133 protein-coding genes (2 of these 133 running past the window's edge) are annotated in these 110,726 nt (G+C 58.7%); 113 read left to right on the forward strand and 20 right to left on the reverse strand.

All coding sequences use genetic code 11. The features are described 5' to 3' along the window. The 16 genes from rseP to ispD form a co-directional block, all read left to right on the forward strand. Window positions 1–251: the end of a sigma E protease regulator RseP gene (gene rseP / locus POF45_RS21825; protein ID WP_282316702.1), read on the forward strand. Its footprint begins 1,102 nt before the window's first position; 251 of the gene's 1,353 nt are visible here — the last part of the coding sequence; its start codon lies beyond the left edge, outside the window; the stop codon is at window positions 249–251. 74 nt (window positions 252–325) lie between these two features. Then, the gene (gene bamA / locus POF45_RS21830) at window positions 326–2,725 is read left to right on the forward strand and encodes an outer membrane protein assembly factor BamA (RefSeq protein ID WP_259499886.1); all 2,400 of its coding nucleotides are present in this window, start codon (window positions 326–328) and stop codon (window positions 2,723–2,725) included. A 45-nt stretch (window positions 2,726–2,770) separates the two neighbouring features. Next, the gene (locus tag POF45_RS21835; protein ID WP_259499889.1) at window positions 2,771–3,274 is read left to right on the forward strand and encodes an OmpH family outer membrane protein; all 504 of its coding nucleotides are present in this window, start codon (window positions 2,771–2,773) and stop codon (window positions 3,272–3,274) included. A 3-nt stretch (window positions 3,275–3,277) separates the two neighbouring features. Then, window positions 3,278–4,333 carry a UDP-3-O-(3-hydroxymyristoyl)glucosamine N-acyltransferase gene (gene lpxD / locus POF45_RS21840; protein ID WP_259499891.1) on the forward strand — a complete coding sequence of 352 codons (1,056 nt, stop codon included), beginning with the start codon at window positions 3,278–3,280 and terminating at the stop codon, window positions 4,331–4,333. Window positions 4,334–4,441: 108 nt separating this feature from the next. After that, on the forward strand, window positions 4,442–4,882 hold the full coding sequence (fabZ, locus tag POF45_RS21845; protein WP_201195505.1) for a 3-hydroxyacyl-ACP dehydratase FabZ: 441 nt from the start codon (window positions 4,442–4,444) through the stop codon (window positions 4,880–4,882). Beyond that, on the forward strand, window positions 4,879–5,655 hold the full coding sequence (gene lpxA / locus POF45_RS21850; protein WP_259499895.1) for an acyl-ACP--UDP-N-acetylglucosamine O-acyltransferase: 777 nt from the start codon (window positions 4,879–4,881) through the stop codon (window positions 5,653–5,655). The genes fabZ and lpxA overlap by 4 nt, the downstream gene beginning before the upstream one ends. A gap of 2 nt (window positions 5,656–5,657) precedes the next feature. After that, entirely contained in the window at window positions 5,658–6,791 is a 1,134-nt protein-coding gene (gene lpxB / locus POF45_RS21855; RefSeq protein WP_282316703.1) for a lipid-A-disaccharide synthase, read from the forward strand. 11 nt (window positions 6,792–6,802) lie between these two features. Beyond that, entirely contained in the window at window positions 6,803–7,429 is a 627-nt protein-coding gene (rnhB, locus tag POF45_RS21860) for a ribonuclease HII (protein WP_282317452.1), read from the forward strand. 83 nt (window positions 7,430–7,512) lie between these two features. Beyond that, window positions 7,513–11,034: a DNA polymerase III subunit alpha gene (dnaE, locus tag POF45_RS21865; RefSeq protein WP_282316704.1), complete on the forward strand. Its 3,522-nt coding sequence runs from the start codon at window positions 7,513–7,515 to the stop codon at window positions 11,032–11,034. Between the two features lie 152 nt (window positions 11,035–11,186). Next, window positions 11,187–12,134 (forward strand): acetyl-CoA carboxylase carboxyltransferase subunit alpha, encoded by a 948-nt coding sequence (locus POF45_RS21870; protein ID WP_259499902.1) that lies wholly within the window; start codon window positions 11,187–11,189, stop codon window positions 12,132–12,134. 147 nt (window positions 12,135–12,281) lie between these two features. After that, entirely contained in the window at window positions 12,282–13,610 is a 1,329-nt protein-coding gene (gene tilS / locus POF45_RS21875) for a tRNA lysidine(34) synthetase TilS (protein WP_259499904.1), read from the forward strand. Between the two features lie 274 nt (window positions 13,611–13,884). After that, window positions 13,885–15,516 carry a CTP synthase gene (gene pyrG, locus POF45_RS21880; RefSeq protein WP_259499905.1) on the forward strand — a complete coding sequence of 544 codons (1,632 nt, stop codon included), beginning with the start codon at window positions 13,885–13,887 and terminating at the stop codon, window positions 15,514–15,516. Between the two features lie 6 nt (window positions 15,517–15,522). After that, a complete protein-coding gene (kdsA, locus tag POF45_RS21885) occupies window positions 15,523–16,368 on the forward strand; it encodes a 3-deoxy-8-phosphooctulonate synthase (RefSeq protein ID WP_046054578.1) in 846 nt (281 codons plus the stop codon). A gap of 156 nt (window positions 16,369–16,524) precedes the next feature. Next, a complete protein-coding gene (gene eno, locus POF45_RS21890) occupies window positions 16,525–17,814 on the forward strand; it encodes a phosphopyruvate hydratase (RefSeq protein ID WP_259499909.1) in 1,290 nt (429 codons plus the stop codon). Window positions 17,815–17,986: 172 nt separating this feature from the next. Beyond that, window positions 17,987–18,265 (forward strand): cell division protein FtsB, encoded by a 279-nt coding sequence (gene ftsB / locus POF45_RS21895; RefSeq protein ID WP_259499911.1) that lies wholly within the window; start codon window positions 17,987–17,989, stop codon window positions 18,263–18,265. Then, the gene (ispD, locus tag POF45_RS21900) at window positions 18,262–18,969 is read left to right on the forward strand and encodes a 2-C-methyl-D-erythritol 4-phosphate cytidylyltransferase (protein ID WP_282316705.1); all 708 of its coding nucleotides are present in this window, start codon (window positions 18,262–18,264) and stop codon (window positions 18,967–18,969) included. The genes ftsB and ispD overlap by 4 nt, the downstream gene beginning before the upstream one ends. Before the next feature lie 166 nt (window positions 18,970–19,135). On the opposite strand, the gene POF45_RS21905 is transcribed toward ispD, so the two are convergent. Beyond that, window positions 19,136–20,032 (reverse strand): LysR substrate-binding domain-containing protein, encoded by an 897-nt coding sequence (locus tag POF45_RS21905; RefSeq protein WP_259499915.1) that lies wholly within the window; start codon window positions 20,030–20,032, stop codon window positions 19,136–19,138. 108 nt (window positions 20,033–20,140) lie between these two features. Between POF45_RS21905 and POF45_RS21910 the strand changes: the two genes are divergently transcribed. The 8 genes from POF45_RS21910 (at window position 20,141) to rpoS (ending at window position 27,288) form a co-directional block, all read left to right on the forward strand. Continuing rightward, complete coding sequence (locus tag POF45_RS21910) at window positions 20,141–21,253, forward strand: S-(hydroxymethyl)glutathione dehydrogenase/class III alcohol dehydrogenase (protein ID WP_129441645.1); 1,113 nt, start codon at window positions 20,141–20,143, stop codon at window positions 21,251–21,253. Between the two features lie 8 nt (window positions 21,254–21,261). After that, window positions 21,262–22,107 carry an S-formylglutathione hydrolase gene (gene fghA, locus POF45_RS21915; protein ID WP_259499919.1) on the forward strand — a complete coding sequence of 282 codons (846 nt, stop codon included), beginning with the start codon at window positions 21,262–21,264 and terminating at the stop codon, window positions 22,105–22,107. Between the two features lie 44 nt (window positions 22,108–22,151). Further along, the gene (gene ispF, locus POF45_RS21920; RefSeq protein WP_259499921.1) at window positions 22,152–22,625 is read left to right on the forward strand and encodes a 2-C-methyl-D-erythritol 2,4-cyclodiphosphate synthase; all 474 of its coding nucleotides are present in this window, start codon (window positions 22,152–22,154) and stop codon (window positions 22,623–22,625) included. Then, complete coding sequence (gene truD, locus POF45_RS21925) at window positions 22,622–23,680, forward strand: tRNA pseudouridine(13) synthase TruD (protein WP_259499923.1); 1,059 nt, start codon at window positions 22,622–22,624, stop codon at window positions 23,678–23,680. The genes ispF and truD overlap by 4 nt, the downstream gene beginning before the upstream one ends. Continuing rightward, a complete protein-coding gene (surE, locus tag POF45_RS21930) occupies window positions 23,668–24,417 on the forward strand; it encodes a 5'/3'-nucleotidase SurE (RefSeq protein ID WP_259499925.1) in 750 nt (249 codons plus the stop codon). Before truD ends, surE begins: the two co-directional genes overlap by 13 nt. Before the next feature lie 41 nt (window positions 24,418–24,458). Then, the gene (locus POF45_RS21935) at window positions 24,459–25,094 is read left to right on the forward strand and encodes a protein-L-isoaspartate(D-aspartate) O-methyltransferase (RefSeq protein WP_259503103.1); all 636 of its coding nucleotides are present in this window, start codon (window positions 24,459–24,461) and stop codon (window positions 25,092–25,094) included. A gap of 211 nt (window positions 25,095–25,305) precedes the next feature. After that, window positions 25,306–26,175, forward strand: coding sequence for a peptidoglycan DD-metalloendopeptidase family protein (locus tag POF45_RS21940; protein ID WP_282316709.1), 870 nt, complete (start codon window positions 25,306–25,308; stop codon window positions 26,173–26,175). A 105-nt stretch (window positions 26,176–26,280) separates the two neighbouring features. Then, complete coding sequence (gene rpoS / locus POF45_RS21945; RefSeq protein ID WP_054047143.1) at window positions 26,281–27,288, forward strand: RNA polymerase sigma factor RpoS; 1,008 nt, start codon at window positions 26,281–26,283, stop codon at window positions 27,286–27,288. 472 nt (window positions 27,289–27,760) lie between these two features. On the opposite strand, the gene fdxA is transcribed toward rpoS, so the two are convergent. From fdxA to POF45_RS22000, 11 genes are all read right to left on the reverse strand, one after another. Then, window positions 27,761–28,099, reverse strand: coding sequence for a ferredoxin FdxA (fdxA, locus tag POF45_RS21950; protein WP_259499929.1), 339 nt, complete (start codon window positions 28,097–28,099; stop codon window positions 27,761–27,763). A 142-nt stretch (window positions 28,100–28,241) separates the two neighbouring features. Next, window positions 28,242–30,809: a DNA mismatch repair protein MutS gene (mutS, locus tag POF45_RS21955; protein ID WP_282316711.1), complete on the reverse strand. Its 2,568-nt coding sequence runs from the start codon at window positions 30,807–30,809 to the stop codon at window positions 28,242–28,244. A 51-nt stretch (window positions 30,810–30,860) separates the two neighbouring features. Further along, window positions 30,861–31,850, reverse strand: a complete 990-nt coding sequence (locus tag POF45_RS21960; RefSeq protein WP_282316712.1) for a tyrosine-type recombinase/integrase — start codon at window positions 31,848–31,850, stop codon at window positions 30,861–30,863. 11 nt (window positions 31,851–31,861) lie between these two features. Next, window positions 31,862–32,056, reverse strand: coding sequence for a DUF4224 domain-containing protein (locus POF45_RS21965; protein ID WP_010564156.1), 195 nt, complete (start codon window positions 32,054–32,056; stop codon window positions 31,862–31,864). Window positions 32,057–32,058: 2 nt separating this feature from the next. Continuing rightward, complete coding sequence (locus POF45_RS21970) at window positions 32,059–32,436, reverse strand: hypothetical protein (protein ID WP_282316714.1); 378 nt, start codon at window positions 32,434–32,436, stop codon at window positions 32,059–32,061. Then, window positions 32,429–32,626, reverse strand: coding sequence for a hypothetical protein (locus POF45_RS21975; protein WP_282316715.1), 198 nt, complete (start codon window positions 32,624–32,626; stop codon window positions 32,429–32,431). Before POF45_RS21975 ends, POF45_RS21970 begins: the two co-directional genes overlap by 8 nt. Window positions 32,627–32,906: 280 nt before the next feature. Further along, window positions 32,907–33,239 carry a hypothetical protein gene (locus POF45_RS21980; RefSeq protein ID WP_282316716.1) on the reverse strand — a complete coding sequence of 111 codons (333 nt, stop codon included), beginning with the start codon at window positions 33,237–33,239 and terminating at the stop codon, window positions 32,907–32,909. 53 nt (window positions 33,240–33,292) lie between these two features. Next, window positions 33,293–34,120 (reverse strand): SPFH domain-containing protein, encoded by an 828-nt coding sequence (locus POF45_RS21985; protein WP_282316717.1) that lies wholly within the window; start codon window positions 34,118–34,120, stop codon window positions 33,293–33,295. Beyond that, window positions 34,117–34,365 (reverse strand): hypothetical protein, encoded by a 249-nt coding sequence (locus POF45_RS21990; protein ID WP_282316718.1) that lies wholly within the window; start codon window positions 34,363–34,365, stop codon window positions 34,117–34,119. Before POF45_RS21990 ends, POF45_RS21985 begins: the two co-directional genes overlap by 4 nt. Window positions 34,366–34,428: 63 nt before the next feature. Further along, entirely contained in the window at window positions 34,429–34,818 is a 390-nt protein-coding gene (locus POF45_RS21995; protein WP_282316720.1) for a response regulator transcription factor, read from the reverse strand. 142 nt (window positions 34,819–34,960) lie between these two features. Then, window positions 34,961–35,683: an XRE family transcriptional regulator gene (locus POF45_RS22000; RefSeq protein WP_282316721.1), complete on the reverse strand. Its 723-nt coding sequence runs from the start codon at window positions 35,681–35,683 to the stop codon at window positions 34,961–34,963. A gap of 89 nt (window positions 35,684–35,772) precedes the next feature. Here POF45_RS22000 and POF45_RS29760 point away from each other — a divergent pair, with 89 nt between their 5' ends. From POF45_RS29760 to POF45_RS22145, 29 genes are all read left to right on the forward strand, one after another. Further along, the gene (locus POF45_RS29760) at window positions 35,773–36,087 is read left to right on the forward strand and encodes a transcriptional regulator (protein WP_349016870.1); all 315 of its coding nucleotides are present in this window, start codon (window positions 35,773–35,775) and stop codon (window positions 36,085–36,087) included. Window positions 36,088–36,369: 282 nt separating this feature from the next. Then, window positions 36,370–36,693, forward strand: a complete 324-nt coding sequence (locus POF45_RS22010) for a hypothetical protein (RefSeq protein ID WP_282316722.1) — start codon at window positions 36,370–36,372, stop codon at window positions 36,691–36,693. Then, window positions 36,690–36,980 (forward strand): hypothetical protein, encoded by a 291-nt coding sequence (locus POF45_RS22015; protein WP_282316723.1) that lies wholly within the window; start codon window positions 36,690–36,692, stop codon window positions 36,978–36,980. The genes POF45_RS22010 and POF45_RS22015 overlap by 4 nt, the downstream gene beginning before the upstream one ends. Next, window positions 36,977–37,621, forward strand: coding sequence for a hypothetical protein (locus POF45_RS22020; protein WP_282316724.1), 645 nt, complete (start codon window positions 36,977–36,979; stop codon window positions 37,619–37,621). Before POF45_RS22015 ends, POF45_RS22020 begins: the two co-directional genes overlap by 4 nt. Next, window positions 37,618–38,355: a Rha family transcriptional regulator gene (locus tag POF45_RS22025; RefSeq protein WP_282316725.1), complete on the forward strand. Its 738-nt coding sequence runs from the start codon at window positions 37,618–37,620 to the stop codon at window positions 38,353–38,355. The genes POF45_RS22020 and POF45_RS22025 overlap by 4 nt, the downstream gene beginning before the upstream one ends. Continuing rightward, window positions 38,352–38,945 carry a hypothetical protein gene (locus tag POF45_RS22030; protein WP_282316726.1) on the forward strand — a complete coding sequence of 198 codons (594 nt, stop codon included), beginning with the start codon at window positions 38,352–38,354 and terminating at the stop codon, window positions 38,943–38,945. The genes POF45_RS22025 and POF45_RS22030 overlap by 4 nt, the downstream gene beginning before the upstream one ends. Continuing rightward, on the forward strand, window positions 38,942–39,178 hold the full coding sequence (locus POF45_RS22035; RefSeq protein ID WP_282316727.1) for a hypothetical protein: 237 nt from the start codon (window positions 38,942–38,944) through the stop codon (window positions 39,176–39,178). The genes POF45_RS22030 and POF45_RS22035 overlap by 4 nt, the downstream gene beginning before the upstream one ends. Further along, window positions 39,175–39,666 carry an HNH endonuclease gene (locus tag POF45_RS22040; protein ID WP_282316728.1) on the forward strand — a complete coding sequence of 164 codons (492 nt, stop codon included), beginning with the start codon at window positions 39,175–39,177 and terminating at the stop codon, window positions 39,664–39,666. The genes POF45_RS22035 and POF45_RS22040 overlap by 4 nt, the downstream gene beginning before the upstream one ends. Continuing rightward, window positions 39,663–40,448, forward strand: a complete 786-nt coding sequence (locus tag POF45_RS22045) for an LvrA C-terminal domain-related protein (RefSeq protein ID WP_282316729.1) — start codon at window positions 39,663–39,665, stop codon at window positions 40,446–40,448. The genes POF45_RS22040 and POF45_RS22045 overlap by 4 nt, the downstream gene beginning before the upstream one ends. Beyond that, the gene (locus POF45_RS22050; RefSeq protein WP_282316730.1) at window positions 40,445–41,230 is read left to right on the forward strand and encodes an ATP-binding protein; all 786 of its coding nucleotides are present in this window, start codon (window positions 40,445–40,447) and stop codon (window positions 41,228–41,230) included. The genes POF45_RS22045 and POF45_RS22050 overlap by 4 nt, the downstream gene beginning before the upstream one ends. Beyond that, the gene (locus POF45_RS22055) at window positions 41,227–42,588 is read left to right on the forward strand and encodes a replicative DNA helicase (protein ID WP_282316731.1); all 1,362 of its coding nucleotides are present in this window, start codon (window positions 41,227–41,229) and stop codon (window positions 42,586–42,588) included. The genes POF45_RS22050 and POF45_RS22055 overlap by 4 nt, the downstream gene beginning before the upstream one ends. Further along, entirely contained in the window at window positions 42,588–42,887 is a 300-nt protein-coding gene (locus POF45_RS22060) for a hypothetical protein (protein WP_282316732.1), read from the forward strand. The genes POF45_RS22055 and POF45_RS22060 overlap by 1 nt, the downstream gene beginning before the upstream one ends. Next, window positions 42,887–43,435: a hypothetical protein gene (locus POF45_RS22065; RefSeq protein ID WP_282316733.1), complete on the forward strand. Its 549-nt coding sequence runs from the start codon at window positions 42,887–42,889 to the stop codon at window positions 43,433–43,435. Before POF45_RS22060 ends, POF45_RS22065 begins: the two co-directional genes overlap by 1 nt. 150 nt (window positions 43,436–43,585) lie before the next feature. Then, window positions 43,586–44,053, forward strand: coding sequence for a hypothetical protein (locus POF45_RS22070; RefSeq protein WP_282316734.1), 468 nt, complete (start codon window positions 43,586–43,588; stop codon window positions 44,051–44,053). 85 nt (window positions 44,054–44,138) lie between these two features. Continuing rightward, window positions 44,139–44,495 carry a phage tail tip fiber protein gene (locus POF45_RS22075; protein ID WP_282316735.1) on the forward strand — a complete coding sequence of 119 codons (357 nt, stop codon included), beginning with the start codon at window positions 44,139–44,141 and terminating at the stop codon, window positions 44,493–44,495. Between the two features lie 36 nt (window positions 44,496–44,531). Next, window positions 44,532–44,864, forward strand: coding sequence for a phage holin, lambda family (locus tag POF45_RS22080; RefSeq protein WP_282316736.1), 333 nt, complete (start codon window positions 44,532–44,534; stop codon window positions 44,862–44,864). 55 nt (window positions 44,865–44,919) lie between these two features. Then, window positions 44,920–45,096: a hypothetical protein gene (locus tag POF45_RS22085; protein ID WP_282316738.1), complete on the forward strand. Its 177-nt coding sequence runs from the start codon at window positions 44,920–44,922 to the stop codon at window positions 45,094–45,096. A 60-nt stretch (window positions 45,097–45,156) separates the two neighbouring features. Further along, a complete protein-coding gene (locus tag POF45_RS22090) occupies window positions 45,157–45,336 on the forward strand; it encodes a hypothetical protein (protein ID WP_282316741.1) in 180 nt (59 codons plus the stop codon). 50 nt (window positions 45,337–45,386) lie between these two features. Continuing rightward, window positions 45,387–45,665, forward strand: coding sequence for an HNH endonuclease (locus tag POF45_RS22095; protein WP_282317453.1), 279 nt, complete (start codon window positions 45,387–45,389; stop codon window positions 45,663–45,665). A gap of 241 nt (window positions 45,666–45,906) precedes the next feature. Continuing rightward, complete coding sequence (locus POF45_RS22100) at window positions 45,907–46,329, forward strand: hypothetical protein (protein ID WP_282316742.1); 423 nt, start codon at window positions 45,907–45,909, stop codon at window positions 46,327–46,329. A 33-nt stretch (window positions 46,330–46,362) separates the two neighbouring features. Next, entirely contained in the window at window positions 46,363–48,117 is a 1,755-nt protein-coding gene (locus POF45_RS22105; RefSeq protein WP_282316743.1) for a terminase large subunit, read from the forward strand. Beyond that, window positions 48,117–49,388, forward strand: coding sequence for a phage portal protein (locus tag POF45_RS22110; RefSeq protein ID WP_282316744.1), 1,272 nt, complete (start codon window positions 48,117–48,119; stop codon window positions 49,386–49,388). Before POF45_RS22105 ends, POF45_RS22110 begins: the two co-directional genes overlap by 1 nt. 17 nt (window positions 49,389–49,405) lie before the next feature. Beyond that, window positions 49,406–50,068 carry an HK97 family phage prohead protease gene (locus tag POF45_RS22115; protein WP_282316745.1) on the forward strand — a complete coding sequence of 221 codons (663 nt, stop codon included), beginning with the start codon at window positions 49,406–49,408 and terminating at the stop codon, window positions 50,066–50,068. Window positions 50,069–50,071: 3 nt separating this feature from the next. Continuing rightward, window positions 50,072–51,241: a phage major capsid protein gene (locus POF45_RS22120; RefSeq protein WP_282316746.1), complete on the forward strand. Its 1,170-nt coding sequence runs from the start codon at window positions 50,072–50,074 to the stop codon at window positions 51,239–51,241. 37 nt (window positions 51,242–51,278) lie between these two features. Then, on the forward strand, window positions 51,279–51,572 hold the full coding sequence (locus POF45_RS22125; protein ID WP_282316747.1) for a hypothetical protein: 294 nt from the start codon (window positions 51,279–51,281) through the stop codon (window positions 51,570–51,572). Continuing rightward, complete coding sequence (locus POF45_RS22130) at window positions 51,569–51,901, forward strand: head-tail connector protein (RefSeq protein ID WP_282316748.1); 333 nt, start codon at window positions 51,569–51,571, stop codon at window positions 51,899–51,901. The genes POF45_RS22125 and POF45_RS22130 overlap by 4 nt, the downstream gene beginning before the upstream one ends. After that, window positions 51,898–52,233: a phage head closure protein gene (locus POF45_RS22135; RefSeq protein ID WP_282316749.1), complete on the forward strand. Its 336-nt coding sequence runs from the start codon at window positions 51,898–51,900 to the stop codon at window positions 52,231–52,233. Before POF45_RS22130 ends, POF45_RS22135 begins: the two co-directional genes overlap by 4 nt. Beyond that, window positions 52,226–52,711: an HK97-gp10 family putative phage morphogenesis protein gene (locus POF45_RS22140; RefSeq protein ID WP_282316750.1), complete on the forward strand. Its 486-nt coding sequence runs from the start codon at window positions 52,226–52,228 to the stop codon at window positions 52,709–52,711. The genes POF45_RS22135 and POF45_RS22140 overlap by 8 nt, the downstream gene beginning before the upstream one ends. Next, window positions 52,711–53,073, forward strand: coding sequence for a DUF3168 domain-containing protein (locus POF45_RS22145; protein WP_282316751.1), 363 nt, complete (start codon window positions 52,711–52,713; stop codon window positions 53,071–53,073). Before POF45_RS22140 ends, POF45_RS22145 begins: the two co-directional genes overlap by 1 nt. A 19-nt stretch (window positions 53,074–53,092) precedes the next feature. On the opposite strand, the gene POF45_RS22150 is transcribed toward POF45_RS22145, so the two are convergent. Continuing rightward, window positions 53,093–53,230 carry a hypothetical protein gene (locus tag POF45_RS22150; RefSeq protein WP_282316752.1) on the reverse strand — a complete coding sequence of 46 codons (138 nt, stop codon included), beginning with the start codon at window positions 53,228–53,230 and terminating at the stop codon, window positions 53,093–53,095. Window positions 53,231–53,362: 132 nt separating this feature from the next. Here POF45_RS22150 and POF45_RS22155 point away from each other — a divergent pair, with 132 nt between their 5' ends. The 15 genes from POF45_RS22155 to POF45_RS22225 all read left to right on the forward strand — a co-directional run bounded on the left by POF45_RS22155 (window position 53,363) and on the right by POF45_RS22225 (window position 68,177). After that, window positions 53,363–53,860, forward strand: a complete 498-nt coding sequence (locus tag POF45_RS22155; RefSeq protein WP_282316753.1) for a phage tail tube protein — start codon at window positions 53,363–53,365, stop codon at window positions 53,858–53,860. Beyond that, window positions 53,860–54,195 carry a phage tail assembly chaperone family protein, TAC gene (locus tag POF45_RS22160; RefSeq protein ID WP_282316754.1) on the forward strand — a complete coding sequence of 112 codons (336 nt, stop codon included), beginning with the start codon at window positions 53,860–53,862 and terminating at the stop codon, window positions 54,193–54,195. Before POF45_RS22155 ends, POF45_RS22160 begins: the two co-directional genes overlap by 1 nt. 32 nt (window positions 54,196–54,227) lie before the next feature. After that, window positions 54,228–54,491: a hypothetical protein gene (locus tag POF45_RS22165; protein WP_282316755.1), complete on the forward strand. Its 264-nt coding sequence runs from the start codon at window positions 54,228–54,230 to the stop codon at window positions 54,489–54,491. A 400-nt stretch (window positions 54,492–54,891) separates the two neighbouring features. After that, complete coding sequence (locus POF45_RS22170) at window positions 54,892–57,906, forward strand: phage tail tape measure protein (RefSeq protein ID WP_282316756.1); 3,015 nt, start codon at window positions 54,892–54,894, stop codon at window positions 57,904–57,906. Beyond that, a complete protein-coding gene (locus tag POF45_RS22175; RefSeq protein ID WP_282316757.1) occupies window positions 57,906–58,250 on the forward strand; it encodes a phage tail protein in 345 nt (114 codons plus the stop codon). The genes POF45_RS22170 and POF45_RS22175 overlap by 1 nt, the downstream gene beginning before the upstream one ends. A gap of 54 nt (window positions 58,251–58,304) precedes the next feature. After that, window positions 58,305–59,006, forward strand: coding sequence for a phage minor tail protein L (locus POF45_RS22180; RefSeq protein WP_282316758.1), 702 nt, complete (start codon window positions 58,305–58,307; stop codon window positions 59,004–59,006). Between the two features lie 2 nt (window positions 59,007–59,008). After that, window positions 59,009–59,791 carry a C40 family peptidase gene (locus tag POF45_RS22185; RefSeq protein ID WP_282316759.1) on the forward strand — a complete coding sequence of 261 codons (783 nt, stop codon included), beginning with the start codon at window positions 59,009–59,011 and terminating at the stop codon, window positions 59,789–59,791. Next, window positions 59,788–60,372 (forward strand): tail assembly protein, encoded by a 585-nt coding sequence (locus tag POF45_RS22190; RefSeq protein ID WP_282316760.1) that lies wholly within the window; start codon window positions 59,788–59,790, stop codon window positions 60,370–60,372. Before POF45_RS22185 ends, POF45_RS22190 begins: the two co-directional genes overlap by 4 nt. A 54-nt stretch (window positions 60,373–60,426) precedes the next feature. Then, window positions 60,427–64,335, forward strand: coding sequence for a TipJ family phage tail tip protein (locus POF45_RS22195; RefSeq protein WP_282316761.1), 3,909 nt, complete (start codon window positions 60,427–60,429; stop codon window positions 64,333–64,335). A gap of 40 nt (window positions 64,336–64,375) precedes the next feature. Further along, on the forward strand, window positions 64,376–64,639 hold the full coding sequence (locus POF45_RS22200; RefSeq protein ID WP_282316762.1) for a hypothetical protein: 264 nt from the start codon (window positions 64,376–64,378) through the stop codon (window positions 64,637–64,639). Between the two features lie 2 nt (window positions 64,640–64,641). After that, the gene (locus tag POF45_RS22205; protein WP_282316764.1) at window positions 64,642–65,529 is read left to right on the forward strand and encodes a hypothetical protein; all 888 of its coding nucleotides are present in this window, start codon (window positions 64,642–64,644) and stop codon (window positions 65,527–65,529) included. Between the two features lie 114 nt (window positions 65,530–65,643). Continuing rightward, window positions 65,644–66,372 (forward strand): phage tail protein, encoded by a 729-nt coding sequence (locus tag POF45_RS22210; protein ID WP_431978614.1) that lies wholly within the window; start codon window positions 65,644–65,646, stop codon window positions 66,370–66,372. A gap of 374 nt (window positions 66,373–66,746) precedes the next feature. Then, entirely contained in the window at window positions 66,747–67,076 is a 330-nt protein-coding gene (locus POF45_RS22215; protein ID WP_282317454.1) for a phage tail protein, read from the forward strand. Between the two features lie 61 nt (window positions 67,077–67,137). Continuing rightward, the gene (locus POF45_RS22220; protein ID WP_282316766.1) at window positions 67,138–67,671 is read left to right on the forward strand and encodes a glycoside hydrolase family 19 protein; all 534 of its coding nucleotides are present in this window, start codon (window positions 67,138–67,140) and stop codon (window positions 67,669–67,671) included. Continuing rightward, window positions 67,668–68,177 (forward strand): lysis system i-spanin subunit Rz, encoded by a 510-nt coding sequence (locus tag POF45_RS22225; protein ID WP_282316767.1) that lies wholly within the window; start codon window positions 67,668–67,670, stop codon window positions 68,175–68,177. The genes POF45_RS22220 and POF45_RS22225 overlap by 4 nt, the downstream gene beginning before the upstream one ends. A 107-nt stretch (window positions 68,178–68,284) precedes the next feature. Here POF45_RS22225 and POF45_RS22230 read toward each other — a convergent pair whose 3' ends face one another. The 5 genes from POF45_RS22230 to POF45_RS22255 form a co-directional block, all read right to left on the reverse strand. Then, complete coding sequence (locus tag POF45_RS22230; RefSeq protein WP_282316768.1) at window positions 68,285–68,809, reverse strand: hypothetical protein; 525 nt, start codon at window positions 68,807–68,809, stop codon at window positions 68,285–68,287. Between the two features lie 384 nt (window positions 68,810–69,193). Beyond that, on the reverse strand, window positions 69,194–69,442 hold the full coding sequence (locus POF45_RS22240; RefSeq protein ID WP_282316769.1) for a bacteriocin immunity protein: 249 nt from the start codon (window positions 69,440–69,442) through the stop codon (window positions 69,194–69,196). Further along, complete coding sequence (locus POF45_RS22245; RefSeq protein WP_282316772.1) at window positions 69,439–70,791, reverse strand: S-type pyocin domain-containing protein; 1,353 nt, start codon at window positions 70,789–70,791, stop codon at window positions 69,439–69,441. Before POF45_RS22245 ends, POF45_RS22240 begins: the two co-directional genes overlap by 4 nt. Before the next feature lie 429 nt (window positions 70,792–71,220). After that, a complete protein-coding gene (locus POF45_RS22250; RefSeq protein ID WP_282316774.1) occupies window positions 71,221–71,535 on the reverse strand; it encodes an STAS-like domain-containing protein in 315 nt (104 codons plus the stop codon). A 102-nt stretch (window positions 71,536–71,637) separates the two neighbouring features. Beyond that, window positions 71,638–72,621, reverse strand: coding sequence for an ATP-binding protein (locus POF45_RS22255; RefSeq protein WP_282316775.1), 984 nt, complete (start codon window positions 72,619–72,621; stop codon window positions 71,638–71,640). A 536-nt stretch (window positions 72,622–73,157) separates the two neighbouring features. On the opposite strand from POF45_RS22255, the gene POF45_RS22260 reads away from it, so the two are divergent. The 44 genes from POF45_RS22260 to recX all read left to right on the forward strand — a co-directional run bounded on the left by POF45_RS22260 (window position 73,158) and on the right by recX (window position 108,523). Continuing rightward, a complete protein-coding gene (locus tag POF45_RS22260; protein ID WP_259503106.1) occupies window positions 73,158–73,889 on the forward strand; it encodes a LexA family transcriptional regulator in 732 nt (243 codons plus the stop codon). Between the two features lie 534 nt (window positions 73,890–74,423). Further along, window positions 74,424–74,774, forward strand: coding sequence for a phage holin family protein (locus POF45_RS22265; RefSeq protein ID WP_282316776.1), 351 nt, complete (start codon window positions 74,424–74,426; stop codon window positions 74,772–74,774). Between the two features lie 37 nt (window positions 74,775–74,811). Then, window positions 74,812–75,324: a hypothetical protein gene (locus POF45_RS22270; protein ID WP_259499963.1), complete on the forward strand. Its 513-nt coding sequence runs from the start codon at window positions 74,812–74,814 to the stop codon at window positions 75,322–75,324. 3 nt (window positions 75,325–75,327) lie between these two features. Then, window positions 75,328–75,939: a phage baseplate assembly protein V gene (locus tag POF45_RS22275; RefSeq protein WP_259499964.1), complete on the forward strand. Its 612-nt coding sequence runs from the start codon at window positions 75,328–75,330 to the stop codon at window positions 75,937–75,939. Window positions 75,940–75,948: 9 nt separating this feature from the next. Then, window positions 75,949–76,281 (forward strand): phage baseplate protein, encoded by a 333-nt coding sequence (locus POF45_RS22280; RefSeq protein ID WP_259499965.1) that lies wholly within the window; start codon window positions 75,949–75,951, stop codon window positions 76,279–76,281. Then, window positions 76,278–77,273 (forward strand): baseplate J/gp47 family protein, encoded by a 996-nt coding sequence (locus tag POF45_RS22285; RefSeq protein ID WP_259499967.1) that lies wholly within the window; start codon window positions 76,278–76,280, stop codon window positions 77,271–77,273. Before POF45_RS22280 ends, POF45_RS22285 begins: the two co-directional genes overlap by 4 nt. Beyond that, window positions 77,270–77,905: a phage tail protein I gene (locus POF45_RS22290; protein WP_282316780.1), complete on the forward strand. Its 636-nt coding sequence runs from the start codon at window positions 77,270–77,272 to the stop codon at window positions 77,903–77,905. The genes POF45_RS22285 and POF45_RS22290 overlap by 4 nt, the downstream gene beginning before the upstream one ends. Then, the gene (locus tag POF45_RS22295) at window positions 77,906–79,450 is read left to right on the forward strand and encodes a phage tail protein (protein WP_282316783.1); all 1,545 of its coding nucleotides are present in this window, start codon (window positions 77,906–77,908) and stop codon (window positions 79,448–79,450) included. A 10-nt stretch (window positions 79,451–79,460) separates the two neighbouring features. Then, window positions 79,461–79,886, forward strand: coding sequence for a phage tail assembly chaperone (locus POF45_RS22300; RefSeq protein ID WP_282316784.1), 426 nt, complete (start codon window positions 79,461–79,463; stop codon window positions 79,884–79,886). Window positions 79,887–79,983: 97 nt separating this feature from the next. Beyond that, a complete protein-coding gene (locus POF45_RS22305; protein ID WP_259499974.1) occupies window positions 79,984–80,169 on the forward strand; it encodes a hypothetical protein in 186 nt (61 codons plus the stop codon). Between the two features lie 2 nt (window positions 80,170–80,171). After that, the gene (locus tag POF45_RS22310) at window positions 80,172–81,338 is read left to right on the forward strand and encodes a phage tail sheath protein (RefSeq protein WP_259499976.1); all 1,167 of its coding nucleotides are present in this window, start codon (window positions 80,172–80,174) and stop codon (window positions 81,336–81,338) included. Next, on the forward strand, window positions 81,338–81,844 hold the full coding sequence (locus tag POF45_RS22315) for a phage major tail tube protein (protein WP_259499978.1): 507 nt from the start codon (window positions 81,338–81,340) through the stop codon (window positions 81,842–81,844). Before POF45_RS22310 ends, POF45_RS22315 begins: the two co-directional genes overlap by 1 nt. Before the next feature lie 217 nt (window positions 81,845–82,061). Next, window positions 82,062–82,640: a phage tail assembly protein gene (locus POF45_RS22320; RefSeq protein ID WP_282316785.1), complete on the forward strand. Its 579-nt coding sequence runs from the start codon at window positions 82,062–82,064 to the stop codon at window positions 82,638–82,640. Window positions 82,641–82,768: 128 nt separating this feature from the next. Further along, on the forward strand, window positions 82,769–85,132 hold the full coding sequence (locus POF45_RS22325; protein WP_282316786.1) for a phage tail tape measure protein: 2,364 nt from the start codon (window positions 82,769–82,771) through the stop codon (window positions 85,130–85,132). Beyond that, the gene (locus POF45_RS22330) at window positions 85,132–85,515 is read left to right on the forward strand and encodes a phage tail protein (protein ID WP_282316787.1); all 384 of its coding nucleotides are present in this window, start codon (window positions 85,132–85,134) and stop codon (window positions 85,513–85,515) included. Before POF45_RS22325 ends, POF45_RS22330 begins: the two co-directional genes overlap by 1 nt. Further along, on the forward strand, window positions 85,508–85,720 hold the full coding sequence (locus POF45_RS22335; protein WP_259499988.1) for a tail protein X: 213 nt from the start codon (window positions 85,508–85,510) through the stop codon (window positions 85,718–85,720). The genes POF45_RS22330 and POF45_RS22335 overlap by 8 nt, the downstream gene beginning before the upstream one ends. Window positions 85,721–85,729: 9 nt before the next feature. Beyond that, window positions 85,730–86,746 (forward strand): contractile injection system protein, VgrG/Pvc8 family, encoded by a 1,017-nt coding sequence (locus POF45_RS22340; protein WP_282316789.1) that lies wholly within the window; start codon window positions 85,730–85,732, stop codon window positions 86,744–86,746. Between the two features lie 793 nt (window positions 86,747–87,539). After that, on the forward strand, window positions 87,540–88,124 hold the full coding sequence (locus POF45_RS22345; protein WP_282316790.1) for a phage tail terminator protein: 585 nt from the start codon (window positions 87,540–87,542) through the stop codon (window positions 88,122–88,124). Continuing rightward, on the forward strand, window positions 88,121–88,303 hold the full coding sequence (locus tag POF45_RS22350; protein ID WP_282316792.1) for a DUF2635 domain-containing protein: 183 nt from the start codon (window positions 88,121–88,123) through the stop codon (window positions 88,301–88,303). The genes POF45_RS22345 and POF45_RS22350 overlap by 4 nt, the downstream gene beginning before the upstream one ends. After that, the gene (locus POF45_RS22355) at window positions 88,303–89,799 is read left to right on the forward strand and encodes a phage tail sheath subtilisin-like domain-containing protein (RefSeq protein WP_259499995.1); all 1,497 of its coding nucleotides are present in this window, start codon (window positions 88,303–88,305) and stop codon (window positions 89,797–89,799) included. Before POF45_RS22350 ends, POF45_RS22355 begins: the two co-directional genes overlap by 1 nt. A gap of 69 nt (window positions 89,800–89,868) precedes the next feature. After that, complete coding sequence (locus tag POF45_RS22360) at window positions 89,869–90,216, forward strand: phage tail tube protein (protein ID WP_259499997.1); 348 nt, start codon at window positions 89,869–89,871, stop codon at window positions 90,214–90,216. Then, a complete protein-coding gene (locus POF45_RS22365) occupies window positions 90,213–90,509 on the forward strand; it encodes a phage tail assembly protein (protein ID WP_054047093.1) in 297 nt (98 codons plus the stop codon). Before POF45_RS22360 ends, POF45_RS22365 begins: the two co-directional genes overlap by 4 nt. A gap of 130 nt (window positions 90,510–90,639) precedes the next feature. Next, entirely contained in the window at window positions 90,640–92,340 is a 1,701-nt protein-coding gene (locus POF45_RS22370; protein ID WP_282316795.1) for a phage tail tape measure protein, read from the forward strand. Beyond that, complete coding sequence (locus POF45_RS22375; protein WP_282316796.1) at window positions 92,327–93,565, forward strand: DNA circularization protein; 1,239 nt, start codon at window positions 92,327–92,329, stop codon at window positions 93,563–93,565. Before POF45_RS22370 ends, POF45_RS22375 begins: the two co-directional genes overlap by 14 nt. A 3-nt stretch (window positions 93,566–93,568) precedes the next feature. Next, entirely contained in the window at window positions 93,569–94,612 is a 1,044-nt protein-coding gene (locus tag POF45_RS22380) for a phage baseplate assembly protein (RefSeq protein WP_259500005.1), read from the forward strand. A gap of 189 nt (window positions 94,613–94,801) precedes the next feature. Then, window positions 94,802–95,311, forward strand: a complete 510-nt coding sequence (locus POF45_RS22385; RefSeq protein ID WP_259500008.1) for a phage baseplate assembly protein V — start codon at window positions 94,802–94,804, stop codon at window positions 95,309–95,311. Then, complete coding sequence (locus POF45_RS22390) at window positions 95,311–95,709, forward strand: phage GP46 family protein (protein WP_282316797.1); 399 nt, start codon at window positions 95,311–95,313, stop codon at window positions 95,707–95,709. Before POF45_RS22385 ends, POF45_RS22390 begins: the two co-directional genes overlap by 1 nt. Further along, complete coding sequence (locus POF45_RS22395) at window positions 95,699–96,742, forward strand: baseplate J/gp47 family protein (protein ID WP_259500011.1); 1,044 nt, start codon at window positions 95,699–95,701, stop codon at window positions 96,740–96,742. The genes POF45_RS22390 and POF45_RS22395 overlap by 11 nt, the downstream gene beginning before the upstream one ends. Next, window positions 96,730–97,329, forward strand: coding sequence for a YmfQ family protein (locus tag POF45_RS22400; RefSeq protein WP_259500013.1), 600 nt, complete (start codon window positions 96,730–96,732; stop codon window positions 97,327–97,329). The genes POF45_RS22395 and POF45_RS22400 overlap by 13 nt, the downstream gene beginning before the upstream one ends. Before the next feature lie 11 nt (window positions 97,330–97,340). Next, window positions 97,341–98,492, forward strand: a complete 1,152-nt coding sequence (locus POF45_RS22405) for a phage tail protein (protein ID WP_282316798.1) — start codon at window positions 97,341–97,343, stop codon at window positions 98,490–98,492. Continuing rightward, window positions 98,489–99,004 (forward strand): phage tail protein, encoded by a 516-nt coding sequence (locus POF45_RS22410; RefSeq protein WP_259500017.1) that lies wholly within the window; start codon window positions 98,489–98,491, stop codon window positions 99,002–99,004. The genes POF45_RS22405 and POF45_RS22410 overlap by 4 nt, the downstream gene beginning before the upstream one ends. Window positions 99,005–99,133: 129 nt before the next feature. Beyond that, a complete protein-coding gene (locus POF45_RS22415) occupies window positions 99,134–100,168 on the forward strand; it encodes a phage tail protein (protein WP_259500019.1) in 1,035 nt (344 codons plus the stop codon). A gap of 54 nt (window positions 100,169–100,222) precedes the next feature. Next, window positions 100,223–100,792: a tail fiber assembly protein gene (locus POF45_RS22420; protein ID WP_282316799.1), complete on the forward strand. Its 570-nt coding sequence runs from the start codon at window positions 100,223–100,225 to the stop codon at window positions 100,790–100,792. Between the two features lie 16 nt (window positions 100,793–100,808). Beyond that, window positions 100,809–101,729: a glycine-rich domain-containing protein gene (locus tag POF45_RS22425; RefSeq protein ID WP_282316800.1), complete on the forward strand. Its 921-nt coding sequence runs from the start codon at window positions 100,809–100,811 to the stop codon at window positions 101,727–101,729. Further along, window positions 101,729–102,184, forward strand: coding sequence for a phage tail assembly chaperone (locus tag POF45_RS22430; RefSeq protein WP_282316801.1), 456 nt, complete (start codon window positions 101,729–101,731; stop codon window positions 102,182–102,184). Before POF45_RS22425 ends, POF45_RS22430 begins: the two co-directional genes overlap by 1 nt. Before the next feature lie 141 nt (window positions 102,185–102,325). After that, complete coding sequence (locus POF45_RS22435) at window positions 102,326–103,219, forward strand: gp53-like domain-containing protein (protein ID WP_282316802.1); 894 nt, start codon at window positions 102,326–102,328, stop codon at window positions 103,217–103,219. Next, a complete protein-coding gene (locus POF45_RS22440) occupies window positions 103,220–103,666 on the forward strand; it encodes a phage tail assembly chaperone (RefSeq protein ID WP_259500029.1) in 447 nt (148 codons plus the stop codon). Window positions 103,667–103,789: 123 nt separating this feature from the next. Further along, window positions 103,790–104,998, forward strand: coding sequence for a carbohydrate binding domain-containing protein (locus POF45_RS22445; RefSeq protein WP_282317455.1), 1,209 nt, complete (start codon window positions 103,790–103,792; stop codon window positions 104,996–104,998). A gap of 12 nt (window positions 104,999–105,010) precedes the next feature. Next, the gene (locus tag POF45_RS22450; RefSeq protein ID WP_259500031.1) at window positions 105,011–105,208 is read left to right on the forward strand and encodes a hypothetical protein; all 198 of its coding nucleotides are present in this window, start codon (window positions 105,011–105,013) and stop codon (window positions 105,206–105,208) included. Window positions 105,209–105,266: 58 nt separating this feature from the next. Then, complete coding sequence (locus POF45_RS22455; RefSeq protein ID WP_282316803.1) at window positions 105,267–105,830, forward strand: glycoside hydrolase family 19 protein; 564 nt, start codon at window positions 105,267–105,269, stop codon at window positions 105,828–105,830. Next, entirely contained in the window at window positions 105,812–106,330 is a 519-nt protein-coding gene (locus POF45_RS22460) for a lysis protein (RefSeq protein WP_259500036.1), read from the forward strand. Before POF45_RS22455 ends, POF45_RS22460 begins: the two co-directional genes overlap by 19 nt. Before the next feature lie 80 nt (window positions 106,331–106,410). Beyond that, the gene (locus POF45_RS22465) at window positions 106,411–106,911 is read left to right on the forward strand and encodes a CinA family protein (RefSeq protein WP_259500038.1); all 501 of its coding nucleotides are present in this window, start codon (window positions 106,411–106,413) and stop codon (window positions 106,909–106,911) included. Window positions 106,912–106,994: 83 nt separating this feature from the next. Beyond that, window positions 106,995–108,047, forward strand: a complete 1,053-nt coding sequence (gene recA, locus POF45_RS22470) for a recombinase RecA (protein WP_162439102.1) — start codon at window positions 106,995–106,997, stop codon at window positions 108,045–108,047. Window positions 108,048–108,055: 8 nt separating this feature from the next. After that, window positions 108,056–108,523: a recombination regulator RecX gene (gene recX, locus POF45_RS22475; RefSeq protein WP_259500041.1), complete on the forward strand. Its 468-nt coding sequence runs from the start codon at window positions 108,056–108,058 to the stop codon at window positions 108,521–108,523. A 42-nt stretch (window positions 108,524–108,565) separates the two neighbouring features. On the opposite strand, the gene POF45_RS22480 is transcribed toward recX, so the two are convergent. Further along, window positions 108,566–109,684 carry an LOG family protein gene (locus POF45_RS22480; RefSeq protein ID WP_259500044.1) on the reverse strand — a complete coding sequence of 373 codons (1,119 nt, stop codon included), beginning with the start codon at window positions 109,682–109,684 and terminating at the stop codon, window positions 108,566–108,568. A gap of 467 nt (window positions 109,685–110,151) precedes the next feature. On the opposite strand from POF45_RS22480, the gene POF45_RS22485 reads away from it, so the two are divergent. After that, entirely contained in the window at window positions 110,152–110,346 is a 195-nt protein-coding gene (locus POF45_RS22485; RefSeq protein WP_259500046.1) for a hypothetical protein, read from the forward strand. Here the strand turns inward: POF45_RS22485 and POF45_RS22490 are convergent, their stop codons facing one another. Continuing rightward, window positions 110,347–110,726, reverse strand: the 3' portion of a protein-coding gene (locus tag POF45_RS22490) for a quorum-sensing-regulated virulence factor family protein (protein ID WP_259500049.1). 46 nt of this gene lie beyond the right edge of the window; the window shows 380 of its 426 coding nt (coding positions 47–426); its start codon lies beyond the right edge, outside the window; it ends in the stop codon at window positions 110,347–110,349.

Consider the following 110,726-nt stretch of genomic DNA (forward strand, 5'->3'; position numbering starts at 1 on the left):
CGGGCGCTTCTGCCCAGTCGGGTGTTGCTGATTTCCTGAATTTCCTTGCTTATCTGAGTATTAGCCTGGGCGTTCTGAATTTGTTGCCCATTCCTGTACTGGATGGGGGGCATTTGTTGTTTTATCTGATCGAGTGGGTGCGTGGTCGCCCCTTGTCAGATCGGGTGCAGGGTTGGGGGATACAGATCGGTATCAGTTTGGTGGTCGGGGTGATGTTGCTTGCTCTGGTCAATGATCTGGGTCGTCTGTAACGCTTCGCTGAATTGCGAATCTGCCGCATTTTGCGGCAGTTTGTTTATTGCCAGTTGGAATAAGAAAGGACTTCATGAAACGTCTGCTGCTAACTGCGGTTCTCACCGTATTGATGATCGCCGAAGTTCACGCCGAGTCCTTCACCATCTCTGATATTCGCGTCAATGGCCTCCAGCGGGTCTCCGCGGGTAGTGTCTTTGGTGCCTTGCCGTTGAACGTCGGCGAGCAGGCGGATGATCGTCGCCTGGTGGAATCCACTCGTGCGTTGTTCAAAACCGGTTTCTTTCAAGATATCCAGCTGGGTCGCGAAGGCAACGTGCTTGTCATCACGGTCGTCGAGCGCCCTTCGGTCGCCAGTATCGAGATCGAGGGTAACAAGGCGATCTCCACTGAAGACCTGATGAAGGGCCTCAAGCAATCCGGTCTGGCTGAAGGCGAGATCTTCCAGCGTGCCACCCTCGAAGGCGTGCGTAACGAGCTGCAGCGTCAATATGTCGCTCAGGGTCGCTACTCGGCTACCGTCGACACCGAAGTCGTGCCGCAGCCGCGTAACCGCGTCGCACTGAAGGTCAACATCAACGAAGGCACCGTCGCTGCCATCCAGCACATCAACGTGGTGGGCAACACGGTTTTCCCTGATGACGACCTGATTGACCTGTTCGAACTCAAAACCACCAACTGGCTGTCGTTCTTCAAGAACGATGACAAGTACGCTCGTGAAAAACTTTCCGGTGACCTGGAGCGTCTGCGTTCCTATTACCTGGACCGTGGCTATATCAACATGGATATCGCTTCGACCCAGGTGTCCATCACCCCGGACAAGAAGCACGTCTACATCACGGTTAACGTCAACGAAGGCGAGAAATACACCGTTCGTGACGTCAAGCTCAGCGGCGACCTGAAAGTCCCTGAAGACCAGGTCAAGTCCCTGTTGCTGGTTCAGAAAGGCCAGGTGTTCTCGCGCAAGCTGATGACCACCACCTCCGAACTGATCACTCGTCGTCTGGGTAACGAGGGCTACACCTTCGCCAACGTCAACGGCGTCCCTCAGCCACACGATGACGACCATACCGTCGACATCACTTTTGCTGTTGATCCGGGCAAGCGCGCCTACGTGAATCGCATCAACTTCCGTGGCAACACCAAGTCCGAAGACGAAGTGCTGCGCCGTGAAATGCGTCAGATGGAAGGCGGTTGGGCTTCGACTTACCTGATCGACCAATCCAAGACCCGTCTTGAGCGTCTGGGCTTCTTCAAGGAAGTGAACGTTGAAACCCCGGCCGTGCCCGGTGTCGACGACCAGGTTGACGTGAACTACGCCGTTGAAGAACAGGCCTCCGGTTCGATTACCGCCAGTGTCGGTTTCGCCCAGAGTGCCGGTCTGATCCTTGGTGGTTCGATCACCCAGAACAACTTCCTGGGTACCGGTAACAAGGTCAGCATCGGCCTGACCCGCAGTCAATACCAGAGCCGCTATAACTTCGGTTATGTCGACCCGTACTGGACCGCTGACGGTGTGAGCCTGGGTTACAACGTTTTCTATCGCACGACCGACTACAAAGACCTCGATGTCGACGTAGCCAGCTATGCGGTAGACAGCCTGGGTGCAGGCGTAAGCGTCGGTTATCCGATCAGCGAGACTTCGCGCCTGACCTTCGGCCTGACTGCGCAACAAGACAAGATCAAGACTGGCCAGTACACCGTTGACGAGATTTTCGACTTCGTTAACCGTGAAGGCGACAACTACCTGAACTTCAAGGCTTCGGCCGGCTGGTCCGAGTCCACCCTGAACAAGGGCGTGCTGGCGACCCGTGGCCATTCCCAGAGCCTGACCCTGGAAGCGACTACCCCGGGCAGCGACCTGTCGTTCTTCAAACTCGACTACCGTGGCCAGTTGTTCCAGCCGCTGAGCGAGAACTACACCGTGCGCCTGCACACCGAGCTGGGTTATGGCGACGGTTATGGTTCGACAGATGGCTTGCCGTTCTATGAAAACTACTATGCTGGTGGTTTCAACTCGGTTCGTGGCTTCAAGGACAGCACCTTGGGTCCTCGCAGTACGCCGAGCCGTGGCCAAACAGGTCCAAACGGTACTGGCAACCCAGGCACGCTTGCTGACCCGGATCAAGACCCGCTGCCGTTCGGTGGTAACGTCCTGATTCAAGGTGGTGCAGAACTTCTGTTCCCGCTGCCTTTCGTCAAGGATCAGCGTTCCCTGCGTACCTCTGTATTCTGGGATGTGGGTAACGTGTTTGACTCCAAGTGCGAGCAGACTACCAATACCAACCCGGCTTCGAAGTCCAACACGCAATGCAATGACATCAGCTTGAGTAATCTGGCAAGTTCCGTCGGTGTAGGTGTGACCTGGGTCACCGCACTGGGTCCTTTGAGCTTCGCGTTGGCAATGCCGGTCAAGAAACCGGAGAACGCTGAAACCCAGATTTTCCAATTCTCCCTCGGCCAGACGTTCTAAGCGTCTGACCCAAGATAACGACAATGGATTTTGTAGGAGTGCATCGTGCGTAAGTTGACTCAATTGGTTCTCCTGGCGACCTTACTGGTCGCAGGCCCGGCTTTTGCCGACATGAAAATTGCCGTTCTGAACTATCAGATGGCTTTGCTGGAATCTGATGCGGCCAAGAAGTACGCCGTGGATGCCGAGAAGAAGTTCGGCCCACAGCTGACCAAACTCAAGACCCTGGAAAGCAGTGCCAAAGGCATTCAGGATCGTCTGGTAGCCGGTGGCGACAAGATGCAGCAGGGCGAGCGTGAGCGTCTGGAGCTGGAATTCAAGCAAAAGGCCCGTGACTTCCAGTTCCAGTCCAAGGAACTCAACGAAGCCAAAGCCGTTGCCGACCGTGAAATGCTGAAGCAGCTCAAGCCGAAACTGGACAGCGCTGTGGAAGAAGTCATCAAGAAAGGTGCTTTTGACCTGGTCTTCGAGCGTGGCGCAGTGATTGATGTCAAACCTCAGTACGACATCACTCGCCAGGTTATCGAGCGCATGAATCAGCTGAAGTAACCCATGACAGCGACTATAAAGCTCGGCCAGTTGGCCGAGTTCCTTGGCGCCACCCTGCGTGGCGACCCGGAGCAGGAAATTACTGGGCTAGCCACTTTGCAAGAGGCTGGCCCAGCTCAGTTGAGCTTCCTGGCAAACCCTCAATACCGTAAATACCTGGCCGACAGCCGGGCCGCAGCGTTGTTGCTGAAGGCCGCTGACGCTGAAGGTTTTGCCGGTAACGTATTGGTTGTGCCTGATCCGTACCTGGCTTATGCGCGCATCTCTCACCTGTTCGATCCCAAGCCCAAGGCACCTGCCGGTATCCATCCGACAGCTGTCGTGGCGGTGGATGCAGTGGTTGATCCGGCGGCAAGCATCGGTGCTTTTGCGGTGATCGAAAGTCAGGCGCGTATTGCCGCCGGCGTAACGGTCGGAGCTCATTGCTTCATCGGTGCCCGTAGCGAGATCGGCGAGGGCGGTTGGCTGGCTCCGCGGGTCACGCTTTATCACGATGTTCGGATCGGCAAGCGCGTAGTGATTCAGTCGGGTGCCGTACTTGGTGGCGAAGGCTTCGGCTTTGCCAACGAAAAAGGCGTCTGGCAGAAAATCGCCCAGATCGGTGGTGTATTGATCGGTGACGATGTGGAGATTGGCGTGAATACTGCCGTCGACCGTGGCGCACTGGCCGACACGATTTTGGGTAACGGTGTGAAGCTCGACAACCAGATTCAGATCGCGCACAACGTGCAGGTCGGTGATCACACCGCCATGGCGGCGTGCGTCGGTATCTCCGGCAGCACCAAAATCGGCAAGCATTGCATGCTCGCCGGTGGCGTCGGTCTGGTGGGGCATATCGATATTTGCGACAACGTTTTCCTGACCGGGATGACCATGGTGACTCACTCGATTACCGAGCCGGGTGCCTATTCTTCCGGCACAGCCATGCAACCGGCTGCCGAGTGGCGCAAAAGCGCGGCACGTATCCGTCAGCTCGATGATATCGCGCGACGTCTGCGACAGCTGGAAAAGCGAGTAGGGGAAGTGACCCCTGACGGTAATGCTTCATCAGATGGCTGATACCATTTCCATATCAAGTGTGCACAGCCGCTAGACTGCCTCCTTGATTTGCTAGAGGGGCGCGCTTCAGTCGCGCGCTCCCAATCTTTACATAGGCTTCCCCCCGAAATGATGGACATCAACGAGATTCGCGAATACCTGCCTCACCGTTACCCGTTCCTGCTGGTGGACCGGGTCGTGGATCTGGATGTGGAAGGCAAGCGCATTCGCGCCTACAAGAATGTCAGCATCAATGAGCCATTCTTCAATGGCCACTTCCCGGCGCATCCAATCATGCCGGGCGTGTTGATCATCGAAGCGATGGCTCAGGCTGCCGGGATCCTTGGTTTCAAGATGCTTGACCTGAAACCGGCTGACGGCACTCTTTACTACTTTGTTGGCTCCGACAAGCTGCGCTTCCGCCAGCCGGTCAAGCCTGGCGACCAGCTGATCCTTGAAGCCACCTTCATCAGTTGCAAGCGCAAGATCTGGAAATTCGAATGCCAGGCATCGGTAGATGGCAAGCCAGTCTGCTCCGCTGAAATTATCTGCGCGGAACAAAAAGTATGAGTTTGATTGACCCTCGAGCCATCATCGACCCGACGGCTGTTCTGGCCGACGGTGTCGAGGTCGGCCCTTGGTCGATTGTCGGTGCGGGTGTGGAAATTGGCGAGGGCACGGTCATTGGGCCGCATGTGATCCTCAAAGGTCCCACCCGAATCGGCAAGCACAACCGTATTTACCAGTTTTCGTCGATCGGCGAAGACACGCCGGACCTGAAGTACAAAGGTGAAGAGACACGCCTGGTCATTGGTGATCACAACGTCATCCGTGAAGGCGTCACGATTCATCGTGGCACCGTGCAGGATCGTTCGGAGACCACCCTTGGCGACCACAACCTGATCATGGCTTACGCGCACATTGGTCACGACAGTGTCATTGGCAACCACTGCATCCTGGTCAATAACACTGCGCTGGCGGGTCATGTGCACGTTGAAGACTGGGCGATCCTGTCCGGCTTCACCCTGGTTCACCAGTACTGCCATATCGGCGCCCACAGCTTTTCCGGCATGGGCACCGCCATCGGCAAGGACGTTCCCGCCTACGTCACTGTGTTTGGCAACCCGGCCGAGGCTCGCAGCATGAACTTCGAAGGCATGCGCCGTCGCGGTTTCAGTGAAGACGCGATCCATGCCTTGCGTCGTGCCTATAAGGTGGTTTACCGCCAGGGTCTGACAGTTGAGCAGGCGCTGGCCGAACTGACCGAGCCTTCAGCACAGTTTCCAGAAGTTGCGGTGTTTCGTGACTCGATCCAGTCCTCGAACCGCGGCATCACTCGCTGATCATGGCTAATTTACGTATTGCGCTGGTGGCGGGTGAAGCTTCCGGTGATATTTTGGGCGCCGGCCTGATGCGCGCGCTCAAAGCCCGTCATCCAGCGGTGGAGTTCATTGGGGTCGGTGGTCCGCTGATGCAGGCCGAAGGCTTGACCTCCTATTTTCCGATGGAGCGCCTGTCGGTGATGGGCCTGGTGGAAGTGCTCGGTCGTTTGCGTGAGCTGCTCAAGCGCCGCAAGAAACTGGTCGTTGACCTGATTGCTGCGAAGCCGGACGTGTTCATCGGTATCGATGCCCCGGACTTCAACCTCAATATCGAACTCAAGCTGCGTCAGGCCGGGATCAAGACCGTGCATTACGTCAGCCCGTCGGTATGGGCCTGGCGGCAAAAGCGCGTGCTGAAGATCCGCGAAGGCTGCGACCTGATGCTGACGCTGTTCCCGTTCGAAGCAAAATTCTACGAAGAAAAGGGCGTGCCGGTGCGGTTTGTCGGGCACTCCCTGGCCGATGCAATCCCGCTCGAAGCTGACCGCACGGCTGCGCGAGCCGAGTTGGGCTTGCCTGATGGACCACTGGTGGCGTTGATGCCCGGCAGTCGCGGCGGTGAGGTCGGTCGTCTCGGCGCCTTGTTCCTCGATACTGCCCAGCGTCTGCGTGCCATGCGCCCTGGTGTGCGCTTCGTCATGCCGTGTGCCAGTCCCGAGCGGCGCGCTCAGTTGGAAGAGCTGCTGGTTGGCCGTGATTTGCCACTGACGTTGCTCGACGGTAAATCCCACTTGGCCCTGGCGGCCTGTGATGCGGTACTGATTGCTTCCGGCACCGCGACTCTGGAAGCCTTGCTGTACAAGCGGCCGATGGTCGTCGCTTATCGCCTGGCACCACTGACGTTCTGGATTCTCAAGCGCATGGTGAAAAGCCCTTACGTGTCGTTGCCGAACCTGCTGGCGCAGCGCTTGCTGGTGCCTGAATTGCTGCAGGATGATGCGACGGTCGAAGCCCTGGCCCAGACGCTTTCGCCATTGATCGAAGGTGGTGAAGAACAGACCCGTGGCTTCGACGAAATTCATCGCACCTTGCGCCTGGACGCCTCCAATCAGGCAGCGGACGCAGTATTGAACCTGATCGGCAGCAAAGCACAATGAGCAAGACAAGCATGCAGATGGGCCTGGACTTCACCCTCGTCGCCGAAGTGGAAGACCTGGTGGCCGGTGTCGACGAAGTCGGACGTGGCCCGCTCTGCGGTGCGGTAGTGACCGCTGCGGTGATCCTCGATCCGAATCGGCCCATCCACGGCCTGAACGACTCGAAAAAGCTCACCGAAGCCCGCCGCGAGAAGCTCTACGACGAAATCTGCGAGAAGGCGCTGAGCTGGTGCATCGCTCGCGCTGAAGTCGAGGAAATCGACGAACTGAATATTCTGCACGCCACCATGCTGGCCATGCAGCGCGCCATCGAGGGCCTGCACATTCAGCCGAAACTGGCGATGATCGACGGCAACCGCTGCCCGAAACTGTCCATGCGCGCTGAAGCGGTGGTGCAGGGCGACGGCAAGGTCCCAGCGATCGCGGCGGCATCCATTCTGGCCAAAGTCAGCCGTGATCGTGAAATGGCTGCTTTCGAATTGATCTATCCGGGTTACGGGATCGGCGGCCATAAAGGCTACCCGACGCCCGTTCATCTGGAAGCGCTGGCTCGCTTGGGGCCTACCCCGATTCATCGCCGCTCGTTTGCGCCGGTGCGTCTGGCGTATGAGGCACTGGAAAACCTGCTCGAGAGTTAGTCGCAAGGCTGATGTTTTTTCCAAGGCCCGGTACAATCCGGGCTTTGTTGTCTTCACGTTTCTAGTTTCCAGACAGGATCACTATGCCGGCTTCATTCGTTCATCTACGCCTGCACACTGAATATTCCCTGGTCGACGGTCTGGTGCGGATCAAGCCGCTGGTCAAGACCCTGGTCGGCATGAACATGCCTGCCGTGGCGGTCACCGACCAGAACAACATGTGTTCCCTGGTCAAATTCTATAAAGCCTCCATGGGCGCCGGGATCAAGCCGATCTGCGGCGCCGATCTGTGGCTGTCGAACAAGGATCCGGACAACGCGTTGAGCCGGATCAGCCTGCTGGCAATGAATGCTGTGGGTTACCGCAACCTCACCGAATTGATCTCCCGTGGCTTCATTGACGGTCAGCGCAATGGTTCGATCATCATCGAACGCGAGTGGGTGGCCGAGGCCAGCGAAGGCCTGATCATGCTGTCGGCAGCCAAAGAAGGCGAGATCGGCCTGGCCATGCTCGGCGGCAACCCCGCGGAAGCGGAAACCCTGACCCGCGAATGGATGGAGGTTTTCCCGGACCGCTTCTATCTGGAAATCCAGCGCACCAACCGCCCTAACGATGAAGAGCAACTGCACGGCGCCGTGGCCCTGGCCGAGAAGCTGGGTGCGCCGCTGGTGGCCACCAACGACGTGCGCTTCATCAAGCAGGAAGACTTCGAGGCCCACGAAACCCGCGTCTGTATCGGTGAAGGCCGCGCCCTCGACGATCCGCGACGCTCGAAAAATTACAGCGATCAGCAGTACCTCAAAAGCGCCGAGGAAATGGCTGAGCTGTTCAGCGACATTCCCGAAGCGCTGGAAAACACGGTCGAGATCGCCAAGCGCTGCAACATCGAAGTGAAGCTGGGCACGCACTTCCTGCCCAACTTCCCGATTCCCGATGGCATGACCATCGACGAATATTTCCGCAAGGTGTCGTTCGATGGCCTGGAAGAGCGCCTGAGCGTTCTGCTGCCCAAAGACACCACCGAAGACTATGGCGCCAAGCGCCAGGTCTATGTTGACCGGTTGAATTTCGAGCTGGATATCATCATCCAGATGGGGTTTCCCGGTTACTTCCTGATCGTTATGGACTTTATCCAGTGGGCCAAGAGCAACGGCGTGCCGGTAGGTCCGGGTCGGGGGTCGGGTGCCGGGTCCTTGGTGGCCTATGTGCAGAAGATCACCGACCTCGATCCGCTGGAATATGACCTGCTGTTCGAACGATTCCTGAACCCGGAACGGGTTTCCATGCCCGACTTCGACGTCGACTTCTGCATGGACGGTCGCGACCGGGTGATCGACTACGTGGCCGAGAAATACGGCCGTAACGCGGTGAGTCAGATCATCACTTTCGGTTCCATGGCCGCCAAGGCTGTGGTCCGCGACGTGGCGCGGGTGCAGGGCAAGTCCTATGGTCTGGCGGATCGTCTGTCGAAGATGATCCCGTTCGAAGTCGGCATGACCCTGGAAAAAGCCTACGAGCAGGAAGAGATCCTGCGTGACTTCATCAAGGTCGATGAAGAAGCGGCGGAAATCTGGGACATGGCCCGCAAGCTTGAAGGTGTTGTGCGTAACGTCGGCAAGCACGCCGGCGGCGTGGTGATCGCGCCGACCAAGCTGACCGATTTCTCGCCGATCTATTGCGACGAAGCCGGTGACGGCCTGGTAACCCAGTTCGACAAGGACGACGTCGAGGCCGCCGGTCTGGTGAAGTTCGACTTCCTGGGTCTGCGGACCCTGACGATCATTGACTGGGCGCTGAAAACCATCAACCGCGAGCGGGCCAAGGTCGACGAGCCGCCGCTGGACATCGCGTTCATCCCGCTGGATGACAAACCGACTTACCAATTGCTGCAAAAGGCCGAAACCACGGCGGTGTTCCAGCTTGAATCCCGAGGCATGAAAGAGCTGATCAAAAAGCTCAAGCCCGACTGCCTGGAAGACTTGATCGCACTGGTGGCACTGTTCCGTCCGGGTCCGCTGCAATCGGGCATGGTGGACGACTTCATCAACCGTAAGCACGGTCGCGCCGAACTTGCTTACCCGCACTCGGACTACCAGTACGAAGGCCTCAAGCCGGTACTGGCACCGACTTACGGCATCATCCTGTATCAGGAACAGGTGATGCAGATTGCCCAGGTCATGGCCGGTTACACCCTCGGCGGTGCGGACATGCTGCGTCGAGCCATGGGTAAGAAAAAACCCGAAGAAATGGCCAAGCAACGCGGCGGTTTCATTGAAGGTTGTGCCACCAACAATATTGATGCCGACCTTGCCGGTAACATTTTCGACCTGGTAGAGAAGTTCGCCGGTTACGGTTTCAACAAATCCCACTCCGCTGCTTACGGCCTGGTGTCGTATCAGACCGCGTGGCTGAAAGCGCACTACCCTGCGCCGTTCATGGCGGCAGTGCTGTCGGCGGATATGCACAACACCGACAAGGTCGTGACCTTGATCGAGGAAGTGCGGACCATGAAGCTGCGCCTCGACGCACCGGACGTGAACACCTCGGAGTTCAAGTTCACGGTGAACGACGAGGGCCGCATCATTTACGGCCTGGGCGCGATCAAGGGCGTGGGCGAAGGCCCGGTGGAGGCAATTACCGAGGCGCGTCAGCACGGTCCATTCAAGGATTTGTTCGATTTCTGTGCACGGGTTGACCTCAAGCGCATCAACAAACGTACCCTCGACGGCTTGATCCGCAGCGGTGCCCTGGATCGTCTCGGCCCGTATTTCCATGACGAGCAAAAAGCCTATCAGGCCAACATCGACCGCAATCGCGCGGTGTTGCTGACCGCCATGGAAGAAGCGATCAAGGCCGCCGAGCAGACCGCTCGCACCCACGACAGTGGTCACGCCGATCTGTTTGGCGGTCTGTTCGTCGAGGAAGACGCCGACGTCTACGCCAATCACCGCAAGGCCAAGGAACTGACCCTCAAGGAACGCCTGAAAGGTGAAAAAGACACCTTGGGCCTGTACCTGACCGGTCACCCGATTGATGAATACGAAGGTGAAATCCGTCGCTTCGCCCGCCAGCGCATCATCGATCTGAAACCGGCGCGCGATACGCAAACCGTCGCAGGCATGATCATCGCCCTGCGCGTGATGAAGAACAAAAAGGGCGACAAGATGGGCTTCATCACCCTCGACGACCGCTCTGGACGTATCGAAGCCTCGCTGTTTGCCGAGGCGTTCCACTCCGCGCAATCGTTGTTGCAGACTGACGCAATGGTGGTGGTGGAAGGGGAGGTCAGTAACGACGACTTCTCCGGCGGCCTGCGCCTGCGGGTCAAGCGGGTGATGAGCATGGAAGATGCGCGCACCAATCTGGCCGAAAGCCTGCGCCTGAAGGTGCAGACCCAGGACCTGAAGGGAGACCAGCTACGCTTGCTCGGTGAGCTGTTCAAGCGCCATCGCGGTGCCTGCCCGATCACCATGGAGTACACCAGTCCTGACGCGAAGGCCTTGCTGCAGTTCGGCGAGACCTGGCGAATCGACCCGGCGGATGCCTTGATTCAAGCCCTGCGTGACCAGTTCGGGCGAGACAACGTCTTCCTCCAATACCGTTGACGGTCAGGTGCCATTCTTCACCATAAAGAGTGCGCCCTGATCTCGACCCAATTTTTAATCTCGACCTGAACGCGCCTCTCCCTTAAGGTAGGGCGCGAATAGACAACCGGCCGGCCCAAGCTCTCTTGGACGTCGACCCAAGACGGACGCCTATGAACCCGAATTTTCTAGATTTCGAACAGCCGATCGCCGACCTGCAAGCCAAGATCGAAGAGTTGCGCTTGGTCGGTAACGACAATTCGCTGAATATCGGCGATGAGATCTCCCGCCTGCAGGACAAGAGCAACACGCTGACCGAAGACATCTTCGGCAAGCTGACCAGCTGGCAGATCGCACGTCTGGCGCGCCACCCGCGTCGTCCGTACACCCTGGACTACATCGAACACATCTTTACCGAGTTCGATGAGTTGCACGGCGACCGTCACTTCTCCGACGACGCTGCCATCGTCGGTGGCATCGCCCGTCTGGACGACCAGCCGGTGATGATCATCGGTCACCAGAAAGGCCGTGAAGTACGCGAGAAAGTTCGCCGCAACTTCGGTATGCCGCGCCCTGAAGGCTACCGCAAGGCGTGCCGCCTGATGGAAATGGCCGAGCGTTTCAAAATGCCGATCCTGACCTTCATCGACACCCCGGGCGCTTACCCGGGTATCGACGCTGAAGAGCGCAACCAGAGCGAAGCGATTGCCTGGAACCTGCGCGTCATGTCGCGTCTGAAGACGCCAATCATCGCCACCGTGATCGGTGAGGGTGGTTCTGGCGGTGCGTTGGCGATTGGTGTCTGCGATCAGTTGAACATGCTGCAATATTCGACCTACGCGGTGATTTCGCCGGAAGGCTGCGCATCGATCCTGTGGAAGACCGCCGAGAAAGCACCGGATGCCGCTGAGGCGATGGGCATCACTGCCGAGCGCCTTAAAGGCCTGGGCATTGTGGACAAGGTGATCAGCGAGCCGCTGGGCGGCGCGCACCGTGATCCAGCCACTGCGGCGGCCTCGATCCGTGCCGAGCTGAGCTCGCAACTGGCGATGCTGAAGAAGTTCGACAACGATGCGCTGCTGGCCCGTCGTTACGAGCGTCTGATGAGCTACGGTCTCTGATCTGACGCTGCTTCGGCAAGCGACGCAAACCCATGTGGGAGCGAGCTTGCTCGCGATAGCGGTATAACAGCCAACGAGTGTGTTGAATGTTAAGCCGCCTTCGCGAGCAAGCTCGCTCCCACATTTGATTTGTGCAAAGGGAAAGATATGGATCAGCCTGCGATTGATTTGTCCTTAAGGCTTTTGCTGAATCTGAAGCCATGGCGCAACGCCGCAACCTGGCATATCGCCTTCTCCGGCGGCCTCGACTCCACGGTCCTGCTGCACTTGCTCGCAACACTTGCGAAAACCCATTCCCTGCCAGCGTTAAGCGCCATCCATGTCCATCACGGCCTTCAGGCTGTGGCCGATGCGTGGCCGCAACATTGTCAGTCCATCTGTGATGCGCTGGGTGTGCCGCTGAAGATCATTCGCGTTCAGGTCAAGCCGGGCGCCAGCCTGGAGCGCGCGGCCCGTGATGCTCGCTACGATGCCTTCAGGGCAGCAACCCAGGTTAATGAAATGCTGCTGACCGCGCAGCACCGTGACGATCAGGCCGAAACCCTGTTGTTTCGGCTTTTGCGCGGAGCGGGCGTCAGGGGGCTCTCGGGGATGCCGCAGCAGCGTGCCTTGGGCCGTGGTCATCTGCTACGCCCGTTGCTCGACGTCACCCGAGCAGAGCTCGAGGCTTATGCCGTCGAGCATCAGTTGCGCTGGATCGAAGACCCCTCCAATCAGGATCGGCAGTTCTCGCGCAATTACCTGCGTCATCAGGTATTTCCGGTGTTGGCCGAGCGCTGGCCGCAAGCCGTGGCGACCATGGCCCGTAGCGCTGCGCACCTGAGTGAGGCTCAAGAACTGCTCGATGAGCTGGCGCAAATCGATCTTGCTACCGCCAACAGCACCAGCGATTTCGATTGGCTGGGCGTGCCTTCGCTGGCGCTCGCGGCATTGGCGCAACGCTCGGCCGCACGCCAGCGCAATGCGTTGAGTCACTGGCTGGCGACGCGCACACGGTTGCCGGACAGTGACCACTGGTCGGGTTGGGAAAATCTGCGCGATGCCGTGGGCGATGCTCGTCCGGTCTGGCGCCTGGCGGACGGCGAGCTGCATCGCGGCGGTGGACGAATCTGGTGGTTGTCGGGTGGCTGGCTTCGCGGTTTTTCGTCAGAGGTTGACTGGCCAGATCCGGCTCTACCGCTGCAATTGCCGGATAACGGCGTGCTCTCGATCAATGGGGCAATCCCCGTTGGCCCGCTGCACGTGCGCTATCGCACGGGAGGCGAAGTCATGAATCTGCCTGATCGCGGGCACCGCGATATGAAACGTTTGCTCAATGAGCGGGGTGTTCCTGGCTTCGTCCGTGGCAGATTGCCGCTGCTGTATCGCGGTGAGCAATTGCTGGCTGTGGCAGGCCTGCCGGGCTTGAACGGCAGTGCGACGGACGGCTGGGTTTTACAATGGGTGCCACCAAGCGAAGATCAAGGTTTGAGCTGAAAGGGGCTTTCCGGTAGACTACGCTCCCTTCTTGATACAACTTCTGTGGATTCGCCTGAATTGCAGGAGTTGCCGATTACCAAGCAGTCTTTGCTGGGCGATTCCAAAAAATGTGTAGCGAGCAACGTACCGGTTTTTCATTTGCCGGTCTGTCCCAACGCGGCGGTTTTTTTGAAAGGTGCACTGTGATTAATGCAGGTGATCGGGGGCTTCGGCCTTCCTTCGCTTTCCCCGGCGGCTCGGACCGCTTTAACGCAGACTTCTAGGGTTTTTCATGACGCGCTACATATTCGTCACGGGCGGTGTTGTTTCTTCATTGGGGAAAGGCATCGCATCGGCATCATTGGCGGCCATCCTGGAGGCGCGGGGACTTAAGGTCACCATGCTGAAGCTGGACCCGTACATCAACGTTGACCCGGGCACCATGAGCCCGTTCCAGCACGGTGAAGTGTTCGTCACCCACGACGGCGCCGAGACCGACCTGGACCTGGGGCACTACGAGCGGTTCATCCGCACGACCATGACCCAGAACAACAACTTCACCACCGGCCGTGTCTATGAACACGTGCTGCGCAAAGAGCGCCGTGGTGATTACCTGGGCGCCACCATCCAGGTGATCCCGCACATCACCGACGAAATCAAGCGCCGCATCATCAAGGGTGCAGGCGATGCCGACGTGGCCATGGTCGAGATCGGTGGCACTGTGGGTGATATCGAGTCGCAACCGTTCCTCGAAGCCATCCGCCAGTTGCGTTTCGAAGTCGGCGCCAAGCGCGCGATGCTGATGCACCTGACGCTGGTGCCGTACATCGCCACCGCCGGCGAAACCAAAACCAAGCCAACCCAGCACTCGGTCAAGGAACTGCGTTCCATCGGCCTGCAGCCGGACGTGCTGGTTTGCCGTTCCGATCACCCGATCGACATCTCGTCGCGTCGCAAGATCGCCCAGTTCACCAACGTTGAAGAACGTGCGGTGATCGCGCTGGAAGACGCCGACACCATCTACAAGATCCCGGGCATCCTGCACGCCCAGGGCCTGGACGATTTCGTCGTCGAGCGCTTCGGCCTGCAATGCGGCAGCGCCGACCTGTCCGAGTGGGAAGCGGTGGTTGACGCCAAGCTGAACCCGGAACACGAAGTCACGATCGCCATGGTCGGCAAGTACATGGAGCTGCTGGACGCCTACAAGTCGCTGATCGAAGCGATGAGTCACGCCGGCATCAGCAACCGTACCAAGGTCAACCTGCGCTACATCGATTCCGAAGACATCGAGAACCAGGGCACCGCGCTGCTCGAAGGCGTCGACGCGATCCTCGTACCCGGCGGCTTCGGTCTGCGTGGCGTGGAAGGCAAGATCACCGCCGTGCAGTACGCTCGCGAAAACAAGGTTCCCTACCTGGGTATCTGCCTGGGCATGCAAGTGGCCGTGATCGAGTTCGCCCGCAACGTGCTGGGCTGGAAAGACGCCAACTCCACCGAGTTCGATCGCGCCAGCGGTCACCCGGTCGTGGGTCTGATCACCGAGTGGGAAGATGCCACCGGCGCCGTCGAAACCCGTACCGAAACCTCTGATCTGGGCGGCACCATGCGCCTTGGCGCTCAGGACTGCCTGCTGGAACCGGGCTCGCTGGTTCACGACTGCTACGCCAAGGACGTGATTGTTGAACGTCACCGTCATCGCTACGAAGTGAACAACAACCTGCTGCCACAAATCATGGAAGCCGGCCTGAAGATCTCCGGTCGCTCCGGCGATGGCGCGCTGGTTGAAGTGGTTGAAGCACCGGATCATCCATGGTTCGTCGCTTGCCAGTTCCACCCTGAGTTCACCTCGACACCACGCGACGGTCACCCGTTGTTCAGCGGTTTCGTAAAAGCGGCTTTGGCTCAACACCAGAAGAAGGCGTAAAACCTGATGGCCCAGAAGATCATCCGCGTCGGCGATATCGAGATTGCCAACGACAAGCCCATGGTGCTGTTCGGCGGCATGAACGTGCTGGAAAGCCGCGACATGGCGATGCAGGTCTGCGAAGAGTACGTCAAGGTCACCGAGAAACTCGGCATCCCTTACGTGTTCAAGGCCAGCTTCGACAAGGCCAACCGCTCGTCGGTGACCTCTTACCGTGGCCCCGGCCTGGAAGAGGGCATGCGGATCTTCCAGGACATCAAGCAAGCCTTTGGCGTTCCGATCATCACCGACGTTCATGAGCCTGATCAGGCCGCGGTCGTCGCTGAAGTCTGCGACATCATCCAGTTGCCGGCCTTCCTGTCGCGCCAGACCGACCTTGTGGTCGCGATGGCCAAGACGGGCGCGGTGATCAACATCAAGAAAGCCCAGTTCCTTGCGCCTCAGGAAATGAAACACATTCTGAGCAAGTGCGTGGAAGCGGGTAACGATCAGTTGATCCTCTGCGAGCGTGGTTCGAGCTTCGGCTACAACAACCTGGTCGTCGACATGCTTGGCTTCGGCATCATGAAGCAGTTCGAATACCCGGTGTTCTTCGACGTGACCCACGCGCTGCAAATGCCCGGTGGTCGCTCCGATTCCGCCGGTGGTCGTCGCGCCCAGGTCACCGACCTGGCCAAGGCCGGCATGAGCCAGTCGCTGGCCGGGCTGTTCCTCGAAGCCCACCCGGACCCGGACAACGCCAAATGTGACGGCCCTTGTGCCTTGCGTCTGGACAAACTGGAGCCATTCCTGGCCCAGCTCAAAGCGTTGGACGAACTGGTGAAGAGTTTTCCGACGGTAGAAACCGCGTAAACCTCAATTCTCCGGTAAAGTACCGCACGATTTGTTGCTCAGGCCCGCGGGCCTGAGCCCTATCGTCCGCAAGTCTGCCCGCTGCACACCACTTGCCGACGGTAAAAGATTTCCTTCAGCTGCGTCGTTTTCGTCAACTTTGGAGTGTTTACAACAATGGCAAAAATCGTCGACATCAAAGGTCGTGAAGTTCTCGACTCCCGTGGCAATCCCACCGTGGAAGCGGACGTGCTTCTCGATAACGGCATCATCGGCAGTGCGTGTGCGCCGTCCGGTGCTTCCACTGGCTCGCGTGAAGCGCTCGAGCTGCGTGATGGCGACAAGAGCCGTTACCTGGGCAAGGGTGTGCTCAAGGCGGTAGCCAACATCAACGGTCCGATCCGCGATCTGCTGCTGGGCACCGACCCAAGCGACCAGAAAGCCCTGGATCACGCGATGATCAAGCTCGACGGTACTGAAAACAAAGGCTCCCTGGGCGCCAACGCGATCCTCGCCGTATCCCTGGCCGCGGCCAAGGCAGCAGCACAGGACCAGGACCTGCCGCTGTACGCACACATCGCCAACCTGAACGGCACCCCAGGTGTTTACTCGATGCCGGTTCCGATGATGAACATCATCAACGGTGGCGAGCACGCCGATAACAACGTCGACATCCAGGAATTCATGGTGCAGCCGGTTGGCGCCAAGTCTTTCTCGGAAGGCCTGCGCATGGGCACCGAGATTTTCCATCACCTCAAAGCTGTGCTGAAGGCACGTGGCCTGAGCACTGCCGTGGGTGACGAAGGCGGTTTCGCACCGAACCTGGCTTCCAACGAAGACGCATTGAAAGTGATCTCCGAAGCCGTGGCCAATGCCGGTTACAAGCTGGGCACCGACGTGACCCTGGCGCTGGATTGCGCAGCCAGCGAATTCTACGAGGATGGCAAGTACAACCTGTCCGGCGAAGGTCATGTATTCACCTCCGAAGGTTTTGCTGACTACCTCAAAGGCCTGACCGAGCGTTACCCGATCATCTCCATCGAAGATGGCCTGGACGAGTCCGACTGGGCGGGCTGGAAAGTCCTCACCGACAAGATCGGCGAGAAAATCCAACTGGTGGGCGACGACCTGTTCGTCACCAACACCAAGATCCTGAAAGAAGGCATCGACAAGAAGATTGCCAACTCGATCCTGATCAAGTTCAACCAGATCGGCACCCTGACTGAAACCCTGGAAGCCATCCAGATGGCCAAGGCCGCTGGTTACACCGCTGTGATCTCGCACCGCTCCGGCGAAACCGAAGATTCGACCATTGCCGACCTGGCTGTGGGCACTGCGGCAGGCCAGATCAAGACCGGCTCGCTGTGCCGTTCCGATCGCGTTTCCAAGTACAACCAACTGCTGCGTATCGAAGAGCAGTTGAACGGTAAAGCCAAGTACAACGGTCGCAGCGAGTTCCGCGGCTGATTTGTACGTGGTAAAAAAGACAGCAGATAGTGTCAAAAAAATCGCTACAACGATGAATTTGCCACTAATCTGATGCCTTATAAGCACAAGCCTGGGTCTTCCAGGCTTCGTGCTATCAGAAGCTTCAAAGTTTTGGCATGGCTGTCTTTTTTCACTGGATACCTGATATTCGATGCGCAGTCCCAATTGGTTGTTTCTCGTCTTGCTCTTGCTGCTGGCTGGCCTGCAGTACCGCCTGTGGGTAGGTAATGGCAGTCTGGCGCAAGTGGCTGAACTGACGCAGCAGATTGCCGAGCAACACGCTGAAAACGAGGCGTTGCTGGAGCGCAATCGGGTCATGGACGCTGAAGTCAGCGAGCTGAAAAAAGGCATGGAGACCGTTGAAGAACGGGCTCGTCATGAGCTGGGCATGGTCAAGGACGGTGAAACCCTTTACCAGCTGGCGCAATGATCCAGTCGTTACCGGCCTTCTGGGCCGTGATTCCTGCCGCGGGCGTCGGTGCCCGTATGGCCGCGGACCGTCCCAAGCAATACTTGCAACTGGGCGGGCGCACAATTCTCGAACACAGCCTTGGCTGTTTCCTTGATCATCCTGCCCTTAAGGGGTTGGTGGTCAGTCTGGCTGTCGATGATCCTTATTGGCCGAACCTGGCGTGTGCCACGGATCCGCGTATTCAGCGGGTCGAGGGCGGTGCCGAGCGTTCCGGGTCGGTGCTCAATGCCTTGCTGTGTCTGCATACACTGGGTGCTGATGATGAAGATTGGGTGTTGGTTCACGATGCGGCACGGCCGAATCTGTCCCGCGATGATCTCGATAAATTACTCGGTGAACTGGCGGATGATCCGGTTGGCGGCTTGCTGGCAGTGCCTGCACGCGATACGTTGAAACGGGTCGACAAGCACGGCCGTGTGGTTGAAACCGTGGATCGCAGCGTGATCTGGCAGGCGTATACGCCACAGATGTTTCGTCTTGGCGCCCTGCACCGGGCATTGGCTGACAGTTTGGTAGCGGATGCCGTCATTACTGACGAAGCGTCGGCCATGGAGTGGTCAGGTTTGGCGCCGCGACTGATCGAAGGGCGATCCGACAACCTCAAGGTGACTCGCCCTGAGGACCTGGAATGGTTGCGGCAGCGCTGGACCAACCGCCGCTGATTGACATTGTTTGTGCGTTGCCCCAATCGCGAGCAAGCTCGCTCCCACATTAGATCCAGGGTGTTCACAAATAATGTGTTCACAGATGATCAAATGTGGGAGCGAGCTTGCTCGCGATAGCGCTGGTTCAGGCTGCGCATAAGTTGCTGATCGATACAGGCAGGTCCTAACTCCGATACTCCGGCCTTTCAGCCAACCCACCCTTCAAAAAATCCACCAACTTGCGCACCTTCGGCGACAGATGCCGTTGCTGCGGATACAGCGCCCACACCGCCGTATTCGGCGGCTGATGCGCATCCAGCAACGAAATCAGTGCACCACTGTTCAAGTGCTCCAGCACGTAATAGTCCGGCAGCTGGCACAAACCGGCCCCCTGTAACGCCGCATCCAGCACCGCTTGCCCACTGTTGCAGCGCCAGTTTCCCTGCACTCGCTGGGAAAACTCCTTCCCATTTTGCTCCAGCTGCCAGATGTCCGAACTGCCGATCAGGCAGTTATGCCGGCTCAGTTCCGACAAGCTGTGTGGGCGGCCATACCTTTCCACGTAGGACGATGACGCGCACACGTACATGCGTCGTGGCGCAAGACGGGTCGCGACCAGCCGCGAGTCCTGAAGCCTGCCGAGGCGAATCGCCAAGTCCAGGCCTTCATGCACGAGGTCCAGCGTGCGGTTGCTCAGTTCGATATCGACACGCAGTTGTGGATACAACCCCATGAACCGGGTCACCAGCGGCACGATGAATCGCTCGCCGTAAGCCACGGCACAGGTCATGCGCAGCATGCCTTTGGGTTCGCTGGTCAGGTCCCCGACAGCACGTAGCGCTTCTTCGCGGCCATCCTGCAACCGTTGACAGTGTTGCAAAAACGTCTGCCCCGCCTCGGTCAGGGTGACTCGGCGGGTGCTGCGGTACAGCAAGCGGGTTTGTAGGCGCTCTTCCAGGCGTACGATTTGTCGACTGACGTGAGAGGAAGAAACCCCAAGACGTTCAGCCGCTGCGGTGAACTGACTGCACTCGGCGACGGCGACGAACTCGTCGATGCCTTCCCAGCGATTTTCGGACATGAAAGGATTATCCCTGTACGGCAATAATATTTTGCATTTGCCCTGATTATTCACCGTCAGGTCATGTATTACACTCCTTGTCTCGTTTTTATTCACTGGAGCACCTACATGATCAAGTCGCGCGCCGCCGTTGCCTTCGAGGCGAAGAAACCTCTCGAGATCGTTGAAGTCGATGTCGCCATGCCCAAGGCCGGTGAAGTGCTATTGCGTGTGGTGGCCTCCGGTGTTTGCCATACCGATGCCTACACCCTGTCCGGTGCCGATCCGGAAGGCATCTTCCCGTCGATCCTCGGTCACGAAGGTGGCGCGGTGGTCGAAGCGATCGGCGAGGGCGTGACCTCGGTAGCCGTCGGTGATCATGTGATTCCGCTGTACACCCCGGAATGCCGCCAGTGCAAATTCTGCCTGTCGGGCAAAACCAACCTCTGCCAGGCCATTCGTGCCACTCAAGGCAAGGGCTTGATGCCGGATGGCACTTCGCGCTTTTCCTACAAGGGCCAGCCGATTTTCCACTACATGGGGACTTCGACGTTCTCCGAATACACCGTGCTGCCGGAAATCTCCGTCGCCAAGATCCCCAAGGAAGCCCCGCTGGAAAAAGTCTGCCTGCTGGGTTGCGGCGTCACCACCGGCATCGGCGCGGTGCTTAACACCGCCAAGGTAAAACCGGGTGACACCGTCGCCATCTTCGGCCTGGGTGGCATTGGTCTGTCGGCGGTGATCGGCGCGGTGAAAGCCAAGGCTGCGCGAATCATCGCCATCGACATCAACCCGGCCAAGTTCGAAATCGCCAAACAGCTGGGCGCCACCGACTGCGTAAACCCGAAAGACTTCGACCGCCCGATCCAGGAAGTCATCGTCGACATGACCGATGGCGGCGTCGACTTTTCCTTCGAGTGCATCGGCAACGTGCAATTGATGCGTGCAGCCCTTGAGTGCTGCCATAAAGGTTGGGGCGAGTCGGTGATCATCGGCGTGGCCGGTGCCGGCCAGGAAATCGCCACCCGTCCGTTCCAGTTGGTTACCGGTCGCGTCTGGCGCGGCTCGGCGTTTGGTGGCGTGCGGGGCCGTACCGAATTGCCAAGCTACGTGGAAATGGCCGAAACCGGCGAAATTCCGCTCGATACCTTCATCACCCACACCATGGGCCTGGAAGATATCAACAAGGCGTTCGACCTGATGCATGAAGGCAAAAGCATTCGTAGCGTCATTCATTTCTGAGGTCCGTCATGAACCTGGAAAACATCTCCTGCCAGAAAAGTTTTGGCGGCTGGCACAAGCGCTACCGCCATCGCTCCAACGTGCTCGGCTGCGACATGGTGTTTGCCGTGTACCTGCCGCCGCAAGCGGAGCAGGGCGGCAAGCTGCCCGTGCTGTATTGGCTGTCCGGCCTGACCTGCACCGACGAGAACTTCATGCACAAGGCCGGTGCCCTGCGCATGGCTGCCGAGCTGGGACTGATCATTGTGGCGCCGGACACCAGCCCGCGCGGCGCCGATGTACCGGGTGACCCGGACGGCGCCTGGGACTTCGGCCTCGGTGCCGGGTTTTATCTGAATGCCACGCAGGAACCGTGGTCGCGGCATTATCGGATGCATGACTACGTCGTGCAGGAATTACCGGCATTGGTCGAAGCACATTTCCCTGCGTCGGACAAACGCGGCATCAGCGGTCATTCCATGGGCGGCCACGGCGCGCTGGTCTGCGCCTTGCGCAATCCGGGCCGCTATCAGTCGGTGTCGGCGTTTTCGCCAATCAACAATCCGATGGATTGCCCATGGGGGCAGAAGGCCTTCTCCCGCTATCTGGGCGAAGAGCGATCAAAATGGCGGGAGTGGGATGCCTGTGCATTGATCGCCGAGGCCAGTGAAAAGCTGCCGTTGCTGGTGGATCAAGGTGATCGCGACGATTTCCTTGCCACCCAACTCAAGCCCGAAGCCCTGCAACAAGCGGCAAAACAGGCAGGCCACCCGTTGACCTTGCGTTTGCAACCGGGCTACGACCACAGCTATTTCTTCATCGCCAGCTTCATCGACGACCACTTGCAGCATCACGGGCGAGCCCTAGGGCTCTAATGCAGGTAGAATCACGCCCTGACAAAAATCGGGGCGTTTTTTTTATGCGTATTGGCCACGGCTATGATGTGCACCGTTTCGCTGAAGGCGATTTCATTACTCTGGGCGGGGTGCAGATTGCACACAGCTTCGGGCTGCTCGCTCATTCCGACGGTGACGTCCTGCTGCACGCCTTGAGCGATGCCTTGCTTGGCGCTGCCGCGCTGGGTGATATCGGCAAGCATTTCCCGGACACCGACCCGCAATTCAAGGGCGCCGACAGCCGTGTGCTGTTGCGTCACGTCGTCGCATTGATCCACGCCAAGGGCTGGAAAATCGGCAACGTCGACAACACCATCGTCGCCCAGGCGCCGAAAATGGCCCCGCATATCGAATCGATGCGCGCGCTGATTGCCGCGGATCTTCAAGTTGAGTTGGATCAAGTGAACGTGAAAGCAACCACCACCGAGAAGCTGGGCTTTGTCGGGCGCGAAGAAGGCATTGCCGTGCACTCCGTTGCCTTGTTGCTGCGCTCATGAACGAAGCGCAATTGCTCGGCCCGCGCGCCTATGGCGCAGCCCTCGGCACCGCCGTGCTGAAGGCCACGGCGGAAGACTTTCAGGTGGACGAAGTACTCAACATCCCGCTTAGCGGCGATGGTGAACACCTGTGGATCTGGGTGGAAAAACGCGGATTGAACACCGAAGAGGCCGCCCGGCGGATTGCCAAGGCAGCCGGCGTGCCGCTGCGCACCGTCAGTTATGCAGGCCTCAAGGATCGTCAGGCGCTGACCCGTCAGTGGTTCAGCGTGCAATTGCCGGGCAAGGCGGACCCTGATCTGTCGGCGGCGGAAAACGACACGCTGAAGATCCTCAAGACTGGTCGCCACAAGCGCAAGTTGCAGCGTGGTGCACACTCGGCCAACGGTTTTACCCTGCGCCTGACCGGGTTCGCCGGTGACAAGGCGGCTATCGAGGAGCGTCTGCAACTGATCGCCAAACAGGGCATTCCCAACTATTTCGGTACTCAGCGTTTTGGCTTCGACGGCGGCAACGTCGTCGATGCCCGAGCCTGGGCTGCCCGCAAGGCCTTGCCGGAGCAACGCAACGTGCGTTCGCGCCTGCTGTCCACTGCTCGCAGTTTTCTGTTCAATCAGGTGTTGGCGGCTCGCGTTGCTGATGGCACCTGGCAGCGGGCTCAGGTGGGCGATTTACTGGCTTTCACCGACAGCCGCAGTTTCTTTCCCGCGGGCGAAGCTGAATGCAGCGATCCTCGGCTGGCGATTCTCGACCTGCACCCGACCGGGCCGCAGTGGGGTGAAGGTGACTCGCCGACGGCGGGGGCTGTCCATGAACTGGAGCAGTCAATCGCTGCGCGCGAAGCGGATTTGCGTGATTGGCTGATTAACGCCGGTATGAGCCACGAACGTCGCATCCTGCGGCTGCCCATTGGCGGGTTGACGTGGCATTATCCCGAGCCTGACATTCTGCAATTGGAATTCGTCCTGCCGGCCGGATGCTTTGCCACCGTATTGGTGCGTGAGCTCGTGGATCTGGTGTCGGTGGGGCAAACGGACAGCCCATGCGTATTCTGATTTCTAACGACGATGGGGTAGCCGCGCCCGGTCTTGCCGCGCTTTATGCTGCGCTGGCGGATTACACCGAGTGTGTGGTTATTGCCCCGGACCAGGACAAAAGCGGCGCCAGCAGCTCGCTGACGCTCGACCGTCCGTTGCACCCGCAAACCTTGGCCAACGGCTTTATCAGCCTCAATGGCACACCCACCGATTGCGTGCACCTGGGGCTCAACGGCCTGCTGGAGCAGCAACCGGACATGGTGGTGTCCGGGATTAACATGGGCGCTAACCTCGGGGACGATGTGCTGTATTCCGGGACCGTGGCGGCGGCCCTGGAGGGTCGCTTTCTGGAGCTCCCTTCGTTTGCCTTTTCATTTGCCTCACGGCAAACAGAAAATCTTCCTACAGCAGCATATTTCGCCCGCAAGCTGGTTGAAGCGCATGCCAGGCTTGAACTGCCACCGCGTACCGTGCTGAACGTGAACATTCCGAACTTGCCGCTGGACCACATTCGTGGCATTCAGTTGACTCGCCTCGGACACCGCGCCCGCGCCGCGGCGCCGATGAAAGTGGTCGATCCGCGAGGCAAGGCCGGTTACTGGATCGCTGCTGCTGGCGACGCCGAAGACGGCGGTCCCGGCACTGACTTTCATGCAGTGATGCAAGGCTACGTCTCCATCACGCCGCTGCAACTGGACCGCACCTTCAATGAGGCCTTCAGAAGTCTTGATGGCTGGCTGGAGGGATTGCGCTGATGGCCCGTGAGCAAGACGACATTCTACGTCGCGGCATCGGGATGACGTCCCAGCGCACCCGCGAGCGATTGATTCAGCGCCTGTATGAAGAGGGGCTGTCCAACGCCAGAGTGCTGGAAGTGATTCGCAGCACGCCGCGTCACCTGTTCGTCGACGAGGCGCTGGCCCATCGCGCTTATGAAGACACGGCGCTGCCGATCGGCCATAACCAGACCATCTCCCAGCCTTATATGGTGGCGCGCATGAGCGAGCTGCTGCTGGAAGCGGGGCCGCTGGACAAGGTCATGGAAATCGGCACCGGCTCGGGTTATCAGACGGCGGTACTGTCGCAGTTGGTGGAACGGGTGTTCTCCGTAGAGCGCATCAAGGTGTTGCAGGATCGGGCCAAGGAACGCCTGGTGGAGTTGAACCTGCGCAACGTGGTGTTTCGTTGGGGCGATGGTTGGGAAGGCTGGCCGGCGCTGGCGCCGTACAACGGCATTATCGTCACGGCGGTGGCCACCGATGTGCCCCAGGCGCTGCTCGATCAACTGGCGCCAGGAGGCCGGCTGGTAATCCCGGTTGGTTCAGGTGAGGTTCAGCAATTGATGCTGATCATCCGCGAAGAAAACGGCTTTTCCAGACGTGTTCTGGGCGCTGTTCGTTTCGTTCCGCTGCTCAACGGGCCTCTGGCCTGAGCATTTGTTTTCGCGGGCTGAATTCTCTTCGATTGGCCGGGTCTTACAGCGGCATCGATTGCTTGAACAGGACACATCATCCGTTGGCAAACGTGTGCGCGAAGCGATTTCGCTTCATTAAAGGTAAAGCCGGCACAGCCCGTTATACTTGCGACATTTCACGCCGACTTACGGCAATCCACATTTTCAGCCACCACAAAGGGAGCGGCGGGTGAGTCTCACAGTCATTGCGCAGCGTATGGGTACAACGAGCTTTCAGCGCCTGGTGACTGGCCTTGTCTTGAGCACCTTGCTGGTCGGTTGTTCCAGCAACAAATCGAGTGACGTGCGCGTCGTCGATCGCAACAATGCCGCGGCCCAGCGTCCGGCAGTGACGACGGGCCAGTACGTCGTACGACCTAAGGACACGATGTTCTCCATCGCCTTCCGTTACGGATGGGATTACAAGGCTCTGGCGGCGCGGAACAACATTCCTGCGCCGTACACGATCCATCCGGGTCAGACGATTCGCTTCGATGGCCGTACCGGTTCAACGGCTACGACCGTAGCCGGTTCGTCCGATTCAACGCCTTCGTCGTCGCTCAAAACCACGATAATCCGGCGTCAGGCGAACGGTACAACCACCAGCTCGTCGACCAGTACAGCGGCTGTTGCACCGTCCGTCGCCAACAAGTCAGTCCCCGTACCATTGCCTCCAGCCGGCCCGGCCCCGACCGGCTGGGGATGGCCTTCTAATGGCATTCTTATTGGAAAATTCTCTTCAAACGGTAGTTTGAATAAAGGAATTGATATCGCCGGGGATTTGGGACAGCCTGTTTTAGCTGCGTCTGATGGGACGGTGGTATACGCCGGGAGTGGCTTAAGGGGCTACGGCGAATTAGTCATCATCAAACACAGCGATACCTACGTCAGCGCCTACGGTCACAACCGCAGGCTTTTGGTTCGGGAGGGGCAGCAGGTCAAAGTCGGACAGACAATTGCCGAAATGGGGTCAACGGGTACAGACCGGGTGAAACTGCATTTTGAGATTCGCCGACAAGGTAAGCCTGTAGATCCGCTGCAATTCCTGCCACGTCGTTGATTTGTTGTCAGCCTGTTCCGTCACGTAGAGGGAACAGGCTTCAGCGTTGCCAAGGATAAAGGCGCCGCTTGAGCTTGAGGTCGAACTCACCAAAGGACTATAACAATGGCTCTCAGTAAAGAAGTGCCGGAGTTTGACATCGACGATGAGGTTCTCCTTATGGAGACCGGCATCGCTACGGATTCGATGTCGAATGATGAAGGGGCTGCACCACCTTCTGTTCGCGCCAAATCCAAACACTCCGCTTCTCTAAAGCAACACAAGTACATTGACTACACGCGGGCACTCGACGCCACGCAGTTGTATCTCAATGAAATCGGCTTTTCCCCGCTGCTCTCCCCCGAAGAAGAAGTTCATTTTGCGCGACTGTCGCAAAGTGGCGATCCGGCTGGGCGCAAGCGCATGATTGAAAGTAACCTGCGGCTGGTGGTTAAAATCGCCCGGCGTTACGTCAATCGTGGCCTGTCGCTGCTGGACTTGATCGAAGAGGGCAACCTGGGCCTGATCCGGGCGGTGGAAAAGTTCGACCCCGAGCGTGGCTTCCGCTTTTCGACCTACGCGACCTGGTGGATTCGTCAGACCATCGAGCGTGCGATCATGAATCAGACCCGGACCATCCGGTTGCCGATCCATGTGGTCAAGGAGCTTAACGTGTACCTGCGGGCTGCACGGGAGCTGACACAAAAGCTCGATCACGAACCCTCGCCTGAAGAAATCGCCAACCTGCTGGAAAAACCGGTAGGCGAGGTCAAGCGCATGCTTGGCCTCAACGAGCGGGTTTCTTCGGTCGACGTGTCCCTGGGCCCGGATTCGGATAAAACCCTGCTGGACACCCTTACCGACGACCGTCCGACCGATCCCTGTGAGCTGCTGCAGGACGACGACTTGTCCCAGAGCATCGATCAGTGGCTGTCGGAGCTGACCGACAAGCAGCGTGAGGTGGTGATACGCCGCTTCGGTCTGCGTGGCCATGAGAGTAGCACCCTGGAAGACGTAGGCCTGGAAATCGGTCTGACCCGGGAACGGGTACGGCAGATTCAGGTTGAAGGCCTCAAACGGCTTCGGGAGATTCTCGAGAAAAACGGCCTGTCGAGTGAGTCGCTGTTTCAATAAAGCACTCGCTTGAGTTGTCACAAAAAGCCCCGACCAGTCGGGGCTTTTTGCTGTCGGTTTGAAACGTAGGACGTCGCCTCAAGTTTGTAGTCTCGCGTTGTAAGTCTTTGCTTACTCTTTCGTAAGTGTTCGCTATTTTTACTTGTTGGCAGTCGTCTATTTTGGCTGTGGGTAAGTTTTATCTAATTGATTTATATTGATATTTTTCAATATTAACGACGTATGACAGGCGATTCCGGCGGTCCGGGGTGATTGCGCTCGGCAGGGAACTCTTTAGTATCAGCACTGTGTCGACGGATAGACACGCCCTTCAAGGAAGAGGGGAAAGGACATCGCAGGATGCGGTTCATCAGGACGATGAAAAGGAATAAAGGGAATAGGGAAAAATGTGGGCGGGTCAAACCGCCCCTTTTTTTTGTCTGCAGAAAAGCAAAAAGGCCCGCAAGGGGCCTTTTCGGGAACGCGGGGATAATCAGCGTTCGATGTACATGATCTTGCTTTGAACGTCTTTGTTCAGTACGCGGTCATGTTTTTCGGCATCAGGGAGGGCATCTTTCTTCTCGGTGATGTTCGGCCAGATCTCGGCCAATTCAACGTTCAGCTGGATGAACTCCTGCATATCGTCCGGTACTTCATCTTCAGAGAAGATGGCCACGGCCGGGCATTCCGGTTCGCACAGGGCGCAGTCGATGCACTCATCCGGGTGAATCACCAGGAAGTTCGGGCCTTCGTAAAAGCAGTCCACCGGACAGACTTCTACGCAGTCGGTGTACTTGCACTTGATGCAGTTGTCGGTGACGACGAAGGTCATTTCTAATTTTCTCCTCAGGCGGCGGCAGCGTAGCCCCTTCACGTTGGGGTCGCCAGGTTTGGGAGCGATAGTCTGCAGGCCAGGCTAAAAGCCTGCAGCATCCCAAACCGCGCGAGATTCTAACAGCTTGCAGGCAAGTGCGTTAGATCCGTGTCTTTAGTGTATAGAGCATTTCGAGTGCGCGACGCGGACTCATATCGTCCAGGTCCAGTTTGGCCAATTCATCCAGCACCGGATGCGGCAGGCTGGCGAACATGTCGCTCTGCTGCGGCTTGGCCGGTTTGCCTTTGACGGGCGCAGGCACTTCATGGGGCAGGGCTGTGGCTTCCAGGCGCCCCAGATGCTCGCGAGCGCGCACAATCACTTCGCTTGGCACACCGGCCAATTGAGCAACCGCCAAGCCATAACTCTGGCTCGCAGGCCCTGGCAACACGTGGTGCAGGAACACGATGCGTTCATTGTGCTCGGTAGCATTGAGGTGCACGTTGGCGACCAGCGGCTGGGCTTCCGGCAACACGGTCAATTCGAAGTAGTGAGTGGCGAACAGCGTGTAGGCGCGCAGGTGCGCCAGACGCTCGGCCGCCGCCCAGGCCAGGGACAGGCCGTCGAACGTACTGGTGCCACGACCGACTTCGTCCATCAGCACCAGGCTGCGATCGGTGGCGTTGTGCAGGATGTTGGCGGTTTCGCTCATTTCAACCATGAAGGTCGAGCGTCCGCCCGCCAGGTCATCGCTGGAACCGATCCGGGTGAAAATCCGGTCCACCAGCGACAATTCGCAACTGGCCGCTGGCACAAAGCTGCCGATGTGAGCCAGCAGCACAATCAATGCTGTCTGACGCATGTAAGTGGATTTACCGCCCATGTTCGGGCCGGTGATCACCAGCATGCGGGTGTTGTCGTCGAGGCTCAGGTCGTTGGCCACGAACGGTGTACTCAGCACTTGCTCGACCACCGGGTGACGGCCTTGACTGATGCGCATGCACGGCTCGCTGACGAAACGCGGGCAGTTCAGGTCGAGGTTCAGCGCACGCTCGGCGAGGTTGCTCAATACGTCCAGTTCGGCGAGTGCAGCAGCGGTGTCTTGCAGGGGGGGTAATTGCGCGATCAGGTCTTCGAGCAACGCTTCGTACAGCATCTTCTCGCGGGCCAGGGCGCGGCTCTTGGCCGACAATGCCTTGTCTTCGAACGCTTTGAGCTCCGGGGTGATGAAGCGCTCGGCGCCTTTGAGCGTTTGGCGGCGGATGTAGTCGGCCGGTGCCGACTCGGCTTGTTTGCTCGGCAACTCGATGAAGTAGCCGTGAATGCGGTTGTAGCCGACTTTCAGGTGCGACAGGCCGGTGCGGGCCTTTTCGCGGGCTTCGAGGTCGATCAGGAATTGCCCGGCGTTTTCGCTCAGCGATTGCAGGTCGTCGAGTTCGCTGTCGTAACCGGTTTTCAACACGCCGCCGTCACGGATGACGGCCGGCGGGTTGTCGATAATGGCTTTTTCCAGCAATGCCGCCAGTTCCGGGTAGGTGCTGGTGGTCTTGGCCAACTGGATGATGTGAGGCGCTTCAAGCTCTGCCATCGCCACCTGCAACTCGGGCAACGCACCGAGGGCGTCGCGCAGACGCGCCAGGTCACGAGGACGCGCGTTGCGCAAACCGATGCGCGCCAGAATCCGCTCGATGTCACCGATTTCCTTGAGCTGTGGTTGCAGCTTTTCGAAACGATAGCCGTCGAGCAGGCAGGTAATCGAGGTCTGACGTGCCAGCAACACGGTCAGATCGCGCAGCGGGCGATTCAGCCATCGGGTCAGCAGGCGGCTGCCCATGGCGGTCTGGCAGCGATCAACCACCGATTGCAGCGTGTTGTCGCGCCCACCAGCCAGGTTGGTGTCCAGTTCCAGGTTGCGACGGCTCGCGCCATCCAGCACCACGGTGTCGTCGAGGCGCTCATGACGCAGGCTGCGCAAGTGCGGCAGGGCGGTACGCTGGGTTTCCTTGGCGTAACCGAGCAGGCAGCCGGCAGCGCCGATGGCCAGGGTCAGGTTCTCGCAGCCGAAGCCTTTGAGGTCCTGGGTGGAGAATTGCTGACACAGACTTTTCAGCGCCGAATCACGTTCAAAATCCCAAGGCGCGCGACGACGAACCCCACGGCGCTTTTCTGCCGGCAGGTCTTTTGGCCAGTCGTCCGGGATCATCAGCTCCACCGGGTTGACCCGCTCCAATTCCGCCAGCAGGTTTTCCCAGCCCTTGATTTCCAGCACGGTGAAGTTGCCGCTGGTGATGTCCAGCACCGCCAGCCCGAACAGACGCTCGTCCCCCAGCACCGCAGCGATCAGGTTATCTCGACGCTCATCCAGCAGCGCTTCATCACTGACCGTCCCCGGCGTGATGATCCGCACCACCTGACGATCCACCGGCCCCTTGCTCGTCGCCGGATCGCCGACCTGTTCACAGATCACCACCGACTCGCCGAGCTTCACCAGTTTCGCCAGATAACCCTCGGCGGCATGGTAAGGAATCCCGCACATCGGAATCGCCTGGCCCGCCGACTGCCCACGGGCGGTCAGGGTGATGTCCAGCAATTTGGCGGCTTTCTTCGCATCTTCGTAGAAGATCTCGTAGAAATCGCCCATGCGATAGAACATCAGCTGGTCAGGGTGCTGGTTCTTCAGGCGCCAGTACTGCTGCATCATCGGGGTGTGGCTTGAAAGGTCGGTCATACGCGGGGTTCAGCTCTACCTGTCTATTTGACAACTCACATCTGTCTAATACTACAGGGATTTTTTCGGCATTGTTGGAGGCTGGCCTATGTTGATTTTGCGCAGGCGCAAATACCGGGCCGTCATTTTTGCGTCTGTGTGGCCACCCAGTTTCTGTGCGTTGTTGCCCTGATCATCGGTATCCGAAAGGGACTTGGCCCGTAGGTCGTGAAGGGTTGCATCCTCGACGCCGGCCTTCTGGCAACTGATCGCGAATGCATCTTTGACCGAGCTGTAATGAACCGGTTTACCGCCGCGCGGCGAGCAAAAAAGAGTGAGCCCGCGAATCTTCCGGGGCAAGGCCTTTACCCGGGCGACCAGTGCTTCGAGATCGGGCGTCATCTGGACGATCAGCTTGGCGCTGGTTTTTTCTTGCTTGAAGGCGATGCCGTCGGCGCTGATGTCGGCGAGGCGGATGGCAAGCACGTCACCAATGCGCTGCCCGGTGAGGTAGCACATCTCGTAAATCACCCGCATGTTGTCGCTCGACTTGGCGCAGATCGCCTCGAACTCCCCGTGAGTGATGTATCGATCTCGTTTGTGTTCAGGGTGACGGCGGACGCCGATGCACGGGTTCGAGTCAACCAACTGTTGTTCCAGGGCGAAGGTGAACACCGCTCGCAGGACAGAGATGACTCGGTTAGACATATTGGGCGTGTCCGCTCCGTGCATTTTCAACGCGACAACGTGCCGCTGCAGCACATCCCTCGGCTCGAAGTCAGCGAACGCTTCCTTGAGCTGGTCACAGGCGGCTTCATATTGCTTGATCGTGTTCGGTTTGAGCTTAGGCTTTACCCGATTGCGCATGTGCTCAAGAGCGTCGTCGATCAGTTTGGGCATGCCGCCCTGGCTGTTCTTGTCCAGCAGCTTGGCGTACTCAGCCAGTGACGCTTGAAAGTCGGTGCCTAGGCGCTTCCACTTGCCTTTGCGCACCAGGTAGTAGGCTCCGTGCTTTTGGTACATGCATGCGGGCAGGTGCCGGTCTTTCTTGCGAGGGCGCATCGTTTATCACCTCATCCAAGCCGAAGTTCCGGCCCCTTCCTTGATTGAATACCACCCAACCGCCCGATGACAACCTGGCGCAGCACCTTTGGGTGACCATCCCCACCTACCGCGAACCCGTATCGTTCGGCGGTCAGCCACTTAATCTGCGCCCCTGGCTTTTTGTAGCCGGTCAGGTCGGCCACTTCCTCTGCTGTTAAAAACATCTCTACCCGCCTTCGTGTCGCGACACGTTTTCTGTGTTCGCGTTTTGTGTCGCGTCACGGCCATTGGTCACGCGAAGCGGAAATGCCACTCCTTCCCACTTGCCGGCCATTCCACGGATGTGATGACGGTCGACGTGCGGGCGATGCGGCTTGCTTGCGTACAGATTGGCGCAGGCCTTGAACTGATCCAGCTCGTCCCCAGCATCGACCAGCACCTGGTGCTCGGTCGTGTTGACCTTGATCCAGCCGTCTTTGGTTTTACCGTGCCCGCTGGTGCGGCTCAGGATGAAGCGCCGGCCGCTGTTGTTGGCGCCGGTGGATGACTCGTTCAGGTAGTAGGCGATCGCGCCTTGGCGCACCCGCAGGATTGTCTTAGCCATCACTACGGGCCTCCGATTCAGCAACCGCACGCAACTTCAGCTTGATACCGCAAGAGCTGGCCAGCGCGGTCAACTGCCCGACAGTGGTGTCAGGGTTTTGCAGTGCCTGGCCAAACCGGATCAGGCGCTCGCCAAGCTTTCCTATTTCGTTATGCAGGTGCAGATGCGTTCCTTGGGTGAGGATGCTCATAGCCGGAACCTCTCAACCTGTGGGAGCGGGCTGGCGGGCAATTGTTCGGTTTGGCCTGCTGGGCTAGTCAGGGAGGCCCGTGCTGCCTGGCTTTCACCGGTAGTTATGCTGGCGGTCTTCTGCGGGAGCAAACTATCCGGCAGGCAACTGATGCCGCCTTGCGGGGTGATCCAGCAAGTGACCTGGCGGCTGGAATCATGCTGAACATCGATCAGCACCTGCGGCTGAGCGGCGCTGGCTTGGCCGGTGGCTAGCAGCAAGAAGAAAACTATCAATGCCTTCATGTGGAACTCCCGGGAGCTGCCTTGATTGCTCTGCTGGCGCTAATCACCATGAAAAAAGACGCTAGGAAACTCGACGCCGCTAGAGCCGGGTGCCCGCTTGCGATCAGCGCATAGATTTGAAAGCCAGTGGATAAGACACTCACCCATGCATGTTTCAACAGTTTTTTAGCGACTTCGACTTTGATCAGGCCGGATAGAACACCAATCCAGACAAGCACGTTCATTACTACCAGCACGTAAAATGCGAAGTCCTGTGCTGTTGGCGCGCCCAGTAGCAGGCACAGGCTCAGCACCAAGCTGATCAGGGCTGATATCAATTTCTGTTTCAAGACGGTCTCCTGGCCGATGGCGCAGATCTGCGCCACCAACGTTATGTGGTCGGTTACTTGCCGATGCCTATGAATGGAGTGGCGGTACCGCCGGTCATGTACACGGGCAGCTTGCCGTCCCACTTTTCAATGGCGTTCAGCTCAACCACACCAGGGTTCTTGCGCAGCGCCTCACCTCGGATGTTTAGCGACTCGGCCTCGCCCTGGGCTTTGAGAATGGCCGCGTCCTTGTCGCCCTGGGCAGCCGCCCGAACCTTGGCCGCTTCGGCTTCGGTCTGGCGCAGTTCGTTCTCGCGCTGCTGAGCCTTCTGTGTGGCGGTGATGCTGTTGTTCAAAGCGTCAACTACCTGTGGCGGCAGCACGATCTCGCCGTTGAGGTAGAGCGACTCGACCACGATTCCTTTACTTTCGAAGTGCTGTTGGACCTGAGCTTCGATGGCTTTCAGGAATGCTTCTTTGCCCGGGCCGTACACTTCGGAAGCCTTCACCTTCGAGCCGGCGTTGTTGAAGGCATTGCGCACCACCTGCGGCACGTTCACCTGGATGATCTCGTCCATCGACTTGCGATAGGTCTGGAACAGAAGGGGGGCTGCGCCCTGCTTGGCGCGCAGCGTGATACCGATCGGGGCGCTGATTGTCATGCCGTCGCGGTCCTGGAACTTAACCTGTTGCAGGTTGAAGTTCTGTGCGAACGTCGGGAACAGGAACAACTCCTCATTCGGTGTCAGCCACTTGTAGCCGACAGTGGCCTCGGTGGGCGCCACGCCCTTGTCGCTGCCCATCAGGTTCACGATGACGCCGGTGTAGCCGGCAGGCACTTTCGAGCAGCCCGCCGTGATGGCGAGTAGGCACAGCATTGCAATGGCGGCAATCCGCTTCATTGGTCTTTCTCCATGGTGTCGGCCGACTGGCCGGGTTTTGGTGTGGTGATAAGCAGGAATAGGCAGGCGGTCGCGATCATCCAGACAGCAGTGCCGAAGAAGCCGCCAATGACATCGAGGTCAGAGCTGCTGCTGATCAGGTCGCGGGCCGCGAACAGCAGCCAGGCGGCGGAGACGCTCAGGTAGATCAAGGCCAGCATCAGCACCTTGAACAGGCGCCATGGGGTCAGCGTTTTCTGGGGCATTTACTTTCTCCTGGCCGAACGAATCCCGGCCGCGTTGTTGGCTTTCGCAAAAATCAGATTGGGTTAAACGGTTTGAGCTGCCTCGATGCGGCGCACTGCCACGCGGGTTTCGATACGGCGTTCACCACTGCCGCGGCGAACTCGAAGCATCTGGTCATCGCCAATCATTCCGTGGACCGCCAGCACTAGGGCAAGAGTCGCGGCCAGCGGGCTTATCACGCCTTGACGCATCGCCTCGGCGACGAGCTGGGCGCGTCGTGTAACGCCCAATTTTGTCGAAGCTGCGAGAACGCGCTTCTTGATAGATTCGGGCTGTACGCCAAGGTCGCGGGCCAGCTCTTTCGAAGTCTGGCCCATGGCAATCCCCAGGACGCACTGCAACTCACGCAGCGCCAAACCATGGTTGAGGTAACCAGTCCAGGCGCCAACGGTGATTGAGGTTGCTGTGTTCATCAGGATGCTCCGTGCGGGTTTCGATGAAACAAATATGAGATATCCCCTAAGCTTAGTCAAGGGGAGTGCTCATATTTTTTATGAGTCACGTTTCTGTGGGCAAAAAAAACCGGCCGAAGCCGGTAATATTTGTTTGGGCGTATCAAAGAATCACCGAATACCAGAACGCTTTACCGAGGATGATTAGCTTGGTTTCGATTGTCTCCTCGAGGGAGTACACCTCATCAGGGTGTTCGTCACGGTTGTAGCTGCGGAGCCTAACGCCTCCCTGTCGAAGCCTGTACAAGACCACAACTCGCAGCTGCCCATCATGATCGATCGCGTAGATTTTCCCGTCTATGACGTCAGTATTTGCCATGTCTATAGCAACAGTACTGCCGTCGGGCATGATTGGCTCCATGTTGTTTCCAACAACTGTCACACACACGGCGTCTTCGGTATTGATGCCTTGGCGCTTCAGTATTTGGCGGTCAAACCGGATCTTGTGATCGGAGGCCAGAACCACCGTATGGCGTGGGTTATCGGGTGTTCCTGGCACCTCTTTTAGGAAGGGCAGGTAGATTTCCGATTCGTCTAGAGGTGTTTCGTGATCCCAGATATTGAACGGGCCAACGGCTTGAGCATTGCTAGGCGTGGGCCTATCAATAATTGCATAGTCCGAAGTCATCTCTCCCAGGCCGGCCTCTAGCCATATGGCGCTCACGCCGCAGGCTTTAGCAATGCTGGCGGTATGAGAGGAGCCTTGCGACTTGCCTCTTTCCAAGTTCGAGATCGAAGTTTGGTCGATACCTACCAAGCGGGCTAGCTCGGACTGAGTGAGTCCGGCGTGACTTCTGGCTGCTTTGATTCTTTGGCTGTAGTTCATTTCCATATCTTCATGGGTTTACCCCTATGCTTGCAAATGAGTATTCGCATGATATAGCCTAGGGGAAAGATCATAAAAGGTGTCCCTCTATGGGAAATATCCTGCTTGACCTGGTTAAGCATTTCGGAACACAGCAAAAAACTGCTGCTGCATTGAAAGTTGACCAGACGACTGTGTCCGGATGGGTAACAGGCAAACACTCCGTTTCTCCGAAAATCGCGGTACGAATCGAGCTGACTACAAACGGCTTGTTTCATCGCACCACTCTCTGCCCAGACTTCCCATGGATGATGGAGGCAGTGGCTCCGCCGACCTTGAACGCAAATCTACGCCCAATCTCGCCACCAAGTCAGTCCACTGTTGGTGCTGGTGTTTTGTCCAGTACTCAGCAGGTGGGGCAGTGAACAGGGTAGTAACGCGCATGAGTTGGATGGATTTCAAATCTGCGATTGCGCAACCTTCAGCAATAGGCCCTCGCCAGGGCCTGTTCAGCGACTTCCAATGGTTGGCTTTTGCCCGCCCAATGAAAAGGAATCCGGTATGAGCCAGCACCAAGCATCGATGTTTTTGTTGTCCGGCTAAATCGTAGGCAACAAAAAGGCCAGCTGTCGAGGCTGGCCTTCGTAAAACCATCGCTTGTGTCGAGCAAGCAACTTTAAAAACTTCTTCGTCTAGAGGACGATTTCATGCACCCAAAAAATAGCACTACCCACCCAGTAGTGCAAGAGCAGCTACTTACTGACGCTTCTTCGTTTTATCGGGAGGCCGTCGGCGATGCTGATTCAGGCCTACTCCAGGTCTGCGCTGGAAAGTCAGTAGGAACGGCGCTCAATTGCTCTTCCATGCTCATGCATTCGGCGCTTGAGATCTTGGAGCGCCTGACCGAGAGCGGTATGGGAACGAACGAAATCTATGGCGTTAGGTTTTTGCTTGAGTCGTCTGCCGCACTTGTAAACGCCTCTGTTCGCAGCGCTGAGTTCGGCAATCGTCGCCAAGGCGGTGAAGCATGATCTCTACCGAACTTCAAAATATCGCCCGCACAGCCCTGAATGAGCTCGAGGTTTGCAAGAGTGCTCTTTTTCAGATGGAAGCACTGTTCTTTTCTATCAAGAACGCTGACACCGGCAGCGTTGCGGACAACCTTATCAACCTCGGCGCTTCCGTTACTGGTGATATCGGCAACCTCGCCAGTGACAATCTGGTCAATCTTGAGGCTCGCTACGACAAAGCCATGTCCGCGACACGAAACGCTGAATCTGAAAATGTGTCGCGTAATTTTTCGGAGGTGACGGCATGAGCGCGATTACTAAAAGCACTCCTGCGTCCAAACGCAAGCCCGTCCCTCGCTCGAAGCGCCCGCTGCCAAAGAGCAAGCGAGCCCCCGAGCCATCGATGACTCGGGACGATCTGAGCTTCACTGCACGAATCCACAATGAGATCGATCCTCAATATCCACGGCTTGTTAATTGGGCTCCGGTCGAAATTCCGCATCAGAAAGATCAATGGAATATCGGGCGCGATATGGGGCTCAAAATGATGGACGAACTGGCCCGGCTTGCCGATGTCGACGAGCCTGAGGCGTTCAACGCCATTCGCTTTGCGCCTGATTCAAGAAACTGGGTAGGTGAGCGCGGTACTGAGTCTGGCTTCTCTGAGGGAATCGCTGCGTTGGCCATCGTTGGCTTGCGCTACCTCGCACGAGGGGCGCAATCGTTTGATCCTGAAAATCCACAGCCTTCGGTTTACTGGACGGCTAAAAGATTGCTGGACTCGCAAATTGAGGATGCCAGTAGTGCGCCGCCGGCGCTTGTGGCTCTCAAGGACGGACGCGCACAGGGCTGCGCCGCGGCGCTGCTCAATGTCGGTCTGATCGACCAAGAAACTTACTCGACCGGCTTCATTGATCGCTCCAGTGAAAAATCGAGGAGCGCCAAATGACCATCGCCAAATTTCAAGGCGGCGATGTCGTCACCATGTCTTCGCAAGAAATCGCGGAACTGGTCAGCGCTCGGCACGACAGCGTGAAACGCACCATCGAGCGTCTGGTAGAGAAACGCACCATTTCCCAGCCACCGTTGGTGGATGGGCCAAAGTCAGGGAATGGGGTTGTTGTTCAGGAGTACCTGGTCAACAAGCGCGACAGCTTCGTAGTCGTCGCTCAGCTCAGCCCCGAGTTCACCGCCGCCTTGGTTGATCGGTGGCAGGCCCTGGAAGAACAGAGCGGTCGGCCAATGACCCAGGCCGAGATCACCGCAGCCAACGCAAACCACCTGGTGGCTGTCGAGCGTCAGCAGCGGGAACAGCAGGTAGCGCTGGAGCGGATCGAGACCCGTGTCGCCAAGGTCGAGCAGGTTCGGTACCTGGACGCAATGCCCGCCGGGTTCGAGTCGATGACCTCGATTCGCGCCCGTATCAATCTGCGCCACGGCATCCCTCAGTGGGTGATCAATGCCGTGATGCGCGACATCCCTGGCTCCCCATTGCCGTTCGCCATGGTGCGCAGTAAGCACGCTGACGACGGCGGTCAGCCTTACGCCATCTGGCCGAAGGCAGACATCACGCGTCGCTTCGACCGGTTCGTCGGCGAGTGCATCTTTGTCACCGCCGAGCGCGCAACCCATCCCGATATTGAGCAAGGCCGCTTCAAGCTGCGCCTGAGGACTTCCGCATGAGCAAAGTAATCGATTTTCCCAAGACGCCGCAGACCGAAACCATTGATCAGGCGTTTTTCGAGAAGTTCGCCGACGCCGCGCTGCTCCTGAAGTGCTTTGAGTGCGTAAAGGATGCCGTCGAAGCTGTCGATGGTGGCGGCGTTATCGAGTCTCGAGACGACACCTATATCTCTCTCATCGAATCCTACTGGGCGCTCAAAGTGCTGTTCGAGCGCAAGACTGGTAGCGATGCCAAGAAAGTCTCCGACGAGCACTGGGATATCGCGAGCAAGTGCTTGCTGGCAGGACGGGAGCCGCCAGACATGAACATCCCGATCGCTGAAGCGATGATCGCCCCATTCCGGCCAGAATATTTCGACCAGGCCAGCAACCTAGAGCTCGCCTGTGCGGCATTCAACTTCAGCGATGCGGTCAGGCTTTCGATCAACTCACTACTGGTAGCCAACAACGCCCAGAACACCGCGAATGCTGCTGTGGAAGCAATCAACTCCACTACCGCGCTGCATCAGTTGGTTCTGCGTCTGTCTGGCGGATCACTGGAAGCCATGGCCGCCCAGATCAGCCGCAAGCCGGGGGAGACGCTGCAATGACCACTCCTATGGAATCAAATACCCGGAATCCCGGTGATTTGCGGGCCACTGCCGAAGTGGTCGCCGGTCCCTGGCCGAACTATTCCAACTGCCGCCATCTTCCCGAGCGCGATCGCTGGGAGGTCTACAGCATGGCCAAGGCATCTCGGGGCGCCTTGGAGGATCGCGGCGTTGTCATGACCGAGAGCTACGACGCCTTCATTCGCCGCGTGACCGGGGAGCTCGAACTATGAGTATGGAAGCGATGATTTGGGCGCTGGCGCAGCAGAGCCTCGAGCCCGTCGATAAGTTTGTCCTGCTGTGCATGTGTGACGGAGCGCAAGAAAACTGCGCCACAGTCGCCGACGCTAGCATTGCTCGTTACACAAACCTTCCTGAGTGCGAAGTGCCGCACGTCATTGATCGGCTTGTGCGCCTGGGCTTCGTGCTCAGGCACTCCCTTGGCAAATACATCCTGGCAATGCACGTCGCCGCGCCGATTGCGCGGACCTACCGCAAGAAGGTCATAGGCTCGAGGTTGCGCCTGACGGTTTTCGAGCGCGATGGGTATGCATGTCTCCGCTGCAAGAGCCAGAAAAATCTGAGGGCTGATCACGTACTCGCGGAAAGCGAGGGCGGGGAGGCTGTGCTGGAAAATCTCCAAACTCTCTGCGCTACCTGCAATAGCTGGAAGGGCACCAAAACGATCGACTTCCGTGGATTGCCGAGGGCTTCCGCATGAGCATTATTCGCGCCCCTCGCCCCGAGGGGAATTTCTACCTGCTGAGCAAAAGCATCAGCGAGGACCGCCGGCTGAGCTGGGCGGCTCGCGGGGTGCTGGTGTTCCTGCTGGGCAAGCCGGACCACTGGGAGATATCCGTGGCTCACCTTCGCGGTGAGACCGCCACCTCGGCGAAGCCTACCGGCCGAGACGGGGTTTACGGGCTGCTGCAGGAGCTGATTAGCACTGGTTACGTCCGGCGCCACCAGGGGCGTATGGATAACGGTCTGCTGGGCGAAATCAACTATCTCGTCTCTGAGTCACCGCTTCCGGCTCAACCGCTTCCGGCTTCACCGGATACGGCTCAACCGTATACGGCAAATCCGACACTAGTAAGTATTGAAGGTAAGCAAGGACTGAATAAAGCAGCAAGTACTGATAAATCTATGGCCGATAAGGACCTGGCTGAAGCCTTCGAAGTGTTCTGGAAGCTGTACCCGAACAAGAAATCGAAGAAGGACGCTCGCAAGGCCTGGGAGAAACTCAAGCCGGGCGCTGAACTTCGCCAGACCCTGATGACCGCCTTGGGAAGTCACCGCGTTTCCCGCGACTGGACCAAGGATGACGGGCAATACGTGCCCATGGCTTCGACCTGGCTGAACGGCGAGCGCTGGACGGACGAACTCAAGCCGGCCGCCGTCGGCGGTCAATCCCGCCACACCAACCTCGACCAGATCAACCACGAAGACGGCCTCGAGCAGCAGGCTGATGGCACCTACCGAATTGCGAGCGTGAACCCATGACCACTACCCCCAAGTACACACTGGAAACTCAGGCGGGCGATTGCCAAGTGGATGGCAGCTTTGCCGACCACCTGGTGCAACAGTTCGGCGCTGACCCAGTCTGGTTTGGCTGCCCTCGTTGCCACTTCGACGCTCGTCACTCGCAGGACTTTGATCAGCGTTCGAAAGCGGTAGGCATTCAGCGCGACAGGCTGCTGAACGAGCGCCTGCTCGACGCCGGCATCCCTGAGCGCTTCATGGCCTGCACGCTGGATAACTGGAATGCAGTCACCCCTGCACAAAGGCAAGCGCTTGCGGCGTGCGGCGGCTTCGTTGAGGCATTCGATGAGAACTTCGCCGTCGGGCGCTCCGCGATGCTGCTGGGTACGGTAGGCACCGGTAAAACTCATTTGGGTACGGCGATGCTGCAGGCGGTGATCCGCGAGCACGCGCACGCTGGGCTGCATGGGCTTTACGCCACTGCCGGCTCAATCATTCGAGACGTGAAGGCCACATTCGGCAATCGCGGGCGTACAGAGGCTGATGTCTATGCCGAGCTGATCGGTCCCGACCTGTTGGTGATCGATGAGGTTGGCGTCCAGCATGGGACCGACTTCGAGCGCCAGGTGCTGTTCGAGGTGATCAATGGCCGGTACGAGAAGGTCAAGCCCACCATCGTGGTGAGCAACCTGGGCGTCACCGAGCTTCGCCAGTGCCTGGGTGATCGTGCCGTCGACCGCCTGCGCGACAAGAGCGGCATCGTAGTTGTGTTCCGCTGGGCATCTGCGCGGGGTGATGTATGAGCCGCGAACTGTTCAGCATTGAGGCCGAGCATGGCGTCTTGGGCGCGATCATGTTGAACCCATCCCTGTTTGACGAGGTGACCAGCAAGGTCAGCGTCTCCGACTTCCACGACCTGGAGAATGCGGCGCTGTACAAGGCGATCATTGAATGCCAGGCCACTGGCGATCCGATTGACCCGGTCACCGTTGGCCTCTGGCGCCCGACGTTGCCGAGCGGTTACAGCACCCTGGCATTTGCGGTGGAGGTCGCCAAGAACGTGCCGAGCACCGCAAACTGGAAGACGTACGCTCGGCACGTCCGGGAGAGGGCAATCCTGCGCCGCGTAGTCGAGGCCGGCGACGTGATTCGCGAGCAGGCCACCGAAGACCTGCCGCTGGCGGAGATCATCGCCCTTGCCCAGCAGGCCACCGCCGACCTTCGTGACTTGGACGACGACGGGCAGCGGGACTACTACAAGGCCAGCGAGATCCTGACGACCGTAGTTGACACCATCGACTCGAAGTTCAACAAGACTATGCCCGCTGGGCTTTCCACCGGTTTGAAGGATCTTGACGAGCTGGTGCGCGGCCTGCGTCCGGGCAACATGATCGTCGTGGGCGGGCTGACAGGCTCAGGCAAGACCATCCTCGGCCTGCAAATCGCCCAGCACGTCACCTGCAAGCTCGGTGGTGCTGGCTTGGCGTTCTCCATGGAAATGACCAAGGAGGAGCTGATCACGCGCGGCCTCGCATCGATTGGCAGCGTCAGCCTGAGCAAGCTAGACAGTGGCGATCTTGATGATGATGACTGGCCCAAGTTGACCAGCGCGGTCAGCGTGCTGAACCAGGCGAATCTGTTCGTCAACGATCAAGCCGGCATGACGATGCCCCGCATCCGCTCAATTGCCCGGCAATGTCAGCGCCGTGAAGGGCTTAACGTGCTGCTGGTTGACTACGTCCAACTCATAAGTGCCGAGGGCGGCGCCAACCGCTCTATCGAGGTCGGGAAAATCTCCACGGCCCTGAAGAATCTGGCCAAGGAACTCAAGATCCCGGTGATCGTGCTGGCCCAGCTCAACCGTGGCTCAACCAATCGCCCTGACAAGCGCCCGCGCCCGAGCGATATCCGTGATTCCGGCCAGATTGAACAAGACGCCGACGTGGTGATCCTGGTGCATCGCGACCTAGAGAGCGAGGAGGGCCAAAACGGTGTGACCGAGCTGATCGTGGGCAAGGTCCGCCACGCAAAGGTCGGATCGTGCATGGTTCAGCAGCAGGGCAAGTACGTCCGCTTTGTTGACTTCGAAGGAAAGCCACCGACCAATGAGGAGGTCGAGATGGCTCGTCCCTTCGCCAGCAAGTTCAAGGGGAGAACCTAATGAGTACCGTGACTGCGGCATCGCCGCGCAAAAGCTTGTTTGAGTATGAGCGCAGGTTTTTGAAGATTGCCGCCGAGGGCCTAGTTCAAGAGAAAGTCGGCGGTGCCGCTGCAATGGCCTGTCTGCTCGATATCGTGGCCAGCTGGCACGCCACCCGGGTCAACATAGGGTTTGAAGATTACTGCAAGCGCTGGGTAGCTGAAGGGAACGCAAAGAGTAAGACCGCCGACCGTCTGCTGCGCAACCTGCTGGGCCTGGACGACAATCCGCCGCCGCGCCGTATCCGGAGGGCTGCTTGATGACGGTCTACCGAAGCGCCGAGCACGGCGTTATGCGAGCGATGAACGTTGATTCCATTTCACTGCACAAGGGTGCCGGCTGGCAGAACAAGTACAAGCCGGATGCCTGGGAGGCGGAGCGGGCCGACAATCCATGCCCAATGGATCGATTCGACCAGCTCACCCAGGACAGCATGACCCGCTCACTGCTGCGTCGTGTCTTGGCGCCGCATCACTGGCAGGTGCTGGTGGCGCATTTTATGGTGGACCTGGACGGCTCAACCCAGCAGCAGCGGATTGCGGCCATAGCTCACCTGGCACGCTCGGCGCCCGGGAAGTCTCATCACCTCTTCAGGACGAAGTGCGTCACGGCCTGGGCAACGCCGCGACTTCCCGAGGCATTCATGGTGCTGCACACCTGGGACAACGCCGACACGCCGACACCGGAGAAGACGCTGTACCGGTGGCGGTCGGATATCCGCAAATGGCTGGAGGCTGAGCGTGATGCTGCGATCGCTTCGGCATGGGTGATTCTCAACGAAGCGGAATTGATTGCGGAAGCAGCTTGATTTTCTGAGAAAATGAGAATTTAATACACCACATTGCGGTTCTGCGTCTTTAAGATGCGAACATTAAAGCCCGGCCATTGAGTCGGGCTTTTTGTTGGATTGAGTTTTTTGTTATGGCAATCTGCCACTCCAAAAAATGGAGTGCCTGGAATGTCAAAGTTTTTAGAAGTTGCAAATACCTTCAAGGAAGCCCTCGAGGCTGATGCTGAGAAGCTCGAACATTTGCGCGATGTCGCACTGCAGGTGCGAAGGAAGTTTGCGGAATACCTGGGAGTACCGAGCGGAAACCCAATAATGATCAATGGCAAGGAGGCGCCACACGTCGCAATTGGAGATATTGATAAGAACGGGCACTTCACCGGAATTCCAAAAAAGGAGTTCCAGCGATCATCCGCAGACCGAATTCAGTTCGTCATATGGTTCACCTACGATCCTGAGCCAAAACCGCGGACGGAGGGCTCAATATCGTTTCATTTGCAACTCGAGCAAATCGCCAAGGGATACAGGATTTGGCTTAACGACTTCGAAGAGTTCTTAATCACTCTGGAAGACATGACCTCTTTGTTTGACGCTATGTATCAAAGCGCTATAGAAAAGGCGCGCAAAGCTATTCATTAATTTAGGTTCTGCAGCTCATAGGAGCTGCTTATGAGTACTCAAGCCTCGGCATTCGCCGGGGCTTTTTCGTATCTGGAGCACAGCAATGCAAAGCCCTGACTTTGTTGAAGGCGTATCAGGCTGGCGGATGAGCGGCGGCCGAATCGAGCTGTACGGCGCCCCTTACCCGATCATCCTGGGCAAGCTCGAAACCCTAGAGCCGGACCAGCCAAAGCCATTTATCGTTGTCGATGGTGTGACCTACATCAGCCAGGCTGAAGTCGAGCGTGCGTCGATCACCGGCGCGAAGCTCAGCGCCATGTGGTCGGTGCGGATGGAGCTCGCGGCGAGCGGCCAAACTTATGCGGTCGGTCTTGGCTTGGGCTCTGAACTCGCCGACAAGATGCGCGATGTCCTCCGCAAAGAGCTGCAGCAAGGCGGCATTCTTCACCGATCCAGATAACCCATTCCTTCACTCCCTAACCGGGAGGATATCGAGATGCCTTCAATGCCAGACAAACCAGACACATGGGCGATAGCGCTTGCGTGGTTGAGCCAGCATTCGCCAATCCTCTATGCGGCTGCGCTGTCCTGCGGCATGGCCGTCTTGCGTATCACTTACGGAGGCGGCACGCGTCGCCAGATGCTGGTGGAGGGCGCCATCTGTGGCGGCCTGACTCTTACGATCATCAGCGGCTTGGATTTCTTCGGCCTGCCTCAGAGCATGGCCACCTTCGCCGGCGGCTGGGTTGGCTTCCTGGGAGTGGAGAAGATCCGGAACATCGCTGATCGGGTGACTGACTTCAAGTTGCCGAGCCGGAAGGTCGAGTAATCCGCGCCACGTTTTCGAATGCGCCAAATCGTGGCGCGCAAAGAGGAGCACCACCATGAGCACAGTCAGTGCCGAGTATTACCAGATCAAGGGTATGGTCACCGATATGCCGGCCGACGAGCAGGCTGAGGTTGCGCGGGTTGAGGCTCAAGTGATTGAGATCGCCAAGTCGTCCAAGTCCGCCGCGATCGGCGTGGTGCTGGCCTCGATCAAGCTATCACTGGGGTCGTAATGGCTTGCAGTGGATGCGCCGCCCGGCGCGAATGGATCAACAAGATGTCGAGGCTAGCTTATGAGCGCGCAAGTGAACTGCTTACTGGTCGAGATCCTCGCCGAGCAGAAGAAGCAGACAGCGACCCTGGAGCGGATCGCCCAGCAACAGGGCCTACTAATTCAAGCCCTGGCAGAAGACCAAGGGCAAGACCCTGAAGCTGTGCCTCTGACCTACATGGATGGCACGCCGTGCCGGTGAAGCCAAAGCGGCACGCACCGGCAGCAGCCAAGACCGCGCAGCATCAACCGATTGAGCAGCAGCGCGGCACCAGCACCCAGCGAGGTTACGGCTACCGATGGCAGCAGGCCCGCGCCGGATACCTGGTCAAGCACCCGCTGTGTGCTGAGTGCGATAGACAGGGAAGGGTAGAGCCGGCGACTGACCTCGACCACATCACCCCGCACCGTGGCGACAACGATCTGTTCTGGGATCGTGACAACTGGCAAGGCCTCTGCCATCCCTGCCACAGCCGCAAGACGGCAAGCGAGGACGGCGGTTTCGGCAATGTCAGGCAGTCCAAGGCCTGATCCCTGTCCCGGTGGCCGGTAATGAGAACGAATCGCGCAGTTTTGGTCGAAAAAGGCTGAGAAATTATCGAAATGAGACGATTTCTCACTCGCGGCAGGGGGAGGGTCAAAAGTTGGGGCAAAAAAGTTTCTAGACCGCGCCCAAACTTTTTTTTCGCGCGGTCACTTGAGCAAAACCGTTTTTCATCACACGCAAACAGCGCCATCAAGGCGCATTCATTGAGTATTTCGAGTAGCCCACATGGCCAACCCGCGAAAGCCTGCACAGCTCAAGGCCGTCGCCGGCACAACGCGCAAAGATCGTGATGTGCCGGTCGAAGTCGAGCTGCCTCTTGTCGACGAAGCACCCGTCGTTCCCGACTGGATGCCCAACGCTCACGCCATTAAAGAGTGGAACCGGCTGGTGCCGATCCTGATGGCCAACAAACTTTTAACCGATGCCGCGCTCAGTCCGCTGGCTCACATGTGTGCCCTGCACGGAAAGATCGTTCAGCTCTACGCCGCTGGCGAAGCGCCGACCGCAAGTATGTCCGGCACGCTGCGCAACCTGCAGAACGACTTCGGTCTGACGCCGGTCGCCCAGGGCAAGGTCAAATCGTCCGGTGCGGATGACAACAAAGGCAACGCCTTCGCCGGGAACGGCCGCAAGCAGGGTTCAAAATAATCGAATGATCTGGCTGTCCAGTCTGGAGTAGGGATGCGTGATTTCGTCAAGATCGCGACCGACTACGCCAAGGCTGCGGTGGCCGACAAAAAAAGGAAAAAGCACGGCAAGCTGATTCGCCAGGCGTCACAGCGTTTCCTTGATGACCTCAAGCGCGCCAAGAAGAAAGACTGCCCGTTCATCTTCGACCCATGGCACGCCAACGACCCGTGCGACTTCATCGAGAAGCTGCACCACGTTGAAGGCAAATGGGACAAGCCGACGATTGTGATGCACCCGTCGCATATCTTCTTCGTAGTCCAGCTGTTCGGCTTCCGCAAACGCGAAGCGGTATACACCGAGGGCTGGGGCGGTGATGGGATGTTCCATCCTCGGCGCTTCACCTCGGCTTTGTTCGCCGTGGCGCGGAAGAACGCCAAGAGCACGCTCTCCTCGGCGATTCTTCTGTACTGCGAATGCTGCGAACCGGAAGAGGGCGCGCAGATCGTCAGCGCCGCCACTACGTTCGGCCAGGCTGCAATCATCTTTAACGCCGCGAAGCGCATGGTCGAAAAGAACGCCGACCTTCGCGAATACTTCGGCCTTGAGGTCTGGGCCAAGTCGATCAGCCGGATTGAAACCGGTGCGAGCTTCAAGCCGATTCATGCCAAGGCATCGACACAGGACGGCCTCAACCCGTCGCATGTTGGTCTCGACGAGATTCACGCACACAAAACCGCCGACCTGCTGAACGTTCTGACGTCAGCAGCCGGTGCGCGGGGCAACCCGCTCTGGCTATACACGACGACTGAGGGCTACACCAACCCCGGTCCGTGGGCCGAAATTCGGATGTTCGCCAAGAAGCTGTTGTCTGGCCTGTTCGGCTATACGGCTGATCACTTCCTGGTGGTGTTCTACGCCGTCGACGACGAAGACAAAACACTGGGCATCAAAGCGGACAGCGAGTTCGACGAAAGCTGCTGGATCAAAGCCAACCCGCTGATGGATGTGAACCCGCACTTGATGGCGGCCATCCGCAAAGAGGCGGTCGAAGCGAAACAGATGCCGTCCAAGATGGCTGAGTTTCGAATCAAGCGCCTCAACCGGCCGGCGTCCACCGCTGACGGCTGGGTAGATCTCAACAAGTGGCAGCGCTGCTCCGGTGAGGTTGACCTTGAATGGCTGTCGGCCTACCCGTGCTGGGGCGGCCTCGACCTGGCTTCGACAACTGACCTCACATCGTTTCGGCTTGTCTGGAACGTTGACGGCGTGATCTACACCTACGGCTGGCGCTGGGCTCCGGAGAGCGCGGTGGCCTTTCGTACCGAGCGCGGCACGGTGCCTTACGCTTCTTGGGTTGAGTCGGGTCTGCTCAAGCAGACCGAGGGCGACGTCACCGATTACGCAGTGATCGAGGCTGACGTGAAAGCGGTCTGTGCCCACTTCAACGTGCAGGCCATCGCCTATGACAAGTGGAACGCCAGTGACCTGGTCAACCGGCTGGTAGCGGCTGAGCTTCCGATGATTGAGTTCATCCAGGGACCGAAGTCCTACCACCCGGCAATGCAGGCGCTGGAGCGAGCTTACATCGCAGGCGCCCTGGCCCACGGCGGCGACATGATTCTCAACTGGTGCGCGTCGAACCTGATTGCCCGCCGCGACGACAACATGAACATGGCGCCCGACAAGAAACGCTCCGCCGACAAGATCGATGACATGGCCGCGTTACTGATGGCCCTGGGTGTTTCCGGTGCTCACGTCGACACCGTAAATCTTGATGACTTCCTCAACAATACGATGAGCATGTAATGGCAGATACCGACTACAGCATTGACCTGCGCACCCGCAGCCCCTTCTGGGCGCGCATGGCGAGCTTCTTCGTTGGTGGGCGCCTGGTGTCACCCAATCAAGGATCGCAGACCGGCCCTGTGTCGGCCTCGGGTGCGGTAGGGGATTCAATCGTCAACGACGAGCGCTCGCTGCAAATCTCGACAGTGTTCGCCTGCGTGCGCCTGATTTCCAGCGTGTCGGCCTGTTTGCCCTTGGACGTCTTCGAAACCAAGGGCGATGACCGCTCCAAGGTAGGCCTGGATAATCCGCTGGCTCGACTGCTGCGCTACGCCCCAAACCAGTTCATGACAGCGTTCGATTTCCGCGTCGCGATGACCATGCAGCTCTGTTACTACGGCAACGCTTACGCGCTGATCGAGCGCAACGGTGTGGGCGATATCATCAGCTTGGTTCCGCTGATGTCGGTGAACATGGATGTCCGGCTTGAGGGGAAGCGAATCGTCTATCGCTATCGCCGCGATGCTGAGTACGCCGACTTCAAACAGGCCGACATTTTCCACCTGAAGGGGTTTGGGTTTAACGGTCTGGTCGGCCTTTCTCCGATTGCCTTTGCCGCCAGGACGGCCGGTGTCGCTGTGGCGATGGAAGATCAACAGCGGGACTTTTATGCCAATGGCGCGAAATCACCGCAGATCCTTATGACCGGTGACGGCAAGACGCTGAGCAAGTTACAGCGTGCGCAGGTGGAAGAGAACTTTAAGGAGATCTCCGGCGGCCCGGTCAAAAAGCGGCTATGGATTCTGGAAGCCGGGTTTACCACGCAAGCCATCGGCGTGAGTCCGCAGGACGCCGAGACTATGGCAGCCCGCAAGTTTCAGGTAGGCGAGCTGGCCAGGTTCTTCGGTGTACCACCGCATCTGGTGGGCGATGTTGAAAAGTCGACCAGCTGGGGCTCAGGCATCGAACAGCAGAACATCGGATTCCTTCAGTACACCCTCGACCCCTACCTGAAAATCTGGGAGGGGTGCATTCAGCGCTGGCTGCTAAAGCCCGCGGATGTTGGTCGGCTGCACGCCGAACACAATCTCGAAGGCCTCCTGCGGGGCGACTCTGCGGCGAGGGCGGCATTCATGGGAATCATGGCCGACAAAGGCCTGAGAACCCGTGACGAACTTAGGCGTTTGGACAATCTGCCCCCAGTGCCTGGTGGCGATGTCGCGACCTGTCAGTCGCAGAACGTACCGCTTACCCAACTTGGCCAAACGGACCCCGCACCCAGCGGGGTTTAGTTTTTCTGGAGGCTGAAATGCCAAGCATCTGCAAGACACTGGCCTTTGATCAGGCCGCAATCAAGTTTGCCAGTGGTGGCGCCCAAGGGGTTTTTGAGGGCTACGCCAGTGTGTTCGGTATCACCGACAGCGACGGCGACATCATTCAGCATGGCGCCTTTGCGCGAACCTTGAAGAGCCAGTCGAGAGCTGTGGCCATGTTCTTCAATCACCGCCGGGATGAGATCCCTGTGGGCAAATGGCTGGACTTGTCCGAGGACAGTACGGGGTTGCATGTAAAGGGTGAGTTGACCCCTGGCAACCCTCAGTCGGAGGCGCTGAAGGCGGCAATGATTCATGGAACCGTCGGCGGAATGTCCGTGGGCTTTTCCGCTGCTAAGGGCGACTTCTCCTCAATCGCTACTGGTTACTCGTTTACGAATGTATCGCGGCTCAGCGAGATCAGTGTCTGTACGTTCCCCGCGAATGAACAGGCAACGGTGTCGACCCTGAAAAGCATGGACGCCATCGAAAGCATCCGCGACGCGGAAAGCTGGTTGAGGGAATCGGCCGGTCTGTCCAAGTCCGAAGCGCAGGCGTTTATCGCCCGCATCAAGTCCGCAGTTCGGAGCGATTCCGAAGGTGGCGAAATCACCGCGATCCTTGATCGCCTTAAATCCTTCCCAACTGTAGGAAAGTAAACCATGTCCGAATTGGCCCAAATTCAAAAAGCAATCGAAGACGCGCAGAAGAACATGACCGAACTGTTCGATGCGCAGAAAAAAGAAATCACCAGCACCGGCGAGATCAGCAAAAAGCTGCAGGGCGACCTGCAAACGGTCCAGGACGAACTGAAAACCGCCGGTACTCGCCTGTTCGACTTGGAGTCGAAGCTTGCAGGTGGAGCCCTCGATAACCCAGAAACCAAAAAGTCGTTCGCTGAGCGTGCGGCCGAAGACCTGAAAAAGGGCTGGAACGGTTCCACCTCCGGCAAGGTTGATGTGAAGAGCTTCAGTAAGGCATTGGGCGCTGGTGCTGCTTCGGCTGGCGCGCTGGTCCAGCCCCAGCAGAACGCAGGCATTCTCATGCCTGGCCTACGCCGCCTGACCATCCGTGACCTGCTGGCCCAGGGGCGCACCACCTCGAATGCCATCGAGTACGTGCGCGAGAACGTGTTCATCAACAGTGCAGCTCCAGTTGCCGAGGGCAATCTGAAGCCCGAGTCGAGCCTCACGTTCACCAAGGAAACTGCCAACGTCAAAACGATCGCCCACTGGATTCAGGCCTCTCGCCAGATCATGGACGATGCGCCGATGCTTGAATCCTACGTCAATGGTCGCCTGCTGTTTGGCTTGGATCTGGTTGAAGAAGGTCAGTTGCTCAACGGTGACGGCACCGGCGACAACCTGATTGGACTCAATAAAGTGGCCAGTCCTTATGACACAGAGCTCAACGCTGCGGGCGACACCCGCGCTGACCAGATCGCTCACGCCATCTTCCAGACGAGCGAGTCTGAGTTCGAGGCCTCTGGCCTGATTCTGAACCCGCGCGACTGGCATGCGATTGCACTGCTGAAAGACGCTGATGGTCGGTACATCTTTGGCGGTCCAGCTGCATTTGCGGCCAAGGTCATGTGGGGGCTTCCGGTCGTAGCTACCAAGGCCCAGGCGCAGGGCACTTTCACTGTCGGCGGCTTTGACCTGGCTTCGCAGATCTGGGACCGCATGGACGCGACAATCGAGATCAGTAACCAGGATCGCGACAACTTCGTGAAAAACATGCTCACGATCCTCTGCGAAGAACGCTTGGCGGTAACTCACTACCGTCCGACTGCGATCATCAAGGGCACTTTCACTCCGGCCGCTGGCGGCTAATCACTGGGGCGGGGCGGGCAACTGCCCCGACAGGGCTATGAAAAAGATTCGTGCACTGCGTCAGTTTTCCCATTACCACGCCGGCAACTTCGACCAGTTCGAACAGCGCCGCGTTTTGCCCGAAATCGCAGAACAATTGATTGCGTTGGGGTTGGCAGAAGAGGTTTTGGAAGATCCAATCTTGGTGCCAGAGCCAGAGCCAGAGCCAGAGCCAGAGCCAGAGCCAGAGCCAGAGCCAGAGCCAGAGCCAGAGCCAGAGCCAGAGCCAGAGCCAGAGCCAGAAAACCAGGCCAACAACGAAACCGCCAAGAAGTCAGGTGCCAAAAAATGAGCATCCCTGTCACCGACCTGATTCCGATGACGTTGATGCGCAAGCATCTTCGCGTTGACGACGATGGCGATGACGACTTGATCGAGCTTTACGCGGAGTCGGCTCTGGCCTGGGCGTTGTGGTATTGCGACAACCCCGCGTTAAAAGCTGTCGCGGACTTCCCTGCGTCGTTCAAGGCTGCGCTTCTACTTCTGCTGGGGCATTCCTACGCGAGTCGCGAGGCTGTGGTAATCGGCACTATCACCGCAGAGCTGCCGCTGGCTGTGGATTCCCTGCTCTGGTCGTCCCGTAATTTTCGTGGTCCACCCGATGTTGAGGTGGCGCCGTGAGAGCCGGGGATCTGCGTCACCGCATGCTGTTCCAAAAGCTGGTGCCGGGTGTCGACCCGGAAACCCAAGAGCCTATCCCGGGCGTTTGGGTTGATGTCGTGACTGTCTCGGCAGCCATCGAGCCGCTGAGTGCCCGTGACTTCATCGCAGCACGGGCGGTGCAGTCCGAAGTGGTTGGCCGGATTGTTATCCGCCGGCGCACGGACATTGATGCGTCGATGCGTGGCGTCTATCGCGGGCAGATCTACAGCATCAAGGGCGTTCTTCCTGACCCCAAGTCGGGTTTGGAATATCTGACGCTGCCCTACGCCGAGGGGGTGAATGATGGCTGAGCAGATCAAGTTCAGCCTGGTGGGCATGGATAGCCTGCTGGGAAAAATTGGCGCAGTGAACCACGACGTTCGGCGCAAGGGTGGCAGGACCGCATTGCGGCGTGCTGCCGAGCTGGTTGCCGAGAAAGCCAGGGAAGGCGCTCGGCGCTGGGATGATCCAGAGACAGGCCGATCCATTGCAGACAACATCGTGTTGCGCTGGAACGGTCGGCTATTCCGGCGAACCGGTGATCTCGGGTTTCGTGTGGGGGTGTTGCACGGCGCCGTGCTGATCAAAAACGGCAGCAAATCCACCAACGCACCGACACCACACTGGCGTCTCCTGGAGTTCGGCACCGAACACATCAAGGCCGACCCGGCTTTGCGCCCGGCGCTGGAGAACAATATCGCTGAGGTCACTCAGGTGTTCGCCACCCAAATGGAGGCCGCCATCGACAGGGCTGCACGGCGCGCGGCGCGCGCTGCAAGGAGTAGCTGATGTTCGCACCGATCAACGCGGTATGCGCGGCAGACCCCGGAGTGGTTGCTTTGCTGGGGAGCCCAATACGTCTGTATCCGTTCGGCGATGCCCCGGACAAGGTCGCCAAGCCGTACGCAGTCTGGCAGACCATCGGGGGCGATCCGGAGAACTACCTGGCCGGCCGTCCCGACATTGATGGATTCACCCTGCAGGTCGACGTCTATGCCGACACCGGAAGCTCGGCCCGAGCCGTGGCCGAGGCCGTTCGTGACGCGATTGAGCTGAAGGCCTACATCATCCGCTGGGGTGGCGACAGTCGTGACCCGGCCACAAAGAACTATCGGTACAGCTTCGATGTGAGTTGGTTTGTACCCCGCTGAAGGACAGCGGGGCGAATTGTCAGTGCTTCTTGTACATATCTTCAAAGTCCTTCATTGCATCCATCAGGTTGTCGAACTGCTCTTGCTGGAGTTCTTCTTTTGCCTTGATGGCTGGCAATCCAAGCAGCTTGCGGAACATCTGTTTCAACTGGTTCATCTGTTTTTCCTCGAGTGTGCCGAATTGGCCAATGCATCCTAATGCATAAAATTCGGACGAATTTCGAGCACTTTCCCATTCTCATTGCCCGCCCAGCGCGGGTATTTTTTTGCCCGACATTTGGAGAACGCCATGTCGATTCTTTCCCAAGGAACCCAGGTATACGCACTGGTCCCGCCACCTACCGGTGCCGGGCCGATGACAGTCATGGAAATTGAGTGCGCCACTAGCTTCGACCCGGGCGGCGCTCCAGCCGAGCAGATTGAAGACACCTGTCTCTCTGCCCAGGAGCGCAGCTACAAAAAAGGCCTGCGTACACCTGGCCAGGCCTCCCTCGGCCTGAACGCTGACCCGAACAACGCAAGCCATATTCGCCTGCATCAGCTGTCCGAAACGGATGGCGACACCACGATCAAGTGGGTGGTGGGCTGGTCCGACGGCAAGGACATTGCCCCGACCGTCTCTGAAGATGGCGACGACTTCGTTTTGGCCAAGACTCGTACCTGGTTCGCATTCCAGGGCTACGTGGCCGACTTCCCATTCACCTTCGCGCAGAACGCTGTGGTTGCTTCGACAGTGTCGATTCAGCGCTCGGGCGGTTCCGCCTGGATTCGTAAGGTCACCGCTTAATGGAACTGAATATCGCAAACCTGAAAAAATCGAAGGCGTTCACGGCGCGACCGGTTGAAAAGCAGATCGAATGGTCTGGCTCAAAATTCACCTGCTTCGTGCGGCCGCTGTCGTACCAGACCGCTGTGGGCGATATCGCCGCCCATCGCGGCGCTGACCCCCTGGCTTCCCGCATTGCGTCCAGCATCTGTGATGCCGAGGGTAAGGCGGTGTTCTCCGTAGCCGACATCACTGGCGAGGCTGATCCGGAGAAAGGCGCACTCGACCCCGACCTGACCAACCTGCTGCTGATCGCGATCGGCGAGGTTCAAAACGCGGGAAAGAAAGCGCGCTAGAGCCGATTGATGAAATATGGTGCGAGCTGGTCATGAACGGGATAGGCGGCCGCACCATCGCCGAGGCGCAGGAAAACATGACCTATTCCGAGTTTCTGGTCTGGGTGAAATTTCGTGCCAAGCGCGGATCGCTTCACCCCGGCATGCGGGTCGAGATGGCCCTGGCCCAGTTCCAGGCGTTCTATGTCAATTCGAAGACAGGCAAGGATGCGCAGAAGCTGTACCAGCAGGACTTTGCGCCGCACATGGATCCGCGAGTTGAATCGCTTGAGGAGGCTGTGGCGTCTTGGGATTAGATTTGTGCTATGTCGAATAGCTGTTGCGATGTTAAATTGCCCCTTTCTAATTGTTGGAATCGTTATGAATAGGGAACGTTTGGACTTTTGCGTGTTTATCTCGAAAGTTATGGCCGTGTTGTCGGTGCTCGCCGCAATGATTGTTCTTTATAATTTTGGGCGGGTCGAGATTGTTAGCAGTCCGAGTTATTTGAGTGCGGGGCAGCTGACTATGAATTGGCCCGTTATATTCGGGTGTCTTATAAGTTCTGTATATGCTCTTTTGTTTGCGGCGATGTTAAGTGCAGTTAGATATGCTTGCTGTTTTGCTCAAGACGCAGTCAATGCTCTGAAGAAGTAGTGTTATTTTTAATTTAATTGAACCCGCTACGGCGGGTTTTTTTATGCCTGGAGAAAATATATGGCGGGCTCACTTGGCACTCTAACGCTCGACCTGATTGCCAAGATTGGCGGGTTCACTGGGCCGATGGATCAAGCGGGTAGAGCTGCAAAAAAATCATCCAAAGAAATGACAGACGCCGCCAATCAGGCGTCCCTTGCCTGGAGTCTTTTGGGCGAGGTTGCGGCGGGTGCCGTGGCTGCATTCTCGGTAGCCAGCATTTTTGGCCGATTTGTTACCGAGACGAAAAATGCCGAAGCGGAACAGGCCCAGCTCGGCGCAGTGCTTAAGTCGACAGGTCAGGCTGCGGGCTACAGTCGTGACCAATTAAATGAAATGGCGGCCGCTATGGAGGCCGCCACGACTTTCTCGGCTGGCGATTTAAATCAGGCGCAAACGACGTTGCTCGCCTTTTCTGGGGTTGTGGGAAATCAGTTCAATCGAGCCCTACAGGCTGCGGCCGACATGGCTGCCCGCACTGGAACGAGTGTGAAGGATGCGGCTGAGTTAATTGGCCGAGCGCTTGACATTCCCTCTCAAGGACTCACGTCTTTGAGTAAGCAAGGTTTCAGATTTTCGGAGGAGCAGAAGAAGCTCGCACTTGCCATGGAGTCGACAGGCAATGTTGCTGGCGCCCAACAGATCATTTTGAAGTCGTTGGAGGAATCCTATGGCGGCGCGGCAGCGGCTGCTCGGGATACGTTTGGCGGCTCTCTGGTGGCTTTGCAGAATACGGTATCCGGCCTTTTAACCGGCGAGGGGAGTCTTGAGTCTGCAAAGGATGCAGCGAATACACTGAACAAGGTTCTCGCCAATCCAGCCACAAAGACAGCGCTCGACGCGACAGCGCAAGCGGCTTTGGTACTGGCTGGCGTTCTCTCGATACGACTTGCAGGGTCGGCGGCAAGCGCCGCAGCATCGTTCGTTCTGGTTCAGGCCGACACCATTCGTTACCAAGCGACTCTGGCCCGCATGGCTGGGGTTTCTGCTGCCGCCGCCGCTGGCATTGCAACTGTTACTGCCTCCGCTCGAGCCGCATCAGCGGCCATGGCTCTTCTTGGCGGGCCTGTGGGTGCAGCGCTACTTGCCGGCAGCGCTCTGGTTTACTTTGCAACTCGGGCCAGCGAGGCGGATAAAGCCTCGGCAGCACTCGACGAGCGAATTGCAAAGCTAAATACAACTTTTGCCACCATGAAGGCAGATCAGGCTGCTGCTGCGATTCCTGATTACACGAAGAAACTTGAAAGCGCGACAATGGCCGCCGACGCTATCAATGCAAGAATATTCACACTTAACGACAACATAAAAAGATTTCCCCAAAGCCCAAGTCTCGAAAACTGGAAGGCAGACCTTATTCAAGCGAAAGGCGCTGCTGTTGGTGCGAATGAAGCTGTAGATGGATTGAAGGCGGCTATTGCAGATTTAAACAAAATGGCCGGTAAAGCTGATGTCTCTGTCGCGGTATCCGAAGCATCAAAGGTCTATACGGAGATGGCCAAAAAGATCGACGAGCAGATCCTGCTGGCCGATAAGAGCACTGAGGCCGACAAGTTAGCCGCCCGAATTAAAGCTGGGCTTGTTGAAGGGCTGAAGGCTGGCGAGGGTGACCTGCTTGTTGCGTCACAGAGGCGTGCCGACGCTGCGGTCAGAGCAGCGGAATCCACCAAGAAAGCCGACGAATCTGCCAAGGCTTCAGCCAAGTCGGCGGCCGAGGCGCTGTCCAAGCGCGGCGTAGACGCAGAAGAAGGCTATCGTCGCCAGATTGCGTTGATCGACGAAACCACCGGCAAGCAGCACAAGGCCAGCGAAGTCTCGAAGCTGTCCTTCGAGCTTGAGTCTGGGAAGCTCAAAGGTGTCAGCGCTGATCGGCAGAAGGCTCTGAAAGACCTGGCCGCCGAACTCGACGCAAAGCTCAGCCTGAAAAAGCAAAACGAGGAAGACCTGAAGCTGGCCACCCTGGCAGCGAACCTCAAGGACAGCAACACAACGGTTCGGCAAGGCTTCGAGATGGAACTGGCGGGTGCCGGCTCTGGCGACAAATTCAGGGAACGGCTAAGGGAAAATCTCGCGATCGAGCAGGACTACCAGAAGCAGCGCGCCGAGATGTACAAGCAGTACAAGCAGGCCGAACTGCTGGGCGACCCTGATGCCAAGTCTTCTTATGACGCGGAAACACAGTTGCTCGAAGAGGCGCTGGCCGAGCGCATGGTCATTCAGCAAGACTATTACAACGAGCAGGACAAAGCCCAATCCAACTGGATGGATGGCGTCAGCGATGCCTGGCAGAACTACGTCGATGCGGCACAGGACTACACGACCCAGGCCGCAGAGGTGACGTCATCGATCCTGGACAGCGCCACCGACGGTCTGGGCACCTTCCTGTCTGATGTGGCGAGCGGAGCCGAAACCGCGAGCGATGCTCTCGGTGATCTGGTGGCCAACTTCGCCAAGTCGACGCTGAAGGCGCTATCTGATATGGCAGCTCAATGGCTGATCTATCAGGCCGTGCAACTGCTGGTGGGTAAGACCACGCAGGCGAGCGCGGTGCCGACGCTGGTGGCCAACGCCCAGGCGACCGCCTTTCAGGCCAGCCTTGCCGCGTTCGCTTCGACGGCAGCGATTCCTATCGTCGGTCCTGCTGCGGCGCCCGCTGCTGCGGCAGCTGCTGCTGCGGCCACCGCGCCGATGGTTGCCGGTGTCGCCAGTGCGGCGCTGGCGGGTATGGCGCACGACGGCATCGACGCTGTTCCGGAGACGGGCACCTGGCTGCTGCAAAAGGGCGAGCGGGTGACTACGGCCGGCACCAGTGCAAAGCTCGATGCAACGCTTGAACAGCTGCGGGCATCAGGTGCTGGCGGCGGTGGAGGCGGTGGTATCACCATCAACGCCCCCGTCACCATGCAGGCCCAGCCGGGCACGAGTGATGCTGATGCGCGCCGGCAGGGAGAAATGGCCGGCGAGGGTTTAACGACCATGATCCGGCGAGTTCTCCAAGGTGAAATGGGGCAGGGCGGTTTGCTCTGGAAGAGGGTTTGATGGCTGAGACATTCAACTACTGCGCTCAGATCGGCGCCGACGGTGAGGTAGAGCAAAGCACCTGGGAAAACGACTTTGGCGATGGCTACACCCAAGCCGGCGGCATCGGTATCAACACCAAGCGGCAGACCTGGAACATGACGTTCACCGGTCCGCTGGCGCCAGGTGCTGACCTGAAAGGCATCTGGGAATTTCTAGACCGCCACGAAGGCTATAAGTCCTTTCTCTGGACGCCGCCCGGTGGCGTGCAAGGACGTTACCGATGCACCGGGTACAAGCCGCGCCCACTCGGGGCCAGCCTGTACACGCTGACTTTCGTCTTCAAGCAGGTGTTCAACCCGTAACCGTTTCGCTCCCACAGCCCCGCCCAGTGCGGGGTTTTCTGTTTCTGAGGCCCTATGAATTACAACACTGATATCCAGAAGCTGGAGCCGGGTAACCAGATCCGGCTGTTCGAGCTCGACGCCACGCGCCTGGGTGCCAATCTCTGGCGCTTCCACGGCCACGCCCAGGAAGGCGACATCATTTGGCAGGGGCAGGTTTATTCGCCGCTCCAGATCACGGCCAAGGGCTTCGACATCCGTGGCGATGGTCGGCCAGCATCACCGACGCTGCAGGTGGCCAACGAACTGGGTGGCGTGCCCGGAGCCATCACCGCGCTGTGTTTGCAGTTCCGCGACTTGGCCGGTGCCAAGGTGCGCGTCATCGAGACGTTCCGCCACTTCCTGGACGCGGCGAACTTCCCCGAGGGAAACCCGACCGCCAGTGACCAGAGCAAGGTGAACCTCTGGTACATCGAGCAGAAGACCGAGGAGACCCGCGCCACCGTGGTGTTTGAACTGTCGAGCCCCACGGACATGGAGGGCCAGCAGCTGCCGTCACAGCAGATCACCAAGCTCTGCCGGTGGGCCTGTCGTGGCGGCTATCGCGGTGAGGCCTGCGCCTACATGGGGGGAGCGATGTTCACCAAGAAGAACGAGGCCACGGATAACCCGGCGCTGGACCGCTGCGGCGGCTGGTGGAGCAGCTGCAAGCTGCGCGGCAACACTCGCCGGTTCGGCGGCTCAATGGGCGCGAGCCTGATCACAAGTTCGAGGTAACCATGCGAATCAACAAACAGTTGCAGGACGCCATCCGCGCCCATGCGGCACGGGCGTACCCGGCCGAAGCCTGCGGTCTGCTGATCAGCAGCGCCGGCGGCCGGGAGTACATCCCCTGTGCCAACGTGGCCAAGACTGATCGGGAGAACTTCCAGCTCTGCGAACGCGACCAAGCCGCCGCCGAGGATCGCGGCGAGGTGCTGGCGATCATTCATAGCCACCCGGACAAGGCGCCGACGCCGAGCATGGCCGACCGGGTCAGTTGCGAGCTGCATGAATTGCCCTGGGGCATCGTTGGCTGGCCGGGCGGGGAGTTCGAGTGGTTCAAGCCGTCGGGCTTCCAGGCGCCGCTGCTGGGCCGGGACTTTTCCCATGGCCTGCTTGACTGCTGGTCGGCCTGCCGCGATTGGTATGCCCGAGAGGCGGGCCTGAAACTGCCGAACTTCGAGCGGCAGGATCTGTGGTGGGAAGATGAAAGCGGCCCGAGCTTGTATGAGGAGAATTTCAAGGCCACCGGTTTCTACCAGGTGGAGACGGCGCAACGCGGCGACATGCTTGTGTTGCAGATCCCGACGCCGGGGCGTAACTGCTTTCACCCCAATCATGCGGCCATCTATCTGGGTGACGAACCGGCCCTGATCAGTGAGCCAGCAGCCACGCTGGGCGGTTCTGGCCCATTCATCTATCACCACATGCCCGGGCGCCTGGCCAGTCGCGAGATTTACGGCTGGTCCCAAGCCAACCGTGTGAAATTGATCCTTCGACACAAGGACTATCGACCATGAAGCGCACCATCAAACTTGGCGGCGTACTGGGCAAACGCTTCGGTCGCCAATACGTCCTCGACATCCATGGTGTGCTTGATGCCACGAGCGCGCTGTGCAACATGAAGCCCGGCTTCGAGCAGTTCATGCGCCAGGCTGAAGAGCGTGGCCTTGTCTTCGCGGTGTTTGTCGACGAGCGAAACATCGGGCAAGAAGAGCTGGACTTGAAGGGCTCCGGCGCCGGCGATATCCGAATCATGCCGATCATCCAAGGCAGCAAGCAGGCCGGCATGTTTCAAACCCTGCTGGGCGTAGCGCTGATCGTTGCCGGGATGTTCACGGGGGGTACGACCTCGGTGCTGGGCATGGGGTTACTGGCCGCCGGCGCCGCTGTCGCCTTGGGTGGCGTGGTGCAGATGTTGTCGCCGACTACGAAAACCAACACCAGCGACAAGAACGATGACGGCAACAACCCGAGCTACGGTTTCGGCGGTGCCGTCACGACCATCGCCCAGGGCAACCCGTATCCGCTGCTGTACGGCGAGCGTGAGATTGGCGGGGCCATCGAGTCAGGCGGGATCTACACCCAAGACAACATCTGAATCACACCACACAACCACACCCGCTTCGGCGGGTTTTTGCATCTGGAGGGGCGCATGAGCGCAGCAGCAAACAAGGCGCCGCGTGAAGCAGCAAGCAAGCGCCGCGCGGTCGCCGGCAGCAAGGGAGGTCAAGCCAAGGAGAAAAAACCGAGCATTGCCCTGAACGGCGTGCCGTCGATCTCCACTGCGCGAATCGTCTACATGTGGAGTTGGGGCCCCATTGTTGGGCCGGTGGATGGCCTGCGCTCGATCAAGCTGGACGGCACACCTATCCAGGCCCTGGACGGTACGGTCAACTATCCAAGCGTGAAATGGCAGTTCCGCAATGGCGAACTGAATCAGGCGCGTCTGGAAGGCAATACCGAATCCAGTAACGAGATCGACGTCAAGCAAGAGCTGATCTTCGGCACGCCGTGGCTGCACACCATCACCAACTCGGTTATCGACGCAGTGCGCCTGCGTTTGAGTTGGCCAACACTTCGCAGCCAGGATGCCGCCGGCAACATCAACGGCGTTCGCGTCGATTACGCCGTGGATATCTCTACCGACAATGGCCCGTATGTTGAGGCGCTGGTCACGTTCGTCGACCGTAAGAACGTCACCGAATACGAGCGGGCGCACCGGATTGAGTTGCCCGCCGGCGGCCGCTGGACTATTCGCGTTCGGCGCCTGACCCCGAACGCGTCCTCTGACTTGGTTGCTGACCAGATGGTGGTCAAGGCGATTGCCGAGGTTGTCGACAGTGACCAGGAATACCCGCTCACCGCCGTCAGCAGCATCGAATACGACGCCCAGACCTTCGGCGGCGATATCGCCAAGATCGCCGTCCTGATGCGTGGCCGTATTATCCGCGTCCCAGCCAACTACGACGCCGCGACCCGCACGTATGCAACGGCCGGAACTGGAACAAGCAACGGAATTTGGGATGGTACCTTCAAGGAGGCTTACACCAACAACCCGGCCTGGATCTTTTACGACCTGGTGCTGCACCCGTATTACGGTCTCGGTGAGCGCATCGACGCCACCATGGTTGATCGCTGGTCGTTGTACCGAATTGCCCAGTACTGCGACCAGATGGTGCCCGACGGCAAGGGTGGTCAGGTGCCGCGCTTCACCTGCAATCTCTATTTCCAGAAGCAGGCCGAGGCCTACGCGGTGTTACAGGATCTGGCCTCGATCTTCCACGGCATGGCCTATTGGGACGGCAGCCAGATTGTCGTCAACGCCGATATGCCTGGCGATCCGGTCTACACCTACAGCCCGGCCCAGATCCTGAACAATGGGGAAATCAAATACGAAGGCACCCGGGCGCGGGATCGGCACACGTTGGCCATGGTCGCCTGGGACAATCCGGATCAGGGATTTGAAACGGACAAGGAACCGGTGTTTGATGATGACGCCATGGCCGAGCTCGGCATGGTGCGGGAACTCTCCGTAGACGCCATCGGCTGCACATCGCTGGGACAGGCTCAGCGCGCCGGGCAATGGGCGCTGCTGACTGAGCAGTTACAGACACGCGGCGCGACCATGCGTGTTGGTCTGGACGGCCAAATCCCGAAACCTGGCCAAGTGATCGCGCTGGCCGATCCTGCGTTGGCAGGCCGAGCGAATGGTGGGCGTATTTCGGCGGTCGCCGGTCGAGTCATCACCTTGGACCGGGATACTGCGGTACCTGCCGGCGCCCGGCTCTTCGTCAACCTGCCCAGTGGTAAGTCAGAGGCCCGCGTAGTCCGCTCTGCTGTCGGCCGGGCAATCACCGTCATGGCCGATTACAGCGAGGTGCCCGAGGCTGAGTGCGGTTGGGCGCTGGATTACGACGACCTGAAGCTGATGCAGTTTTACGTCAGGAACGTGACGCGTCCCGAGTGGCATCAGTACCAGCTCGAAATGATCCAGCACGAGCCGAGCAAATTCAACGCTATCGACTTCGGAGCTGTAGTCGATCCACGCCCGATCACGGGTATACCGATCGGCACACAAGCGGCTCCGGCGCGGGTGTTGATCAGTCAGCACGTTGTGATTGAGCAGGGCATTGCGGTGACCAGCATGTCCATTGCCTGGGACGCAGCGCCCGGCGCGGTGGGGTATGACGTCGAATGGCGCTGGGGTGCCCGGGAATGGATGAAGATGCCGCGCACCGGTGAACTGATGGTGGATGTTCGCGGGATTTACTCCGGCCAGTACCTGGCCAGGGTGCGCGCTGTCAGTGCATTGAACGTGTCGTCCATGCCGACCAACTCGGTTTTGACCAATCTCGAGGGCAAGGCAGGCTTGCCGCCGGCGGTGTCATTCCTCACGGCCACGCCGCTGCTGTTCGGCATCGGCTTGAAGTGGGGCTTCCCCGCTGGCGCCGAGGACACTCAGCGCACGGAAATCTGGTATGGGCAGACCACCAGCCTGCCAGACGCGACCAAGCTGGCGGATCTGGCCTACCCACAAAGCGACTACAGCCTGCAGCAGCTGAAGGCCGGTGCCACGTTGTTCTTCTGGGCGCGCCTGGTGGATCGGACCGGCAACGTGGGGCCGTTCTACCCGGTAGGCAGCGGGGTGATGGGGCAGGCCAGCTCGGAAGCAGCGCCGATTCTCGACCTGTTGACCGGCAAGATCACTGAGACGGAGCTCGGAAAGCACTTGCTGGATGAGATTGATTTGATTTCTGGCAGCGGGCCGGGGTCGGTGAATGATCGCCTGGGTCAGGCCAAAGAGGAGCTGGCCGAGCTGATTGATCAGGTGACCGATGCCTTGGTGTATGACCCAGCGAAGAGGTACGTCATCGGCGAGATCGTTCGGCAGGGCCAGCACCTGTATCAGGCAATCGAAGCAGTACCAGTCGACACAGCACCACCAAACGCCAGCTACTGGACTGATGTCGGAACCCTTTTGCAATCCGCCAACGCGCTGGCCGAGCAGGTGGCGCTCAACACCACCAAGATTACCGAGGTAGACGGCAAGGTCACTGCTTCGGCAACGGCCTTGCAGTCGCTGCGGGCGGCATACCGTGCGGACGATGGATCGGCATCGCTGGCCGGGGTTATCAACGACTGGGAGGTCAGCGCGTCGTTTGCGCAGCAAGTGAAGGTTCAGGCTTCCGATAATCTGGCGCAGGTCGAGCGCACCACGGCACTGGATGCAGCGGTGGGCGAGAACAAGGCGGGCATCCGCTCGCTGGAAACTGTGGTCGCGTCCGACAAGATGGCCACCGCCGATCGCTTGGACCAATTGAAGGCGGGCGTCGATGGCAACGCAGCGGACATTCAGCAGGTTGAGACTGCTCAAGCGGCCACTGATGAAGCAGTGGCCGGCGTGAAGAATACCGTGCGAGCGGTGTACTCCATGGGCAGGGATGATACCGGTGACGGAGCGCTATCGGGGGTGATCAAGGATTGGCAGAGCACAGCGCTGTTTGCGCAGGAAACCCGCGCCCTGGCCACGGCGGATAAAGCCCAGGTTGAACGCTCGGAGCAGTTGCAGGCATCGATCAATGGCAATGCCGCCGCCGTACAGACGGTATCCAAGGCCCAGGCAACGGCCGAGGGCAAGATGGAAACGCTGTGGTCGGTAAAAATGGAGACCACCGCAGGCGGGCAAAAGTACGCTGCTTCCTTCGGGCTGGGGCTTCAGGTTGACCCAAGCGGAGTGTCGTCCCAGTTCGTCGTCAGGGCCGACACCTTCATGTTGCTGAACCTGATCAACGGCACGCCGGTCTCGCCGTTCGCAGTATCGGGCGGGCAGACGTTCATTCGTGACGCGTTTATCCAGGACGGCACCATCACCAACGCGAAGATCGGCGATTACATCTGCTCTACGAATTATGTGCCCGGGCAGACCGGCTGGGCAATTTTCAAGAATGGGGGGTTTGAAATGAACGGACAAGGCGCGGGGCAGGCTCGCCTGGCGATAAATAACAACTCCGTGAAGCTTTATCACCCAAACGGCAATCTCGCCATCAATATGAGTGTGTGAAATGACTGGACTGACAATTCAAAGTCCCGCAGGAGCGGTCATGCTCGATATGACTATGAGCATTAGCCAAGACCAGGGTTACGTCGATACCGGTGGGATCAATGGCTCTATTGCCATTCCTCCTCCGCCAATTGGAAAGACTCAGTTCTTTGCAGTTGTTCCGCTCGTTGACATGCAGCGGGAGGCCGGTCACCTGCCTGGCGTTACGATGACACCAGGGGCCTTGTCTTGGGCGTACAGCTATGTAACCAGGGGTTGGGGGTTCTTTTCAGCCAACGCCAGAATTTTCTATGGGTACTATTAAGCATGGCAGGCTTAACCGTATACAAAGACAACGGCCAGATGCTTTTCGACACCACCAAGATTTCTTATGGTTTAGTGAAGAGTGGATACATGACTTTCCAGCAGTCGTGGTCGCGAAGGGGATTAAGGTCAGCTCAGCTTGATCCTGGAGAGGGGACAAACTGGACCCCTGTTCAAAACGTCGCTCAAGATAAGGGAGACAACCTGTTTGGGTTCACTCTGACCAATGCGCGTAATCCCATTGTTTTTCTCGTTGGATCTGGAACGCTTAACGGCTCCCAGCGAATCGGCGACACCATTACATTCCTGTACTCGAATGCTACGTCTGCAACGCGGTATTACTGTTTCGATTTGATGGCCGATAATTTCGTCGGGACACCGTTTCTGAAGATCTATAACCAGAGCGGGGCTCTTACATTTAATTCCCTGCAGCCACCTCTCAATATAATTGGTCAATATACCGCTCCGCCACCCGACCCACGCACGCAAGGTGGCCGAATTTATTTGACCTATCTGGGAGGAAGAACACAGCGCCGCCAGTTGAGAGTGCCACCTAACTACCCAATGCCGCAGGCTGACTGCATTTACGACGTACCTCTGAGTCCCGGAGTGGAGTATGCAGCCTTTCTTCCTTGGTCCCGGGGCGGAGGGATCATGGACTTTAGCTCTGGAGATAGCGGCGATGCCGCTGCTTATGGCGTCGTGGAGGGGGCTTATGGGCGCACTGGAGGCATCAGTTTCATGTTTGGGGCTTCTGCTGGGACCACAGATTCCAGGGCCATGGCGGGCGGCGGCGTACCCGCTGGAATAAGTTATAGCAACATAGCAACTGATCGATACCCGACAGCGCTCATCATACAAACCGCTGGACTTCCACTTCCATTTAACTGATTCAACTCGAACTTTCATGCCCGCCCAGTGCGGGTATTTTTATGACCAAATTTTGGAGGCTCCATGCCCTGGTACAGAGAAGGAAAGGTAACTGTCACAAACGGGTCAACGAGTGTGACCGGCTTGGGAACCGATTTTGCATCGAACAGTCGGGTGGGTGACGCATTTATTGGCCCGAATGGTGCGCTTCACGAGGTGACCAATATCGCCAGCGCAACGGTGCTGGCAATCTTCCCGGCATATGCCGGCCCCACGGTCGCCGGCGCGAGCTATACGCTGGCCCCAGTTCAGGGGTACGTGAAGCAGCTCGCCGATCAGGCACAAAGCATCATCCAGCAGTGGGGCTCGACACTGGCCGGGCTGGGAGCGGTCTCGACTGAAAATGTCGTTCCCATCGCGAAAGGTGGTACGGGCGCGACGACGGCAGCGGCAGCAAGGACAGCGCTTGAGCTGAAGAGAACCGCCATCACCGATATCGTCGGCACGGTGGCTCAGTTGGGCGGTGTCCCGACCGGCGCCATTATTGAGTCAGGCAGCACCTCCACCGGTTCCTACACCAAGTTCGCTGATGGGACGCTGATCAGCATTATTAAAAATGTCGGGCCTTTCCCTGTGACGGCAAACGCTGCGACGGTAGTGGGTCCTTTTGCTGTCCCTGTGGCGTTCGCGAGTGGGGATTTCTTTTGCTATGCCGTCGCCGCCCCCTCCGCAACCAACGATACGTCCGGCGTGGTCAGCGCGTACTCGGTATCGCAGACCAGTATGTCGTTCGTGTACAGGAACGGTCCGGTCGGGCAAAGCATCGTTAATTTGAAAATGTTGTGTATAGGGAGGTGGTTCTGATGCGGATCAAATTATGGCCGACGCGGTGCGATGATGTTTTGCGCATCGAGAAGCGTGGCGACGTGCTGACAGTGAATGGTGAGGTATTTGATTTCACCCGGCTCGCCGACGGCGGCACGCTGCCGGGTGGTGCCGTCTCCAGCAGGTGGTTCATGGGCGACATCGATAAGGTGGACGGGGAAATCAGGTTGGCCATGTTCCTACCGATCCCGGCGAACTACACCCAGGAGCAGGCCTTTCCGGCGCCTCTGGAAAATGTGCCCGATGGCGCAGTAAGGCTTCCGCCGTCGCCGGTCGATACGCCGGCGCCGGAGTGGGCACCCGTGCAGGGAGGTGTTGGTGCAATCAACTGGGCTCTGTTGGTCACCGCTGAAATGAAGGCGGAAACGACGGCAGCGGCGCGACTGGCTGAGGCCAGAACAGAGCTGGCTGCCAAGAACGCAAGGGCCGTGGTGCAGATTGCGCGCATTCAGGACCGTGTCGACACCCTGGGGTACGGCATCGATGCCGGTGAGGCGACTGAAGAGGACGAGGTGGAGCAGGCCGCGTTGCTGCTGAGTCTGAAAGCCTGGAAGGCCTACAAGTTTGCCCTCGGCAAGGTCACCGCCCAACCGACCTGGTACGCCGCACCGGTATGGCCGGCCGAGCCGGACGTTCCGGTGATCGCCGCCGACCCTGAAGTTAACGCTGCCGATTTGATGTAGCTCGTCGAACTCGCACAACGCACCCGCCATCGAGCGGGTATTTTTTTGCCTGGAGAAAAGTATGCCCATCACGCAACAACAGCTATTGCAGATCCTCCCGAACGCCGGCGCCAAAGCCGGCGTTTTTGTTTCTGTCCTGAACACGGCGATGCAGCGCTACCAGATCGTGGGTCTCCAGCGGGTCGCCGCGTTCATTGCTCAGGTTGGCCATGAGTCTGGCCAGCTCCGTTACGTCCGTGAAATCTGGGGGCCGACCGCGCAACAGGCCGGGTATGAGGGCCGCAAGGACCTGGGTAACACCGTGGCGGGTGATGGCTCCAAATACCGTGGCCGTGGCCTGATCCAGATTACTGGCCGCGCCAATTACGCGGCCTGCGGTGAGGCCCTGGGCCTGGACCTGATCAAGCAGCCTGAACTGCTGGAGCAGCCGCAGTATGCGTGCCTGTCGGCGGCGTGGTTCTGGGCGACCAAAGGCCTGAACACCCTGGCCGATGCCGGGAGCTTCGACAAGATCACGCAGCGGATCAATGGCGGGCAGAACGGCGTCGCTGATCGAAGGGCGCTGTACGCCACGGCGCTGAAGGTGTTGGCGTGAGTCTCCTGTCATGGAAATTGGCCGGTTTGCTGGTGGTGGTGCTGGTCACCGCCGCTGGCACATGGCAGGTGCAGGAGTGGCGCTACGGCAACCAGCTCGCCGAGCAGGCCAGGTTGCACACCGAAACGCTCAACCAGTTGGCCGTGGCCACCAGGACCCAGCAGCAGGCCGAGCAAGACAAGCGCCTGGCGCTCGAACAGCGCCTGACTGCCAGCGACCAAACCCATCACAAGGAATTGACCGATGCTCAAACCAATCAGGCTCGCCTGCGCGATCGCCTTGCCACTGCTGATCTGCGGCTGTCAGTCCTCCTCGACGCTGCGGATTCAGCCAGTGGCTGTTCAATGCCTGCCACCCCCAGCGCCGGCGGCGTGGTTCATGGAGGAGCGCGCGCCCGACTTGACCCAGCGCATGCTCAACGAATTGTCGGCATCGCCGGCGACGGCGATCAAGGACTGATCGCGCTACGGGCATGCCAGGCGTATGTCAGGGATATTGTGCGATGACCTACATTCACGGTCGCAAAAATTAACATGCCGTGAAGGTGGGTCGGCCTGTTGGCGGTGTTCACCCGGGCCTGAAGCGGGCTGTGGTGTCGAGAGGATGGGCTCAACTAGTTAAACTTGTTCCACTGCCCTCCGTTAAATTTCACGGTCAGACGGTACGGTTCACCTTCGTTAATCCAATCCAGAGCAACTGCCTCACCCGACGCAAGCGATACTTTCTTCGTTATCGAATATTGGGCAGGTTTACCATCTTGACCTTTGACGCTCTGGTCCATCGTGATAGTCGTATTTACGCGCCCTGCCTTCTCGAACTGGCCGGGAACTTGGGCCTCTGGAGTTACTACTAGGCGGTAGCCATACACCTGCGGAACAACATGGGTGATGATCTTGTTACCCTCTTTCACCTGCTCAATAGCGCCAACCGTATCTTGATGTGCAAGAACGCTGGGGTGCCCATCCCCGGTAGCCATGAGTAAATCGAAAACCGTTTCTGCGGAGCCAGATGGCGTGGCGCTGAAATGCTCCAGCTTGCCTCCGTAGTTGAAATTGTATTGCCCTTCCGAGCCTAACGCGAAGCAGCTAACTGAAATTGCACTTAAAGTAGCTCCTATCAATAGTTCACGAAATTTCATTTGAACCCCTTTCTTTTGCGGGAGCTTCAAGGAAGTTTCTCCCTCTATTTTATTAACATGACCTCAATCCATGTAGAGAAAACGGAATAGGTCACGCTGACCCCAAAATAGGGTGGCTTACTGGTGGCGGTCGCCTGGGCCCGAAATCGGGCTTGGAGGGCTGCAACCCTTGAATTTTAAGGGCTTCACCATGGGCCCAGGTGACGGGCAAGGTGGCCTGCTCGGACCAAATCCCGTTAACTGGAATTCGTAACAGAAAATCCCATTTTCGGAATCACCGCTGCCGGTGTCCAAGGACTGATCGCGCTGGCGGTATGCCGGGCGTATGTCAGGGAAGTTTCAGTACCGAAGTAAAACAGGGCGGCCAGTCCCGCAGATTTATCTCTACGCTTTGAAGCCTGGCAAGCCTTGAGCGGCACGCCACTCCTTGACTGTGTGGGTGATACCTTCGGCTGAATCATCCGCCCCATCTTCCGGGTAGAAGATCAGGTCAGAGCCAGCAGGGTGCTCACTCACCTCTTCAAAGTGGAACACTAATTCATCCACATCCGGCTCAGTTCCATCGTGGCTAATGATGCGCTGTAGCAGGGCTACGAATTCGCTTTCAGTGTATTCACTAAATGTGCTTTTCATGATTTTTGACGGTCTTCCTTGTGGATTTCAGCGTGACGTTTTGGCGTGGCTACGGAGAGGTTATCAACATCGTAAACAGCGCCGCCATGTTGAATGTGTTCGATGTGGTGAATCTCATAACGACCATTCTTGCCGTTGCGTTCTGCTTTCGGTGCGAACGGCGAATTGCCTTTTGCTAGCCATTCTTGGTTGGTGGGCTTGAACTGACTCAGTAGCTCTGGATCATTGCCCACGGCAGTCCACAGTGCAGCCCTGAAATCATCAAAGCTCTTAAACTTTTGCCCTCTCAATTGATCTGCGATTCTCGTAGGTATCGGTGCCCCGAGCCCAGTGCCAGCCCCCCCAAGCCAGATGCCTGACACGTCTTGCCCTTGACCAGTAACAGCACCCGGTGAGTGGCGAGCGTTGATTACGATGTACAGCGGCTGCACACCAGAGCCAGCAGGGAACACAAGGATAAAGTCCTTGTACTCAGGCGGATAGATCGGATTAACGATGATGTTATCTGCCTGCTCAGTAGGCGGATAAATCCAAATCTGTGGGGCTTGAGGAGCGCCTTCTAGCGGTGGAATTCCTGACGTACTGGACGGGTCAACGGCTGGAGTCCATATCAGTGTTACGCCGTTGCCAAAGTCAGCCACTTGCTGGGAGCCTTGAGCAACGAACTGGACTACAGGAATCATTTCCCAGTTGGTGCGCTTCTGGGTGTTGTACCCGTAACCCTTGAGTGTGCCATCGGCCTGCTGCTCGACACGCAAGCGGACACGTGTGCGGGCTTGCTTGAGTGATTGGAGCTGTTCTTCTGAGTAGAGGGAGCTGTCGCCCAAGCTCGACGGCCACAGTAGCGCAACCACTCCCGCCAAAGCTCCAGCAGCAACACCGGCAGTAACTACCCCGGCACCACCAGCAGCACCCGCACCCGTTGCAGCAGTCCCGGTAGCTACAGCAGCTCCAGCAGTGCAGAGGCCACCACAGGACGCACTCGCAGCAGTAGCGGCCCCGCCTAAAAGAAGTGTTCCCAGTGCGGTCGGTAAGGCGCTACCACCGATTTTCTGGAGGGGAATGTTCCCGTCTGCATCCGTTTCACGACCACCAAGAATGGAGAATTCGCCGTAGTTGGCTACTTTCTCGACTGGGATAAACCCGGCTGGTTTTTTGTGGTCGATCACACCGTCAGGAAGGTCACAGCTCTTTGCGAACACACAGCCCGCGGTGCTGGGCTTGGCGTCTTTCTTCGGCGGAAGGTCTTTGTATTCCGCCCAGCGCTGGGCATGGATATCAACAGGTTCTACACCGCTGCTGCTACTAGTCGCGTTGGGCAAGGCTGGTCTTGGTACATAACCGGACATGCAGCTTCCTTTTCGTCCTTGGGGAATCCCGGCAGAAGCTGGGGCAGAGTGAAGTTACCGGGAAGCCTTGGCGCTGGCTGTAGGACTTGTCCTAAAAAACCAGCTCCGCTTTCCCCTGTTCCATGTCACTACTGGAGGCGAATGGTAACCGCTCTAGCGCGAGGGTTTGAATGGTGGCGTTTTGAGGCTGCAACAGCCACGGTGCGGGGCATGGAGGAGCGCGCGCCCGACTTGACCCGGCGCATGCTCAACGAATTGTCGCCATCACCGGTGACTGATCGCGCTTCAGGCATGCCAAGCGCACTTGCGGCGATTCGTTGGAAATGAAAGAGCCTAGCGATAGACCGGGCTCCACAAGCCGATATCTCCAGAGGTCTGAGCGATATCTGCAGGAATAAAAAATCCCGCACTGGGCGGGATTTTTTATGTTTAGGCTATAGCCCGTTGGTCTTCTAGCTGATGAACCCTATCGTTGATGACGAATTTGATTATCGCCTTTACGTCATCAGGACAGTTTTTGAACGAGATGCGAGAGAGAATCGCTCTGCCGCGCTTGAGTACCAGTGCCCCAACCAGTTCATCAACAAACGATTGGGTGGCTTCATTGCCAGAAAAATCAATGGCAACATTCATGCCGTTGTCGAGTGAGGTTTCGATGTCCTTTCGATACGGCGTAGCAGAAGCCCTCATACCAAGCGTGCGGATGGTCGATGACCTCGCGAGACTGATCATTTGGGTTTGCATGACGCTTTCCTCGGAAATATGCGCTGATGTGATTCTAGTAGCGCTTGTGTAGATGCGCGAATGTATTCATGTGACACGGAAAAATCCATAACAATTTTGTATCTAGTCGAACCTGATTTCTCCGTCAACCACGAAATCATCCTGCGGCAGGAGCGACGGAATGTTCACCTGCGGCAATTTGTCGCGCTTGCATGAGAAGGCGATTGCTACTCCGCCCCAAGGGGATTTCTTGAGACAAAATTCGCCCTTTGTTTCTGTATGAATGCAGGCGTCTCCACTGGCAATAATCAAATGGCCGTCAGCCGCTTCTGCGATTCTAGCTGTTGTAGTCAAGCCGACACCTTGATTTTGGCTATCACTCTCATAGCCGATATTCGGGCCTCGATTGCAGCTAACCCTTTCGAGAAGTGCAGCCTGTATCGCATTCATGTGCGTGGGCTCTGCTAGCGAACCGTGTGTCTTTAGCGTCGCTAGAAAGCCACAGCCGTTGTCCACGATTGCAAGCCTAACCGAGTTTGAGTCTTCAAAATGCTGACACGCAACCCACACGGACGATCCTTGGCCACCCTCCCTCTTTGCATGGGACAGCGAATTTTCCAAAAGCTCTTTCAGGGCGTACTCAATAGGCCTGCGGCAAGAGTCAAGCTCAGGATTTTCAGTTTCCGAGTCGTAGGCTGCGCCGGTCATCGCCTGGACAAGTCTAGAAGCAATAATTTCTGACTGGTCCTGATCCGCGACCCTTATGAGCTCAACACACTTGAACGGCTCGCCACTGGTATTGCGTGCGTCTTCATTAATACCTTCGACATTGAGACCTTGAAAAAAGTCCATTCGCACAAGGTAGTAGGCCATCCGCTCCTGCAAATAGCGGATGTAGACACACTTGCCGTCAGGCTGACATTCAAGGGTCGCTCGGAGCGTCGCTAGGCCCAAGGGATCAATAAATACGAGCTCCGATGCGTCAAGCACTACGTCGCCTGTACGAGACGTGACCTGGCTACACAGACTAAAAAGCGCTTCCGGATCGGAGGCGCTTAGAGAGCGTGGAAAGTAGATCGCATCCGCTGCGTAGAGATGGCCGAGCACGTTCACTTCCCTGAAATAATTTTCTGATTCAACAATATATCTAAAGCGCCATCACTTTTACAGCTTTGGCGCAGTCATCCGTCCGTTACAGATAGTTAGGGTGGCAGGCGCGATGGATGGATACCTGCCAAAGCAGAGGCATTTCACTTGTCTAAAACTACCTCACTCTATGTCGGTTTCATTGACCTAAACACGGGCTATCTGACCGCTGAGTTTTAGACACTTGATCTCTGAAAGCCCTTATTTGTAAGGCCTTCCGCCACTTCAAGCCCATACTGCTGCATCATTGGCGTGTGGGAGGACAGATCGGAGATAGCTTTATTCATCGGTAACTTAGGAATACTCGTTGAAAGGTGTGGGGCAAAGGAGGGGCATCGGCCCGGCTTTTCCGCGATGGGCGCAAGATTACCATGGGCGGTCTACCTGACGCAGGCATGAAAGCCCTGCGGCATCTTTGCGACCCAGTGCAGTACTTATGCGAAAATTATGCAATTCTGCATTTGTCTTCTGAAAAAAGATCAAGCACTATTCGTGTTATGCAAAAACGCAATGTATCAACCGTCTTAAGAGCACTGCTCGACCAGCACGGAATCTCCCCCACGGAGCTTCACCGTCGCACCGGCGTGCCTCAATCCACTCTGTCGCGGATTCTCAGCGGGAAGATCGTCGATCCTTCGGATAAACACATCTCGAAGATCGCCGAATACTTTTCCGTGAGCACCGATCAGTTGCGCGGGCGCGTCGATGTTTCGCCGGCGGCTGGCGGGCGCGATCAGTTGCATTCGGAACTCAAGGACATAAGCTTGTGGGACGACGATACGCCTGTCGACGACGACGAGGTGTCGGTCCCCTTTCTTCGAGAGGTTGAATTGGCTGCTGGATCAGGAAGATTCGTCATCGAAGAAAGCGAGCGTTCCAGCTTGCGCTTCGGCAAACGCAGTCTGCGTCACAACGGTGTGCAGTTCGACCAGGCCAAATGCGTGACCGTACGCGGCAACAGCATGTTGCCGGTGCTGCGCGACGGCGCCACAGTGGGCGTGAATGCTGGCAAGAGCGCCATTGGTGACATCGTCGACGGCGACCTCTATGCGATCAACCATAACGGCCAGTTGCGGGTGAAACAGCTGTATCGCCTGCCCACCGGTATCCGCCTGCGCAGCTTCAATCGCGACGAGCACCCGGACGAGGACTACACTTTCCAGGAAATCCAGGAAGAGCAGATTGTCATCCTCGGACACGTCTTCTGGTGGGGCATGTACGCCCGCTAAAGTCATCCCGGTCAGATAAAACCCGCTTCGGCGGGTTTTTTTTCGTCTGGCAAAAACCATCAATGCCTTTGTTTACGGGGCTTTTATGCGCCTGTGCATTTATGCTGCATAAATAAATGCATTTACGCATTGACTGAGTATGCGTGAATGCATATTCTGTGTCCCAAGCCGCTCAACAAAGTGGCTCGAAACGAAGCTCTTTAGTTCCACAACACAAAGGCAGCGATGAACCGGCCTCAACGGTTCAGAGGGTTGGCAACTGACCCGGGTGTGCAGCGTAAAGCACCAGAAGCAGTTATCCGGCGGGCAGGGACCGCGGTCGGAAAAACAATTTGAATGGACTCGTACCGCGCCAGTAGCGCCGAAAAGTCAACTTCGCCTTTGCCATCGGCAGGGCGAAGACGCAGGACCGCATTACTGAAAAGCCCGGCTCAAAAAACCGGGCTTTTTGGAATGCCTACCTACCGTCAGGCAGCTCAAGAGACATCGTTTGAAACACACATATCACTCATCAATCACCCCAGGAGGCGTGACATGACAAACGAGCAGCAAGCGTTGCTGGACATGCCCATCTGGCTTGTCATTTTGCTCGCCCTGGTGGGCGGGGTTTCCGGCGAAATGTGGCGCGCCGACAAGGAGGGCGCCCGGGGCTGGGCGCTGCTGCGCCGCCTGGCGCTGCGCTCCGGGGCCTGCGTGATCTGCGGCGTGTCCGCAATCATGTTGCTGTACGCCGCTGGCGTGTCGATCTGGACTGCGTGCGCGTTCGGTTGCCTCACGGCGATGGCCGGGGCGGATGTGGCCATCGGGCTGTATGAGCGCTGGGCGGCCAAGCGCATTGGTGTTTGTGAAGTGCCGCCGCGAGATTCCAATCCCGATCCACAGTGAACCGGCGTCCCCGGTCGCCCCGAACAGGAGGCCATGAATGGCTGTCGCCCTCGAAAAACCTTCGCAACTGGTTGCCGCTATTGCCGAGACGCTGCGTAGCGCGATTCCCGGTTTGAAGGTAGGGAGCCCGCAAGACTTCGACAGTACCGGCGACCCGACCTGGGTGCTGATTACGATCGACCATGATGCACCGGGCGAGCGCGCCAATGATGGGCGCATCGCCCACGTTCTCACGGTGTCGTTGCAGGCCGTGGTTGCCAGTTCGGCACTGGCGGCCTGCGATCTGGCTTGCGACCTGAAAAACCGCGTCGCCGACAATCGCTGGAAACTGCCCGCAGATCAATGCGACCTGCCGATGACCATCGACGGCTTGCCATCTACGTTCATCAACGCCGCCCGCACCTACAACGCCTGGACCGTCTCATTCATCCAGACGCTGTACCTCGGTCCGACGTTGCTGGACGACCCGTCGGGCACGCCGAAATACGCCCGTACCTGGGAAGTCTCGAATATCGATGACCCGGACCAATACACGGCACTTGAGGACTAGCCCATGTTTGATGAGCTGTTACGGATGCAACTCGGGCCGCTCATCGAGCGCCTGGCCGAGATGGAAACCGAGTTCGAAGACCTGTACCGACGCACCGACAGTCTGTGTCGCATCGGCGTTTGTGAATCGGTCGATGCGCCGAGCAACACCTGCAAGGTGCGCCATGGCGAATTGCTCAGTCCTGCCATCCGTTTTTTCAATCCGAGCGCCGGGGCGCAGAGCGAGTCGCGGATCCCGTCGGTGGGCGAGCAATGCGTGCTGCTCAATTACGGTGGCGGCGAGGGAGGCGGCCAGTCGGTTGCGCTGTTCGGCCTCAATGGCGGGCAATTTCCGCCGGCCTCGACGCTGGCTTCGCTGACGCGTCGCACTTATCAGGACGGCAGCGAACACAGCTACGACGATGCCAGCCATGTCCTGCACTGGCAAAACGGTCCGGTGACATTCAGCGGTTCTCGCGAGTCGCTTGAACTGAGCATCGGCGCGGCTCGCCTGGCAATGACGCCCCAGACGATCCAATTGCAACTGGGGGCGGTCGGCTTGCTGATCGATGCGTCCGGTGTACACCTGAGCGGCCCGGTGGTGGATCACCAGGGGCGCGTCATCAGTCCTGCCTAAGAGTTTTCCATGATCGGAATCGATAGAAACACCGGGGCGACGGTCGACGACTGGCTGCAGTTTGTGCAGCGCGCCACCCGAGCGTTGACTACCCCGTTGGGCACCCGCCAGAAGCGGCCTTTGTATGGCTCGCTGATCCCGGGGCTGCTGGGTCAGAACCTCGGCGACGACGTGCTGATCCTCGCCCAGAGCCACGCCGCACAAGCCTTCTACAACCCGCAGAACGGCATCGACGATTTTCAGCCACACGTCATCGTCGCCAGTCGCCTGGGTGCCGGGTTGTTGTTGCGTTTCGCCGGCACCTGGAAAAACCGCCAACAGACGTTCGAGGTAAAGGCATGAGCATGTTGATCCCCGGCCAGAATCAATTGGCCGAACCGGCGATCGTCAACGTCGAAGCGTTCGAGGATTTACTCGCCGAATTCAAGACCTTCGTTGTCGAATACGTCGGCGCCCGCTCTCCCGAGAGCGCGGCAAAACTCAGTGTCAGCCTGGAAAACGAAAGCGAATTGCTGGCTATGGCCCTGGAGGCTTTCTGTGTCCGGCTGCAAACCCACGAACGCAAATACAACGCCCGCATCAAGCAGATGCTGGCGTGGTGGGCGACGGGCAGCAATCTCGATGCACGGCTGGCGGACATGGGCCTTGAACGACAGTTGCTCGATCCGGGCGATCCGGCGGCGTTCCCGCCCGTACCGCCGATTTACGAGAGCGACGACGACGCCCGCTTGCGTTACTACCTGGCGCCCCATGCGCCGGCAGCAGGCTCGCGGATGCAGTATCGGCGCGAGGTCTTCACCCTGGGCGAGCGGCCGGCGGTGAAGGTCGAAAGCGCGTCGGCGGGTGTGGTGACGGTCACTTATACCTTCGATCCGGACGGCTTCGCTGCGCAGGTCAAGGACGGCAACGGACGACGCACGGCGCCGGGCGAGGTGATGGTCACGGTACTGGCCCGAGAGGGCGACGGCACGCCATCCGCCGACCTGCTCAACGGTGTTCGCCAACATTTCGCGCGGCCTGATGTACGTCCCGAAACGGACCTCGTGACGGTGCAGGGCGCGCAAATCAGGACCTACAAAATCCGCGTCGTGGCGAAGATCAACGCCGGTCCCGATTCGGGGCTGACCAAGGTCGCTGCGCAACAACAATTGCAGGCCTATGCCGATTCCTGTCATCGCCTGGAAGGGCGAGTGGACCCGAGCTGGATTGACTACACGTTGCACAGCGCTGGCGCAGTTCAGCTGCAGATTCTTGAGCCGCTGGCGCCGATTGTGACGACGGCTTTCCAGGCCCCGTATTGCACAGGTGTCGAGGTCGAGGTGGATACGTTATGAGTGACGACACACCTCACCCGAGCCTGTTGCCGGCCAACAGTTCGCCCCTGGAAAGGGCGCTTGATATTGGTTTCGGTCGACTGCTTGAGCGCATTACGCCACCGTTTCCGGAGTTGATGAACCCCACCCAAACACCGTTGGCGTTCCTGCCGTATCTCGCAGCGGACCGCGGTGTCAGCGAGTGGAGCTCCGAAGCGCCCGAAGCTGAGAAGCGCTTGACGGTTGAACTCGCCTGGCCCACCGCACGGCAGGCGGGTACTCGCAAGGCACTGGAAAACGCCGCCAAGGGTTTGCAACTGATGCCCGAGGTGCGCGCCTGGTACGAGCAAACGCCACCTGGCGCGCCATACAGTTTTTCCGTCAGGGCCTTCACCGAACAACCTTACAGCGAAGAAGTCGATGCGCGTCTTGATCGACGTCTGGCTGACGCCAAAAGCGAGCGTGACACCTTAAAGGTCTCCGTCGGCCTGAGTGCCTCTGGCAATCACGTCATCGGCGCCGCCACCGTGTGCGGCGAGTTGACCACGGTTTATCCGATTGTAATCGAAGGGCTCGAAGCCTCGGGCCAGGTCTTCATGGCCGCCGGGCTCTACGCCGTCGAAACCTCCACTATTTATCCTCAGGGGTCCTAAATGGCCGACTACTACACCCTGCTTACCAATGCGGGGATCGCCTATGAAACTGCCTGCAAAGCGGCGGGCCTGCCGATCAAGTTGTCTCAGCTTTCCGTCGGTGACGGCGGTGGCGCAGTTTACAACCCGGCGGCAACCGACACTGCGCTCAAGCGCGAAGTCTGGCGCGGGCCGCTCAATGCCCTGTTCCAGGACGAGAAAAACCCTAGCTGGTTGCTGGCTGAAGTGACCATTCCACCGGAGGTTGGTGGCTGGTATGTGCGTGAAGCGGGGATCTGGACCGATACCGGCATCCTCTATGCCATCGTCAAATATCCGGAGTCATTCAAACCGGTATTGGCGACGTCAGGGTCGGGGAAAGAGTTTTACATTCGCTCGATTTTCGAGACCAGCAATGCGTCGTTGGTGACGTTGTTGATTGACGACACCGTGGTTAAAGCGACCCGTGCGTGGGTGACTTCCTATGTCGCTGACGAACTCGCCAAACTCGACAGCAAGCAATCGGTGCGCGTGGCGACCACCTCTAACATTGCTTTAACCGCGCCTCAGATAATCGACTCAGTGGCCGTTGTCGCCGGGGATCGGGTGCTCGTAAAAAATCAGGCACTGGCAAAGGACAACGGAATCTGGGTTGCCGCTGTGGGTGCCTGGAGTCGCGCAAAGGATGCCGACACAAATCCCAAGGTGACATCGGGCCTGATTGTGTCTGTCGAGCAGGGAGCGTCGCTTGCCGATACGATTTGGCAACTGGTGACCGATGGGGCGATTGTGCTTGGCACCACGGCCCTGACGTTCCAGAACGTGACTCAAGGGTTTGCACCGATCAACTCGCCGGAGCTGATCAGCCCAACGGCGAATACGCCCCCTCGGTTTGATAACAGCAAGAAACTGGCCACGACCGAATGGGTGAGCGCCAAAGGGTTTGAGCTGGGTGGATTCTATCCGTTTACCGCTGCACTCACCGGGATAGCGGCGCATTTTGGCGGCCTGGTTCACGCCTACGGTAACGGTCCAGCCTCCTATAGTATTCCCGACTCGGTGGCTAATGGTGTTCTGCCAGGCTGCACTATCCGTTTGCAGAACTGGTCAACTGCGAACCTGGTCTTGGTGACTCAAGGCGCGGATATGATGCAGGAAAGTCTCGTCATAGGTCCCACAAATGCGAACCGTCTCATTCCGCCAGATACTTACGCAGATATCACTTTCATCGGCTACGGAAACTGGTTGCTGCTGGGTACGGGGGTTGTCGGCAAGACTTTACCGTTTGCTACGCTGATGGCCTCCAATGGCTATCAGAAACTACCTTCCGGCATGATCGAGCAATGGGGAATCATTCCAGCAATTCCTGCCAACGGCTCAGTATTAATTACCTTCCCCATTGCATTCCCAAGCGCCAGTGCAGGGTTTGCTATTGCCGGTGGCGCATCGGGTCCGGGCATACCCGGGGTTAACTGCTACAACATCTCAGCCACTCAAGTTCGGTTCTGGAATCAGTCCACCACGGTAGCCACTCAGGCTGGCGGGTATCGAGTTGTCGGCTTTTAAAGGGGACTTTATGTTTGCTTCAAAATCTACTCGCGGATTTTACGATGCGTCTATTCATACATTGATGCCGGATGACGTCATTGAGATCTCTGCCGAACACCACGCCGAATTGTTGGCGGGGCAGGCTGAAGGTCAGGTTATTGATTGGGGAGACGATGGCTGTCCGATGCTGGTTGATTCGCCTGCGCCATCTTTGGCCGAGATCGCGGCGATTGAACGGGCATGGCGCGACGGCCAGCTTGCAGCGACTGACGGCATCGTGACGCGTCATCGTGACGAGTTGGAGGAAGGTTCGCCAACGACGCTGACCTCGACGCAATACACCGGGTTGCAGACATACCGCCGCGTGCTTCGCAACTGGCCGGAAGCCGGGGAGTTCCCCCTGGTCGAACACCGACCATCCGCGCCGGAATGGTTACAAGCCCTTCCCCAATAAACGCCCCGCACCGACGGGGCGTTTTCTTTTCCGCTAATCAACACCCCACAGCCCCTGCCTGAAAAACAGGGGCTTTTTCGTCTCTGGAGAAACCCAAATGGCAGAACGCCAAACCTACACCGTCATCGTCCCGTTCCCCACTGGCCGCGGCCACTGGTCGACCGCTGGCGAAGAGCTCGACCTGCTCGACGTGGAAGCCAATGCACTGCTCAGCGCTGGTCGTCTGGCGCTGAAATCCACATCTATCCCGGCCGAACAGGCCACTGCCCAGAAGGCTGAATAACCATGGCTGAGGTTTTGAACTTCGAGCACAACGGCATTACCGTCAATGCCACTGAATCTCCCGAGGCCATGGGTGGCCTGGGCGACAACGTGATCGGTCTGGTCGGCACCGCGCCGAAAGCCGATCCGCTGATTCCGCGCAATGCGCCGTTCCGCATCAACAGCTTCACCACTCAAGGGCTGCTGGATCCGACCGGCGCCGAGTCGGGCACGCTGTATCACGCGGTCTACCAGATCCTCAAAGTGGTCAAGGTGCCGGTTTACGTGGTGATCGTCGAAGAGGGCACGACCCCGGCCGACACCCAGAACAACGTGATCGGCGGCGTCGAGCCGTTGACCGGTCGCAAACTGGGCCTGGCCGCGCTGAGCGGCGTGCCGGAAGACCTGACCATCATCGGTGCGCCAGGCTTCACCGGCACCAAGGCGGTGGCCAGCGAGTTCGCCTCGTTCGGCAAGCGCATCAAGGCCCGCGTGGTGCTGGATGGCAAGGATGCCTCGGTCGCTGATCAAGTGACCTACAGCAAGGATCTGGGCGGCGATGATCTCGGTTTCGACCGCTGCCTGCTGGTGCACAACATGCCGGCGGTGTACTCCAAAGCGGCAAAGAAAAACGTGTTCCTGGCGCCATCGAGCCTGGCCATCGCCGCGCTGGCCAAGGTCAAGCAATGGGAAAGTCCGGGCAACCAGGTGACCTACGCCGAAGACGTGTCGCGGGTGGTTGAATACAACATCCTCGACACCTCCACCGAAGGCGATCTGCTGAACCGCTACGGCATCAGCTACTACGCCCGCACCGTCCTGGGCGGGTTTTCGCTGCTGGGTAACCGCTCGATCACCGGCAAGTTCATCAGCTACGTCGGTCTTGAAGACGCCATCAGCCGCAAGCTGGTGAAGGCCGGCCAGAAAGCCATGGCCAAGAACCTGACCAAGTCCTTCATGGACCAGGAGGTCAAGCGCATCAACGACTGGCTGCAAACCCTGGTCGCCGACGAAACCATTCCCGGCGGCAGCGTGTACCTGCACCCGGAATTGAACAGTGTCGAGAAGTACAAGAACGGCACCTGGTTCATCGTTATCGACTACGGCCGCTACGCGCCGAACGAACACATGGTTTATCAACTCAACGCCCGCGATGAAATCATCGAGCAGTTCCTGGAGGACGTTCTCTAATGTTTACCAACCGCGTAAGACAGGCCATCGCGGCCACCCTGCAAGGCCTGCCGTTGTCGGCGACTGTTGAAGATTTCACCCCGCCGAAGATCGAGTTCGACATGGAACCGATGGCCGGCGGCCGCTTTATCGCCGAGGAAATGGCCAAGAGCGGCAAAGTGCTTGGGGCCACACTGACGCTGCAAGGCGCTGGTCCGCAAATCATGTTGGCGCTGGGCGTCAAATTGGGCGACGACATTTTGCTGAACGTGCGTGAAGCGGGTCAGGACCAAGATGGCAATACCTGGTTCACCTACCACACCGTCGGCGGCAAGTTGAAATCCCTGGCTGAGGCCAAGCTGAAAATGGGCGACAAACCCACCACTACGCTTGAGTTGTCCTGCCGCACGTACAACCGTCTGGAAAATGGCATCCCGGTGATCGACATCGACGTGCGCACCCAGAAGTTCATGCTCAACGGCGTGGACATTCTTGGCGATGCTCGCCGGGCTGTGTTGCTGCCTTAAAAGGCACCGCGACATCCTGATGCCGGCTGGTTAAACACCCCCCTGTGGGAGCGAGCCTGCTCGCGAAAGCGATGTATCAGTCAACGTTGATATCGAAGCTGATAGCCCCTTCGCGAGCAGGCTCGCTCCCACAAAGTACTCGTCAGTCTGGAGATTCAGGCTAACCAACCGGCATCGCGCAACACCTTCCCCCCAGATCCACCAAGGAATTCATTTCATGTCCTGGACGCCTCCCGTTCACGCCCTGTTGTCGCCGATCACTGCCGACGATCAGTCGACCCTCGAGCAGATTCAGCTCAAACCCCTGTTTTACGCCGCGCAGAAAGAGGCCCTGGCCCGTGCCGGCGATGATGAGGACGATCAGTTCTTCGAGCTGGCGCTGCTGGCCACCGGGTTGTCGGTCAAGGAACTCGACCAGCTCAAACGCCCGGACTACGTGAGCATCGCGCAGTACGTGCATGAGATGTCGACCCGTCCATCGTCGTACTTCCTTGAACAGGGAGAGGGCGAGCAAGCGGCGGACCCCGATCAAGTGCAACTGCTGCAACCGCTTAATGCGGTGGGCCACAGCCTGACCTCGCTGACCCTGGAAATGCCGGTGCTGCGCGCCACCAAGGCGATGAAGAAACTGAAAACCGCCAAGGAACGCGCCGAGTTCATCACCGCTCATTGCACTGGGCTGATGCTGCCCGATCTGGACCTGCTGACCGTGCCCGACTGGACACAGCTTCAGGTACGCATCGACGATTTTTTAAACAAACCGGCGGACTTCTTTCGGAGCGCGACATCGAAGTAATCCTCGATGTCGTGCCGCTCATTTACCGGGTAAGTGAAGCGGAAATTCTGGAATGGGACGCCGGCAAGGCATTGCGCCGCTACGAGATCGTGATGAGTCGTCTTGGCGTGAAAGAGGAGTAGAGGAGGATGGCAGACAGCAAGTATGCGCTGGCCGGTGCGACCAGCAACGCGCTGCCGCAACTCGGCACGGCGTCTGAAACGTCGGCGCTTTCCGGATTCAACGATCCAATGGCCGGTTTGAATCTGGCGCTGACCACGGCCAGCCTCGACATTCGCCTGATGGTGGCAGAGCAGGTCAAGCTCCGTGAAGCCCTGACCTTGCTGAACGTGGCCCTGTCATCGCAGCAGTCGCTGCTCAAGGCGAATGCCTCGGCGCCAGCGGCAAGCAGTGAGCCGAAGTCCAAACTCAAGGCTGAGATTGAGCAGCGTGCGCCGCTGGATTCGCTGAAGTCTTCGATGGCCATTGAGACGGCGATGGTCGAGCTCAATCAGGTGCTGAAACTGGACAACGTCCAGTTGCAGAAACTGTCGGAAAGCAACCTGAAACTCGCCACTGAAAAGCAGGTCGCTGCAAGCGGGGCGACCGCTGTTCAGCTGGCACAGGTTGAATTATCGGCAGCGAAGGCGGGTATCGGGGCAGGCCTCGAGCCGGCTCAAAAGCAGGAAGCACTGCTGAACTTCACCCGCGACAGTGCGGTGACGGCGTCGGCATTCGGACTCGACGTCAAGGCGGCCAGCGAAATGCTGATGGGCTGGCGCACGTCGATGAATCTGGATCGAGGGCAAAGCCAAAACCTGGCGGATGCGACCCACTATCTGGGCAACAGCGGCCTGAATGCCAAGGCAGCCGACATCGGTTCTGTGGTGCAGAGCGCTGGCGAGGCAGGTATCACTTCGGGATTGACCCCGGAACAGGTGGCGGCGCTTGCGGCGGCGTTCCTCAACAGCGGAGCGGACAGAGCCAGTACCGATGCGGGTTTGAAAAGTTTCACCGCCGGGCTGGCGAAAGGGGACGCGGCGTCACCGAAGCAACGCGAAGCCTGGGCCGCACTGGACCCCAGGTTTGAACCCAAGGCGATAGCCGACGGCTTGCGCACTGACCCGCTGGCAACGATCAACCTGGTACTGGAAGCACTGAAGAAAAAACCTGAGGACCAACAGCAGTCTTTGACCAAGACACTGTTCGGTGATAACGCAGCGATTCTTGAGCTGCTGAAGAAACCGGAAGGAGTGCAGAAGGCCTTTTTGTCTGTGTCCGAGAGGACCGCCGATGCCTCGGCACCGAAATTCGAGGGCTCGGTCGCGAAAACCGCCGACGCGCTGGGGAATACCTCGCAAGGGCGCTGGAATGCTCATGATGCGAGCCAAACCCGTCTGTCATCGGCGGTTGGTAGCGCGTTAATGCCGGTCAGCGACGGTGTGACGACCTCCGTCGATCGGGTGACGGATGGCTTGAGTTCGCTGGCAGAAGGATCGCCCAAGGCTGCGGCCGGGATTGCACTCGTCGCTGCCGCCCTTGGCTCGCTGCTGGTTGCGCTAGGCGGTGCCGTCATGGGAGAGGTGCTTTCGAGGGTAGGTAAGAAAGTTCTGAATCAGGCGGCTGCACGTCTGCCCGATAGCATAGGAGATCTGATTTCCGACGTTGATGACGGTGGGCGCAAGGGTAAGCGCGGCAAGCCAATGAAATCCCGTACCCCCAAAGCCCGATCCCCAGGACTGGGTCGTCGCTTGATAAGCGACACGGCCAAGACCAGGCCTTTCTTGAAAAATGCTACGGCAAAGGCCATGCCCTTCTTGAAGGGTGCCGTGGCCAAGACCAAGCCTTTCTTGAAGACGGCTACGGCCAAGACCCTGCCCTTCTTGAAGGGCGCTGCAGCAACGGCCATGCCCATGTTGAGTGGCGCCACGGCAACGGCCATGCCTTTCTTGCAAAGTGCCATGGCGAAGGCGATGCCTTTCTTGCAAGGCGCCACGGCGAAGGCCATGCCTTTCTTGCAAGGTGCGACGGCGAAGGCCAAGCCTTTCTTGAAAGTCGCTCCGCTGTTGACCCTGGCCAGTGCCGGCTATGACTACTTTAAAGGCTCGCGCAATGGCGATGAAAAGGCCGTTGGCGGTGCTGTCGGCGAGCTCGCAGGCACCGTTGTGGGAACGGCCATCGGCTCATTTTTACTGCCGGGACTGGGCACTGCCATTGGCGGTTACGTTGGCGGTATGGCCGGTTCGTGGCTGGGCGAAAAGCTCGCCTCGCCGGCTGACAAACTCGCCGCGCCGGATCAAGTCAGCAAAGACCTGACCAATACCAATAGCCAGACCACCACTCAGCAAAACGCAATGACCGCGAACATCTATATCAACGGTCAGGACCAGGCCAGTGCCAGTCAGTTGGCGAACCTGGTGGTGCAGCAAATCACCGGGCAATTCGGACTTCTGACGACGCCCAACACACTCGCCATGCGCAGCGACGCAGCCCTGACCGACGGAGGTACGTAATGCGCCAGCAAATGGTCCTGGGCAGTTTCATTTTTGGCCTGTCCAGAAACTTCGCCTACAGCACGCTGATTCACAAATCGAGCGGCGGCTGGACGAACATCGACATTCTCACCAGCAAGCCCAAGTCCATCCAGACTGGCCAGGGTCTGCAAACCCTGACGATTTCCGGCAAATCGATGTACGCGACCGCCATGGATCGGCTCGATGAACTGCGCGCCTTGCAGGCGTTGCGCATCCCCATGCCCCTGGTTGACGGCATTGGTCGCAACTGGGGTCTGTGGCGGATCAACGACCTGTCGGAAAACCAGAACAACATCATCGATGACGGCACCGCGATGGTGGTTGATTGGACGATCGAGTTGATGGAGTTCAGCAATGCGTAGAGTTCGAAGCATCGCCGGTGATTCGGTGAACCTGTTGCTGTACCGCGAGCTTGAACGGTGTGATGACGCCGCCGAGGAAGCGCTGTGGCGGGTCAATCCGGGGTTGGCCGAATACGCTCCGGTATTGCCGGCGGGGGTGTGGGTGGCCCTGCCGGAAGTGGATTCGCGACCTGTTGCACCCACACCGGTTTCGGCCTGGGATTAAGGAGGCTGCATGTCACTGGGATTCACGCCTGCAGTGGAGATCTACGGCGCCAACGCGGCGCTGCTCAACGAGCGATTGCTCACCTGGCAACACATCGATGCGGCGGGGATCGAGTCTGATCAGCTGACGCTCACCATCAGTCTGGACGGTCTCGAAGGCCTGCCGAATCTGGGCGGAAAAATCGGTTTGCGAGTCGGTTATCTGGAGTCGGGGCTGGTGGATAAAGGCGAGTTCGTCATTACCCGGCGCACGCCGACGCTGTTCCCGTTGCGCCTGACGTTGGTGGCCACGGCGGCGCCGTTCAGTGCGGCGGATCAGACCGGGTTCAAGCAGCGCCGGTCGGCCAGTCATGGTCCGACAACGCTGGGGGCACTGTTTCGGCAACTGACCTCCCGACACGGTTTTTCACCGCGTGTCGCGCCTGAGCTGGCACTGATCAAGATCGAACACATCGACCAGTCCAATGAAACCGACATGGGGTTTCTGACCCGGCTGGCTTACTTGCACGACGCCGTCGCCAAACCGGTCAACGAGTTGTATGTGCTGGCGCGGCGGGGGCAGGCGAAGTCGTTGTCGGGCAAGGTATTGCCGCCAGTGAAACTGTCGGTGACCACCAATAATCGCCCCGGTGACAGCGCCTTCATCTCTGCCACGCTGGATGAAACGGCGCGTGCTAAATACCAGGGGTGCAAGACCACCTGGTGGGATGCGGCGCACGGCAAGGTGCGCGAAGAGCAGAGCGGCATCGCGCCGTTCAAGACCCTGCGCCAGCGCTACCAGAGTGCTGACGATGCCCACGCCGCTGCCGAAGGCGAGACCCGCCGCATGACGCGCGAAGCGCTCAAAGTGACCATCGGCTGCCCCGGCCATCCGGGCTTGTCTGCCGAAGGCGTCGTCCTGCTTGATCCCACCTGGCCAGACTTCATGCGCGGTCGCTGGTCGATCGACAAAGTCACCGCCAGCGGCGATCGAAAGGAAAGTTATCGCTGCAAGGTCGAGGCCACCTGCCTGGACGCCAAGACCTAACCCGTTCCCCAGAAACACCATGTCGGGCACAACATTCATGTTCAACCGAGATCCCCTGTGGGAGCGAGCCTGTTCGCGAAGGGGCCAGCACATCCAGCATCCATGTCGCCTGATCCACCGCTTTCGCGGGCAAGCCCGCTCCCACAGTGGATCTCTGCCGAGTGCCAATTTTTGTATTCACTAAAGATCAACTGTGGGAGCCGGGCTTGCCCGCGAAGGGGCCAGTACATTCAACATCCATGTCGCCTGACCCACCGCTTTCGCGAGCAAGCTCACTTCCACATTTGATCTCTGTCAGCCCCGGTATCTGCGTCCACCAAGGTCCCCTGTGGGAGCCGGGCTTGCCCGCGAAGGGACCAGCACATTCAACATCCATGTCGCCTGACCCACCGCTTTCGCGGGCAGGCTCGCTCCCACATTTGATCTCTGTCAGCCCCGGTATCTGCGTCCACCAAGATCCCCTGTGGGAGCCGGGCTTGCCTGCGAAGGGGCCAGCACATCCAGCATCGATGTCGCCTGATCCACCGCTATCGCGGGCAAGCCCGCTCCCACATTTGATCTTTGTCAGCCCCGGCAACTGCGTTCACCGCGGTCCCCTGTGGGAGCCGGGCTTGCCCGCGAAGGGGCCAGTACATTCAACATCCATGTCGCCTGACCCACCGCTTTCGCGAGCAAGCTCGCTCCCACATTTGATCTCTGACAGGTCCGGTATCTGCGCTCACTGAGATCCCTTGTGGGAGCCAGGCTTGTTCCCACAACAGCTGCACCTTCCATACAACCCTGGAGCGCCCTCATGAAGATCACTCCGATCCTCACGCAACTGCGTGACCACTGCCCAACCCTGGGCAATCGAGTCGCAGCCGGCATCGACCTTGCCACGTTGCAAGCCAACACCGCGCTGCAAACCCCGTGCGCCTGCGTCGTGCCGATCGCCGACGTGGCCAGTGCCAGCGTGGCGCAGAACCTGATGCTGCAACCGGTTCGCGACCGTTTCGAAGTGACGCTGGTGCTCGACGCCACGGACGCGACAAAAGCGCTGGATCTGTTGCATGACCTGCGCGCCGAACTGTGGCGTGCGCTGGTGGGTTTCAAGCCGGGTACGGACTACGAAGCCATCGCCTATGACGGTGGCGAACTGTCGTCCATCAACAGCAGCCGGGTCTTGTACCGCCTGCGCTTTTACAGCGAATTCCAGCTCGGTCGCAATCTGCCAGGTCAGCCTGCAGAAAGCTGGCACGAGCGTGAACTGGACGGCTTGTCGTCCTTTACCGGGGTCACCGTGCGGGTCGATGCCATCGATCCGGCGGACCCCAATCTGAAACGCCCAGGCCCCGATGGGCGCCTGGAACTGACTTTCTCTGGAGATGTAACCCCATGAGCAAACGCATCACCGTGCTGCCGGCCCCAGGCCGTGTCGTGCCGGACCCGGAGGCGGGCGATCTGTTGCCCCTCGAGGGCCGTGAAGTGCCGGACAACGCCTGGTGGCGTCGACGTCTGGCCGATGGCGATATCACTACCAACGCCGTGGAAACGGCACAACCACAGGGAGCCAAATAATGGCGATCGGATTCAGCAACATCCCCGCGGACATTCGTGTTCCGCTGTTCTACGCCGAAATGGACAATTCGGCAGCCAATAGCGCGTCGTCGGCCATGCGCCGCCTGATCGTCGCTCAGGTCAACGACAACATTGCCCCGGCCGAGACCGGCAAACTGGTGCTGGTCTCCAGCGTCGCGCTGGCCAAGAGCATCGGCGGTCAAGGTTCGATGCTGGCGTCCATGTACGAGACGTTCCGCAAGACCGACCCGGTCGGCGAAATCTGGTGCCTGCCGCTGCACAACACCGAAGGCAGCATCGCCAAAGGCGTACTGACCCTGACCGGCGCCGCGACCCAAAGCGGCGTGCTTAATCTGTACGTCGGTGGTGTTCGCGTTCAAGCGGCCATCGTCAACGGTGCCTCCGCGGCACAGGCGGCCACCGCCCTGGCGCTGAAAATCAATGCCGCTGCCGACCTGCCGGTAACCGCCGCTGCGGTCGAAGGCGTGGTGACCCTGAACGCCAAATGGACCGGCGACAGTGGTAACGACATCAGCCTGCAATTCAATCGCCTGGGCAAGAGCAACGGCGAAGAAACCCCGGCTGGCCTGACCTCGGCCATCACCGCCATGACCGGCGGCGCCGGTGTGCCGGATCAAGTGGCTGCCGTGGCAGCGCTGGGTGACGAGCCGTTCGAGTTCATCACGCTGCCATGGTCGGACCTGGCGACCCTCAACACCTGGCAAGCCGTCATGGATGACAGCACCGGTCGTTGGTCCTGGGCCAAGCAATTGTTCGGTCACGTCTACAGCGCCAAGCGCGGCACTGTCGGCACCCTCGTCGCTGCCGGCCAGGCCCGCAACGACCAGCACATGACCATCCAGGCCCTGGAGCCCGGCGTACCGCAACCGTTCTGGGTACAGGCCGCTGCACTGGCTGCACGCACCTCGGTGTTCATCTCCGCCGATGCCAGCCGTCCGACCCAAAGCGGCAGCCTGCCAGGTCTCGACCCAGCGCCGGCGAGTGAGCGTTTCACCCTGACCGAGCGTCAGTCGCTGCTCAACTACGGCATCGCCACCGCGTACTACGAAGGCGGCTACGTGCGCATCCAGCGTTCGATCACCACTTACCAGAAGAACGCATACGGCCAGGCCGATAACTCTTACCTGGACAGCGAAACCATGCACCAGTCGGCGTTCATCGTGCGTCGCCTGCAAAGCGTGATCACCAGCAAATACGGTCGCCACAAACTTGCGTCCGACGGTACCCGTTTCGGCGCCGGCCAGCCAATCGTCACCCCGAGCACCATTCGCGGCGAGCTGATTGCCCAGTACGCCAAGCTCGAACTGGAAGGCCACGTGGAAAACGCCGAACTGTTCGCCCAGCACCTGATCGTCGAGCGCGACGTGCAGGACCCGAGCCGGGTCAACGTGCTGTTCCCGCCTGACTACATCAATGGTCTGCGGGTGTTCGCACTGCTCAACCAATTCCGTCTGCAGTATGACGACGCGGCTTGATTGCCGCGTTGTTGAACGAGTGAATTCAGCCCACTGCGTGTGGGCTTTTTATTTGAAGGGAGAAACACCATGGGTCAACTGATTGCGGGCACCTGCTACGTCAAAGTGGACGGCGCTCAACTGACCATCAACGGCGGCTGCGAAGCACCACTGATGTCCACCAAACGCGAAACCGTCGTACCGGGTTTCTACAAGGAAACCGACGTTGCGCCATCGTTCAAGGTGACGGCGCTGCACACCCCGGATTTCCCGCTCAAGCAACTGATCGCCGGCACCGACATGACCGTCACCTGCGAATTCAGCAACGGCAAAGTCTATGTACTGGCCGGCGCTTACCTGGTTGAAGAGCCTGTCTCCAAAGGCGATGACGCCACCATCGAACTGAAATTCGAAGGCATCAAGGGGACCTGGCAATGAGCGGCGCCGTGAAGCTTCAGGTGGCGATCGAAGCTCACGGCGAGCCTTTGACCGAACTCAACCTGCGCCGTCCGACGGTGCAGGAAGTTCGAGCAATCAAGGCCTTGCCGTACAAGATCGACAAGAGCGAAGAGGTCAGCCTCGACATGGACGTTGCGGCCAAATACATCGCCGTGTGCGCCGGCATTCCGCCGTCGTCGGTCAACCAGCTGGACCTGGCTGACCTCAACGCGCTGAGCTGGGCCGTCGCGAGTTTTTTCATGAGTGCGGCGTCGGAGCCATCACCGACCTGATCGCAGTCGCCTATGACCTGGCCTGGTTCTGGAAGGTTGACCCCGAACAGATGATGGCCAGGCCACTGGATGTGCTCCGCGAATCGCTGGAGCACGCGCAACGGATCAATGCGATGCAGCAGGTGCAGTGATGGCGAAGACACAGATAAACATGAGCCAGATGAACTTCCAGGCCACGGTGAACATGCTGTTGGTGACGCAAGGCGCCAAGAAGGTGGACACCGAGCTCAAGGGGGTTCGTGGCAAGGTCACGGCATTCAAGAAAAACATGGAAGACAGCGGCCTCAAGCCGCTGGACTTCGGCGGGTTTGTCTCCGGCGGTGGTTTGATCAAACCCTTTCAGGAGGGGCTGAAAAAAGCCATCAAGGTCGAGGATGAACTGGCGAAAAAGGCCAAGGGCATCAAGCCGCCGTTACCAAGGAATGCGGTCATACCCAAGCCACCGGCGCTGCCAAAGGATGCGGTGATACCCAAGTCGCTGGCGCTGCCAAAGGATGTGGTGATACCCAAGGCGCCCGTAGCGCCGAAGAAGGCGAATGCGCCCAAGGTTGCACTGGGGGAAACCTCTGACAACCTCGCCAGATTCAATGCGACGCTCGACGCCATCTCGCTGAAGATCGGCCAGGCGTTGATACCCGCCGTCAATGGCATCATCACTGCGTTGTTGCCGATGATGACGTCCATCGGCCAGTTTGTGGCGAACAACCCGCAACTGGTGCAGGGCCTGGCTGCCGCTGCGGTGGCCTTCACGGTGATCACCACGGCGGCGATGGGATTTACGGCGGTCATGGGCGTTCTGGTTTCGCCCATCGGTATTGTCGCCGCGGCCATCGCGGTAGCCGCCGGTTTGATTGTGGCCAACTGGAAACCGATCTCGACGTTCTTCGCCGGGCTCTGGCAAAAAATTGCGCCCGTCGTCATACCGATGGCCAAATTCTTCAAGACGATGTTCGGATTTACCCCGCTGGGGCAGCTCATCAGCAACTGGGGACCGGTCATGGACTTTTTCTCGACCCTGTGGGGCGGTATCAAGTCGGTAGCGGCGCCGGTCATCGAGTTTTACAAAACGCTGTTTTCCTGGACGCCCCAGGGCCAGATTCTCAGCAACTGGATGCCGTTGGTAAACCTGTTCTCATCGATCTGGGATTTGCTGGCAGCGGTATCGGTGCCCGTAAAAGACTTTTTGCAGGGGCTGTTCAACTGGTCTCCCCTTGAAGTCATTCAGGCAATCTGGGGGGGGGTCGTCAGCGTGTTCTCGAGCATCTGGGACAGCATCAAGATGCCCTTCATTGTGACGTACGCGATTATCCGCAGTGAGTTGGGATGGTCGCCTCTGGAACAGATCATGAAGGCCTGGGAACCGGTGACAGCATGGGTTCGCGAGTGGTGGGGCAAGCTGCAGGATGTCATTGCACCGATCAGGAATTTTTTCTCCGGTGGTTTCGGTGCGCTGATTGCCGAGGCAACCGCCAAGGTCAATGTCCTCACCCAGGCACAAGAGAAAACCAACGCCGAAGGTAAAGGTGAATTTGCCCCGTCGTTCTTCGGTGCCGATTCCGGGCAGCCGGCGAGCCCGCTGACGACCCCCGGTAATGTGCCGCAGGCATCGTCGATGCAACCGGGCTCGCTAAAGCAGACCTCCAACACCCTGATCCAGCAAAGCGCCGCCAACAATCGCACACAACTCGAAGGCGGCCTGACCGTGCGCTTCGAAAATGCGCCGGCGGGGCTGCGTACCGATCAGCCGCAAACCAATCAACCGGCACTGATGCTCAATTCACGCATCGGTTACCGCTCACTGTCTCTGGGAGGTTCCAATGAGTTGGCGTGACCGTTTGATGCCGGCGTCGTTTCGCGGGGTCGGCTTCTGGGTCGACCAGGCGAAAACCCCGGTCGGCAAAAAGGGCCAGTTGCACGAATACCCGCAGCGCGACCTGCCGTATTTCGAGGGCCTTGGCCAACAGGCGAAGATCCACGAACTGACCGCGTTCATCGTCGGCCCCGATTGCCTGGAGCAGCGCGACAAGCTGCTTCAGGCGCTGGAGCTGGGCAATGGCGAACTGGTGCATCCGTGGCTGGGACGCTTGCAGGTCAAGGTTGGTGAATGCGACATGACCCACACCCGCCAGGACGGCGGGCTGGTGACGTTCGCGCTGAAGTTCTACCCCGATGAACCGGTGCCGTTTCCGACGGCGGCGGTCAGTACGCAAAAAATGCTGCTGGTGTCGGCGGACAGTTTTCTCGGTTCGGCGGTGGCGCGCTTCGAAGACGCGATGACCCTGATCAAGGCGGCGCGGATCGGCATCGCCGACCTGCGCAACAGCATCAAGGACATTTACGGGGTCATTCAGCAGCAGTTGCAGCCGCTGATCGATCAGTACAAACAGATCAGCGATCTGGTGAAAGCCGTGAAGGAGCTGCCCAAGGAAGTGGCGGCTGAATTCAAAGGGCTGCTCGGCGACATCAAGGAACTCAAGGACTTCGCCCGTGAGGGCTATCGTGGCGTGATTGCCAACGTCTCCCAGCAGGTCGAAGCGATCCGCAAGTCTGATGCGCCGAAAATCACCACCGGCAAAGACACCACTGCCGCGGCGCAAGCCCTGGCCAACCTGGTGCAGGACACCTTGCTGGTGCAGGCCGCCCAGTGGGTGGCGTCGATGCCGGTGGCCAGTGCGCCGGTCAAGTTGACTTCGCGCCCTTCGCTGGAGCAACAGGCGGAACAACCGGTCAAGCGTCAGGAAGTGCCAGTCATCGACGACTTGCAGGTGCTGCGCAAGGAACTCGATGACGCGATCCGGATGGCCGAGGACAAAGCCGATCCCGCGCACTACCAGGCCATGACCGATTTGCGCCAGAAGCTCAAGGCGCACCTGACGGCGGTTGCATCGTCGGGTGTGCGGCTGGTCAGCAAGTCGTTTCAGGAGAGTTTCCCAGCGCTGGTCGTGGCCTACAAGCAATTGGGCGACGCGACTCGGGTCGAGGAAGTGGTTCAGCGCAACGGCATCGTCCATCCGGGCTTTCCTCCACCGAACGATCTGAAAATCTCCGGGGAGTAAGCCATGGATGACCACGACAACCGCGTTACGCTGACGGTCGACAGTCTTGAATACGGCGGCTGGAAAAGCGTTGAGATCACTGCGGACCTGGAGCGTCAGTTCCGCACTTTCAAGCTCGACATCACCTGGCAATGGCCGGGTCAGACCAGCGTGCGGCGAATCCGCCCCGGTGCGCCCTGCGAAGTGCGCATCGGCAACGATCTGGTACTCACCGGTTATGTGTTCAAGGCGCCGGCCAGTTATGACGGGCGCCAGATCAGCCTCAGTATTGAAGGCAGTTCGAAAACCCAGGACCTGGTGGATTGCGCGGCGACCAACAAACCCAGCCAGTGGCATCAGCAATCGCTGTTGCGGATTGTCGAGGATCTGGCGTCGTCCTATGGCGGACAGGTCGTCAGTGAAATTCCGGAAACCGCCCGGCTCGGCAGCCATACCATCGTGCCGGGGGAAACGGTCTTTCAGTCGATTGACCGTTTACTCACGCTGTTGCGGGTGTTTTCCACCGATGACGCTCAAGGGCGGGTGGTACTCGCCCGACCGGGCAGCGCCGGGCGGGCCAGCGATGTGCTGGAGTTGGGCAAAAACATTCTGTCGGCCAACGCGCCGATGGACTACAGCCAGGTGTTCTCCGAATACCGGGTGATCGGCCAGCAAAAGGGCACGGATCAGAAAAGCGGCGCGGCGGTCAGCGAGGTTGAAGCGGTGTCTGCAGACCTGGGTTTCAAGCGGCGGCGCACCACGGTGATCAACGAAGGCATGCAGATCACCCCCGAACTGGCGCTGCAACGCGCCAACTGGGAAAGCGCCACCCGCATGGGCAAGGCCCTGACCACCACTTATCAGGTGCAAGGCTGGCGGCAGGCCAACGGTGATTTGTGGCGCCACAACACGCTGGTTCGGGTCAAGGACCCGGTGCTGGAAGTGGATGGCGACATGTTGATCTCCAAGGTCGTTTATTCGCTTTCGGAGCAGGGCTCGGTCACGACCCTGCAAGTGGCACCGCCGCATACCTTCGATGCCAATCCGACGCCACCGAAAAAAGCCTGAGTCTGACACTCCCACATTTGTTCAGTGTGCCCACAAACCCAGTGATCGACACCGGACCCTGTGGGAGCCGGGCTTGCCCGCGATGGCGGACTCACTGCCAAAGAATATATCGCCTGACCCACCGCTATCGCGGGCAAGCCCGACTCCCACATTGGTCCGCGTTCAGCCTGATTTTTTGAAGGAACCCCAATGAGCCTACTGACACGCCTCCTGGCGCGCGGCACTGTCGTGCTCGCCAATTCGGCTACCAAGCTGCAATCGCTGCAAATGCGCCTCACCGCCGGCGAAGTGAACGACGACATGGAGCACTTCGAGCCCTACGGTTTTACCAGCAACCCGCTGGCCGGCGCCGAGGGCATCGCCACGTTTCTGGGCGGTGACCGTTCCCACGCCATCGTGCTGGTGGTCGCCGACCGCCGCTATCGCCTCAAGGCCCTGGCCCAGGGCGAAGTGGCGATTTACACCGACGAAGGCGACAAGATCCACTTCAAGCGCGGTCGGGTCATCGACATCGAAACCGCGACCCTGAATATCCGCGCCAGCAGCGCCGTCAACTTCGATACGCCGGTCATCAACCAGACCGGCAAGATCGTCTCCACCGGCGATCAGATCGCCGGCGGCATCAGCCAGATCAAGCACGTGCATGGCGGCGTGCAGGGTGGCAGCGGCCAGACCGGTGTGCCGGCGGGAGGTCAATGATGCTGATCAGTCAGAACCTCCATGCCGCGCTGACCCGCGCGGTGCTGATCAGCCTGTTCACCTGGCGCCGCGCCGCCGATGACGATGCCCTCGATGACGAGGAGCGTTTCGGCTGGTGGGGCGACACGTTTCCTACCGTCGCCGACGACCGTATCGGCTCACGGCTGTGGCTGTTGCGCCGGGTCAAGCTGACCCGGCAAACCCAGATGGACGCTGAGTTCTATGTCCGCGAAGCCCTGCAATGGCTGATCGACGACGGCCACTGCAGCGCCATCGACATCATCAGCGAACGCCTCGACGACCAGCGCCTGAACCTGCGCACGGTCCTGACCCTGGCCGACGGCGAGCGCCTGGACATCAACCCTGATAACAGTTGGCAGGTGATCTATGCCGTTTGAAACCCCTTCGCTGCCGGTGCTGATCAAACGCGCCCAAAGCGACCTGGCCAGCGATTCGCTGCGCCAGTCCGATGCGCAAGTGCTGGCCCGTACCCTCGGTGGCGCCGCCTATGGCCTGTATGGCTACCTCGACTGGATCGCCGAGCAGATCCTGCCGGACAAGGCCGATGAGTCGACCCTGGAACGCATCGCCGCGCTGCGCCTGAACCAGCCGCGCAAAGCTGCACAAGCGGCCAGCGGTAGCGTCAGTTTCACTGCCAGCGCCGGTGCGGTGCTCGACGTCGATACCTTGCTGCAATCGAGCGATGGCCGTGCTTACAAAGTCACTGCATCGCGCACCACGATCAATGGCCTCAATATTACCAGCATCGCTGCACTCGATGCCGGCAGCCTGGGCAATGCCGATGCCGGCATGACGCTGATCCCGGTGCAGCCGATCCAGGGCATCGCCGGCAATAGCTTCGTCGTGCTGGCGCCGGGGCTCAGTGGCGGCATTGCCCAGGAGAGTCTGGAGTCGCTGCGCTCGCGAGTGATTCGTTCCTACCGGATCATCCCTCACGGCGGCTCGGCGCAAGACTATGAAACCTGGGCATTGGAATGCCCTGGCGTGACCCGTGCGTGGTGTCGTGGCAGTTATCTGGGGCCTGGCACCGTCGGCCTGTTCATCATGCGTGACGACGATGCGCAGCCCGTTCCGGGACCGGCACAACTGGCGGAAGTCCAGGCCTACATCGAACCGTTGCGCCCGGTTACTGCCGAGTTGCATGTGCTGCCACCGGAGCAGAAACCGGTGATCTACAGCATGCGCCTGACCCCGGACACCACCGCCGTGCGCGCTGCCGTCGAGGCGCAACTGCGTGACTTGCACAACCGCGAAGCCGGCCTCGGCGAGACGCTGTTGATCAGCCATATCCGAGAAGCAATCAGCAGTGCCACTGGCGAAAGCGACCACGCCCTGACCAGCCCGACCCTCGATGTGCAAGCGGCCAGCAATCAGTTGCTGACCTTCGGGGGTTGCGTATGGGGGGCATAAGAACTGCCACGCAATATCAGGCGCAACTGCGCAGCTTGCTGCCCAGCGGTCCGGCCTGGGACCCGGAGCGCGTGCCGGAACTGGAGGAAGTGCTCAAAGGCATTGCCCAGGAACTGGCCCGTCTCGACGCCCGCGCCGCCGACCTGCTCAACGAAATGGACGCGGCTGGCGTGAGTGAACTGGTGCCCGACTGGGAGCAGGTGATGAACCTGCCCGACCCGTGCCTGGGCGCCACGCCGCTGTTCGACGACCGGCGTCTTGCGGTTCGCCGACGCTTGCTCGCAGTCGGCAGCCAGGCGGTCAGCTACTACGTGGAAATCGCCCGCACCCAGGGCTACCCCGACGCCACCATCACCGAACTCGAAGCCCCGCGCATGGGCCGTGCGCGGTTTGGCGCGTCGCACTTCGGAACGTGGCAGGCGCAGTTCATGTGGACGCTCAACACCGGTGGCCGATTGCTGCTCGGGCGGCGTTTCGGCGCGAGCTACTGGGGCGAGCGCTTCGGCGTGAACCCAGGCAGCGCCCTGGAATGCCTGATCCACCGCAGCGCACCGGCGCACACCAAGGTGCACATCAATTATGACTAGGGAATAGAGCAATGGATTATCCAAATAGTGTGCCCAGCGCCGGGTTGGTGAATGGGAAGTTTGTTGATGAAAACCCGTTGATGGGCACGCCGGGGTCGTTGATTCCGGCGAGTTGGGGCAACGGCGTTACGCAGGAGATCGTCAACGTGATCAAGGCCGGGGATCTGACTCCGGACGAGACGAAATACGATCAGTTGCTGCAAGCGATTCAGAGCGTCTCGGCCAAGGGCTGGAACCTGGATTCGGCGATGCCGATCGGTTCGTTGCCACCGGCAACCGTGGCCACGGCGGATGGGCGTTTGGCAGTGACGCCGATGGCGGCGTCCACCAGTGGCGGCAAGGTGTCGATTCCGGCAGGGGTGTTGATCAGTCTGGGTCAGGAAGTCGTCGCGGGGCAGGTGGGCAGAAATCGCACGTTTACGACGCAAGCATGGAGCAGCGCGGATCTGCTGCCGACTTCCGGCTATTTTCTGCGAGCGCAGGTGATCGGTGGGGTGCTGACGTTCTACATGCAACGCGGAACGATCTATGACGCCACCCCCGACGGCCTGAAAGGCACCGTCAACGGTGCCGCCGGTGGCGGATTTCAGTCTACGCCGCTGGATATCTGCATTGCCTGGGTGGTAACGGCAGCGCCGGGGTCGGTGCCGACTGTCCGGCCGATCTACAACCGCAACCGATTGGCCTGGACCCAGACTGTCAATGGCAACGGCGTGGTCTACCTGCCGCTGGATCCCCATGCGCGGGCGGCGCGTCTGGTGGTGGGCAACCCGATGCCGCATGCCACCGGGATTACTACCGTGTCCTTTGCGCCGGGAGGATGGATGGGAGGCAACTACTCCTATCTGTCACCGGTCAGCACCGGCGCAAGTGGTTGGGATGGTTGGGGCACGGTTGGCGCCTCGGCCTGCATTTTTACCAGCAACGTGGTCAACGACACGACCGTTTCAACCCTGACCGCCAGCTTTGATCATTCGGAATTGCGATCGCTCTGGCAGTGCTATCAGGCCGAGCATACGTATAACTCCGGCATTGCCGCGAGTGACGAGTTGCTGCTGTCGATGGGGATCAAGACCTTCTCCCAGCCGGACTATTCCAATGGTATTGCCATCAACTTCAGTTCGGCGGTGAACGTTAACTTTTCCTGGGAGTTGATCCGATGAATGTCATTCAAGAGCTGCATCAGTTCGAGGACGGTCTTCGTCCCGCACAGCCTTCTCCCGCCCATGACTGGGACGGCGAAAAGTGGGCGCTGGGTGCCGATAAAGTCGCGCTGTTGGAACAGCAAGAAGCCGAACGCCTTTGCGTCAGCGTCGATGCCGCTGCAGACAGCGCTCGCAACCTGCTGGCCGGAGATCCGCTGAAATCGATGGAGTACGCCCAGGCTGCCGCCGATGCCCAAGCCTTTTTGGACGAAGGTTATCCGAAAAAAGAAGTGCCGCTGTCGGTCGCCGCCTGGGTTGTAAAAGGGCGCACCGCCAAACAGGCCGCCGACCAGATTCTGGGCAAAGCCACACAACTTACCGAGCATCTGCTGACCCTGCGCACTTTGCGTCTGAAGGCCAAAGCGCAAATCAAGGCGCATGTGGCCAAAGGCAATATGGAACTGGCCAGAGATGTCAGCGAAGCAGCCATCGTGGCGATTCGCAACGTGGTGAATGACTCGGCACGTTAACCCGTCGAGCTCTGCGCTGTCCCTCACGCCCACTTGACCGGGGCCGTTTTTGTTTTTGTGCAAACACGACCTGCTGCGCAGTTGTGCCAAAGGCGTTGCACGGCTTTCTTGATGACAGGGAACACACATATGGATTATCCAAAAAGCGTCCCCAGCGTTGGGCTGGTGGATGGCCGATTTGTCGATGAAAACCCGGTGGCTGGAAAACCCGGGTCCTTGATTCCGGCGGTTTGGGGCAATGCTGTTACCGAAGAGTTACTCAGTGTGATCAGCGGTGCTGGCCTGGCGCCGACGGAGGGGAATAACGGACAGTTGTTCAGGGCCTTGCAGGCGCTGATGGCGATGGCTAGCCCAATGCGCTCATCGATCACCAACGTGGCCGTTTCCAAGGCATTGACCAGCGACGACCTCGGGCTCGTACTGATCAACGCTGTCGCTGGCGCGACAACAATCAGTTTGCCAACAGTCGACGCTGCATTAGGTATCCGCGATGTCATTGTCAGGCGCGTCGATAACACCAGTACGCGCCTTGTCGTACAGGCCAGCGGAACGGACAAGATCAAGTTCCACACGCATCTATCTGCGGCGGGCTATCAGTTTTTGGTGTTGATGGGCGCTGGCGACTGGTGGCACTTGCGCAGTGACGGCGCTGGAAGTTGGTGGCCAGTAGGGCGCTTTGATAGCACGCCATTGGGTCGTCCGGTCTTTGAGACAACCGCTCTGCTGAACCCGGGCGGCTATGGACTTTTGAACAGCACGGTCTTCGCCCGTACGGATTGGCCTTGGCTGTGGGATCACGCACAGCAGTCCGGAATGATGACAACAGAAGCGGCCAGGCTCGGCTCCGAAGGGGGGTGGACCAGTGGTGATGGAGGGCTGACATTTCGCGGCCCGGAAGGGCGCGGAGAGTTCATCAGGCTGTTTGATGAAGGTCGCGGTGTCGACTCGGGCCGCCTCTCCGGTAGTTGGCAAGTTGATATGTTCAAGTCACACAGGCATGAACTGAAAAGCGACATGTTGGGTGTTCCTTCGGGGCCAAGCTCAGTCGCTCCCGATGCTCTGTTCAATCAAGGGGCAAGCAGTCTTGGTTTTACCGAGGTGATCGGTGGTGTTGAAACGCGCCCACGAAATATTGCCTATCCCGGCAGAATAAAACTCATCTGATACTGACCCCAGGCAAGTTGTCGGAATGTTTAATATTTATCGATAGAGGTATTGATGACTTATTACTATGTGAATGAACTTACGAAAGAAATTACCGGTCCGGTCGAATTGCCCATTATTCCCGGTGTGGGGGTCATGTTGCCAGGCAATGCCATCGAGTTGCCAGAGGCGCTCCCTACAGCAGAGGCCGGATATGTCTGGGTATGGCGCAACGGCGCTGCACAGCAGTTGATTGACTTGCGCAATCGTCCTGTTTATCGAAAAGACAACGGCGGGATTCAGTTTTGGTATGAGCTGGGACCACTGCCCGATTATCTGACGTCTAAACCACGGCCTAACGAGTATTACTTTTGGGTTAATGAGGACTGGGTACTGGATCCGATTGCGGAACGTACAGGCAAGATTGCACAGATAAACGTGGAGCGCGACGGTCGTTTGCGTGAAGTGGTTATTCGTGTAGCGCCGTTGCAATACGCCTATGAGTTGGGGGAGGCCTCGAGTCTTCAACAAACTACGTTGCTTGAATGGAAGCGTTATACCTTGAAGTTGGCGCAACTGGAGCAGCAAGTAGATTATCCATTGCTCGTTGATTGGCCTCTGGCTCCCGGTTCTGTGAAGCAGTAAAAACGGAGAGCGGAGCATGGACTATCCAAAAAGCATTCCCAGCGTCGGCTTGGTCAACGGTGGATTCGTCGATGAAAATCCTCTCGCCGGAACCCCGGGATCACTAATACCGGCGACCTGGGGCAACGGTGTGACGCAAGAGATTGTGAACGTGATCAAGGCCGCTGGCCTGACGCCGGATGAAGCTAAAAACGATCAGTTGGCGACGGCCATTGGTGCCCTGGTGGACTTCAGCAAAATGAAAAACACCCCGACCACGTTGAGTGGCTACGGCATTACCGATGCGATGGGGCGGTTGTTGGCGGTGAAGCAGTTCGAGACGGTCGGCATCACTGTCTATCGCCCCAATCCGAGGGCCAAACGGATTCGCGTGCGATTGATTGGCGCCGGCGGTTCAGGGGGTGGGTGTGCACCTGTCGCGGCGACTTATCAAAGCCTGGGCGGCGGCGGGGGAGCTGGGGCTTATACCGAAGGGCTGTTTGACGTGACGGCGGAAATGCTGGTCGGGGTTCCCATTACGCTCGGTGCCGGTGGTCTCCCGCGCAATGCAACAGGTTCGATGGGCGGTGGCGCTTCCTTTGGCGCGCTCATGAGCGCAGCGGGTGGTTTTGGCGGACAGAATCTGATTTTTCTGGCGAATATATCCGGCTTTGTTCAGGGCGGCGCTGGAGGGCAGGCTGTAGGCGGCGGCAATCTCGCCAACGCTCGCGGCGTTCCAGGTGGCTATGCAATGAGTAATACCAACTGGGGGCTTCTCTCCGGTGCCGGAGGGGCTTGCCCGTTCGACGGCGGTGGGCCTTTCACGGGCGTGAACGGTAATGGCAATGCAGGCATCAGAGGCTCTGGTGGCAGCGGTGCCTGTTCAAACAATGCATCGGCCTCGTACGTCAGCGGCGCCGGCGGCAATGCCTTTTGTGAAATCTGGGAGTACGAGTAATGGCTATTTATGCTCGGGTTGAAGATGGCATTGTCGTTGAACTGATCGACACCGGTGACTATGCGATCACCCAACTGTTTGCCCCTTCTTTTGTCGCGTCGATGGTCCGTGTGCCGGAAGGCGTCGTTGTCGAGTTGGGCACTGCGGTTGAGGCTCTCAAACAGGACACCGAAGCCCCACCTGTGACCGTTGCAGGCACGCCAGAAATACCGAATGAAGAACCGGTAACGGATGAGCGTACCTGGCGCCAGTCGATTCTTTCGGCCAGCCAATGGTTGATGACACGCCACCGTGATGAACAGGAGCTTGGGCGTGTTCCCACGCTGACGGCCGCGCAATATCTGGAGTTGCTGGAGTATCGACAGGCATTACGCGATTGGCCGGCGTCCAACACGTTCCCAGCAGTAGTTACGCGGCCTTCCATGCCTTCGTGGTTACTGGGTGTGGTTATCTGACGCGATCGCGGCCAGGGCTCTTACGTCTTATTCAAATAAACCATTCACGCTGTTTGTGTTTCGAGCTCGGCGCGCTTCGAATGCCTGGCCTGGGCCTCGTGCACCTCATCGAATGGTGGTTTTTTAACTAGGAGATGCAAATTGGATTATCCAAAAAGCGTACCCGGCATCGGCTTGGTAAATGGCCGGTTTGTCGATGAGAATCCGCTTTCCGGAACACCGGGTTCGTTGATTCCCGCGACCTGGGGTAATAGCGTAACGCAGGAAATTCTGGGTGTCGTTCAGGCCGCAGGTTTAACGCCGAATGAGGCGTCCAATAATCAATTGCTCGGTGCGTTACGGAGCCCGGCGTTGTTTCAGACTGCACCCCAGTTTGATGCAGGGCGAACCGCGGCCACCTCTGAATTCGTTCAACGGGCGCTGGGCAATTATGCGAATGCGCGTGGGATATCCACATCGACGCAGTTGACCGTCGCGGATGTGGGATATGCAATCGGGCTGGGCGGCAATGCCACTTTTACGGTCACCTTGCCAGACGCTGCGACGGTCCCTAATGGTGCAACCATCAGCCTGCACTGCCGTAATAGCGCCCCGGTTACTGTTGCCAGCAAGACCGGTTCTCAGATCAGTCCCCAAGGGGCCTACCTCAGCTCAATAGTGATGAACACGGGTGAAAGTGCAAACTTTATCCGGGAGTCAGGCACCTGGACTGTTTATGGTACAGCCAGCCTGAAGTATGCGTCGTCATTCTCCGGCATGGTGGGCAACCCCGGTTATCAGAAGTACCCCAGCGGCAACATTGATCAATGGGGCTATGGCACCACGGACGCTAACGGCGAGGTGTATGTCACGTTCCCGATTTCGTTTCCAACGGCCTTTGTTTCGGTTGTTGCGACGCATGTCGGGGGGGACGGGGCGATGGTCATCATGATCTCGGGCAGTGCCAGCCAGCAGGGTTGCCGGTTGAAAGTTCGAGATGCTCACGCTTCAGTATCGGCGGGCTGGGGCGTTACCTATTTTGCGAAGGGTTACTGAATGAACGAGTTCAATGTTTTATTTAGTGCGAGTACTTGCGGTGTCTATGTACCGGGGATCAATACGTCTGATATTCCTGGTGATGTTATCGAAATTCCGCGGGCGTACTGGGTGTCGCTGCTGCAGCAGTTGGCGGTGACGCCGAAAATGATTGGGGTGCGACCCGATAACGGATACCCCGTGCTGATTGATACACCACCCCTGGCACCGCAAGAGGCGGAAACGGCGGAGCGACGTTGGCGTAACGCACAAATGTCCGCAACAGACGCAATGGTTGCTCGCGACCGCGATGAGTTGGAAGACGGCGGCGGCACAACACTGACCACTGATCAGTACACAGAATTGCAGGCCTACCGACGAGCCCTCAGGGATTGGCCGCAGAACTCATTCTTTCCATTCACCGAACGTCGTCCCGCCACGCCTCGTTGGTTGACCGAAATCCTTTAACAATCCTCATTTCCCGGAGAGTTTTTCGATCTCCGCCATTACCGTACCTCCAGTCTGAACGCTTGCCGAATAGGGCAGGCGAATTCTGTCGTGCGCGTTGAATACAACCCAGGAGAAAAACAAGTGGACTACCCCCGAAGCGTTCCCAGTGCTGGATTGGTGAACGGCAAGTTTGTGGATGAAGACCCGATAGCAGGAAAGCCTGGCTCGTTGATTCCGGCCAGTTGGGGCAATGGCGTTACTCAAGAAATTATCAATGCCATTACCGAGGCCGGTTTAACGCCTGATGAAGAGCAAACCAATCAGTTGGCCATGGCGATCAGGCAGCTGTCCAAACCGGATCCCCTGCAGGGTTATCCGGTTCAGGTGTACCGAAAGAATTTGATCATTAACGGCGGTTTCGATATTTGGCAGCGTGGAACCTCCAATCAAGGACCCAGCGCCGGCGGTTACATTGCTGATCGCTTTCGTGTCGATTGGAACGGTAATGCCGGAGTCAGTATTTCCCGGCAAAACTTTGTTCTTGGCCAGACTGACGTACCCAATGAGCCACGGTACTTTCTACGCTGGCAGCAAGTCACCGCTGGTAGCGGTGCAACCGTCCACAAGATTTCGCAGAATATCGAGTCCGTCAGAACGCTGGCGGGCAAAACGGCGACAGTCACGTTCTGGGCCAAGTCGGATGCGGCGCGTCCACTCAAGGTTACGGTGACGCAGTTTTTCGGACCCAGTGGCTCTGATCATGTAGAAAAAACAGTCGGAAACTTCCAGCTTGGAACTTCATGGGCGAAGTACACGGCGACATTTCAGGTTCCTGCCCTGGCGGGCAAGATATTAGGCTCGGCTAACAGTGATTTCTTGAGGCTGGCATTCGACTTGCCGCTCAATGTCTTGCAGTCCGTCGATCTGGCGCAAGTTCAGCTCGAAGAAGGGCCTGTGTCCACACCCTTTGAGTACCGCAGCGTTGCGCAAGAGCTGACAAGTTGCCAGCGTTATTACGAAAAGTCGTTCACTACAGGTGTTCCGGTTCAGGCGGGTAACGGCACGGTGACTTGCCTGGCCACCTTTACTCAAATTCCAGCCGGTAATACCGGGCAGTACGGGATGACGATCAATTTCCTGGTGCAAAAAAGGGTTCAACCGACGGTGCAGTCGTTTTCACCCGGAGATAACAGCAGCCAGGTCTGGAACCAGTCCATAGGCAAGGCTTGTACCGGAACCACGGTTCAAAGCCTTACTGAACGCAATATCGCCTTTGCAACGGTGACAGCCGTGGGCAGTGCCCCCGGCCATACATTGCAACTTGAGTGGACAGCAGATGCAGAAATATAGGAGTGCAACGCTATGAGCTATCAACTAACGATAAACGGTGTCATTCGCCTCGCCGACTCGGCTTTTATTCCCTTGGATGAAGGTAATCGTGACTGGCTTGATTATCTGGAGTGGGTTTCGGTTGGCGGTGAATCGCTGCCGGTCGATTCAACTTTGGATAGTAAGCAAGCGGGTCAAGGTGTTTTTGGTTTTCTCAAACGGATCATTTAACAGGCAGGACAGCGGCAATGACGTGTTTTACCACTGAGGCGCTTTATCGGGGGCGACCATGACCATCACGCAACAGCAACTCCAGGACATCATGCCCAGCGCCCGCTCCCAAGCGGGCGTTTTCATTTCCCCCCTCAACAGCGCCATGACCCACCGCGACATCAACACTCCAAAACGCATTGCCGCTTTCCTCGCGCAGGTCGGCCACGAATCGGGGCAGTTGCAGTACGTGCGCGAACTGGGCAACAACCAATACCTGAACAAATACGACACAGGCACTCTGGCCCTGCGTTTGGGCAATACGCCAGAAGCTGACGGCGATGGCCAGAAATACCGAGGGCGGGGCCTGATCCAGATCACCGGTCACGATAACTACCGCGAATGCAGCCTCGGCCTGTTCGGCGATGAGCGTCTGCTTTCGCTGCCGCAACTGCTGGAGCAACCGCAGTGGGCCGCCGAGTCCGCCGCCTGGTTCTGGGCGCAGAACGGGCTTAACGAACTGGCCGATCGTGATCAGTTCAACTCCATCACCCGGCGCATCAACGGCGGGTTGAACGGCCTGGAGGATCGCCTGCAACTGTGGGCGCGGGCGAGGGAGGTGTTATGCCAGCCTTCGGCCTGATGTCCTGGCGGGTGATCGGCATCATTGTGTTGGCGGGTGTTTCGGCGGCGCTGGCCTGGCACGTTCAGGACTGGCGTTATGGCCGGCTACTGGCGGAACAGGCCATGCTGCACGCCGAGACGCTGAACCGGCTCACTTTGGCCTCGGCGACGCAACAACAGGTCGAGCAGGATAAACGTCTGGCTCTGGAACAAACGCTGTCGGCCAGTGAACAAACCCATTATAGAGCCCTTGGCGATGCCCAACGTGATCAAGGTCGCCTGCGCGACCGTCTTGCCACTGCTGATGTGCGCCTGTCAGTCCTCCTCGACGCCAGCGACGCTGCTGTCACCTGTGCAGTGCCCGCCGCCTCCGGCCCCGGCGGCGTGGATCATGGCGCCGTACGCGCCCGACTTGACCCGGCGCATGCTCAACGAATTGTCGCCATCACCGATACCGGCGACCGTGGACTGATTGCCCTGCAGGCCTGTCAAGCCTACATCAGGGCCCTGGCCCGCTAACATTTTGATCGATCCTGTGCCTTGCAAGCGTGATGCGCTCGTGTACGGTAGAAGTCATTCAGCCCGATCAGGAGAGGACCGTGAAAGAAATCACCCAGCTGGCCGCCGAACTTGGCAGGCGCTTGCAGGTTCTCAATGCCCATGTCACCACTGCCGAATCCTGCACCGGCGGCGGCATCGCCGAGGCGATCACCCGGATCCCGGGAAGTTCGGCGTGGTTCGAGGCCGGTTACGTGACCTACTCCAATCGCCAGAAAACCCGGCAACTGGACGTGCCCGCCGACTTGTTCCCGACGGTGGGGGCGGTCAGTCGCGAGGTGGTCGAGGCCATGGTCCGTGGCGCGCAGGACAAAAGCCTGGCGCACTTTGCCGTGGCGGTCAGCGGCGTGGCGGGGCCGGATGGTGGCTCGCCGAGCAAACCGGTAGGCACGGTGTGGCTGGCCTGGGGGGTGGGCGAACAGGTGTTCAGCGAGGTCCAGCACTTCGCCGGCAACCGCGACGAGGTCCGCCGACAAACGGTGAAGGCCGCGCTAGAGGGGCTGCTGCGCCATGCGGCGGGAGAAATCTCAAATCAGGGGTAGGCGATCCTCAAACGCTGTGGAATAATACTGGCTACTTATACAGGTGTTGGCCGTCAGGCCTTATTGATTACGTGAGGACTTTAATGGACGACAACAAGAAGAAAGCCTTGGCTGCGGCCCTGGGTCAGATCGAACGTCAATTCGGCAAGGGTGCCGTAATGCGTATGGGCGATCAGGACCGTCAGGCGATCCCCGCCATCTCTACTGGCTCTCTGGGTCTGGACATCGCGCTCGGCATTGGCGGCCTGCCAAAAGGCCGTATCGTTGAAATCTACGGTCCTGAATCCTCCGGTAAAACCACGCTGACGCTGTCGGTGATCGCCCAGGCTCAAAAAGCCGGCGCGACCTGCGCATTCGTCGACGCCGAACACGCCCTCGATCCTGAGTACGCCGGCAAACTGGGCGTCAACGTCGACGACCTGCTGGTTTCCCAGCCGGACACCGGCGAGCAGGCCCTGGAAATCACCGACATGCTGGTGCGTTCCAACGCTGTGGACGTGATCATCGTCGACTCCGTGGCCGCTCTGGTGCCGAAGGCTGAAATCGAAGGCGAAATGGGTGACATGCACGTGGGCCTGCAAGCCCGTCTGATGTCCCAGGCGTTGCGTAAAATTACCGGTAACATCAAGAACGCCAACTGCCTGGTGATCTTCATCAACCAGATCCGTATGAAAATCGGCGTGATGTTCGGCAGTCCGGAAACCACCACCGGTGGTAACGCGCTGAAGTTCTACGCTTCGGTTCGTCTGGATATCCGCCGTACTGGCGCGGTGAAAGAAGGTGATGAGGTTGTCGGTAGCGAAACCCGCGTCAAAGTCGTGAAGAACAAGGTTGCTTCGCCTTTCCGTCAGGCCGAGTTCCAGATTCTTTACGGCAAGGGCATCTACCTCAATGGTGAGATGATCGACCTGGGCGTTCTCCACGGTTTTGTCGAAAAATCCGGTGCCTGGTACGCCTACAACGGCACCAAGATCGGTCAGGGCAAGGCCAACTCGGCCAAGTATCTGGCAGACAACCCAGACATCGCCGCGACCCTTGAGAAGCAGCTGCGTGACAAACTGCTGACTCCAGCGCCGGACGTCAAAGCATCGCCAGTCAAAGAGACTGCTGATGACCTGGCTGACGCTGATATCTGATTGATCCAATGACCGCCGTACTCGATACACTCGTCGCAGTGCGGCGAACCGCAATGGACCTGCTCGCAAGACGCGAGCATGGTCGAGTCGAGCTGACGCGTAAACTGCGTCAGCGCGGCGCCCTCCCTGAAATGATCGACACGGCGCTCGACCGGCTGACGGAAGAGGGGCTGTTGTCCGAGTCTCGATACCTTGAAAGTTTCGTTTCCTATCGCGCCCGTTCTGGCTATGGCCCGTTGCGGATTCGCGAGGAGCTGAGCCAGCGAGGTCTGCAACGCAGCGACATCGAACTCGCGTTACGCGAAAGCGGTATCGACTGGCAGGGACAACTGGAAGACACCTGGCGGCGCAAGTTTGCCGGGCACCTACCGATAGACGTTCGAGAACGTGCCAAGCAAGGCCGCTTCTTGAGTTATCGAGGGTTTTCCATGGAGATGATCGGCCGATTGTTCAGCGGTCGAGGAATGGACGATTAAAAAAACGGCCCGCTATTTCGATAGCGGGCCGTTTTTTTTGCTTTACGACACCCTGGACGGTTCGCGTGTGCGCTGTTGCGCCTGGGGTTTTGGCTGGGCCCAGTTTTCCGGCAGGTTGATGTAGTCCACCAGTTCCCGCAGGCGTCCGTGATCACGGGCATTGAAGGTAAAGGCCAGTCGCGCCAGATGGCTGAACTGTGGCTCGTCGTGCTCCTCGCCGCTGTAAGCGTGTTGATGAAAGTGGTCGCTCAGGCACAAATCGGCGAAGGCCGTCTGCATGTGTTCGAGCGCCTGGTCGCTGAGCTTGTGATTCATGCGGATCACGAACTGATGCTTGAGCCAGCGGCTGGAGTGGAAGTTGCTGTAGAACTGGTTGATCTGTTCCACGGCTTCTTCGGCGCTGTAGACCAGTGTCACCAGCTTCATGTCGGTAGGCAGGATGTAGCGATTTTCCTCCAGTTGATGATGGATGAAGTCCAGTGCGCCCTGCCAGAATTTGCCGCCAGGTACGTCCAGCAACACCACCGGCACCAGTGGGCTTTTGCCGGTCTGAATCAGGGTCAGCACTTCCAGTGCTTCGTCCAGGGTGCCGAAACCGCCTGGGCACAGCACCAGTGCATCCGCTTCCTTGACGAAGAACAGTTTGCGGGTGAAGAAGAAGTGGAACGACAACAGATTGGTCGTGCCCTGAACCGTGGGGTTGGCATGCTGTTCGAAGGGCAGCGTGATGTTGAAGCCCAGGCTGTGTTCCAGGCCCGCCCCTTCGTGGGCAGCCGCCATGATGCCGCCACCGGCACCGGTGATGACCATCAGGTCTGAGCGCGCGAGCGCGGCACCCAGTTCTCTGGCCATGCCATACAGTGGATTTTCCACGGGCGTGCGCGCCGAACCGAATACGGTGACTTTGCGCCGGCCCTTGAACTGTTCCAGTACGCGGAAGGCGTGCTCAAGTTCGCGCAACGCTTGCAGGGTAATCTTGGCGTTCCAGCGATTGTGATCTTCTTGAGCCATGCGCAGCACGGTGAGGATCATGTCGCGGTAAATCGGGATGTTGGGGCTGTTGGGGGAAACCAGGTTGAGTTGTTCTTCGACCTTGCTGGTGAGGTCGTGGCCGTTTTCCTGAAAATGACGGCTGAGGAGGTCATTCGGTTGATAAGGCATTCAGCTTCTCCTTCTGCACAGAGCCCATGGCCCGACAAGACAGTTGTCGGCGCCGCGACACCTCGTGTGTCGCCGTCTGCCCAAGCCCATGCCTGGGCGCTCCACCTGACCCGGCCGGTAGTCGGGTCATCCATACAGGCTCTGTTTATCCCTTGAATGAAAGAAACGTTCGCACAACAAGGCACTCGGTGAGCAGCCTCCTTCGCTGCTCGAAATTGAAACGGGAATAGTTTGAATCTAGACCCGCATGGGCATTTGCGCTGACTTGATCATTGCGCCGCAAAGTCTTTCCTGGCAACCGCTTATTGACGACTTGCAAGGTGATTTCGCCGCTCGTCCGAACCTGCACCGGGTGCGTGTGGCTCTGATTTACTAAGTAACAGGCGTGATACGATAATTTCGCATCAACGATATTGCGCAAGGTTCAAGTAGTTCAGGGATTTGCGGATGCAAGGAGGCTGGGCGTTATGACCAGAGTGATTCTGGAGATCGATACGCAACTGTATCGATTGCTGAAGTCATCAGCCGAGGCCAACCATTTGAGTCTCGAAGAGGAGTGCTGTCGGCGTCTGGCTGGTGGGGACCCACGCTCACGCTACTTGCAGGCGTTGTTGGCAGATTTGCGCGCCGAGGATGAACAGCGGCGCGCAGGCTCACAGTAACTATTTCTTCTTCGGTGCGGCCTGTGCAGGGCAGTCCGATTCCTGGAAGCGGGCAGAAGCTACCGGGCGGTTGGTGTTGTTTTCGGTGAACTCGTAACGCATGACTGCGCCCTTGGCCATCAGCTTGCGATAGTTCGGGTTGCGGCAGACGCTGGCGCCCAGTTGCAGATAAACCACCTTGGGGTTCGTACGCATCTGCTCGGCGTAGCCCGATTGCACACTGATGTGGTCGACCAGTTCGGAGCCTTCAACCGTGTAGCCTTGGTCGAGAAGGTTGTCATTTATTTCTCGCGGCAGGCCGACGTTACTTTCCGCAGCCACCTGTTCCAGCATCTTGCTCAGATTCAGGTCATTCAAAGAGGCGGCCTGAGCGCTGAAGG

The sequence above is a fragment of the Pseudomonas fungipugnans genome (assembly GCF_029955235.1).
Classification (GTDB): domain Bacteria; phylum Pseudomonadota; class Gammaproteobacteria; order Pseudomonadales; family Pseudomonadaceae; genus Aquipseudomonas; species Aquipseudomonas fungipugnans.

Coding starts and splice junctions, on each gene's coding strand:
- POF45_RS22370 (WP_282316795.1), top strand. CDS start 90,640: ATGGCGAAGACACAGATAAACATGAGCCAGATGAACTTCCAGGCCACG.
- surE (WP_259499925.1), top strand. CDS start 23,668: ATGCGTATTCTGATTTCTAACGACGATGGGGTAGCCGCGCCCGGTCTT.
- POF45_RS22335 (WP_259499988.1), top strand. CDS start 85,508: ATGCGTAGAGTTCGAAGCATCGCCGGTGATTCGGTGAACCTGTTGCTG.
- POF45_RS22065 (WP_282316733.1), top strand. CDS start 42,887: ATGACGGTCTACCGAAGCGCCGAGCACGGCGTTATGCGAGCGATGAAC.
- POF45_RS21990 (WP_282316718.1), bottom strand. CDS start 34,365: ATGCCCCAGAAAACGCTGACCCCATGGCGCCTGTTCAAGGTGCTGATG.
- rpoS (WP_054047143.1), top strand. CDS start 26,281: ATGGCTCTCAGTAAAGAAGTGCCGGAGTTTGACATCGACGATGAGGTT.
- POF45_RS22185 (WP_282316759.1), top strand. CDS start 59,009: ATGCGAATCAACAAACAGTTGCAGGACGCCATCCGCGCCCATGCGGCA.
- POF45_RS22290 (WP_282316780.1), top strand. CDS start 77,270: ATGAGTGACGACACACCTCACCCGAGCCTGTTGCCGGCCAACAGTTCG.
- fghA (WP_259499919.1), top strand. CDS start 21,262: ATGAACCTGGAAAACATCTCCTGCCAGAAAAGTTTTGGCGGCTGGCAC.
- rnhB (WP_282317452.1), top strand. CDS start 6,803: ATGCAGATGGGCCTGGACTTCACCCTCGTCGCCGAAGTGGAAGACCTG.
- POF45_RS22000 (WP_282316721.1), bottom strand. CDS start 35,683: ATGAACTACAGCCAAAGAATCAAAGCAGCCAGAAGTCACGCCGGACTC.
- POF45_RS22140 (WP_282316750.1), top strand. CDS start 52,226: ATGGCTGAGCAGATCAAGTTCAGCCTGGTGGGCATGGATAGCCTGCTG.
- POF45_RS21965 (WP_010564156.1), bottom strand. CDS start 32,056: ATGTTTTTAACAGCAGAGGAAGTGGCCGACCTGACCGGCTACAAAAAG.
- POF45_RS22195 (WP_282316761.1), top strand. CDS start 60,427: ATGAGCGCAGCAGCAAACAAGGCGCCGCGTGAAGCAGCAAGCAAGCGC.
- POF45_RS22125 (WP_282316747.1), top strand. CDS start 51,279: ATGAAAAAGATTCGTGCACTGCGTCAGTTTTCCCATTACCACGCCGGC.
- POF45_RS22110 (WP_282316744.1), top strand. CDS start 48,117: ATGGCAGATACCGACTACAGCATTGACCTGCGCACCCGCAGCCCCTTC.
- ftsB (WP_259499911.1), top strand. CDS start 17,987: ATGCGCAGTCCCAATTGGTTGTTTCTCGTCTTGCTCTTGCTGCTGGCT.
- POF45_RS22480 (WP_259500044.1), bottom strand. CDS start 109,684: ATGCCTTATCAACCGAATGACCTCCTCAGCCGTCATTTTCAGGAAAAC.
- POF45_RS22170 (WP_282316756.1), top strand. CDS start 54,892: ATGGCGGGCTCACTTGGCACTCTAACGCTCGACCTGATTGCCAAGATT.
- POF45_RS22200 (WP_282316762.1), top strand. CDS start 64,376: ATGCTCGATATGACTATGAGCATTAGCCAAGACCAGGGTTACGTCGAT.
- POF45_RS22450 (WP_259500031.1), top strand. CDS start 105,011: ATGAGCTATCAACTAACGATAAACGGTGTCATTCGCCTCGCCGACTCG.
- POF45_RS22380 (WP_259500005.1), top strand. CDS start 93,569: ATGGATGACCACGACAACCGCGTTACGCTGACGGTCGACAGTCTTGAA.
- pyrG (WP_259499905.1), top strand. CDS start 13,885: ATGACGCGCTACATATTCGTCACGGGCGGTGTTGTTTCTTCATTGGGG.
- POF45_RS22035 (WP_282316727.1), top strand. CDS start 38,942: ATGACCACTCCTATGGAATCAAATACCCGGAATCCCGGTGATTTGCGG.
- POF45_RS22160 (WP_282316754.1), top strand. CDS start 53,860: ATGGAACTGAATATCGCAAACCTGAAAAAATCGAAGGCGTTCACGGCG.
- POF45_RS22155 (WP_282316753.1), top strand. CDS start 53,363: ATGTCGATTCTTTCCCAAGGAACCCAGGTATACGCACTGGTCCCGCCA.
- dnaE (WP_282316704.1), top strand. CDS start 7,513: ATGCCGGCTTCATTCGTTCATCTACGCCTGCACACTGAATATTCCCTG.
- POF45_RS22045 (WP_282316729.1), top strand. CDS start 39,663: ATGAGCATTATTCGCGCCCCTCGCCCCGAGGGGAATTTCTACCTGCTG.
- POF45_RS22265 (WP_282316776.1), top strand. CDS start 74,424: ATGACAAACGAGCAGCAAGCGTTGCTGGACATGCCCATCTGGCTTGTC.
- POF45_RS22190 (WP_282316760.1), top strand. CDS start 59,788: ATGAAGCGCACCATCAAACTTGGCGGCGTACTGGGCAAACGCTTCGGT.
- POF45_RS22060 (WP_282316732.1), top strand. CDS start 42,588: ATGAGTACCGTGACTGCGGCATCGCCGCGCAAAAGCTTGTTTGAGTAT.
- POF45_RS22175 (WP_282316757.1), top strand. CDS start 57,906: ATGGCTGAGACATTCAACTACTGCGCTCAGATCGGCGCCGACGGTGAG.
- POF45_RS29760 (WP_349016870.1), top strand. CDS start 35,773: ATGGGAAATATCCTGCTTGACCTGGTTAAGCATTTCGGAACACAGCAA.
- POF45_RS22260 (WP_259503106.1), top strand. CDS start 73,158: ATGCAAAAACGCAATGTATCAACCGTCTTAAGAGCACTGCTCGACCAG.
- POF45_RS22410 (WP_259500017.1), top strand. CDS start 98,489: ATGAATGTCATTCAAGAGCTGCATCAGTTCGAGGACGGTCTTCGTCCC.
- POF45_RS22350 (WP_282316792.1), top strand. CDS start 88,121: ATGAGCAAACGCATCACCGTGCTGCCGGCCCCAGGCCGTGTCGTGCCG.
- lpxA (WP_259499895.1), top strand. CDS start 4,879: ATGAGTTTGATTGACCCTCGAGCCATCATCGACCCGACGGCTGTTCTG.
- kdsA (WP_046054578.1), top strand. CDS start 15,523: ATGGCCCAGAAGATCATCCGCGTCGGCGATATCGAGATTGCCAACGAC.
- POF45_RS22270 (WP_259499963.1), top strand. CDS start 74,812: ATGGCTGTCGCCCTCGAAAAACCTTCGCAACTGGTTGCCGCTATTGCC.
- POF45_RS22025 (WP_282316725.1), top strand. CDS start 37,618: ATGACCATCGCCAAATTTCAAGGCGGCGATGTCGTCACCATGTCTTCG.
- POF45_RS22415 (WP_259500019.1), top strand. CDS start 99,134: ATGGATTATCCAAAAAGCGTCCCCAGCGTTGGGCTGGTGGATGGCCGA.
- fdxA (WP_259499929.1), bottom strand. CDS start 28,099: ATGACCTTCGTCGTCACCGACAACTGCATCAAGTGCAAGTACACCGAC.
- POF45_RS22275 (WP_259499964.1), top strand. CDS start 75,328: ATGTTTGATGAGCTGTTACGGATGCAACTCGGGCCGCTCATCGAGCGC.
- POF45_RS22330 (WP_282316787.1), top strand. CDS start 85,132: ATGCGCCAGCAAATGGTCCTGGGCAGTTTCATTTTTGGCCTGTCCAGA.
- POF45_RS21935 (WP_259503103.1), top strand. CDS start 24,459: ATGACGTCCCAGCGCACCCGCGAGCGATTGATTCAGCGCCTGTATGAA.
- POF45_RS22430 (WP_282316801.1), top strand. CDS start 101,729: ATGGCTATTTATGCTCGGGTTGAAGATGGCATTGTCGTTGAACTGATC.
- POF45_RS22385 (WP_259500008.1), top strand. CDS start 94,802: ATGAGCCTACTGACACGCCTCCTGGCGCGCGGCACTGTCGTGCTCGCC.
- POF45_RS22145 (WP_282316751.1), top strand. CDS start 52,711: ATGTTCGCACCGATCAACGCGGTATGCGCGGCAGACCCCGGAGTGGTT.
- POF45_RS22055 (WP_282316731.1), top strand. CDS start 41,227: ATGAGCCGCGAACTGTTCAGCATTGAGGCCGAGCATGGCGTCTTGGGC.
- POF45_RS22030 (WP_282316726.1), top strand. CDS start 38,352: ATGAGCAAAGTAATCGATTTTCCCAAGACGCCGCAGACCGAAACCATT.
- POF45_RS22015 (WP_282316723.1), top strand. CDS start 36,690: ATGATCTCTACCGAACTTCAAAATATCGCCCGCACAGCCCTGAATGAG.
- POF45_RS22280 (WP_259499965.1), top strand. CDS start 75,949: ATGATCGGAATCGATAGAAACACCGGGGCGACGGTCGACGACTGGCTG.
- POF45_RS22050 (WP_282316730.1), top strand. CDS start 40,445: ATGACCACTACCCCCAAGTACACACTGGAAACTCAGGCGGGCGATTGC.
- recA (WP_162439102.1), top strand. CDS start 106,995: ATGGACGACAACAAGAAGAAAGCCTTGGCTGCGGCCCTGGGTCAGATC.
- POF45_RS21995 (WP_282316720.1), bottom strand. CDS start 34,818: ATGAACACAGCAACCTCAATCACCGTTGGCGCCTGGACTGGTTACCTC.
- POF45_RS22365 (WP_054047093.1), top strand. CDS start 90,213: ATGAGCGGCGCCGTGAAGCTTCAGGTGGCGATCGAAGCTCACGGCGAG.
- POF45_RS22295 (WP_282316783.1), top strand. CDS start 77,906: ATGGCCGACTACTACACCCTGCTTACCAATGCGGGGATCGCCTATGAA.
- eno (WP_259499909.1), top strand. CDS start 16,525: ATGGCAAAAATCGTCGACATCAAAGGTCGTGAAGTTCTCGACTCCCGT.
- ispF (WP_259499921.1), top strand. CDS start 22,152: ATGCGTATTGGCCACGGCTATGATGTGCACCGTTTCGCTGAAGGCGAT.
- POF45_RS22395 (WP_259500011.1), top strand. CDS start 95,699: ATGCCGTTTGAAACCCCTTCGCTGCCGGTGCTGATCAAACGCGCCCAA.
- POF45_RS22150 (WP_282316752.1), bottom strand. CDS start 53,230: ATGAACCAGTTGAAACAGATGTTCCGCAAGCTGCTTGGATTGCCAGCC.
- POF45_RS21905 (WP_259499915.1), bottom strand. CDS start 20,032: ATGTCCGAAAATCGCTGGGAAGGCATCGACGAGTTCGTCGCCGTCGCC.
- POF45_RS22305 (WP_259499974.1), top strand. CDS start 79,984: ATGGCAGAACGCCAAACCTACACCGTCATCGTCCCGTTCCCCACTGGC.
- mutS (WP_282316711.1), bottom strand. CDS start 30,809: ATGACCGACCTTTCAAGCCACACCCCGATGATGCAGCAGTACTGGCGC.
- POF45_RS22115 (WP_282316745.1), top strand. CDS start 49,406: ATGCCAAGCATCTGCAAGACACTGGCCTTTGATCAGGCCGCAATCAAG.
- POF45_RS22320 (WP_282316785.1), top strand. CDS start 82,062: ATGTCCTGGACGCCTCCCGTTCACGCCCTGTTGTCGCCGATCACTGCC.
- POF45_RS22075 (WP_282316735.1), top strand. CDS start 44,139: ATGCAAAGCCCTGACTTTGTTGAAGGCGTATCAGGCTGGCGGATGAGC.
- POF45_RS22180 (WP_282316758.1), top strand. CDS start 58,305: ATGAATTACAACACTGATATCCAGAAGCTGGAGCCGGGTAACCAGATC.
- POF45_RS21985 (WP_282316717.1), bottom strand. CDS start 34,120: ATGAAGCGGATTGCCGCCATTGCAATGCTGTGCCTACTCGCCATCACG.
- lpxD (WP_259499891.1), top strand. CDS start 3,278: ATGACAGCGACTATAAAGCTCGGCCAGTTGGCCGAGTTCCTTGGCGCC.
- POF45_RS21870 (WP_259499902.1), top strand. CDS start 11,187: ATGAACCCGAATTTTCTAGATTTCGAACAGCCGATCGCCGACCTGCAA.
- POF45_RS22220 (WP_282316766.1), top strand. CDS start 67,138: ATGCCCATCACGCAACAACAGCTATTGCAGATCCTCCCGAACGCCGGC.
- lpxB (WP_282316703.1), top strand. CDS start 5,658: ATGGCTAATTTACGTATTGCGCTGGTGGCGGGTGAAGCTTCCGGTGAT.
- POF45_RS22245 (WP_282316772.1), bottom strand. CDS start 70,791: ATGTCCGGTTATGTACCAAGACCAGCCTTGCCCAACGCGACTAGTAGC.
- truD (WP_259499923.1), top strand. CDS start 22,622: ATGAACGAAGCGCAATTGCTCGGCCCGCGCGCCTATGGCGCAGCCCTC.
- ispD (WP_282316705.1), top strand. CDS start 18,262: ATGATCCAGTCGTTACCGGCCTTCTGGGCCGTGATTCCTGCCGCGGGC.
- POF45_RS22390 (WP_282316797.1), top strand. CDS start 95,311: ATGCTGATCAGTCAGAACCTCCATGCCGCGCTGACCCGCGCGGTGCTG.
- POF45_RS22085 (WP_282316738.1), top strand. CDS start 44,920: ATGAGCACAGTCAGTGCCGAGTATTACCAGATCAAGGGTATGGTCACC.
- POF45_RS22355 (WP_259499995.1), top strand. CDS start 88,303: ATGGCGATCGGATTCAGCAACATCCCCGCGGACATTCGTGTTCCGCTG.
- POF45_RS22040 (WP_282316728.1), top strand. CDS start 39,175: ATGAGTATGGAAGCGATGATTTGGGCGCTGGCGCAGCAGAGCCTCGAG.
- tilS (WP_259499904.1), top strand. CDS start 12,282: ATGGATCAGCCTGCGATTGATTTGTCCTTAAGGCTTTTGCTGAATCTG.
- fabZ (WP_201195505.1), top strand. CDS start 4,442: ATGATGGACATCAACGAGATTCGCGAATACCTGCCTCACCGTTACCCG.
- POF45_RS22345 (WP_282316790.1), top strand. CDS start 87,540: ATGAAGATCACTCCGATCCTCACGCAACTGCGTGACCACTGCCCAACC.
- POF45_RS22130 (WP_282316748.1), top strand. CDS start 51,569: ATGAGCATCCCTGTCACCGACCTGATTCCGATGACGTTGATGCGCAAG.
- POF45_RS22340 (WP_282316789.1), top strand. CDS start 85,730: ATGTCACTGGGATTCACGCCTGCAGTGGAGATCTACGGCGCCAACGCG.
- POF45_RS22440 (WP_259500029.1), top strand. CDS start 103,220: ATGAACGAGTTCAATGTTTTATTTAGTGCGAGTACTTGCGGTGTCTAT.
- POF45_RS22300 (WP_282316784.1), top strand. CDS start 79,461: ATGTTTGCTTCAAAATCTACTCGCGGATTTTACGATGCGTCTATTCAT.
- POF45_RS22020 (WP_282316724.1), top strand. CDS start 36,977: ATGAGCGCGATTACTAAAAGCACTCCTGCGTCCAAACGCAAGCCCGTC.
- recX (WP_259500041.1), top strand. CDS start 108,056: ATGACCGCCGTACTCGATACACTCGTCGCAGTGCGGCGAACCGCAATG.
- POF45_RS22420 (WP_282316799.1), top strand. CDS start 100,223: ATGACTTATTACTATGTGAATGAACTTACGAAAGAAATTACCGGTCCG.
- POF45_RS22315 (WP_259499978.1), top strand. CDS start 81,338: ATGTTTACCAACCGCGTAAGACAGGCCATCGCGGCCACCCTGCAAGGC.
- POF45_RS21910 (WP_129441645.1), top strand. CDS start 20,141: ATGATCAAGTCGCGCGCCGCCGTTGCCTTCGAGGCGAAGAAACCTCTC.
- POF45_RS22485 (WP_259500046.1), top strand. CDS start 110,152: ATGACCAGAGTGATTCTGGAGATCGATACGCAACTGTATCGATTGCTG.
- POF45_RS22120 (WP_282316746.1), top strand. CDS start 50,072: ATGTCCGAATTGGCCCAAATTCAAAAAGCAATCGAAGACGCGCAGAAG.
- POF45_RS22205 (WP_282316764.1), top strand. CDS start 64,642: ATGGCAGGCTTAACCGTATACAAAGACAACGGCCAGATGCTTTTCGAC.
- POF45_RS22090 (WP_282316741.1), top strand. CDS start 45,157: ATGAGCGCGCAAGTGAACTGCTTACTGGTCGAGATCCTCGCCGAGCAG.
- POF45_RS22010 (WP_282316722.1), top strand. CDS start 36,370: ATGCACCCAAAAAATAGCACTACCCACCCAGTAGTGCAAGAGCAGCTA.
- POF45_RS22250 (WP_282316774.1), bottom strand. CDS start 71,535: ATGCAAACCCAAATGATCAGTCTCGCGAGGTCATCGACCATCCGCACG.
- POF45_RS22460 (WP_259500036.1), top strand. CDS start 105,812: ATGCCAGCCTTCGGCCTGATGTCCTGGCGGGTGATCGGCATCATTGTG.
- POF45_RS21960 (WP_282316712.1), bottom strand. CDS start 31,850: ATGCGCCCTCGCAAGAAAGACCGGCACCTGCCCGCATGCATGTACCAA.
- POF45_RS22080 (WP_282316736.1), top strand. CDS start 44,532: ATGCCTTCAATGCCAGACAAACCAGACACATGGGCGATAGCGCTTGCG.
- POF45_RS21975 (WP_282316715.1), bottom strand. CDS start 32,626: ATGAGCATCCTCACCCAAGGAACGCATCTGCACCTGCATAACGAAATA.
- POF45_RS22360 (WP_259499997.1), top strand. CDS start 89,869: ATGGGTCAACTGATTGCGGGCACCTGCTACGTCAAAGTGGACGGCGCT.
- POF45_RS21970 (WP_282316714.1), bottom strand. CDS start 32,436: ATGGCTAAGACAATCCTGCGGGTGCGCCAAGGCGCGATCGCCTACTAC.
- POF45_RS22425 (WP_282316800.1), top strand. CDS start 100,809: ATGGACTATCCAAAAAGCATTCCCAGCGTCGGCTTGGTCAACGGTGGA.
- POF45_RS22405 (WP_282316798.1), top strand. CDS start 97,341: ATGGATTATCCAAATAGTGTGCCCAGCGCCGGGTTGGTGAATGGGAAG.
- POF45_RS22400 (WP_259500013.1), top strand. CDS start 96,730: ATGGGGGGCATAAGAACTGCCACGCAATATCAGGCGCAACTGCGCAGC.
- POF45_RS22105 (WP_282316743.1), top strand. CDS start 46,363: ATGCGTGATTTCGTCAAGATCGCGACCGACTACGCCAAGGCTGCGGTG.
- POF45_RS22070 (WP_282316734.1), top strand. CDS start 43,586: ATGTCAAAGTTTTTAGAAGTTGCAAATACCTTCAAGGAAGCCCTCGAG.
- POF45_RS22310 (WP_259499976.1), top strand. CDS start 80,172: ATGGCTGAGGTTTTGAACTTCGAGCACAACGGCATTACCGTCAATGCC.
- POF45_RS22375 (WP_282316796.1), top strand. CDS start 92,327: ATGAGTTGGCGTGACCGTTTGATGCCGGCGTCGTTTCGCGGGGTCGGC.
- bamA (WP_259499886.1), top strand. CDS start 326: ATGAAACGTCTGCTGCTAACTGCGGTTCTCACCGTATTGATGATCGCC.
- POF45_RS22100 (WP_282316742.1), top strand. CDS start 45,907: ATGGCCAACCCGCGAAAGCCTGCACAGCTCAAGGCCGTCGCCGGCACA.
- POF45_RS22455 (WP_282316803.1), top strand. CDS start 105,267: ATGACCATCACGCAACAGCAACTCCAGGACATCATGCCCAGCGCCCGC.
- POF45_RS22165 (WP_282316755.1), top strand. CDS start 54,228: ATGAACGGGATAGGCGGCCGCACCATCGCCGAGGCGCAGGAAAACATG.
- POF45_RS22240 (WP_282316769.1), bottom strand. CDS start 69,442: ATGAAAAGCACATTTAGTGAATACACTGAAAGCGAATTCGTAGCCCTG.
- POF45_RS22215 (WP_282317454.1), top strand. CDS start 66,747: ATGAAGGCGGAAACGACGGCAGCGGCGCGACTGGCTGAGGCCAGAACA.
- POF45_RS22325 (WP_282316786.1), top strand. CDS start 82,769: ATGGCAGACAGCAAGTATGCGCTGGCCGGTGCGACCAGCAACGCGCTG.
- POF45_RS22285 (WP_259499967.1), top strand. CDS start 76,278: ATGAGCATGTTGATCCCCGGCCAGAATCAATTGGCCGAACCGGCGATC.
- POF45_RS22230 (WP_282316768.1), bottom strand. CDS start 68,809: ATGAAATTTCGTGAACTATTGATAGGAGCTACTTTAAGTGCAATTTCA.